The organism is Pseudomonas sp. YNh, from assembly GCF_037993085.1.
GTDB lineage: Bacteria > Pseudomonadota > Gammaproteobacteria > Pseudomonadales > Pseudomonadaceae > Aquipseudomonas > Aquipseudomonas putida.
This window is the reverse complement of the sequence record NZ_JBBMRJ010000016.1, coordinates 1-113,724: the sequence shown is the minus strand read 5'-3', so window position 1 is coordinate 113,724 and position 113,724 is coordinate 1. Positions and strand designations below refer to the sequence as shown.

The 113,724-nt window shown below is 61.8% G+C and carries 100 protein-coding genes, 1 tRNA gene and 7 pseudogenes (1 of these 108 only partly in view); 55 read left to right on the top strand and 53 right to left on the bottom strand.

The window, feature by feature from the left end:
• Positions 1–39 carry the 5' portion of a ribosome modulation factor gene (gene rmf / locus WF331_RS17755; RefSeq protein WP_003248687.1) on the bottom strand. Its footprint begins 177 nt before the window's first position, so only the first 39 of its 216 coding nucleotides appear in the window; its start codon is at positions 37–39; its stop codon lies beyond the left edge, outside the window.
• 561 nt (positions 40–600) lie between these two features.
• On the opposite strand from rmf, the gene rlmKL reads away from it, so the two are divergent.
• Entirely contained in the window at positions 601–2,793 is a 2,193-nt protein-coding gene (gene rlmKL, locus WF331_RS17750) for a bifunctional 23S rRNA (guanine(2069)-N(7))-methyltransferase RlmK/23S rRNA (guanine(2445)-N(2))-methyltransferase RlmL (protein WP_174371388.1), read from the top strand.
• A gap of 94 nt (positions 2,794–2,887) precedes the next feature.
• Entirely contained in the window at positions 2,888–5,278 is a 2,391-nt protein-coding gene (locus tag WF331_RS17745) for a sensor domain-containing diguanylate cyclase (protein WP_284361463.1), read from the top strand.
• Between the two features lie 131 nt (positions 5,279–5,409).
• Here WF331_RS17745 and dacB read toward each other — a convergent pair whose 3' ends face one another.
• From dacB to WF331_RS17705, 8 genes are all read right to left on the bottom strand, one after another.
• Complete coding sequence (dacB, locus tag WF331_RS17740; protein WP_016500780.1) at positions 5,410–6,867, bottom strand: D-alanyl-D-alanine carboxypeptidase/D-alanyl-D-alanine endopeptidase; 1,458 nt, start codon at positions 6,865–6,867, stop codon at positions 5,410–5,412.
• Between the two features lie 186 nt (positions 6,868–7,053).
• The gene (locus tag WF331_RS17735; RefSeq protein WP_016500779.1) at positions 7,054–7,398 is read right to left on the bottom strand and encodes a YggL 50S ribosome-binding family protein; all 345 of its coding nucleotides are present in this window, start codon (positions 7,396–7,398) and stop codon (positions 7,054–7,056) included.
• A gap of 41 nt (positions 7,399–7,439) precedes the next feature.
• On the bottom strand, positions 7,440–11,072 hold the full coding sequence (locus WF331_RS17730) for an ATP-binding protein (protein ID WP_340623161.1): 3,633 nt from the start codon (positions 11,070–11,072) through the stop codon (positions 7,440–7,442).
• An 8-nt stretch (positions 11,073–11,080) separates the two neighbouring features.
• A complete protein-coding gene (locus tag WF331_RS17725; RefSeq protein WP_016500777.1) occupies positions 11,081–11,698 on the bottom strand; it encodes a response regulator transcription factor in 618 nt (205 codons plus the stop codon).
• Positions 11,699–11,983: 285 nt separating this feature from the next.
• Complete coding sequence (locus tag WF331_RS17720; RefSeq protein WP_016500776.1) at positions 11,984–13,315, bottom strand: deoxyguanosinetriphosphate triphosphohydrolase; 1,332 nt, start codon at positions 13,313–13,315, stop codon at positions 11,984–11,986.
• A 147-nt stretch (positions 13,316–13,462) separates the two neighbouring features.
• Positions 13,463–13,792 carry a hypothetical protein gene (locus WF331_RS17715; protein ID WP_016500775.1) on the bottom strand — a complete coding sequence of 110 codons (330 nt, stop codon included), beginning with the start codon at positions 13,790–13,792 and terminating at the stop codon, positions 13,463–13,465.
• Positions 13,789–14,163 (bottom strand): phage holin family protein, encoded by a 375-nt coding sequence (locus WF331_RS17710; RefSeq protein WP_016500774.1) that lies wholly within the window; start codon positions 14,161–14,163, stop codon positions 13,789–13,791. The genes WF331_RS17715 and WF331_RS17710 overlap by 4 nt, the downstream gene beginning before the upstream one ends.
• A gap of 9 nt (positions 14,164–14,172) precedes the next feature.
• Positions 14,173–14,487 carry a DUF883 family protein gene (locus WF331_RS17705; protein WP_016500773.1) on the bottom strand — a complete coding sequence of 105 codons (315 nt, stop codon included), beginning with the start codon at positions 14,485–14,487 and terminating at the stop codon, positions 14,173–14,175.
• A gap of 313 nt (positions 14,488–14,800) precedes the next feature.
• On the opposite strand from WF331_RS17705, the gene WF331_RS17700 reads away from it, so the two are divergent.
• The 5 genes from WF331_RS17700 (at position 14,801) to WF331_RS17680 (ending at position 18,172) form a co-directional block, all read left to right on the top strand.
• The gene (locus WF331_RS17700; protein WP_016500772.1) at positions 14,801–16,009 is read left to right on the top strand and encodes an ammonium transporter; all 1,209 of its coding nucleotides are present in this window, start codon (positions 14,801–14,803) and stop codon (positions 16,007–16,009) included.
• A 72-nt stretch (positions 16,010–16,081) separates the two neighbouring features.
• A complete protein-coding gene (locus WF331_RS17695) occupies positions 16,082–16,321 on the top strand; it encodes a glutaredoxin family protein (RefSeq protein WP_019473185.1) in 240 nt (79 codons plus the stop codon).
• A gap of 109 nt (positions 16,322–16,430) precedes the next feature.
• Complete coding sequence (locus WF331_RS17690; protein ID WP_016500770.1) at positions 16,431–16,862, top strand: D-Ala-D-Ala carboxypeptidase family metallohydrolase; 432 nt, start codon at positions 16,431–16,433, stop codon at positions 16,860–16,862.
• A 65-nt stretch (positions 16,863–16,927) separates the two neighbouring features.
• On the top strand, positions 16,928–17,236 hold the full coding sequence (locus WF331_RS17685; protein WP_016485613.1) for a hypothetical protein: 309 nt from the start codon (positions 16,928–16,930) through the stop codon (positions 17,234–17,236).
• A gap of 51 nt (positions 17,237–17,287) precedes the next feature.
• Positions 17,288–18,172, top strand: a complete 885-nt coding sequence (locus WF331_RS17680) for a pseudouridine synthase (protein ID WP_016500769.1) — start codon at positions 17,288–17,290, stop codon at positions 18,170–18,172.
• Positions 18,173–18,503: 331 nt separating this feature from the next.
• Here WF331_RS17680 and WF331_RS17675 read toward each other — a convergent pair whose 3' ends face one another.
• On the bottom strand, positions 18,504–20,069 hold the full coding sequence (locus tag WF331_RS17675; RefSeq protein ID WP_049272873.1) for a methyl-accepting chemotaxis protein: 1,566 nt from the start codon (positions 20,067–20,069) through the stop codon (positions 18,504–18,506).
• A 193-nt stretch (positions 20,070–20,262) separates the two neighbouring features.
• Positions 20,263–23,004: an aconitate hydratase AcnA gene (gene acnA, locus WF331_RS17670; RefSeq protein ID WP_340623160.1), complete on the bottom strand. Its 2,742-nt coding sequence runs from the start codon at positions 23,002–23,004 to the stop codon at positions 20,263–20,265.
• Between the two features lie 224 nt (positions 23,005–23,228).
• Here acnA and rlmM point away from each other — a divergent pair, with 224 nt between their 5' ends.
• The 3 genes from rlmM to pdxB all read left to right on the top strand — a co-directional run bounded on the left by rlmM (position 23,229) and on the right by pdxB (position 26,404).
• Positions 23,229–24,293, top strand: a complete 1,065-nt coding sequence (gene rlmM / locus WF331_RS17665; protein WP_016500765.1) for a 23S rRNA (cytidine(2498)-2'-O)-methyltransferase RlmM — start codon at positions 23,229–23,231, stop codon at positions 24,291–24,293.
• 665 nt (positions 24,294–24,958) lie between these two features.
• Positions 24,959–25,201, top strand: a complete 243-nt coding sequence (gene tusA, locus WF331_RS17660) for a sulfurtransferase TusA (RefSeq protein WP_016500764.1) — start codon at positions 24,959–24,961, stop codon at positions 25,199–25,201.
• 60 nt (positions 25,202–25,261) lie between these two features.
• The gene (gene pdxB, locus WF331_RS17655) at positions 25,262–26,404 is read left to right on the top strand and encodes a 4-phosphoerythronate dehydrogenase PdxB (RefSeq protein WP_016500763.1); all 1,143 of its coding nucleotides are present in this window, start codon (positions 25,262–25,264) and stop codon (positions 26,402–26,404) included.
• 208 nt (positions 26,405–26,612) lie between these two features.
• Here the strand turns inward: pdxB and WF331_RS17650 are convergent, their stop codons facing one another.
• Positions 26,613–26,786 carry a PA1571 family protein gene (locus tag WF331_RS17650; RefSeq protein WP_016500762.1) on the bottom strand — a complete coding sequence of 58 codons (174 nt, stop codon included), beginning with the start codon at positions 26,784–26,786 and terminating at the stop codon, positions 26,613–26,615.
• A gap of 208 nt (positions 26,787–26,994) precedes the next feature.
• On the opposite strand from WF331_RS17650, the gene WF331_RS17645 reads away from it, so the two are divergent.
• From WF331_RS17645 to WF331_RS29345, 3 genes and pseudogenes are all read left to right on the top strand, one after another.
• Positions 26,995–28,758, top strand: a complete 1,764-nt coding sequence (locus WF331_RS17645; protein ID WP_041167816.1) for an ABC transporter transmembrane domain-containing protein — start codon at positions 26,995–26,997, stop codon at positions 28,756–28,758.
• Between the two features lie 130 nt (positions 28,759–28,888).
• Positions 28,889–29,632: pseudogene (locus WF331_RS29350) on the top strand (methyl-accepting chemotaxis protein); the annotation flags it as partial.
• A 165-nt stretch (positions 29,633–29,797) separates the two neighbouring features.
• Complete coding sequence (locus tag WF331_RS29345; protein WP_373873692.1) at positions 29,798–30,565, top strand: methyl-accepting chemotaxis protein; 768 nt, start codon at positions 29,798–29,800, stop codon at positions 30,563–30,565.
• A 53-nt stretch (positions 30,566–30,618) separates the two neighbouring features.
• Here WF331_RS29345 and WF331_RS17635 read toward each other — a convergent pair.
• Positions 30,619–30,695, bottom strand: a tRNA-Pro gene (locus tag WF331_RS17635).
• An 80-nt stretch (positions 30,696–30,775) separates the two neighbouring features.
• Positions 30,776–30,997, bottom strand: coding sequence for a YgdI/YgdR family lipoprotein (locus WF331_RS17630; RefSeq protein ID WP_016485624.1), 222 nt, complete (start codon positions 30,995–30,997; stop codon positions 30,776–30,778).
• A gap of 187 nt (positions 30,998–31,184) precedes the next feature.
• Between WF331_RS17630 and moaB the strand changes: the two genes are divergently transcribed.
• The gene (gene moaB, locus WF331_RS17625; protein WP_016500759.1) at positions 31,185–31,724 is read left to right on the top strand and encodes a molybdenum cofactor biosynthesis protein B; all 540 of its coding nucleotides are present in this window, start codon (positions 31,185–31,187) and stop codon (positions 31,722–31,724) included.
• The gene (locus WF331_RS17620; RefSeq protein WP_016500758.1) at positions 31,708–32,934 is read left to right on the top strand and encodes a molybdopterin molybdotransferase MoeA; all 1,227 of its coding nucleotides are present in this window, start codon (positions 31,708–31,710) and stop codon (positions 32,932–32,934) included. The genes moaB and WF331_RS17620 overlap by 17 nt, the downstream gene beginning before the upstream one ends.
• Here the strand turns inward: WF331_RS17620 and WF331_RS17615 are convergent.
• Positions 32,923–34,170: a glycosyltransferase family 4 protein gene (locus WF331_RS17615; RefSeq protein WP_016500757.1), complete on the bottom strand. Its 1,248-nt coding sequence runs from the start codon at positions 34,168–34,170 to the stop codon at positions 32,923–32,925. The genes WF331_RS17620 and WF331_RS17615 overlap by 12 nt on opposite strands.
• Positions 34,171–34,479: 309 nt before the next feature.
• Between WF331_RS17615 and yegS the strand changes: the two genes are divergently transcribed.
• Complete coding sequence (gene yegS, locus WF331_RS17610) at positions 34,480–35,367, top strand: lipid kinase YegS (RefSeq protein ID WP_084967239.1); 888 nt, start codon at positions 34,480–34,482, stop codon at positions 35,365–35,367.
• Here yegS and WF331_RS17605 read toward each other — a convergent pair.
• The 3 genes from WF331_RS17605 to WF331_RS17595 all read right to left on the bottom strand — a co-directional run bounded on the left by WF331_RS17605 (position 35,351) and on the right by WF331_RS17595 (position 37,771).
• Entirely contained in the window at positions 35,351–36,010 is a 660-nt protein-coding gene (locus WF331_RS17605) for a response regulator (protein WP_284361396.1), read from the bottom strand. The two genes, yegS and WF331_RS17605, sit on opposite strands and share 17 nt — an antisense overlap.
• Entirely contained in the window at positions 36,000–36,896 is an 897-nt protein-coding gene (locus WF331_RS17600) for a sensor histidine kinase (RefSeq protein WP_284361393.1), read from the bottom strand. Before WF331_RS17600 ends, WF331_RS17605 begins: the two co-directional genes overlap by 11 nt.
• A 365-nt stretch (positions 36,897–37,261) precedes the next feature.
• Complete coding sequence (locus WF331_RS17595) at positions 37,262–37,771, bottom strand: hypothetical protein (RefSeq protein ID WP_041168104.1); 510 nt, start codon at positions 37,769–37,771, stop codon at positions 37,262–37,264.
• Between the two features lie 350 nt (positions 37,772–38,121).
• On the opposite strand from WF331_RS17595, the gene WF331_RS17590 reads away from it, so the two are divergent.
• Positions 38,122–39,057, top strand: coding sequence for a chemotaxis protein CheV (locus tag WF331_RS17590; RefSeq protein ID WP_016500752.1), 936 nt, complete (start codon positions 38,122–38,124; stop codon positions 39,055–39,057).
• 55 nt (positions 39,058–39,112) lie between these two features.
• Positions 39,113–39,916 (top strand): MOSC domain-containing protein, encoded by an 804-nt coding sequence (locus tag WF331_RS17585; RefSeq protein WP_284361389.1) that lies wholly within the window; start codon positions 39,113–39,115, stop codon positions 39,914–39,916.
• A gap of 128 nt (positions 39,917–40,044) precedes the next feature.
• Here the strand turns inward: WF331_RS17585 and WF331_RS17580 are convergent, their stop codons facing one another.
• A complete protein-coding gene (locus tag WF331_RS17580; RefSeq protein WP_016500750.1) occupies positions 40,045–41,970 on the bottom strand; it encodes a transglycosylase SLT domain-containing protein in 1,926 nt (641 codons plus the stop codon).
• 221 nt (positions 41,971–42,191) lie between these two features.
• Here WF331_RS17580 and WF331_RS17575 point away from each other — a divergent pair, with 221 nt between their 5' ends.
• Complete coding sequence (locus WF331_RS17575) at positions 42,192–44,120, top strand: ATP-binding cassette domain-containing protein (RefSeq protein WP_016500749.1); 1,929 nt, start codon at positions 42,192–42,194, stop codon at positions 44,118–44,120.
• Between the two features lie 125 nt (positions 44,121–44,245).
• Here the strand turns inward: WF331_RS17575 and WF331_RS17570 are convergent, their stop codons facing one another.
• Positions 44,246–44,686, bottom strand: coding sequence for a universal stress protein (locus tag WF331_RS17570; RefSeq protein ID WP_016500748.1), 441 nt, complete (start codon positions 44,684–44,686; stop codon positions 44,246–44,248).
• A gap of 110 nt (positions 44,687–44,796) precedes the next feature.
• Here WF331_RS17570 and WF331_RS17565 point away from each other — a divergent pair, with 110 nt between their 5' ends.
• From WF331_RS17565 to WF331_RS17535, 7 genes are all read left to right on the top strand, one after another.
• Positions 44,797–45,234 (top strand): hypothetical protein, encoded by a 438-nt coding sequence (locus WF331_RS17565; protein WP_016500747.1) that lies wholly within the window; start codon positions 44,797–44,799, stop codon positions 45,232–45,234.
• A gap of 527 nt (positions 45,235–45,761) precedes the next feature.
• On the top strand, positions 45,762–47,909 hold the full coding sequence (fadB, locus tag WF331_RS17560; RefSeq protein WP_016500746.1) for a fatty acid oxidation complex subunit alpha FadB: 2,148 nt from the start codon (positions 45,762–45,764) through the stop codon (positions 47,907–47,909).
• A gap of 31 nt (positions 47,910–47,940) precedes the next feature.
• Positions 47,941–49,116: an acetyl-CoA C-acyltransferase FadA gene (gene fadA, locus WF331_RS17555; RefSeq protein WP_016500745.1), complete on the top strand. Its 1,176-nt coding sequence runs from the start codon at positions 47,941–47,943 to the stop codon at positions 49,114–49,116.
• Positions 49,117–49,192: 76 nt separating this feature from the next.
• Positions 49,193–49,444, top strand: coding sequence for a DUF1653 domain-containing protein (locus tag WF331_RS17550; protein ID WP_016485639.1), 252 nt, complete (start codon positions 49,193–49,195; stop codon positions 49,442–49,444).
• Positions 49,445–49,544: 100 nt separating this feature from the next.
• On the top strand, positions 49,545–52,154 hold the full coding sequence (gene topA / locus WF331_RS17545) for a type I DNA topoisomerase (protein ID WP_016500743.1): 2,610 nt from the start codon (positions 49,545–49,547) through the stop codon (positions 52,152–52,154).
• Between the two features lie 172 nt (positions 52,155–52,326).
• The gene (locus WF331_RS17540; protein ID WP_340623159.1) at positions 52,327–52,842 is read left to right on the top strand and encodes a DUF6586 family protein; all 516 of its coding nucleotides are present in this window, start codon (positions 52,327–52,329) and stop codon (positions 52,840–52,842) included.
• Positions 52,843–52,892: 50 nt separating this feature from the next.
• On the top strand, positions 52,893–53,126 hold the full coding sequence (locus WF331_RS17535) for a hypothetical protein (RefSeq protein ID WP_004376430.1): 234 nt from the start codon (positions 52,893–52,895) through the stop codon (positions 53,124–53,126).
• Between the two features lie 50 nt (positions 53,127–53,176).
• Here the strand turns inward: WF331_RS17535 and sulA are convergent, their stop codons facing one another.
• Positions 53,177–53,653, bottom strand: coding sequence for an SOS-induced cell division inhibitor SulA (gene sulA, locus WF331_RS17530; protein WP_016500741.1), 477 nt, complete (start codon positions 53,651–53,653; stop codon positions 53,177–53,179).
• A gap of 13 nt (positions 53,654–53,666) precedes the next feature.
• Positions 53,667–54,275 carry a transcriptional repressor LexA gene (lexA, locus tag WF331_RS17525; protein WP_016500740.1) on the bottom strand — a complete coding sequence of 203 codons (609 nt, stop codon included), beginning with the start codon at positions 54,273–54,275 and terminating at the stop codon, positions 53,667–53,669.
• A gap of 216 nt (positions 54,276–54,491) precedes the next feature.
• Between lexA and WF331_RS17520 the strand changes: the two genes are divergently transcribed.
• From WF331_RS17520 to nagZ, 3 genes are read left to right on the top strand one after another with little or no spacing between them, the layout of a single operon-like run.
• Entirely contained in the window at positions 54,492–55,199 is a 708-nt protein-coding gene (locus tag WF331_RS17520; protein ID WP_016500739.1) for a TetR/AcrR family transcriptional regulator, read from the top strand.
• Between the two features lie 40 nt (positions 55,200–55,239).
• Positions 55,240–55,764: a L,D-transpeptidase gene (locus tag WF331_RS17515; protein ID WP_340623158.1), complete on the top strand. Its 525-nt coding sequence runs from the start codon at positions 55,240–55,242 to the stop codon at positions 55,762–55,764.
• Between the two features lie 22 nt (positions 55,765–55,786).
• Positions 55,787–56,785 (top strand): beta-N-acetylhexosaminidase, encoded by a 999-nt coding sequence (gene nagZ / locus WF331_RS17510; protein WP_172439606.1) that lies wholly within the window; start codon positions 55,787–55,789, stop codon positions 56,783–56,785.
• Between the two features lie 195 nt (positions 56,786–56,980).
• Here nagZ and WF331_RS17505 read toward each other — a convergent pair whose 3' ends face one another.
• Genes WF331_RS17505 through mfd form a run of 3 tightly spaced genes read right to left on the bottom strand, consistent with a single transcriptional unit; the run spans position 56,981 to position 64,334 of the window.
• Positions 56,981–60,298: a DEAD/DEAH box helicase gene (locus tag WF331_RS17505; protein WP_340623157.1), complete on the bottom strand. Its 3,318-nt coding sequence runs from the start codon at positions 60,296–60,298 to the stop codon at positions 56,981–56,983.
• 4 nt (positions 60,299–60,302) lie between these two features.
• Complete coding sequence (locus WF331_RS17500) at positions 60,303–60,875, bottom strand: CsiV family protein (protein ID WP_049277282.1); 573 nt, start codon at positions 60,873–60,875, stop codon at positions 60,303–60,305.
• 9 nt (positions 60,876–60,884) lie between these two features.
• Entirely contained in the window at positions 60,885–64,334 is a 3,450-nt protein-coding gene (gene mfd, locus WF331_RS17495) for a transcription-repair coupling factor (protein WP_059395413.1), read from the bottom strand.
• A gap of 167 nt (positions 64,335–64,501) precedes the next feature.
• Between mfd and WF331_RS17490 the strand changes: the two genes are divergently transcribed.
• The 3 genes from WF331_RS17490 (at position 64,502) to sthA (ending at position 68,772) form a co-directional block, all read left to right on the top strand.
• Positions 64,502–65,965 carry a glyceraldehyde-3-phosphate dehydrogenase gene (locus WF331_RS17490; protein ID WP_049273479.1) on the top strand — a complete coding sequence of 488 codons (1,464 nt, stop codon included), beginning with the start codon at positions 64,502–64,504 and terminating at the stop codon, positions 65,963–65,965.
• Positions 65,966–66,175: 210 nt separating this feature from the next.
• Positions 66,176–67,174 carry an FAD:protein FMN transferase gene (locus WF331_RS17485; protein ID WP_340623156.1) on the top strand — a complete coding sequence of 333 codons (999 nt, stop codon included), beginning with the start codon at positions 66,176–66,178 and terminating at the stop codon, positions 67,172–67,174.
• 203 nt (positions 67,175–67,377) lie between these two features.
• Entirely contained in the window at positions 67,378–68,772 is a 1,395-nt protein-coding gene (sthA, locus tag WF331_RS17480; protein WP_016500731.1) for a Si-specific NAD(P)(+) transhydrogenase, read from the top strand.
• Positions 68,773–68,820: 48 nt separating this feature from the next.
• Here the strand turns inward: sthA and WF331_RS17475 are convergent, their stop codons facing one another.
• Positions 68,821–69,537: a glycerophosphodiester phosphodiesterase gene (locus WF331_RS17475; RefSeq protein WP_016500730.1), complete on the bottom strand. Its 717-nt coding sequence runs from the start codon at positions 69,535–69,537 to the stop codon at positions 68,821–68,823.
• Positions 69,538–69,568: 31 nt separating this feature from the next.
• Positions 69,569–70,153 (bottom strand): PilZ domain-containing protein, encoded by a 585-nt coding sequence (locus tag WF331_RS17470; protein WP_041167812.1) that lies wholly within the window; start codon positions 70,151–70,153, stop codon positions 69,569–69,571.
• A 93-nt stretch (positions 70,154–70,246) separates the two neighbouring features.
• Here WF331_RS17470 and WF331_RS17465 point away from each other — a divergent pair, with 93 nt between their 5' ends.
• The 3 genes from WF331_RS17465 (at position 70,247) to WF331_RS17455 (ending at position 73,491) form a co-directional block, all read left to right on the top strand.
• Positions 70,247–71,497 carry a lipoprotein-releasing ABC transporter permease subunit gene (locus WF331_RS17465; protein WP_016500727.1) on the top strand — a complete coding sequence of 417 codons (1,251 nt, stop codon included), beginning with the start codon at positions 70,247–70,249 and terminating at the stop codon, positions 71,495–71,497.
• 7 nt (positions 71,498–71,504) lie between these two features.
• Entirely contained in the window at positions 71,505–72,188 is a 684-nt protein-coding gene (gene lolD / locus WF331_RS17460; protein ID WP_169725112.1) for a lipoprotein-releasing ABC transporter ATP-binding protein LolD, read from the top strand.
• A gap of 61 nt (positions 72,189–72,249) precedes the next feature.
• Positions 72,250–73,491, top strand: a complete 1,242-nt coding sequence (locus WF331_RS17455) for a lipoprotein-releasing ABC transporter permease subunit (RefSeq protein ID WP_016500725.1) — start codon at positions 72,250–72,252, stop codon at positions 73,489–73,491.
• Positions 73,492–73,611: 120 nt separating this feature from the next.
• On the opposite strand, the gene WF331_RS17450 is transcribed toward WF331_RS17455, so the two are convergent.
• Positions 73,612–74,964, bottom strand: coding sequence for a heavy metal sensor histidine kinase (locus WF331_RS17450; RefSeq protein WP_340623155.1), 1,353 nt, complete (start codon positions 74,962–74,964; stop codon positions 73,612–73,614).
• Positions 74,961–75,641, bottom strand: coding sequence for a two-component system response regulator CinR (gene cinR, locus WF331_RS17445; protein ID WP_016485658.1), 681 nt, complete (start codon positions 75,639–75,641; stop codon positions 74,961–74,963). Before cinR ends, WF331_RS17450 begins: the two co-directional genes overlap by 4 nt.
• Positions 75,642–75,823: 182 nt before the next feature.
• Here cinR and WF331_RS17440 point away from each other — a divergent pair, with 182 nt between their 5' ends.
• Complete coding sequence (locus WF331_RS17440; RefSeq protein WP_197862827.1) at positions 75,824–76,333, top strand: cupredoxin domain-containing protein; 510 nt, start codon at positions 75,824–75,826, stop codon at positions 76,331–76,333.
• A gap of 68 nt (positions 76,334–76,401) precedes the next feature.
• Positions 76,402–77,232 (top strand): NADPH-dependent 7-cyano-7-deazaguanine reductase QueF, encoded by an 831-nt coding sequence (gene queF / locus WF331_RS17435; RefSeq protein ID WP_340623154.1) that lies wholly within the window; start codon positions 76,402–76,404, stop codon positions 77,230–77,232.
• A 143-nt stretch (positions 77,233–77,375) separates the two neighbouring features.
• On the opposite strand, the gene WF331_RS17430 is transcribed toward queF, so the two are convergent.
• Positions 77,376–77,639 (bottom strand): DUF4404 family protein, encoded by a 264-nt coding sequence (locus tag WF331_RS17430; RefSeq protein WP_016500720.1) that lies wholly within the window; start codon positions 77,637–77,639, stop codon positions 77,376–77,378.
• A gap of 122 nt (positions 77,640–77,761) precedes the next feature.
• Positions 77,762–78,328 carry a hypothetical protein gene (locus WF331_RS17425; protein WP_049273493.1) on the bottom strand — a complete coding sequence of 189 codons (567 nt, stop codon included), beginning with the start codon at positions 78,326–78,328 and terminating at the stop codon, positions 77,762–77,764.
• Positions 78,329–78,529: 201 nt separating this feature from the next.
• On the opposite strand from WF331_RS17425, the gene WF331_RS17420 reads away from it, so the two are divergent.
• Complete coding sequence (locus WF331_RS17420) at positions 78,530–79,237, top strand: MlaA family lipoprotein (protein ID WP_063425204.1); 708 nt, start codon at positions 78,530–78,532, stop codon at positions 79,235–79,237.
• A gap of 31 nt (positions 79,238–79,268) precedes the next feature.
• Here the strand turns inward: WF331_RS17420 and WF331_RS17415 are convergent, their stop codons facing one another.
• Positions 79,269–79,568 (bottom strand): PilZ domain-containing protein, encoded by a 300-nt coding sequence (locus WF331_RS17415; protein ID WP_016500717.1) that lies wholly within the window; start codon positions 79,566–79,568, stop codon positions 79,269–79,271.
• A gap of 271 nt (positions 79,569–79,839) precedes the next feature.
• Between WF331_RS17415 and rssB the strand changes: the two genes are divergently transcribed.
• Both rssB and rssC read left to right on the top strand, forming a co-directional pair.
• Positions 79,840–81,021: a two-component system response regulator RssB gene (rssB, locus tag WF331_RS17410; protein WP_016500716.1), complete on the top strand. Its 1,182-nt coding sequence runs from the start codon at positions 79,840–79,842 to the stop codon at positions 81,019–81,021.
• Positions 81,018–81,500 (top strand): anti-sigma factor antagonist RssC, encoded by a 483-nt coding sequence (gene rssC, locus WF331_RS17405; protein ID WP_016500715.1) that lies wholly within the window; start codon positions 81,018–81,020, stop codon positions 81,498–81,500. The genes rssB and rssC overlap by 4 nt, the downstream gene beginning before the upstream one ends.
• Before the next feature lie 130 nt (positions 81,501–81,630).
• Here the strand turns inward: rssC and WF331_RS17400 are convergent, their stop codons facing one another.
• The 5 genes from WF331_RS17400 to WF331_RS17380 all read right to left on the bottom strand — a co-directional run bounded on the left by WF331_RS17400 (position 81,631) and on the right by WF331_RS17380 (position 87,331).
• Entirely contained in the window at positions 81,631–83,469 is a 1,839-nt protein-coding gene (locus WF331_RS17400) for an alkaline phosphatase D family protein (RefSeq protein ID WP_016500714.1), read from the bottom strand.
• 219 nt (positions 83,470–83,688) lie between these two features.
• A complete protein-coding gene (gene tal, locus WF331_RS17395; RefSeq protein WP_340623153.1) occupies positions 83,689–84,615 on the bottom strand; it encodes a transaldolase in 927 nt (308 codons plus the stop codon).
• A 203-nt stretch (positions 84,616–84,818) separates the two neighbouring features.
• Positions 84,819–85,829: a tRNA dihydrouridine(20/20a) synthase DusA gene (dusA, locus tag WF331_RS17390; protein WP_340623152.1), complete on the bottom strand. Its 1,011-nt coding sequence runs from the start codon at positions 85,827–85,829 to the stop codon at positions 84,819–84,821.
• A 408-nt stretch (positions 85,830–86,237) separates the two neighbouring features.
• A complete protein-coding gene (locus WF331_RS17385) occupies positions 86,238–86,528 on the bottom strand; it encodes a DUF1330 domain-containing protein (protein WP_016500711.1) in 291 nt (96 codons plus the stop codon).
• Positions 86,525–87,331, bottom strand: coding sequence for an NAD(P)H-dependent oxidoreductase (locus tag WF331_RS17380; protein WP_049824920.1), 807 nt, complete (start codon positions 87,329–87,331; stop codon positions 86,525–86,527). The genes WF331_RS17385 and WF331_RS17380 overlap by 4 nt, the downstream gene beginning before the upstream one ends.
• A gap of 48 nt (positions 87,332–87,379) precedes the next feature.
• Between WF331_RS17380 and WF331_RS17375 the strand changes: the two genes are divergently transcribed.
• The gene (locus WF331_RS17375; RefSeq protein WP_016500709.1) at positions 87,380–88,336 is read left to right on the top strand and encodes a LysR substrate-binding domain-containing protein; all 957 of its coding nucleotides are present in this window, start codon (positions 87,380–87,382) and stop codon (positions 88,334–88,336) included.
• On the opposite strand, the gene WF331_RS17370 is transcribed toward WF331_RS17375, so the two are convergent.
• On the bottom strand, positions 88,318–89,187 hold the full coding sequence (locus tag WF331_RS17370; protein ID WP_284397275.1) for an AraC family transcriptional regulator: 870 nt from the start codon (positions 89,185–89,187) through the stop codon (positions 88,318–88,320). The genes WF331_RS17375 and WF331_RS17370 overlap by 19 nt on opposite strands.
• Before the next feature lie 129 nt (positions 89,188–89,316).
• A complete protein-coding gene (locus WF331_RS17365) occupies positions 89,317–89,733 on the bottom strand; it encodes a GFA family protein (protein ID WP_080642804.1) in 417 nt (138 codons plus the stop codon).
• 208 nt (positions 89,734–89,941) lie between these two features.
• Here WF331_RS17365 and WF331_RS17360 point away from each other — a divergent pair, with 208 nt between their 5' ends.
• The 5 genes from WF331_RS17360 (at position 89,942) to WF331_RS17340 (ending at position 93,796) form a co-directional block, all read left to right on the top strand.
• Positions 89,942–90,469, top strand: a complete 528-nt coding sequence (locus WF331_RS17360; protein ID WP_340623151.1) for a DUF3455 domain-containing protein — start codon at positions 89,942–89,944, stop codon at positions 90,467–90,469.
• A 108-nt stretch (positions 90,470–90,577) separates the two neighbouring features.
• Positions 90,578–91,126, top strand: coding sequence for a sigma-70 family RNA polymerase sigma factor (locus WF331_RS17355; RefSeq protein ID WP_041168100.1), 549 nt, complete (start codon positions 90,578–90,580; stop codon positions 91,124–91,126).
• Complete coding sequence (locus WF331_RS17350; protein WP_049273510.1) at positions 91,123–91,830, top strand: anti-sigma factor; 708 nt, start codon at positions 91,123–91,125, stop codon at positions 91,828–91,830. The genes WF331_RS17355 and WF331_RS17350 overlap by 4 nt, the downstream gene beginning before the upstream one ends.
• 95 nt (positions 91,831–91,925) lie before the next feature.
• On the top strand, positions 91,926–92,387 hold the full coding sequence (locus WF331_RS17345; RefSeq protein ID WP_340623150.1) for a MerR family transcriptional regulator: 462 nt from the start codon (positions 91,926–91,928) through the stop codon (positions 92,385–92,387).
• 155 nt (positions 92,388–92,542) lie between these two features.
• Positions 92,543–93,796: an NADH:flavin oxidoreductase/NADH oxidase family protein gene (locus WF331_RS17340; protein WP_340623149.1), complete on the top strand. Its 1,254-nt coding sequence runs from the start codon at positions 92,543–92,545 to the stop codon at positions 93,794–93,796.
• Positions 93,797–93,824: 28 nt separating this feature from the next.
• On the opposite strand, the gene WF331_RS17335 is transcribed toward WF331_RS17340, so the two are convergent.
• The 4 genes from WF331_RS17335 to WF331_RS17320 all read right to left on the bottom strand — a co-directional run bounded on the left by WF331_RS17335 (position 93,825) and on the right by WF331_RS17320 (position 96,576).
• The gene (locus tag WF331_RS17335; RefSeq protein WP_340623148.1) at positions 93,825–95,048 is read right to left on the bottom strand and encodes an amidohydrolase family protein; all 1,224 of its coding nucleotides are present in this window, start codon (positions 95,046–95,048) and stop codon (positions 93,825–93,827) included.
• A 47-nt stretch (positions 95,049–95,095) separates the two neighbouring features.
• Positions 95,096–95,353, bottom strand: a complete 258-nt coding sequence (locus tag WF331_RS17330) for a DUF2790 domain-containing protein (RefSeq protein WP_049273517.1) — start codon at positions 95,351–95,353, stop codon at positions 95,096–95,098.
• A gap of 66 nt (positions 95,354–95,419) precedes the next feature.
• A complete protein-coding gene (cynS, locus tag WF331_RS17325; RefSeq protein ID WP_284361298.1) occupies positions 95,420–95,890 on the bottom strand; it encodes a cyanase in 471 nt (156 codons plus the stop codon).
• Positions 95,891–95,916: 26 nt separating this feature from the next.
• Positions 95,917–96,576, bottom strand: coding sequence for a carbonic anhydrase (locus WF331_RS17320; protein WP_016500698.1), 660 nt, complete (start codon positions 96,574–96,576; stop codon positions 95,917–95,919).
• 112 nt (positions 96,577–96,688) lie between these two features.
• On the opposite strand from WF331_RS17320, the gene cynR reads away from it, so the two are divergent.
• Together cynR and WF331_RS17310 are read left to right on the top strand one after the other, a co-directional pair.
• Positions 96,689–97,600: a transcriptional regulator CynR gene (gene cynR / locus WF331_RS17315; protein ID WP_284361293.1), complete on the top strand. Its 912-nt coding sequence runs from the start codon at positions 96,689–96,691 to the stop codon at positions 97,598–97,600.
• 479 nt (positions 97,601–98,079) lie between these two features.
• Positions 98,080–99,079 (top strand): annotated as a pseudogene (locus WF331_RS17310) (LLM class oxidoreductase).
• Positions 99,080–99,117: 38 nt separating this feature from the next.
• On the opposite strand, the pseudogene WF331_RS17305 reads toward WF331_RS17310, so the two are convergent.
• From WF331_RS17305 to WF331_RS17285, 5 genes and pseudogenes are all read right to left on the bottom strand, one after another.
• Positions 99,118–99,300: pseudogene (locus WF331_RS17305) on the bottom strand (monovalent cation:proton antiporter-2 (CPA2) family protein); the annotation flags it as partial.
• Positions 99,301–99,494: 194 nt separating this feature from the next.
• Positions 99,495–99,797: a putative quinol monooxygenase gene (locus WF331_RS17300; protein WP_023047152.1), complete on the bottom strand. Its 303-nt coding sequence runs from the start codon at positions 99,795–99,797 to the stop codon at positions 99,495–99,497.
• 228 nt (positions 99,798–100,025) lie between these two features.
• Entirely contained in the window at positions 100,026–101,126 is a 1,101-nt protein-coding gene (locus WF331_RS17295; RefSeq protein WP_340623147.1) for a low temperature requirement protein A, read from the bottom strand.
• A gap of 98 nt (positions 101,127–101,224) precedes the next feature.
• Complete coding sequence (locus WF331_RS17290; RefSeq protein ID WP_340623146.1) at positions 101,225–101,764, bottom strand: DsbA family protein; 540 nt, start codon at positions 101,762–101,764, stop codon at positions 101,225–101,227.
• An 11-nt stretch (positions 101,765–101,775) separates the two neighbouring features.
• Positions 101,776–102,318 carry a redoxin domain-containing protein gene (locus WF331_RS17285; protein ID WP_078480191.1) on the bottom strand — a complete coding sequence of 181 codons (543 nt, stop codon included), beginning with the start codon at positions 102,316–102,318 and terminating at the stop codon, positions 101,776–101,778.
• A gap of 510 nt (positions 102,319–102,828) precedes the next feature.
• Here WF331_RS17285 and WF331_RS17275 point away from each other — a divergent pair.
• Positions 102,829–102,999 (top strand): annotated as a pseudogene (locus WF331_RS17275) (FAD-dependent oxidoreductase); the annotation flags it as partial.
• 351 nt (positions 103,000–103,350) lie between these two features.
• Positions 103,351–103,775: pseudogene (locus WF331_RS17270) on the top strand (DUF3592 domain-containing protein); the annotation flags it as partial.
• Between the two features lies 1 nt (position 103,776).
• On the opposite strand, the pseudogene WF331_RS17265 reads toward WF331_RS17270, so the two are convergent.
• From WF331_RS17265 to WF331_RS17245, 5 genes and pseudogenes are all read right to left on the bottom strand, one after another.
• Positions 103,777–103,945 (bottom strand): annotated as a pseudogene (locus tag WF331_RS17265) (IS5/IS1182 family transposase); the annotation flags it as partial.
• Between the two features lie 92 nt (positions 103,946–104,037).
• Positions 104,038–104,403: a hypothetical protein gene (locus tag WF331_RS17260; protein ID WP_198756102.1), complete on the bottom strand. Its 366-nt coding sequence runs from the start codon at positions 104,401–104,403 to the stop codon at positions 104,038–104,040.
• Positions 104,400–105,203 (bottom strand): annotated as a pseudogene (locus tag WF331_RS17255) (hypothetical protein); the annotation flags it as partial. The gene WF331_RS17260 and the pseudogene WF331_RS17255, both read right to left, overlap by 4 nt.
• Positions 105,204–105,764: 561 nt before the next feature.
• Entirely contained in the window at positions 105,765–106,685 is a 921-nt protein-coding gene (dmeF, locus tag WF331_RS17250) for a CDF family Co(II)/Ni(II) efflux transporter DmeF (RefSeq protein WP_340623145.1), read from the bottom strand.
• A gap of 20 nt (positions 106,686–106,705) precedes the next feature.
• Positions 106,706–106,981: a metal/formaldehyde-sensitive transcriptional repressor gene (locus WF331_RS17245; protein WP_004575538.1), complete on the bottom strand. Its 276-nt coding sequence runs from the start codon at positions 106,979–106,981 to the stop codon at positions 106,706–106,708.
• Between the two features lie 443 nt (positions 106,982–107,424).
• Between WF331_RS17245 and WF331_RS17240 the strand changes: the two genes are divergently transcribed.
• From WF331_RS17240 to WF331_RS17220, 5 genes are all read left to right on the top strand, one after another.
• Positions 107,425–108,273, top strand: a complete 849-nt coding sequence (locus WF331_RS17240) for a hypothetical protein (protein WP_340623144.1) — start codon at positions 107,425–107,427, stop codon at positions 108,271–108,273.
• Positions 108,274–108,520: 247 nt separating this feature from the next.
• A complete protein-coding gene (locus WF331_RS17235; RefSeq protein WP_340623143.1) occupies positions 108,521–108,928 on the top strand; it encodes a hypothetical protein in 408 nt (135 codons plus the stop codon).
• A gap of 513 nt (positions 108,929–109,441) precedes the next feature.
• Positions 109,442–109,960 (top strand): sigma-70 family RNA polymerase sigma factor, encoded by a 519-nt coding sequence (locus tag WF331_RS17230; protein ID WP_049273522.1) that lies wholly within the window; start codon positions 109,442–109,444, stop codon positions 109,958–109,960.
• A gap of 71 nt (positions 109,961–110,031) precedes the next feature.
• Positions 110,032–110,982 (top strand): FecR family protein, encoded by a 951-nt coding sequence (locus WF331_RS17225; RefSeq protein ID WP_340623142.1) that lies wholly within the window; start codon positions 110,032–110,034, stop codon positions 110,980–110,982.
• Positions 110,983–111,128: 146 nt separating this feature from the next.
• Positions 111,129–113,555, top strand: a complete 2,427-nt coding sequence (locus tag WF331_RS17220; RefSeq protein ID WP_340623141.1) for a TonB-dependent siderophore receptor — start codon at positions 111,129–111,131, stop codon at positions 113,553–113,555.
• The last annotated feature ends 169 nt before the right edge of the window (positions 113,556–113,724 follow it).

Sequence of the window (113,724 nt, the reverse complement as noted above, 5' to 3'; positions counted from 1 at the left end):
ATATGCTCTTTCCAACGGATCACGCTTAAGTCTTCTCATAGGGTGTTGCCCTCACTTGTTGACTGTAATGTCCCGTCGGCCTCTCTGAGGCCGGGCAGAGTCTTTCTGCCGGTTTGCGCTCGCTGCCGGCGTGGCGAGCTGAAAGTGCCGCCTCGTTGCGAAGCGGCCTGAGACCAGTTCTAACGAATGCGAGTCACGGTGTGAATGATCGATTTGTCATAAGCACGTAACCTTTCATAGGGTCAGGGGATAAGTAAATAAATGCGACTTAACCTTATTTGAGGTTTAGCCCGCTATGATCAGGGTTTGCTGATCATTGACGTCATTTCGCCAGCGTTGCTCGCGGGTGACAGAAATAATTTGAAATGCGACGAAGGGTCACACAGGCCCCTCCATCGCCAGAATTTTTTGTACTGCCTGATGATCTAAGCTGTCTTTGCCACTTGGCCGAGCGCAGATCGGTCAGGCGGCCCGGCCCTTCGCGGCACACTTATGTGCCAGAAACGGCCACCCGCACGCCTGCTGGAAAGGCATGCGGGCAAACATCGCGTGGCGATGCGTCGCCTCGTCAGTCAAATAGCCCAAGGCTCTGGAATACTCATGTCGGACCGTTTCGAACTCTACCTCACCTGCCCCAAAGGCCTCGAAAGCCTGCTTGCCGAAGAGGCCAAGGGCCTTGGCCTTGACGAGGTGCGTGAGCACACCTCGGCCATTCGCGGCGCCGCCGACATGGAAACCGCCTACCGCCTGTGCGTATGGTCGCGCCTGGCCAACCGGGTGCTGCTGGTGCTCAAGCGCTTCTCCATGAAGAACGCCGACGACCTGTATGACGGCGTCAACGCGGTTGACTGGGCCGACCACCTGGCAGCCGACGGCACCCTCGCGGTGGAGTTCAGCGGCCATGGCTCGGGCATCGACAACACCCACTTCGGTGCGCTGAAGGTCAAGGATGCGATCGTCGACAAGCTGCGCAACCGCGAAGGCCTGCGCCCGTCGGTGGAAAAGATCGACCCTGACGTGCGTGTGCACCTGCGCCTGGACCGTGGCGAGGCCATTCTTTCCCTCGACCTGTCCGGCCACAGCCTGCACCAGCGCGGCTATCGCCTGCAGCAAGGTGCTGCGCCGCTGAAGGAAAACCTGGCGGCAGCAGTGCTGATCCGCTCGGGCTGGCCGCGCATTGCCGCCGAAGGTGGCGCACTCGCCGACCCGATGTGTGGTGTGGGTACCTTCCTGGTCGAAGCGGCGATGATCGCTGCCGATATCGCGCCCAACCTCAAGCGTGAACGTTGGGGTTTCAGTGCCTGGCTCGGCCACGTGCCGGCGCTGTGGCGCAAGGTACACGATGAGGCGCAGGCCCGGGCGCAGGCCGGCCTGGCCAAGCCACCGCTGTGGATCCGCGGTTACGAAGCCGACCCGCGGCTGATCCAGCCGGGCCGCAACAACGTCGAGCGCGCCGGTCTGGGCGACTGGGTGAAAATCTATCAGGGCGAGGTCAGTACCTTCGAGCCACGCCCGGACCAGAACCAGAAAGGCCTGGTCATCAGCAACCCGCCCTATGGCGAGCGCCTGGGTGACGAAGCCAGCCTGCTGTACCTTTACCAGAACCTGGGCGAGCGCCTGCGCCAGGCCTGCATGGGCTGGGAGGCGGCGGTGTTCACCGGCGCGCCGCAGCTGGGCAAGCGCATGGGTATTCGCAGCCACAAGCAGTACGCGTTCTGGAACGGCGCCTTGCCGTGCAAGCTGCTGCTGTTCAAGGTGCAGCCCGACCAGTTCGTGACCGGTGAGCGCCGCGAAGCGCAGGCTGACAACGCCGAAATCCGTGAGCAAGCGCCGGTAGCCAGTGAGCCGGCGCGCCTGTCGGAAGGGGCGCAGATGTTTGCCAACCGCCTGCAGAAGAACCTCAAGCAACTGGGCAAGTGGGCCCGCCGCGAGCAGATTGACTGCTACCGCCTGTACGATGCCGACATGCCCGAGTACGCCCTGGCGGTCGACCTGTACCACGACTGGGTGCATGTGCAGGAGTACGCCGCGCCACGTTCGATCGACCCGGAGAAGGCTCAATCGCGCCTGCTCGATGCCCTGGCAGCCATCCCCCAGGCACTGGGTATTTCGCCGCAGCGTGTAGTGCTCAAGCGCCGCGAGCGGCAGAGCGGTACCCGCCAGTACGAGCGCCAGGCCACCGAGGGCCGCTTCCAGGAGGTGAACGAAGGTGGCGTCAAGCTGCTGGTCAACCTCACCGACTACCTCGACACCGGGCTGTTCCTTGACCACCGCCCGATGCGCATGCGTATCCAGCGCGAGGCTGCCGGCAAGCGCTTCCTCAACCTGTTCTGCTACACCGCCACGGCTTCGGTGCATGCGGCCAAGGGCGGCGCACGCAGCACCACCAGCGTCGATTTGTCGAAAACCTACCTCGACTGGGCGCGGCGCAACCTGGCGCTCAATGGCTTTTCCGAGCGCAACCGCCTGGAGCAGGGTGATGTGATGGCATGGCTGGAAGCTAACCGCGACAGCTACGACCTGATCTTCATCGACCCGCCAACCTTCTCCAACTCCAAGCGCATGGAAGGCGTGTTCGATGTGCAGCGTGACCACGTACAGCTGCTGGACCTGGCCATGGCTCGCCTGGCCCCGGATGGCGTGTTGTATTTCTCCAACAACTTCCGCAAGTTCCAGCTCGACGAGCACCTGATGGCGCGCTATGCCGTGGAAGAAATCACCGCCCAGACGCTGGACCCGGACTTTGCCCGAAACAACCGGATCCACCGCGCCTGGCGCCTGCAATTGCGTTGAGCCGACGAGGTACATTGCGCGGCTAATGGCCAATAGCTATAAATGTGAGGAGGGCGAGATAATCCGCAGGACGCTGACGTGACGAGATGGGTGTATGTCAAAGTGTGGCGTGCGTGCGCGGTTATTTGGCCTGTGCACAGAAGCGGTGTCCGCCTGGGCGGTGGCGCTGGTGGCTTTGGTGGCGGGCGGCCTGTTGACGGCCGCCTTGGCGCTTGCCGCGCAGACGTTCTACAAGCAGCAGTTGCGCCAGCGTTTCGAGTTGCTGGCCAGCGAGCGCTTCAGCCGCATTGCCGAGCGTTTTGATGAACAGCAGCAGCGCCTGGACGGCCTGCGGCGGTTCTTCAGCTTTTCCAACGAAGTCACCCCGCTCGAATTTGACGGTTACGCCCGGCCATTGCTGCAGCGCACCCTGGCCTACGCTTGGGCGCCGCGTATCGAAGCAGCGCAACGCACCGAGTTCGAGCGCCATGCCAGTGAGCATTCAGGCACGGGCTATGTGATCCGTGACCAGGACGCGCAAGGCCAATGGCGCCCTGCGCCGCTGCGCGACCATTACTTCCCTGTGCTGTATACCCAATCTGGTGAAATGCCAGGGTTGCCCTATGGGCTGGACCTTGCCGGCCAGGCTGCATCCCAGGCTGCCCTGGCACGGGCACTCGGGCCTGGCAGCATGGCGGTGTCCGAACCCCTGGCCATGTACGAGATCCCATCGTACGCGCGTGGCTTGCTGCTGGTGGCGCCGGTGTTTTCCGACGCTAATCCGCATGGCGCAGCAGTAGGTTATGTGACGGCCTTGCTGAGCATGCGCGAGCTGGTCAGTGATGGGCGGCCAGTGGCGGCGGATGACAACCTGGTGGTGCGCATCGTTGATCCGTCCGGGTTGCAGGGGCCGGAAGTGATGTTCGATTCGCTGAACCAGGTCGCCCCCTTGTCGCTGGCCAGCAATCAGCAGTTGCACCTGGCCGATCACCACTTCCAGTTGAGCATCCTGCCGAGCCTGGCGTTCGTGCAGGCCAATCGTTCGTCGGCAGTGCTGGCGGTGGTCCTGCTGGGTGGGTTGTTGAGCCTGCTGCTCAGTGCCTTGCTCTACAGCCTGTTCAGCCAGCGCCAACGCGCCTTGGCCCTGGTCGAGCAGCGCACCGCCGAACTGCGGGTCAGCGAGCAGTCGCTGCGCGGCACTCACAACCAGCTGCGCAGCGTGCTGGATGCGGCGACCCAGGTGGCAATCATCGCTACCAACCTCAAAGGTGTGGTCAGTACCTTCAATGCCGGCGCAGAGCGTATGTTCGGCTACCCGGCCAGCGAGGCGATCGGCCAGTTGCGCCTTGAGAACCTGGTGCTGCCCGAGGAACTGAGCCAGCGCGGCCATGCCCTGAGCCTGCGCTATGGTCGCCCGATTGCCGGTGGCCAGGCCATGTTCGCCGAAACGGTGCAAGCGCATGGCGCTGAACCCGGAGAATGGACCTTGTTGCGCGCCGATGGCAGCCAGTTGGTGGCCAACATGCTGGTTACCGCCATGCTGGATGAACAGGGTTTGTGGGTTGGCTACCTGGCCATCTGCATTGATGTCACCGAGCGGCGTCGGGTACACGAGGCGCTGGCGGCCCGCGACCGGCTGCTGGAAAAGCTCAGTGCCGAGGTGCCGGGGGGCATTTACCAGTATCGCCTGGATGCCAACGGCCATTCGTGCTTTCCCTATGCCAGCCAAGGCCTGTACGACATCTACGAAGTGGACCTGCAGCAATTGCGCGAGGATGCCACGCTGGTGTTCGAGCGCATCCACCCCGATGACCTGGACCGCGTGCGCCGCTCGGTGCGTTACTCGGCCGAGCACCTGGCGCCGTGGCGCGAGGAATACCGGGTGTGCCTGCCGCGTGCCGGCCTGCGCTGGGTCCGTGGCGAAGCGACGCCAGAGGTGGGGGAGCAAGGCTGCACCCTGTGGCATGGCTACCTGACGGATATCTCCGACCTCAAGGGTGTGGAGGAGGAATTGCGTGCGTTGTCGGTCACCGACTCGCTGACTGGCATCCATAACCGCCGCTACTTCCAGGACCGGCTCAAGGCCGAACTGGAGCGCGCCCAGCGCGACGGCCTGGCGTTGGCCGTGATCATGCTCGACATCGATCACTTCAAATGCATCAACGACCGCTTCGGCCATGCCATGGGTGACCGGGTGTTGCGCAGCTTGTGCCAGCGTATTGGCCAGCGCTTGCGGCGTACTGATGTGTTCTGCCGGCTGGGTGGGGAAGAATTCATGGTGTTGTGCCCGGGCAGCGATGCCGAGCAGGCGCGGCTGCTGGCGCTTGAGTTGTGGCAAGGGGTGCGCACGGTGCCGGTGGACGGCGTGGGCCAGGTGACCGCAAGTTTTGGAGTGGCGGGCTGGCGGCCGGGGGAGGGCGCCGATGCTTTGCTGTTGCGGGCTGATGCGGGTGTCTATACAGCCAAGCAGGCCGGGCGGGACCGGGTGGAAGGGGAATCCGCCTGATAGCTGCCAGTTGTGGGTACTGGCCCTTTCGCGGCTAAAGCCGCTCCCACAGGATCTTCACAGCGCTTGAGGCCTGTGCAGTACCTGTGGGAGCGGCTTTTGCCGCGAAAGGGCCGGTACTGGCTGACCAATCAGTTGGCCGCGGTGCTGCCTGCCAGCTTCGGCTGGCGATACAGGTCGAGCAGCACCTGGTCGAGCACCTGCGAGGCACCCCACGGTTTCGGGTCGTTGAGAATCGCTGCCACCGCCCAGGTATGGCCGTTGCTGTCGCGGCTGAAGCCGGCAATCGCCCGCACGGTGTTCAGCGTGCCGGTCTTGATGTGCCCCTCACCGGTCATGGCGGTGCGCTTCAGGCGCTTGCGCATGGTGCCGTCCATGCCTACCAGCGGCATCGAACTCATGAACTCGGCAGCGTAGGGGCTCTTCCAGGCAGCCTGCAGCATCTGGGCCATTTCCCGGGTGCTGACCCGCTCGGCACGCGACAAGCCAGAGCCGTTCTCCATCACCAGGTGCGGCGCGGTAATGCCCTTTTTCGCCAGCCATTGGCGCACTACGCGCTGGGCGGCGCGGGCATCGTCGCCATCGGCATCGGTGCGGAACTGCGCGCCAAGGCTCAGGAACAGCTGCTGGGCCATGGTGTTGTTACTGTATTTGTTGATGTCGCGGATCACTTCCACCAGGTCTGGCGAGAAGGCGCGGGCCAGCAGGCGAGCACTCTTGGGCACGTTCTCGATGCGGTCGCCACCCTGGATGCTGCCGCCCAGCTCGTTCCAGATCGCGCGCACGGCACCGGCGGCGTAGGTTGCGTGGTCGAGCAGCGACAGGTAGGTCTGCGAGTTGCAGCCGTCACCCAGCTGGCCACTGACGGTTACGCTGATGCCATCGGCCTGGGGTACCGGGTTGTAGCGCACATCGCCAGTGCACTGCTTCGAAGCCACCGCCTTGACCTGGTTGTCGATACGGATGCTGGCAATCGGTGGCTCGACCGCGACGGTGACTTTGCCCCCATCGTTGCGGGCAACGAAGCGCAGGGCCTTGAGGTTGACCAGCAGCGAATCGGGCTTGACCAGGAACGGCTTGTTTTCATCGCCGCCGTCATCATTGAACTGCGGCAGGTTGGGTTGCACGAAGTGGCTGCGGTCCAGCACCAGATCACCGGTGATGGTGCGCACGCCATTGGCGCGCAGGTCACGCATCAGCAGCCACAGCTTTTCCATGTTCAGCTTCGGGTCGCCGCCCCCTTTGAGGTACAGGTTGCCATTGAGCACGCCGTTGCTCAGGGTGCCATCGGTATAGAACTCGGTTTTCCACTGGAAGGTGGGGCCAAGCAGTTCGAGGGCAGCGTAGGTAGTGACCAGTTTCATGGTCGAGGCCGGGTTTACCGAAACATCGGCATTGAACACGGTCGGCGTGCCGGGGCCGTCCAGCGGCAGCATTACCAGCGACAGGGCTGTGTCCTGCAGCTTGTTGGCCTTGAGCGCCTGCTGCACTTTGGCGGGCAGGGTGGTATTGACGGCGGCGGCCTGGCTGGGCAATGCGAGTGGCAACAGCAGGCTTGCAAGAATGAAGGGACGAAGCGTTTTGATCATAATGGATAAATACCCTGCGGCGAGGGAAAAGGGCATTGGGGCTGTAAGGGATGATGGCCCCACGACGAAAGAGTACGCATTATGCCCCAAGCGTAGCGACGATGCGCCACGTTCGACGGAAAAGCACCGCCAATAAAAAAGGCCACCCGCAAGGGCAGCCTTTTCAGCGATCAAGCCAGGCAGGTATCACTCAGCCTTGTTGATCGGCTTTTCCGGGTACCAGGCGTCCAGCAGCGGGCTGACTTCGATCTTGGTCAGTTCGCTACGGCCCTTCAGCCAGGTTTCAACGGCAGCGCGCTGTTCTTCGCTGGCCGAGCCGCGTTTGACCGAGCACACCAGGCCGTAATCGTCACCGCCTACATAGTCCAGGCCGTTGGCGTCCATCGCTTCTTCCAGGAACGCATCGAGGAAAGCATCGATTGCCTGGTCATCCAGATCTTCCTTGAATTCCAGGTTCAGCTCGAAGCCCAATTCCTGAAACTCGTCGACACACAGCTTTTTGCGCAGACGACGGGAGCGGTTTGTGGCCATGAAACAATCCTCTTAGGTAATAACGCCGCGCAGTCTACCAGTTAACACGTCTGGCTGCCTGCCTGAGTGCACGCGCCGGTGGCCAGTTCCTTGGCCAGAGCCCGTTCTACACGGCACATGTGCCGCGCCAGTGCCTGGCGCCGCAGGCGCAACAGGTGCGTGGGCAGGCCGCGGGCCTCCAGCGCCTCGCAGGCCTGCATCAGGTCGGGGGCTTCCAGCATGCGGGCCGCACTCAGCACCTTGTGGGCCTGCTCGGCAATGGCGTCGCTGTCATGCTCCGGATGCAGCGCCATCAAGCTGGCCAGGTCGGCCTGCAGGCTTTGCTGCAAGACCTGCAGGAAGCGCTGGCGGTCGGCGGGGTCATGCCCGACCACTGCAGCCAGGCCGTCCAGATGGTAAAGCTTGCGCCGGGGCTTTTGCTGGCGGCGTGGACGAATGCTCGCCAGGTGCTGGCTGAGGGTGCCCAGGCTGATCGGCTTGAGCAGGCAGTCGTCCATACCGGCGCTCAGGCACCGGCGGCGCACCTCTGGCTGCGCATTGGCGGTATAGCCGAGAATGGTGCAGCGCAGCCGCTTGCCATGACGTTCTTCGGCACGGACGGCGGTCGCCAGTTGGTATCCGTTCATATGCGGCATGTTGCAGTCGAGCACCAACACATCGAAGTCGCCTGCGCGCCAGGCCGCCAGGCCTTCGCGGCCATCGCGGGCGCTGGCGTGGGGCAGGCCCAGGTAGCCGAGCTGCTGCGCCATCAGTTGCAGATTGGCCGGGTGGTCGTCGATCACCAGTACGTTCAGCCGCGGGTCAGGCACATCGAGGTGCTCGAGGAGCGGCGCTGGGGGTGGGGCGGCGTCAATCCGCTGCAGCGGCATCTTCAGGCGCACCTGGGTGCCAACATCTTCCAGGCTCTTGATGGTCAGGCTGCCGCCCATCATTTCGCACAGGCTGCGGCAGATGGCCAGGCCTAGCCCGGTACCGGCACGGGCGCCCTGGCTGTGCGGGTTGGCCTGGATGAACGGATTGAAGAGGCGTTGCAGGTCGTCGGCGTGGATGCCGATGCCACTGTCGCGTACTTCCAGTTCCAGCACTGCGGGCGTGGTGTTGCCGTCATCCTGCAGACTGACGCCGATACGGACCTGGCCATGCTCGGTGAACTTGATGGCATTGCTCACCAGGTTGGACAACACCTGTTTGAAGCGCAGGGGATCGAGCACTGCGTGGCAGCGCGCGGCGGGTGCAATCCTTACCTCCAGAGCAAGGCCTTTCTGGCGCGCCTGCCCCTCGAAAATACGCCCTACCGATTCGACCAGTGCTGCAAGGTCGACGACCTCCGGTGCCAGGGACAAGTGGCCAGACTCGATGCGCGCGATGTCCAGAATATCGCCGATCAGGCCCAGCAGGTCCTTGGCTGAATGGTGGGCCAGCTGCAGTGCGCTGCGGTCTACCCGGCCCTGGTCGGCGCGCTTGACTGCCAGTTCGAGCATGCCGATGACGGCATTCATCGGGGTGCGGATTTCATGGCTGATGGTGGCCAGGAAGGTGCTCTTGGCGCGGTTGGCATCGTCGGCCTGCTGCTTGGCCTGACGCAGTTCCATGACCAACTGGCGGCGCTCGCTGATGTCGATCCAGCCGCCGATGATGCCCTGCACCTCTCCCAGCGAGTCGCGGTACGGCAGTATCCAGTGATAGATGGTCATTTCGCGGCCCTTGATCCGCAGTGGCCGGTCCATGATCAACGGCGAGCCTGCGGCCATGACTTTCAGGTAGTCGGCCTGGATCTGCCGGGTTTGCTCTTCGTCGGCAAAGAGGCTGCCGTCCAGCTGTTTGCCGATGACTTCATCGGAGCGGGCCTGCACGGCTTCCAGATAGCTGTAATTGCAGCTTTGCAGGCAGGCCTCGCGGTCACGTACGTACATGGGGTGAGGGGTACCGTTGAGCAGGGCGCGCATGAACGCCAGTTGGTCGTTCAGTGCTCGTTCGGCGCGTTGGCGCTGGCGAATCTGCAGGCGCAGGCGGGCGTTCCAGAGCAAGGCCAGCAACAGCAGCGCGACCATGCCCAGCACCACCTGCAGCGCAAGCTGGCTGTAGCCTTTGCCGTTACCATCGTCGTGCTGGCCGAAGCCGCGCCAGCGGTTGTTGATTACCCCCAGCTCTTCTGGCGAAATGCTCAGCAACGCCTTGTCGAGGATCGACATCATCGCCTGTGACGGAGTGCTGGTGGCCATGGCGAAGTTGGCGGGCTCGCTGCCTACCGTGGTGCGGATGACCAGCCCAGGGTTGTTGGCCAAGGCATGGTTTGCGTCGAGCAACGTGGTAATCACTGCGTCCACCGCCCCGCTGTTGAGCAATGCCATGGAATAGAACCCGCTTTCGGTCTCGACCCAGCCGATTGCCGGATAGTGCCGCGAGAGCTTTGCGTTCATGGCGCTATAGCGGGTAATGGCCACGCGATGCCCCTGCAACTGATCGAGGGTGTTCAGGGCCATATCGTCCTTGCGGCCTACCAGCACGAAGGCGCTCTCCAGGTAGGGCCGACTGACTTGCAGGTCATCGTCGGTCACCGCGCCGGTGGCCAGTGCGGCAATCACATCAGCGCGGCCATCCTTGAGGCGGGCGATCATGTCGGCGATGCCGCTGGTACGCTGCACTTCAAAACGCAAGCCGGTGCGCAAGCTGATGAACTCCAGCAGGTCGGCGGTGATGCCGCGAAAATGCCCCGAGCCATCGAAATACGATAGCGGCGCAGCCGTATCATCGATCGTCACGCGCATCACCGGGTGATCTTGCAGCCATTGTTCCTCGGCGTCGGTCAGTTGCAGCTTGCGCTCGGTCAGCAGCAGGTCGCTGCCGGCGCTCCAGCGCTTGAAGATGCTGGCGCGCAGGGCGGGGGGCTGGCTGTCCAGTGTGGCGTTCACCACCTCCAGCAGCAGCGTGTCCTGCTGGCGCAAGGCAAAGCCGAAGCCGATGGCCTCGTGCTTGCCGAAATTGGCCATGCGCAGACGCGGCAGGTGGCCGCGGTTAAGCAGATAGTGGGTGGAGATGGTATCGCCGATGTATACGTCGGCCTGCCCGAACGCCACGGCGTTCAAGGCCTGGCTGGAGGAGCCAAAGGCCAGCAGCTCGGCCATGGGGTAGGTGCTGCGTACCTCCTGCTTGGGCAGGTAATGGTAAAGCATGCCCAGGCGCAGGCCGGCCAGGTCCATGTCGAGCGCCCGGCTTTCGTCTTCGCGTGTTACCAGCACCGGCTGGTCAACGGCATACGGTTGCGACAGCGCCAGGCCGTCGCTGGCCGCTTCGTAGCCATTGGCGCTGCCAAGCAGGTCGATATCACCATGCCTGAGCGCCTCCACCGCCGCCTGCCGACTGGGGAAGCGCAGCACCCGTATGGGTAACTGCAGGGCTGTGCCGATCAGGCTCGCGTACTCGGCGGTGAGGCCCTGGTAGTCGCGGCCGCCACTGGTGATGTCGAACGGCGGGTAGTCTGGCGCCGACGTGCCCAGTACCAGTTCCTGACGGCCTTCGAGCCATTGCCGTTGTTCGGCCGTGAGCATGGGTTGGGTCGGCTTGGCCGATGACCGAGCCAGTAACGTATAGGACGAGGCCCCTTGATAGGTGGCCTGCGCTACGCCGCTGAACAGGAGCAGGGCGAGCAGCAGGCGAGCAATAGGGTGCGGCATGACCACCCTCAGACCAGCGCGTTGCGTTTGGCTATTTCGATCAGGTCAACCAGTGTACTGACCTGAAGTTTGTGCATGAGGCGCTTCTTGTAGGTGCTGACAGTCTTGCTGCTGAGGAACATGCCCTTGGCAATTTCCTTGTTGCTGCGGCCTTGGGCGAAGAGTTGCAGTACCATCAGTTCGCGGTCATTTACCTGGCGGAAAAGTTGCAGCTCGGTATCGGTTGTCTGGTTGTGTTTTATTGCCTGGCTGGGGAAGTAGTTGTAGCCGGCCAGTACCGCCTTGATAGCACTGAGCAGTTCGCTCAGGTCTTCCTGCTTGCACACATAGCCTGCGGCGCCGGAGTGCATGCAACGCACGGCAAACAATGCCGGAGACTGGGCGGTCAATACCAGAACCTTCAATGGCAGGGCCATGGCCTGGAAGCGGGAAAGTACCTCCAGGCCGTCTAGCTTGGGGATGCTGATGTCGAGGATGACCAGGTCGGGCGCGGCTTCACGAATCATCTGCATGGCGTCCACGCCGTTGTCCGACTCGCCGACGATCTTGTAATTCTGGTTTTCCAGCAACATACGGACGGCCAGGCGGATGACAGGATGATCGTCGACAATAAATATGGAATGCATGTTCAACTTCCCTGCGGGCGATTGAGGGGGACAACCGGCACCTTATCGCAGTTGGAAGTCATCGGGCATGCGGGGGAGGGCGATTCGCTCCTTATGGGAAATGGCTTACAAGATAAAACAAAACGGGCTACGAATTTTTTGTGTTTGACCCAATGTCAAAGCGTCTTTGGTAACTTTTCATGGGCTTTTATTCGTACTGTTTAACTTGCTGCCAGTATATGTAGGAAGTTTCCTGCAATACGCGGTGCAGCACCGGCTGAGGGGCCGTGGCTGCACCGGCGTGATTCAGGTGGGGCTGGAGCGCCCGGTCATTTCGCGGGCCATTTCGCTGGCATAGCTGTCGGTCATCCCGGCGATGAAGTCGATCATGCGCAGGAACGCGCTGTGCAGCGAGGCATGCGGGTCCGGGGCATTGTTGCCGATCAGGTCCAGTACCCGGCGGCTCTTGAACGAGGGGGTGCGCCCGCCGTGCTGTTCGAGCGCTGCGCCACAAAAGGTGTTGAGCAGAATCTCCAGGGTGGTGTAGGCGCCGATTTCGTGCAGGGTCTTGCGCTTGTCCTGGAAGATCTTGTTGCGCGCCATGTCCTTGGCCTGCAGCACGCAGCGCTTGGCCGGGCCGTGCATGTGCTCGACCAGGTCGCCTGCCAGGTGTCCGGCCAGCAATGCCTGCTGCTGCTCGACGAACGCATGGGCGGCGGCGTTGGTCAGGTGCTCGATAGCCTTGCCACGCAGAATCGCCAGCTTGCGCCGGCGGGAATCGCGTGGGCCTAGCTGGCGGTAAGTTTCTGGCAGGTCTTCGCCGACCAGGTCAAGCAGCAGCGTTTCGACTTCGGCGTATTCCAGCAACTCCATTTCCAGGCCGTCTTCCAGGTCGATCAGCGCATAGCAGATGTCATCGGCGGCCTCCATCAGGTACACCAGCGGGTGGCGCGCCCAGCGTTGCTCTTCCAGTTGCGGCATGCCGAGCTTGCGGGCGATCTGCTCAAGCAGGGGCAGCTCGCTCTGGTAGCTGCCGAACTTGTGCTTCTTGTAGCCCAGCGCGTCGGCGTGGCGCGCGCTCCAGGGGTACTTCAGGTAAGTGCCGAGGGTGGCGTAGGTCAGCCGCGTACCGCCGTCGAACTGGTGGTACTCCAGCTGGGTGAGTACGCGAAAGCCTTGGGCATTGCCCTCGAAATTCAGGAAATCAGCCCGCTCGTCGTCGCTCATGTCATCCAGCCACCCACGCCCGGCGGCCTGCTGGAACCAGTGGCGGATGGCGTCCTCGCCGGAGTGGCCGAATGGCGGGTTGCCGATGTCGTGGGCCAGGCAGGCTGACTGCACGATCATCCCCAGGTCGCTGGGGGCGCACCAGTCGGGCAGGTTGTCGCGCAGGGTTTCCCCGACGCGCATGCCGAGCGAGCGACCTACGCAGCTGACTTCCAGCGAGTGGGTGAGACGCGTGTGGATATGGTCGTTGCTGGTAACCGGGTGCACCTGGGTCTTGCGCCCGAGGCGGCGAAAGGCGCCGGAGAAGATGATGCGGTCATGGTCTTTGTGGAAAGGGCTGCGCCCGAGTTCATCGGCGCTGTAGAGAGCTTTGCCCAGGCGTTCACGGGTGAGCAGGGTGTGCCAGTCCAAGGCGCATTCTCCTGTGGATCGAAGGAAGCAGCATATCCTGTAGGAGCAGCCTTGTGCTGCGAAGAGGCCCGTTTGATCGATACACGTGTGTTACCGGGCCGGCCTCTTCGCAGCACAAGGCCGCTCCTGCAAAGGAATGTGCAGGGCTCAGGGGCGGCGGTTGCCTTGCAGGTACAGGCGCACCAGCGGCAGCAGGCTGCTGCCCAGGCGCACCAGCCGCGCCAGGTTACCGCTGCGCACGCCCTTGCCGGTGAGGAAACCCAGCGCCACCACGGCGCCAATCCCCCACAAAGGCGCATGCTTGATCCCCAGCCCTTCATGCAGCGAGCTGCCCATGCCGCGCACGCGGCGCAGCGGTTCCATCAGTTGGCCGGACTCATGGCGAATTTCCTGGCGGTGCATCTCCATGCGCAGGCGCAGCAGTGCTTTGCGCAGTTCGCGCGGGTTACGGGTGTTTGGCAGTTGTGGCAGGCTCATGGCAACAGGCGCTCCCGGTCCTTGGCGAGTTCGTCGAGGGTGGCCCCGAAGGGCGACGATTCGTCGAACACCGCAGCCTTCAGGCGCAAGCCGCAGTACAGCGCGGCAAGGCCATAGAACACGCACAGGCCGATGATGCCGGCCAGGCGATAACTGTCCCACAGCAGCACCAGCAACAACCCGGACAGGGCCGTCAGCAGCAACAGGGCAAACACCAGGGCCAGGCCTGCGAACAGCAGCAGGCTCAAGGTGCGGCCCTTTTGCTCCTGCAACTCGATGCCGAACAGTTCGATATGGCTGTGCAGCAGCCCCAGCGCTGCGGCGCCCAGGCGCTTGCCCGAGGCGCTGGCGCCGTTGGCGTCATTCTCCATGGGAACCCCTTAGCGCCGGTTGGCCAGCAGGCCGATCAACAGGCCGACACCGGCCGCGATGCCGATTGCCTGCCACGGGTTTTCCTGCACGTACTGCTCGGCGCTGCCCAGCGCGGCTTGGCCGCGTTCGCGGACAGAGTCCTGGGTCAGTTGCAGGGTTTCGCGAGCCTGGGTCAGGCGGTCGTGAATCTGTTCGCGCAATTCGTCGGCCTGGTCGCCGGCCAGGTTGGCAGTGTCGGCCAGCAGCCGCTCGGTGTCGCGTACCAAAGCCTGGAAGTCAGCCATCAGAATTTCTTGTGCAGTCTTTGCCGATTTGCTGGCCATGGGCCTCTCCCTGTCGATGAGTGATGGTAATTCGAGTAATAGCACGCGCGGAAGGTTCAAGTGCCGGTGCTGGTATGGGCCTTGCTAAGGCATTGCCACGTTGCGGGGCGTCGCTGGCAGCTATTGCGCCGATTCAGGGCGCTAGCGCAGCGGGTACCGATAAACCTTAACCCAATCCTCGACAAACCCAAGAAAAAACCACGCAGGCTCCGACCCGGTCACCGAAACAGGGCAGGGGGCTGGCACCGATTCGGTGCAGGGATGCAGGTTCTTGAACTGTCCTGGTGCCTTTTTCAGCAGGTCTGCCTATTTCATGGAAAACATGCACAGCGCGATGGACTCCCTGGTCCACGGTTCCAATACCCTGTTCATTCTCATGGGCGCCATTCTGGTGCTGGCCATGCATGCCGGCTTCGCGTTCCTCGAAGTGGGCACGGTGCGCCACAAGAACCAGGTCAACGCCTTGTCGAAGATCCTCAGCGACTTTGCCATTTCGGCACTGGTGTATTTCTTCATCGGTTACTGGATAGCCTATGGCGTCAATTTCTTCCAGCCGGCAGCGGCGCTGGCGGTCGACCATGGCTATGCGCTGGTCAAGTGCTTCTTTCTGCTGACCTTCGCTGCGGCGATCCCGGCGATCATCTCCGGGGGCATCGCCGAGCGGGCGCGCTTTGTGCCGCAACTGTGTGCCACGGCGTTGATCGTGGCGTTTGTCTACCCCTTCTTCGAGGGCGTGGTATGGAATGGCAACCTGGGGCTGCAAACCTGGTTGCAGGCCCGTTTCGGCGCGCCTTTCCACGATTTTGCAGGGTCGGTGGTGGTGCATGCCATGGGCGGCTGGCTGGCCCTTGCGGCGGTGCTGCTACTGGGCGCGCGCCGTGGGCGCTACCGCGAGGGCCGGTTGGTGGCGTTTGCGCCGTCGAGCATTCCCTTCCTGGCGTTGGGCTCGTGGATTCTGATCATCGGCTGGTTCGGCTTCAACGTGATGAGTGCCCAGACGTTGCAGGGGGTGAGCGGGCTGGTAGCGATCAACTCGCTCATGGCCATGGTCGGTGGCACCCTGTCGGCCTTGCTGGCCGGGCGCAACGACCCAGGCTTTCTGCACAACGGGCCGTTGGCCGGCCTGGTGGCGATTTGCGCCGGCTCCGACCTGATGCACCCGATTGGCGCACTAGCCACCGGCCTGGTGGCCGGCGCGTTGTTCGTCTGGTCCTTCACCGCAGCGCAAAACCGCTGGAAGATCGACGACGTGCTGGGCGTGTGGCCACTGCATGGCCTGTGCGGCGTGTGGGGTGGCATTGCCTGCGGCGTCTTTGGCCAGGCGGCACTGGGTGGCATGGGCGGTGTCAGCCTGATCAGCCAGTTGCTGGGCAGCCTGATGGGCGTTGTGGTGGCATTGGTCGGCGGCTTTGGCGTCTATGGCGCAATCCGCGCGCTGCATGGGCTGCGCTTGAGCCATGAGCAGGAGTTTCAGGGTGCGGACTTGTCGCTGCACCGTATCGGCGCCACCAGCCAGGATTGAGCCAGGTCAGGTGCATGACGGGCGCGACAGACCTAGAATAGGTTTCTCTGCATGTCAAACCGGGACCTGCCCATGCTGCCTGAATGCCAACTGTTCGGCACCCTCGGCTGCCACCTGTGTGAAGTGGCCGAAGCTGTGCTGATGCCTTTCGTCGATCATGGCCTGCTGGTGGAGCTGGTCGACATTGCCGAGAGCGAGCCCTTGTTCGAGCGTTACGGCCTGATCATTCCAGTGTTGCGACGCTGCGACAATGCCGCCGAGCTGCACTGGCCGTTCGATGCCGAACAGGTGGTGGCGTTCCTTGGGCAATGAAGGCCGCAGAGGAGTCGCAACCCTGCTCCATGATCTGTGACGCGAGCTGATGATCAGGTGCCGGCGCACTCTGGCGCCGCTACCTCCCTCATCATCGGAATAGTTCGCCATGTTGATCACCCCACATTTCACGTTCGATGAAATGACCGTATCCCAGCTCGCCGCCAGGGACGGATTCGATAACACCCCGCCCCCTGAAGCCAGGGCCAACCTGCAATTGCTGTGCGGTGCGCTGGAGCAGGTGCGCGCACTGTTCGGCGCGCCGATCATCGTCAGCAGCGGTTTTCGCAGCGAGAAGGTCAACCGGTTGATCGGCGGTGCCACGAACAGCCAGCATGTACAAGGCCTGGCGGCGGACTTCACGGTAATTGAAGTCAGCCCTCGGGAAACCGTGCGCAGGATCAGCGAAAGCGCCGTGCCGTTCGATCAACTCATCCTGGAGTTCGACAGGTGGGTGCATCTGTCGGTGGCCCCGGGCACGCCGCGTCGGCAGGTCTTGACCATGCGCAAAGGCAGTGGCTACCTGGCGGGGCTGCAATGAAGCGCATTGACGGCGGCAAGGGGATGTTCGTATGCTGTATATAAATACAGTATCGAGGTAAAGCCATGCTCAACGTCGAGCAACTCAAGTACAGCGTCAACCGCATGCCCGTGGATCGGGTGGCTGACGCCGTTCTGGAACTGCGCCTCGAAGGCCTGGTGACCGACGACCGCACGCCGTTCGGTAAAGTGCACTTCAATACCTGCTTCGCCGAAATCGAGGCCTTGTTCCAGCGTGCCGGTTACCACCGCGGGCTGGATGTGGTGGGTTACCAAGGGTTGCTCTATGCCCTTTACGACCCAGGCCGTTGGGAACCGGTGCAGGTGCTGCGCTGGCTGAAGGAACGCAGCGAGGCGATAGTCCAGGCTGGTTGAGGGCGCGGGCTTGGGCGATAATGCGCGGCCGTGAACGTTCCGAGCCCTGCCATGACCGCGCCCTTCGACCCCGCCCGCCAGCAAGCCAGCACGGTGTGCCTGCCCCCCGGTAACTGGGCGACGGTGCTTGATTGCCTGTGCGACCATTTCAAGGCCATCGACCGCGCCCAGTGGCTCGACCGTTTTGCCCGTGGCAGGGTGCTGGATGCCGAGGGCCGGGCGGTTGCCGCCGAGTTACCCTACAAGCGTGGCATGCGTTTGCACTACTTCCGCGAAGTGCCGAACGAGCGGCCGATCCCGGTGCAGGAGGTGGTACTGCACGCGGATGAACACCTGGTGGTGGCAGACAAACCGCATTTCCTGCCGGTGACGCCAACCGGTGAATACGTCGAGCAGACCTTGCTGCGCCGCCTGATCCGTCGCCTGGATAACCCGCACCTGGTGCCGCTGCACCGCATTGACCGGCACACCGCCGGGCTTGTGCTGTTTTCTGCCAACCCGCACAGCCGCAGCGCCTACCAGCGGCTGTTCCCTGAACGGCGCATCGACAAGCGCTACCAGGCCATTGCGGCGGCTTTGCCGCAGCATGCATTTCCACTGGTGCACAAAAGCCGCCTGGTGCATGGCGAGCCGTTTTTCCGTATGCACGAAGTGGAAGGGGAGGCCAACAGCGAAACTCTGGCCGAGGTGCTGGAGAAGAACGGTGAGCTGTGGCGCTATGGGCTGTCGCCAGTGACCGGCAAGACCCACCAGTTGCGCGTGCACATGGCAGCCTTGGGGGCGGGAATCTGCAATGACCCGTTCTATCCGCAGCTGCTTGATGCAGCTGATGACTACCAGCGGCCGCTGAAACTGCTGGCGCAGAGCTTGCGTTTCGAGGACCCGTTGAGCGGCGAAGAGCGCTATTTCGAGAGCCGCCTGCGTCTGGACTGGTAACACAGACCGCAGGCATACGCGGCCCTTGTGGGAGCGGGCATGCCCGCGAACACCGGCAGGGCCGGTGCCATCTACCGCGTTGGTTTCTTCGCGGGCATGCCCGCTCCCACAGGTAGGCTTCAAGGGCACTCGGTTGCTGTGGGAGCGGCTTTAGCCGCGAACACCGGCAGGGCCGGTGCCATCTACCGCGTTGGTTTCTTCGCGGGCATGCCCGCTCCCACAGGTACGTCGCAGGCTTCAAGGGCACTCGGTTGCTGTGGGAGCGGCTTTAGCCGCGAACACCGGCAGGGCCGGTGCCATCCACAGCGGTGGAGTGCTTAAGTCGCGAGCATTAGCGGTTGAACCGCTCCACCAGTGAATACTGGCTGCCCGCCGTGCTGGTCAGCTCCTCGCTCAGCAGTGCCGAATGCTGCGCCTGTTCGGCGGTCTGGTCGGCCAGTTCGGCAATGGTGCTGATGTTGCGGCTGATTTCGTCGGCCACTGCAGTCTGCTCTTCGGTAGCGGCGGCAATCTGGGTGGCCATGTCGGTGATGTTGGCCACCGCTTCGCTGATCCCCACCAGTGCCTCGTCAGCCTGCATCACACGGTCGACGCCTTCCTGCGCCTGGCGGTGGCCGGTTTCCATGGTCAGCACGGCGTTGCTGGCGGTTTGTTGCAGCTTGGCAATCAGGCCGTGGATCTGCCCGGTGGATTCGGCAGTGCGCTGGGCCAACTGGCGCACTTCGTCGGCCACCACAGCAAAGCCACGGCCCATTTCACCGGCACGCGCCGCTTCGATGGCCGCATTCAGTGCCAGCAGGTTGGTCTGGTCGGCAATGCCCTTGATCACATCGACGACGCCACCAATCTCGTCGCTGTCCTTGGCCAGTTGGGTGACCGTCTGACCGGTTTCGCCCACCGCTGCCGACAGGCGCTCAATGGCCTCGCGGGTCTCCCCGGCAATCTGCCTGCCCTGGCTGGTCAGGCGGTTGGCTTCTTGGGTGGCATCGGCGGTGCGCTGAACGTGGTTGGCCACTTCCTGTGTGGTGGCGGCCATCTGGTTGACGGCGGCGGCGACCTGCTCGGTCTCCACCCGCTGGCGCTCCAGCCCCGAAGAACTCTTGTGCGCCAGGGCGTCGGACTGGCGCGCCTGGTCGCTGAGGTGTTCGGCACTGTCCTGCAGGCGGGTCAGGCAGGTTTTCATGCGGGCATCCTGGCTGAGCATGGCCATTTCCAGACGCGCCTGTACGCCACGGCTGTCGGTAAACATCTGCGCGATCAGCGGATCGGAGGTGGTCTGCTCGGCCAGGCGCAACAGGCGCTTGAGGCCGCGCTGCTGCCAGCTCAAGCCCAGCAGGCCCAGGGGTACGGATAGCCCGGCAGCCAGAGCAAAGCCCCAGGAATGGCCCAGCCAGTTGCCGATCAGGAAGCCCACCTGGCTGATCAGGATGAAAGGCAACCAGTCCTGCAGCACCGGCAGCCACTTGTCCCTGCGAGGTACAGCTGGCTTGCCCTGGTTGATGCGCTGGTACAGTGCTTCGGCGCGGCGAATCTGCTCAGCGGTTGGCTTGACCCGCACCGACTCGAAACCGACAACCTGGTTGTTGTCGTAAATCGGTGTGACGTAGGCGTTGACCCAGTAGTGGTCGCCGGACTTGCAGCGGTTCTTGACGATGCCCATCCACGGCTGGCCCTGCTTCAGGGTTTGCCACATATGGGCAAACACGGCAGGAGGCACGTCGGGGTGGCGTACCAGGTTATGCGGCGCGCCGGTCAACTCTTCGCGGGTGAAACCACTGATTTCGATGAAGGCATCGTTACAGTACGTGATCACGCCCTTGGCGTTGGTGGTGGAGATCAACCGCTGCTGGGCAGGGAAAGTCCGTTCTCTCTGGGTAATCGGCTGGTTGTTACGCATGGGGTGATAGTCCGCAGGGCTTTGGACAGGTATCGGCAAGCCACTGGTTTTATTGAATGATTATTTAACGTTGCTGCGTTTGGTCCGGCGTTGGAGCTGTGGCGCCTGTGAAATCGAGCGCCGCCCGCGCGGCGCATCGCGGGCGGCGCTCGGTCTCGAGAGCGCCGCAAGTTCGCAGCCGTACCTCCCAGCCTCAGCCGGCGATCATCTGTCGCAACACGTAGTGCAGAATTCCGCCGGCTTTGAAGTACTCCACTTCGTTCAAGGTATCGATCCGGCACAGCACCTCGATCTGTTCCTGCTGCCCATCTTCGCGGGTGATGCGCAACGGCAGGCTCATGCCAGGGCGGATCTGTGCACCGCTCAAGCCCAGCACGTCGATCCGCTCCTTGCCGGTCAGCACCAGCTGCTTGCGGTCGTGGCCGGCCTTGAACTGCAGCGGCAGCACGCCCATGCCCACCAGGTTGGAGCGGTGAATGCGCTCGAAGCTTTCCGCCAGCACCGCCTTGACCCCCAGCAGGTTGGTGCCCTTGGCCGCCCAGTCGCGGCTCGAACCGGTGCCATATTCCTGGCCGGCGATCACCACCAGCGGGGTGCCTTCCTGCTGGTAGCGCATGGCCGCATCGTAGATCGACATCTTCTCGCCGCTTGGCACGTGAAGGGTATTGCCACCTTCTTCACCCCCCAGCATTTCGTTGCGGATACGGATGTTGGCGAAGGTGCCGCGCATCATCACTTCATGGTTGCCACGCCGCGAGCCGTAGGAGTTGAAATCGCGTGGCTCCACGCCCTTCTCGCGCAGATAGCGCCCGGCAGGGCTGTCGGCCTTGATGTTGCCGGCAGGGGAGATATGGTCGGTGGTCACCGAGTCGCCCAGCAGAGCCAGTACCCGCGCACCGTGGATGTCGGCAATGCGTGGCGGCGGTCCGCCGATGTCGTCGAAGAACGGCGGATGCTGGATATAGGTAGAATCGGCCTGCCACACGTAGGTGGCAGCCTGTGGTACCTCGATGGCCTGCCACTGCGCATCGCCGGTAAACACTTCGGCGTATTCCTTGTGGAACATAGCGGTATTGACCTTGGCCACGGCCGCCGCAATTTCCTGCTGGCTTGGCCAGATATCCTTCAGGTACACCGGTTGGCCGTCGTTGCCCGTACCCAGCGGGTCGCGGGTCAGGTCCAGGCGCACGCTGCCGGCCAGCGCGTAAGCCACTACCAGCGGTGGCGAAGCCAGCCAGTTGGTCTTGACCAGCGGGTGCACGCGGCCTTCGAAGTTGCGGTTGCCCGACAGCACCGAGGCGACGGTGAGGTCGGCGCTGCCGATGGCTTTCTCGATCGCTTCGTCCAGCGGGCCGGAGTTGCCGATGCAGGTGGTGCAGCCATAGCCGACCAGGTCGAAGCCCAGTTGATCGAGGTAAGGGGTGAGCCCCGCTGCCTCGAAGTAGTCGGTGACGACCTTGGAGCCCGGCGCCAGCGAGCTCTTGACCCAGGGTTTGCGTTGCAAGCCTTTTTCCAGGGCCTTTTTCGCCACCAGCCCGGCCGCCATCATCACACTGGGGTTGGAAGTGTTGGTGCAGGAGGTGATCGCGGCAATCACCACGGCGCCATCGCGCAGGGTGTGAGTCTGGCCTCCATGGCTGTAGTCGATCTCGCCAGCCTGGTCGGCGTTGCCCACCGCTACACCGCCGCCACCCTCGCTTTCCAGGCGGCCGACTTCCTTGGCCAGCGGCTTGGGCTGCAGTTCGATGAAATGGTCAAAGGCCTGGCTGACCTGGCCCAGCGCCACGCGGTCCTGCGGCCGCTTGGGCCCGGCCAGGCTTGCTTCGACCTCGTGCATGTCCAGTTCCAGGCTGTCGCTGAACAACGGCTCCTGCCCCGGCAGGCGCCACAGGCCCTGGGCCTTGCAGTACTGCTCGACCAGTTGCACAGTCGCGTCTGGTCGGCCCGACAGGCGCAGGTAGTCCAGGGTCACCTCGTCAACCGGGAAGAAACCGCAGGTGGCGCCATACTCTGGTGCCATGTTGGCGATGGTCGCACGGTCTGCCAGCGGCAGCTCGGCCAGGCCGTCGCCATAGAACTCGACGAACTTGCCCACCACACCTTTCTTGCGCAGCATCTGCGTTACCGTCAGCACCAGGTCGGTGGCGGTGATGCCCTCGCGCAGCTTGTCGGTCAGTTTGAAGCCGATCACCTCGGGGATCAGCATCGACACGGGTTGGCCGAGCATGGCCGCCTCTGCCTCGATGCCACCGACACCCCAGCCGAGCACGCCCAGGCCATTGATCATGGTGGTGTGCGAGTCGGTACCGACCAGGGTGTCGGGGAAGGCGTAGGTGCGGCCATCGGCTTCACGGGTCCACACCGTGCGGCCCAGGTATTCCAGGTTGACCTGGTGGCAGATGCCGGTGCCCGGCGGCACTACGCGGAAGTTGTCGAAGGCGCTCTGGCCCCAGCGCAGGAAGGCATAGCGCTCGCCATTGCGCTGCATTTCGATATCCACGTTCTCGCCGAAGGCCTGCGGCGTGCCGTAATGGTCGACCATTACCGAGTGGTCGATCACCAGGTCCACCGGTGACAAGGGGTTGATCCGCTGCGGGTCGCCGCCGGCCTTGGCCATGGCTGCGCGCATGGCGGCCAGGTCGACCACGGCCGGCACGCCGGTGAAGTCCTGCATCAGCACGCGCGCCGGGCGGTATTGGATCTCGCGGTCGGAGCGCCGCTCGCTTAACCATTGGGCAATGGCGCGCAAGTCATCGCCGGTGACGGTTTGGCCGTCCTCCCAGCGCAGCAGGTTTTCCAGCAGCACCTTCAGCGACATGGGTAGGCGTTGCAGGTCGCCCAACTGGCGGGCGGCCTCGGTAAGGCTGAAGTAGTGATAGGTCTGGTTGCCGACCTTGAGGGTGTTGAGGGTGTTCAGGCTGTCGAGCGAGGGCATTGCCAACTCCTTCTGCGCCGGTGCCCGGCAAATACTCAAGGTCTGCCGGTGTCACCGCTCTGTTTCGATCCGCACGGTACGGACCTGGCTGAGTGGTCAGGTTAGACCGGTTTGCGGCCCCTGACCCTTTTCTGGACCGGCGGGGCGTGTCGCAGGTTCCGAACTTCCTTTATTATCGCCGCCCTGCCGGCGCCTGTTGCGCGCCAGCCGTAGTGGAGTGAGAGATGAATACCCTGTTCATGCATTGCCGGCCCGGTTTCGAGGGCGAGGTGTGCGCCGAAATCAGCGAACATGCCGCCCGTCTGGGTATTGCTGGCTATGCCAAAGGCAAGCCGCACAGTGCCAGCGCCGAGTTTGTCTGTACCGAAGAAGGCGGCGCCGAGCGGCTGATGGGGGCGCTGCGTTTCAACGAGCTGATTTTCCCGCGCCAGTGGGCCCGGGGCGGTTATGTCGAACTGCCGGAAACTGACCGCATCAGTGTGCTGCTGGCGGAGCTGGCCGACTTGCCTGTGTTCGGCAGCCTGTGGCTGGAAGTGCTGGACAGTAACGAAGGCAAGGAATTGTCTACCTTTTGCCGCAAGTTCGAAGTGCCGCTGCGCAAGGCGCTGGAGAAGGCCGGCCGCCTGGTTGACGACGCCAGCCGCCCACGCCTGCTGCTCACCTTCATCAGCGGCCGGCGGGTGTTCGCCGGTGTTGCGCCGGCCAACAACAGTGCCCTGTGGCCCATGGGCATCCCGCGCCTGAAATTCCCCCGCGAGGCACCCAGCCGCTCGACCCTCAAGCTGGAAGAAGCGTGGCATCAGTTCATCCCGCGCGAGCAGTGGGAGCAGCGCCTGGGCGATGACATGACCGGCGTTGATCTGGGCGCTTCGCCGGGTGGCTGGACTTACCAGCTAGTGCGCCGGGGCATGCTGGTGACCGCCATCGACAACGGCCCGATGGCCGAAAGCCTGATGGACACCGGCCTGGTTCAGCACCTGATGGCTGATGGTTTTACCTGGCAGCCGAAGCAGCCGGTGGACTGGATGGTGTGCGACATCGTCGAGAAGCCGGCGCGCACCACCTCGCTGATCGAAACCTGGCTGGGCGAGGGACTGTGCCGCGAGGCAGTGGTCAACCTGAAGCTGCCGATGAAGCAGCGCTATGCCGAAGTACGCCGGCTGCTCGATCGCATGGAGGCGACGTTCAAGGCGCGCAAGATCAGGGTATCGATTGCCTGCAAGCAGCTGTACCACGACCGCGAGGAAGTGACTTGCCACCTGCGCCGGCTCGATCTGAAGCCGCGCTGAGCCCAGCGCGCTGTTCGCGCTCCGCCTGTAGCTCTTGCTTCGGTTTTTGCTTCTAAGCGCGCGGTAGCTCAGGCGACGCAGATTGCGACTTCAGGAGGCCGAGCGCAGGGGCCGGATGATGGGAGCGGACGGCTTTGGTTACTTTGGCCAAGACCGAAGTAACCCGCCGGAAGGGCGCAAAGGTGACTCAGCGCCACCTGCGCGAACGAATGTCTACACTGTGTTGAGGCCCATCTCGCAAGAAGCTAAAAAGCGGATCTGGCTGTTTTGGTTCAGCGAACAGTCCATTTGTGATGGCGACGCTTACTCACCTTTTCGACCTTAGGGCGAGTCACTTTTTGTCAAACGCGACAAAAAAGTAACCAAAAAACGCTGCGCTCCGATCATCCGGCCCCTGCGCTTCGCTCCGGGGTTCCCTCACTCCAGCCTCGCTCCCGGGAGGACCGCGCTGCAGGCCCCATCCTGGGGCCCAGCGCTTGACGGGCATCCATGCCCGTCACCTCCCTCCGCAAGGCCTGCGTTCGGCCTCCTGAAGTCGCGAAGATCAAAAGCAAGATCAAGAGCAAGAGCAAGAGCTGGGCTGGCGGGCAGCTGCGCATTTCTCAAGCGGTGCTTGGACCGCGTCGCGCTATGCGCGACAATGGCGATCATTTTCGGAGCCCCCCATGACCGATTTCACCCCTGACGCCATCCTCGATGCCACCGGCCTGAACTGCCCGGAGCCGGTGATGATGCTGCACCAGCACGTGCGCGACCTGGCCGCCGGCGGCCTGCTCAAGGTGATCGCCACCGACCCGTCGACCCGCCGCGACATCCCCAAGTTCTGCAACTTCCTCGGCCACGAACTGCTGCAGCAGCAAGAAGACGCCGGTACCTTCCTGTACTGGATTCGCAAGAAAGCCGACTGAAGCGCTCTGGAACACGCCCGACGTTGCGCCTACACTGCGTTCCCCAGACAGGAGAGCGCCATGCTGATAGTTGCCGACGAGAACATTCCGCTGCTCGATGCCTTTTTCCAGGGTTTCGGTGAAATCCGCCGTTACCCCGGCCGAAGTCTCGATGCCGCCAGCGTCAAGGACGCCGATATCCTGCTGGTGCGCTCGGTAACCAAAGTCGACCGCCAGTTGCTCGAAGGCAGCCGCGTACGCTTTGTCGGCACCTGCACCATCGGTACCGATCACCTGGACCTGGACTACTTTGCCGAAGCCGGCATTCGCTGGAGCAGTGCGCCGGGCTGCAATGCCCGCGGTGTGGTCGACTACGTGCTGGGCAGCCTGTTGACCCTGGCCGAGCTGGATGGCGCGGTACTGCCCGAGCGGGTGTATGGCGTGGTGGGCGCGGGTGAAGTGGGTGGCCGCCTGGTGCGGGTGCTGCACGGCCTGGGCTGGAAGGTGCTGGTGTGCGATCCGCTACGCCAGGCCGCCGAGGGCGGCAACTACGTCAGCCTGGAAACCATCGTGCAACAGTGCGATGTGATCAGCCTGCATACCCCGTTGCAGCGCGATGGCGAGCACCCGACCTGGCACCTGTTCGGCCAGGCGCAGCTGGCGCAGTTGCGTCCGGGTGCCTGGCTGATCAACGCCAGCCGTGGTCCGGTGGTGGACAACGCCGCCCTGCGCGAGCTGCTGCTGGACCGTGAAGACGTGCATGCAGTGCTGGACGTGTGGGAGGGCGAGCCACAGGTCGACCTGCAACTGGCCGACCTGTGCACATTGGCCTCACCGCACATTGCCGGCTACAGCCTCGACGGCCGCCAGCGTGGCACGGCGCAGATCTACCAGGCGCTGTGCCGGTTCCTGGGTGTGGACGAGCAGGTGCAACTGGCCGACTTGCTGCCCCGACCGCCGCTGGCGCAAATCGAACTGGATGCCAGCACCGACCCGGCCTGGGCCTTGGCGACCCTGTGCCGCGCCGTGTACGACCCACGCCGCGACGATGCCGACTTCCGCCGCAGCCTGAGTGACGACCCGCAGCAGCAGCGTGCGGCGTTCGACCAGTTGCGCAAGCAATACCCGCCGCGGCGCGAGATTGAAGGGTTGGCGGTGCGCTTGCGTGGGGAGTCGCCGCAGTTGGCGCAGCTGGTGAGTGCCTTGGGGGCGGAGTTGGTCTAAGCAAGTTTTGGAGTTATCTGCGGTTGTGGGAGCGGCCTTGTGTCGCGAAAGGGCCGCAAAGCGGCCCCAGGATTTCAGCAGCGCGGCACGGGTTGCCGGGGCTGCTTTGCAGCCCTCTCGCGACGCAAGGCCGCTCCCACAAGGGCCCAAGCAAACCTGCGGGCAATAAAAACCCGGCGCAGGCGCCGGGTTGCAAAAAATTCGCCGATCAACCTTTGTGTACGCGCTCGACCCTGCTTTCTTCCAGGGCCTTGCAGGCCTGCTGGATCATCTGCTCGGTAATTGGCACTTCGCGCCCCTTGCCGTCGATGATCGAACCGCATGCCTCGGGTGGCGGGGTGGTCTGAGGCTTCTGGTGGTCACTGCCATGCTGCAAGCTCATGCACTGTCTCCTCTTCAGGTTCAAGTTCAGGGTAGCCCTGCGCCGTGACTGGCCTGTGACAGCTTCTGTGTCACGGCAGCAACAGTCCAACAGAAACCCTGTGAAAGCTCCATCATCTGTTTAGACCGATGCGTTATAGCAACCTGCATGCATTCCCCCTGCCGGATGAGTGGTAGTCTGCGGTTTCCCCGCCATCGTAGCCGCCGCCATGCCCGATTCGGTTTCCCCTCGCCAACGCCGAGCCTTGCGCCTGGCTTGGCAGTTCGTTCGTCCGTACCGTCGACAGGTGCTGCTGGCCTTGTTGGCCCTGGTGGTTACTGCCGGCATCACGCTGTCCATGGGGCAGGGCATCCGCCTGCTGGTAGACCAGGGCTTCATGACCCGTTCGGCGCACCAGCTCAACCAGACCATCGGCCTGTTCCTGCTGCTGGTGCTGGCCCTGGCGGTGGGCACCTTCAGCCGTTTCTACCTGGTGTCGTGGATCGGCGAGCGTTGCGTGGCCGATATCCGCCGTGCCGTGTTCGACCACCTGATCGGGCTGCACCCCGGCTTTTTCGAAGACAACCGCAGTTCCGAGATCCAGTCGCGGCTGACCGCCGACACCACCTTGCTGCAATCGGTCATCGGCTCATCGCTGTCGATGTTCCTGCGCAACGCGCTGATGGTCATTGGTGGTGTGGTGCTGTTGTTCATCACCAACCCCAAGCTCACCAGCATCGTGGCGGTCGCCTTGCCGCTGGTGCTGGCACCGATCCTGCTGTTTGGTCGCAGGGTGCGCAGCCTGTCGCGCCAGAGCCTGGATCGGGTGGCCGATGTGGGCAGCTACGTGGCCGAGACCCTGGGGCAGATCAAGACGGTACAGGCCTACAACCACCAGGCGCATGACCGCGAACGGTTCGCCGACACGGTCGAAGCCGCCTTTGGCGTGGCCCGCAAGCGGATTGCCCAGCGTGCCTGGCTGATTACCCTGGTGATCGTGCTGGTGCTGGGGGCAGTGGGGGTGATGCTGTGGGTCGGCGGCATGGATGTGATCGCCGGGCGTATCTCCGCAGGCGAACTGGCGGCGTTCGTGTTCTACAGCCTGATCGTCGGTAGCGCGTTCGGCACCCTCAGTGAGGTGATCGGCGAGCTGCAACGTGCAGCGGGTGCGGCCGAGCGCATTGCCGAGCTTTTGGCGGCGCGCAGTGCGATCCTGCCACCCACCGTGGCGCAGGCGCTACCGCAGCAGCGGGCCAGTGGACGTATCGAGTTGCAGCAATTGGTGTTCGCCTACCCGTCACGGCCCTCGGTGGCAGCGGTCGATGGCCTGAGCCTGGTTATCGAGCCCGGGCAGACCGTGGCCTTGGTGGGCCCCTCGGGGGCGGGCAAGTCGACCCTGTTCGATTTGTTGCTGCGCTTTTACGACCCACAGCAAGGGCGCATCCTGCTCGATGGCCTGCCGGTGACTGAGCTGGACCCCGACCAGTTGCGCCGCCAGTTCGCCCTGGTGGCGCAAAACCCCTCACTGTTTCGCGGAACGGTGGAGGCCAATATCCGTTATGGCCGGCCCGATGCGACCCTGGCCGAAGTCGAAGCAGCGGCGCACGGTGCCCATGCCGACGAATTCATCCGGCAGCTACCGCAAGGCTACCAGACGCCCTTGGGCGAGGGTGGCATCGGCCTTTCTGGCGGGCAACGCCAGCGCCTGGCGATTGCCCGGGCGTTGCTGGTGGATGCACCGATCCTGCTGCTGGACGAGGCCACCAGCGCGCTCGACGCGCAGAGCGAACACTTGATCCAGCAGGCGTTGCCCAGCCTGATGGCCGGGCGTACCACGCTGGTGATCGCCCATCGGCTGGCCACGGTGCAGCATGCCGAGCGCATTGCGGTCATCGACAAGGGCCGGGTGGTGGCGGTGGGTACCCACCGCCAGCTGGTCGAGGAAAGCCCGCTGTATGCGCGGCTGGCGGCCTTGCAATTCACCAGCGGCTAATGCGTCGCGAGTTTGTAACAATTTTGTAGCAATTGCCTGAGAGTATCTGGCTCAACTGTTGCGTAAGTGCTCGACCTGGCTGCCATTGCTTGATGGCAGCTTTTTTTTGGCCTGCCAACAAGGACATGGAATGTCTTACCTGGTGTTGCGGATGCGCGCCATTCCTTTCCTTCCGGTTTCGAGATCCACGATGTTGCGTAAATCCCTCAGAGTGCAAATTCTCTCGCTGCTCGGCGGCAGCCTGGTGGCGATGCTGTTGATCGCCCTGGTGTGTTTCCAGTTTTTGTCGTCCAGCGTGCGCGGTTATGCCGAGTTGGTGGACGGGCCGCTGCGGGCTTCGCAATTGATTGATGAAGCTAACCTGCAGTTCAAGATCCAGGTGCAGGAATGGAAGAACGTGCTGCTGCGCGGGCGCCAGCCGGCTGAGATGGAGAAGTACTGGCAGCAGTTTCAGGCCCGCGAACAGCAGGTGCAACAATTGCTCGGGCAACTGATCGACAGCAGCGACGACAGGCTCAAGCCGCCGTTGCAGCAACTGCGTGACAGCCACCAGCAGCTGGGCCAGGCCTATGCGCAGGGCCGTCAGGCCTTCCTCGCCGCCGGTGGCGACCCGGTAGCCGGCGACCTGGCGGTGAAGGGTGTAGACCGCGCCGCCAGTGAGCAGATGAGCGAACTGGTGGAGCAACTGCGTGCCGATGCCCGCCAGCGTGCGGCCAGCATCAACGCCAGTGCCGAACGCACGGTATGGCTGGGCTTGCTGGTGATGCTGGCCTCGGCGGTACTGGTGGGGCTGCTCAGCCTGTGGCTGGTCAACCGCAGCCTGATCGAGCCGATCCGCCAGTTGATCGAGTACGTCGCGCAGCTTAGCCAGGGCCGTTTTGCCGCCCGCGTGGACAGCCGCCGCGAGGACGAGCTGGGGCGCCTGGCGCGGGCGGCCAACACCTTGCGCGACTTTCTCGCCGACACCGTCGGCCGGCTGAAGGACAATGCCCAGGAGCTGGAAGGTGCCAGTGGCCAGTTGCGCAGCATTGCCGGCGACATGGCCCGCGGCACCCATGACCAGTTCCAGCGCACCGACCAGGTGGCCACGGCCATGCACGAGATGTCCGCCACCGCCCAGGAAGTGGCCCGCCATGCCGCTGAAGCTGCCCGCGCAGCGGATGACGCCGACCACAGTGCCCAGGCGGGTGAGCAGGTGATGCAGCAGACCATCGATATCATTGGCGTGGTCAACCGCGAAATCGCCGGCACGGCGGCGGTAATCCGCGACCTGGAACACGACAGCACGCGCATCGGCAAAGTGCTCGAAGTGATCCGCGGTATTGCCGAGCAAACCAACCTGCTGGCGCTGAACGCGGCCATCGAAGCGGCCCGTGCCGGCGAGGCCGGGCGTGGCTTTGCGGTGGTGGCCGATGAGGTGCGCAGCCTGGCCCAGCGCACGGCAGCCTCGATTGCCGAGATTCACCAGATCATCGAAGCGGTGCAGTCAGGTGCGGTTGAAGCGGTCAAGGCCATCGAAAGCGGCCAGCAGCGAAGCGAAGAGGGGGCCGAGCAGGTGCAGCAGGCCGGGCAGATGCTGCAGCGCATCACCCAGGCGGTAGAGGCGATCCGCGACATGAACCGGCAGATCGCCACGGCGGCAGAAGAACAGACCAGCGTGGCCGAAGACATCTCGCGCAACCTGATCGAAATCACCCGCATTGCCACGGCCAACCAGGAGTCGGTGCAGCACACCGAGCAGGCGGGCCACCGCCTGCATGGGTTGTCCGGGCAGCTGGGCGAAGTAACCTCGCGCCTGAGCGCCTGACACTTTTTCAGGGGCAACAAAAAGCCCGCGCAAGGCGGGCTTTTTGAAGGATCTGGTCGGAGAGACAGGATTCGAACCTGCGGCCTTCTCGTCCCGAACGAGACGCGCTACCTGGCTGCGCTACACTCCGATGAACAAAATCCTACTGCATCCCGTTTTTGCCCACAAGCCCTTGTTGTTGTAAGGGCCTTTGCCAAAACAGGTGCTTGATCAGAGCTCTTTGACGGTGCGGATCTGGTCTTTGTTCAGGCGCGTGCGCTTACCGTCGAGTTGCTCGAATTCGTAGAAACCGGAGTCTTCGTCGAAGGAGGGTTTATCCGTTGCCTGGATCTCCCGGCCATCGTTCAGGGTGATGACGGTAGGGGTCGAGCAGCCAGCGAGGGCGCCCAGGCCCAAGGCGAGCAGGAAGGCGGGTAGGGTCCGTTTGATCATCGTGTTTCTCCAAGTGCGATGGTGCTAGATGACATTTATGACGCAGGACATTAGTGCAAGTTCACTCCAAGTGCAGCATAGCGACAAATCTGTCTTCTTGATCCAGGGCAAGGCTGATGGCGCAACGCCGGGCAAAGGTACGCTGTGATATAACTGCGGCCATCTCATCCTGTTGTGACGGACACCCATGAAAGCCAAGGCAGATACCCCCTTCGTGGCGCTGAACATCGCCGTGCTGACGGTCAGCGACACCCGCACCTTCGACACCGACACCTCTGGCCAGCTGTTCGTCGACCGCCTGAGCGCAGCGGGCCACCGCCTGGCCGAGCGCGTGCTGCTGAAAGACGACCTGTACAAGATCCGCGCCCAGGTCGCCACCTGGATCGCCGATGACAGCGTGCAAGTGGTGCTGATTACTGGTGGTACCGGTTTTACCGGCCGCGACAGCACGCCCGAAGCGGTGGCCTGCCTGCTGGACAAGCAGGTAGACGGTTTTGGTGAGCTGTTCCGGCAGATTTCCGTGGCCGACATCGGCACCTCCACCGTGCAGTCACGCGCCCTGGCCGGGCTGGCCAACGGCACCTTGGTGTGCTGCCTGCCGGGCTCGACCAATGCGGTGCGCACCGGCTGGGACGGCATCCTGGCCGAGCAGCTCGATGCACGCCATCGCCCCTGCAACTTCGTTGCGCACCTGAAGCAGGCAGCGGCCTGTGACAGCCGTGGCTGAAGCTAGCCAGGCCCGGCCACTGATGCCGGTGGAGCAAGCCCTGGAGCAACTGCTGGCGCTGGCCGAAGCGGCGCCGATCCGTGACACCGAGAACCTGCCGTTGGCCGAGGCCGAGGGCCGCGTGCTGGCCACCGATCTGGTGGCCTCGCTCGACCTGCCGCCCTGGCCGAACAGTGCCATGGACGGCTATGCCTTGCGCAAGGCCGACTGGCAGGGGGAGCCACTGCCGGTCAGCCAGCGGATCTTCGCCGGCCATGCGCCGCAGCCCCTGCAGCCGGGCACCTGCGCGCGCATCTTCACCGGGGCGCCAGTGCCTGAAGGCGCCGATTGCGTCGAGATGCAGGAAAACACCGAAGTGGCCGAAGACGGTCGGGTGCGCTTTCTCGAACCCTTGCATGCCGATCAGAACATCCGCCCTCAAGGCCAGGAGACCCGCAAGGGCGAGCAGGTGATGAGCGCCGGCACCCGGCTGGGGCCGATCGAACTGGGCCTGGCGGCGACCCTGGGCCACGGCCGACTGGACGTGGTGCGCAAAGTGCGGGTGGCGGTGCTGTCCACGGGTGACGAACTGGTCGAGCCCGGCCTGCCGCTGGGGCCTGGGCAAATCTACAACAGCAACCGCCGGCTGCTGGTCAGCTGGTTGCAGCGGCTGGGCTGCGACGTGGTCGATGCAGGCATCCTGCCGGATGATTTGGCGCTTACGCGCGCCTGTTTGGCCTCGCTGGGCGACGTTGATCTGATCTTGTCTACCGGTGGTGTCTCGGTGGGCGAGGCCGATTACCTGGGGGCGGCCCTACGCGAGGCGGGCGAGCTGGCCTTGTGGAAGCTGGCGATCAAGCCGGGCAAGCCACTCACCTTCGGCCACTTCCAGGGCGTACCAGTGATCGGCCTGCCGGGTAACCCGGCCTCTACCTTGGTTACCTTTGGCCTGCTGACCCGGCCCTATCTGTTACGTCGCCAGGGCGTGGGCGATGTCACGCCGCTGCGCTTCGACATGCCGGCAGGCTTTGACTGGCCCAAGGCCGGCACGCGGCGCGAGTACCTGCGTGCACGCATCGAGCAGGGCCAGGTGCGTATCTACAAGAACCAGAGCTCCGGCGTGCTGCGCAGCGCGGCGTGGGCCGAGGGTTTGGTGGAAGTGCGAGAGGGCAGCACGCCGAAACAGGGTGACAGCGTGCCGTTCATCCCCTTCAGCGAGCTACTTGGCTGAGCGGCCCAGCCAGGCACTGCCCAGCGGCGCGGCCTCGGCCGGCGCTGCCTGGGCCAGGCGCATGTGCACGTTCTCCAGTTGCTGGGCGGCCACGCTCCAGTCGTGGCGCTGGCGGGCGAACTGGCGGCCGGCAGCGCTCAACTGGCTCATGCGCCAGGGCTGGTTGAGCAGTTGGGTGATCAACAGGGCCAGCTGGTCGCCGTCATCGCTGCCCAGATAGTGCTCGCCGTTGTTTGCGGTCAGGCCCGATACGCCTTTGCCGGTGGTGATCACCGGTAGGCCGGCGGCCATTGCCTCCAGGATTTTTACCTTGGAGCCCCCGGCATAGCGCAGCGGCGCGAAGAACAGCGCCGAACGCTTTTGCAGTTCACGCAGGTCCGGGCGGTAGCCGAACCATTCGATGCGCGGGTCGTTCCAGTGCAGTTTCCAGCTGGCCGGCAGGGCATGCCCGGCTATTGCCAGGCGCACAGCCGGGTTGCTCATCCACACCTGCGGCATGATGTCTTCCAGCGCCCACTCGATGGCCTCAAGGTTGGCGCCATATTCGAAGTTGCCGACGAACAGCAGGCGCTGGCTGTGTAACGCGGGCTCCACGTGCTGGTAGAAGTCACAATCCACACCGTTGACCACCACATTCACCGGTCGCCCGCTGATCTGCGCGATCAGCTCGGCGTCGTGGGCGCTGACTGCCACCAGCTCGGTGGGCTGGCACAGCACCCGCTGTTCCCAGCGCCGGTAGCGCCAGCGGTCGAAGGCGTTGAGTGGGCGCAGCCACAGGGGCAGCCGGTCGTGGCAGGCACCGCCCATCACCGACTCGAGCGTGTGTTCGCTGAGCATGTAGGGCAACCCGCGGGCCTGCAGGGCCTTCTCGAACGGTTGAAAACTGTAGCTGTGCTCGATCTGGATCACGTCCCAGGGTTCGTCCAGCAATTGCTCGAAACGGTGCCGCAGGCACGGGGACAGGCCGTTGATGATGGCCCGCATGGGGTAGTCGATGATGGGCGAAGCCAATAGGTTCAGCGGGCTGTGCAGCGGCCGACGGGGCATTACGATCAGGCGTTCGAGCAGTGGCTCCAGGGCTTCGCGGGCTGTATCGCTGAGGGGGATTTTCGACTGCGCCAACAGGGTAATGCGGTGGCCCTGTTGTGCCAGTGCGCGCATCAGGTGGTATTGCCGGGTCTTGCTGCCGCTGGTGGTCGGCCAGGGTAGGTAGGGCAGTGTCCAGAGAATGCGCATGACCCGGAATCCTCGTGAAAGGTCGCGGATGAAAAGACGCGCCCATCGACAGTGTGGGGAACACCACTGCCGGGGCGCGTCCATGGCTAGGGTTTCGGGCCCGGCAAACAGAAGTCAAAAGGCTGACTTCCCAGGTAGCTTTGTTTGCCTAGGTCAAAAACTTGTCAAAAGTTCATTTTCTGAGCATAGCGCGCATTGTCGGGTGTGGGAAAAAGACCACGTTGGCTTGGGTATTTTTTTGTGGGCATGCAACGATCGGTGAGCGGGCATGGTCGAGATCTGGGTCGGTCAACTTCACGGAGAAGCGCGATGCAAGGGCGCAAGGCAATGCTGATCCTGCACGGCAAGCAGGCGATGAACGAAGCGCTGCGCAGCGCCGTTTGCGACCTGCGCGATACCGGCTGGGTGCTGGATGTGCGTGTCACCTGGGAGGCGGGTGACGCGCAGCGCCTGGTCGGCGAGGCGCTGGCGGCGGGCTACAGCCATATCGTCGCAGGCGGTGGCGACGGCACTTTACGGGATGTGGCCGAGGCCATGGGCCTGGCAAATGCCGAGGCCAGCCTGGCGCTGTTGCCGCTGGGCACGGCCAACGATTTCGCCAAAGCCGCCGGCATACCCCTGGAGCCTGCCGAGGCACTGGCGCTGCTGAATACGCCGGCGCAGGCTATCGACCTGGGCCAGGCCGGCGACCAGTTGTTCCTCAACATGGCCACGGGTGGGTTTGGTAGCCAGGTCACCGCCAACACCTCCGAAGACCTGAAGAAGGTGCTGGGTGCCGCGGCCTACCTGTTCACCGGGTTGTCGCGCTTCAGCGAGCTGCAGGCAGCCACGGTGGAACTGCAAGGGCCTGACTTCCAGTGGCAAGGGAGCCTGCTGGCGCTGGGGATCGGCAATGGTCGCCAGGCGGGGGGCGGGCAAGTGCTGTGCCCTGAGGCGGTGGTGAATGACGGTCTGCTGGACATCGCCATCCTGCCAGCGCCGCAAGAGGTAGTCGGGGCACTGCGCGACCTGTTGGCCGGTGACGGGCTTTTCGTCCGCGCCAGGTTGCCCTGGGTCGAGATCAAGAGCGCGCAGGGCCTGGACATCAACCTCGATGGCGAGCCGTTGCAGGCCGGCAACCTGCGCTTTCAGGCCAGGCCTGGCGCGTTGCAGCTGCACCTGCCGGCCGGGTCGCCGCTGCTTAGTCATCCAGGCTGATGATTTTCTCGCGTACAGCGAACAGCACCAGGCCGGCCACATCATGAATCTGCAGGCGCTTCATGATTTGCGAGCGGTGGGTTTCCACGGTCTTGATCGACAGGCCCAGGCCCGCAGCGATTTCCCGGGTGGACTTGCCGCGCACGATCAGGCGCAGGATTTCCAGTTGTCGCGCAGTGAGGTTATGCCGCTCGCCAGCCGCTTGGTTGCCCTGCCTGGTGTGCCGTAGGGCCTGGTTGATGACGGTGTGGGCAATGGCCGGGCTGAGGTAGCGCTCGCCGTTGAGCACTGCGCTCAGGGCCTGCTCCAGCTCGGTGGCGCTGGTGTCCTTGAGCAGGTAGCCGTGGGCGCCGCTTTCCAGAGCCCGCATGATCAGGTCAGGGTCGGTATGCATCGACAGGATCAGCACCTTGCATGTACTTGCGCTTGCCCGCAGTTGGGTGAGGGCGTCCAGGCCGCTGGTCGACCGCATGGAGATGTCCAGCAAGACGATGTCGGGCGCCAGCGCGCGCACCTGTTCGAGCAGTTGGCTGCCGTCGTCGGCTTCACCGATCACGTCATAGCCGGGGATGTCGCAGACCAGTGCGCGCACACCGGCGCGGATCAGCGAGTGGTCGTCAACCAGCAGCAGTCTACAGGTCATGGGTGGCCTTGCTCCCGGCGCGTTGCTGGGTACGCGCAGGCCACGGGAACACCGCCTCGATACGCGTGCCCAAGCCGAGCTGGCTGGTGATGTCGAGGCTACCCTGCAAGGCGGTGACCCGCTCCTGCATGCCAGCCAGGCCGCGCTGGCCTGCGTCGGCCGGGTGCCGTGCCGGGACGAAACCACGGCCATCGTCATGGATCGACAACGCCAGCCCCTCGGGGGTGCGCTGCAGCTGAATGATCAGGTTATCTGCCTGGGCGTGGCGCAGCATGTTGGTCACGGCCTCCTGGGTAATGCGAAACACCGCCATGGCCACAGCTTCGTCGATGCCGCCCAGGCGCTGGTTGCACGCCAGGCTCCAGTGCACACTGCTGCTGGCCAGGGTACGCACCAGGTGCGCGCGCAGGCTGGCTTCCAGGCCCAGGCTGGCCAATTGCCGAGGGTTGAGCAGGGCGGACACGTCGCGTACGTTGCCCAAGGTGTCATCCAGCGTGTTGCGCAGGGTGTTGCAGTGGCCTTGCAGCTCGTCGGGCATGCGCCTTTGTAGCCACTGCAGCTGCAGCTTGGCGGCGGTGAGCAGCTGGCCGATGTCGTCGTGCAGTTCCCGGCCCAAGTGCTGGCGCTCGTCTTCCTGGACCTTGAGCATGCGCTCGGCCAGTTCTGCCGGGCGCAGGCTGATCGACTTGGCGCTCAGGCCCAGGTAGACGATGGTGCCCAGCGTAGCGACCAGTTGCAGCACCAGCAGGCTGGCCGGGGCTGCCTGGTTGGCCAGGTACAGCATCAGGTTGGCGACCAGCGAGGCCACGCATAACGCGGCCGTCACCCAACGCAGCAGGGCAACGCGGGAGCAGCAACGCAAAGAAGTCTTCAAGCGTGGAAGCATAGGTAGGGAAGCCACTGAAGTATTGCTGATGGAGGCCTTGCACAATGCTGCTCAGAGGCTTTGGCGCAGTACTTTCGATATTTTTTCGAGCACGTGATCGTTCAACCTTTATTCAGGTTGCAAGCGTTTGTGGGGGCGTATATTACCACTTCGCACTGTATCGGTCGCGGCTGGGTAATGCCTTGAAACGCCTGCGGGTCGGGCACTGGAGAGTGGCAAAGTGCCACCCATCGATCGCGCATTACGCACTTGTAGTGCAACTAGCGCGTTAGAGATTCATCTTGGGCCCCGAAAACTTGGTTAACTTCCCTAGTTCGATCTTTGTGGGGCATGAACGAACGCGCTTAGTTGCACTTCGTGTCAGGTTAATACGGTGGGTTCCACCGGCCTGTGCCTGTGCCGCGTGCCACTGGAGCGTGCGGGTGGAGGCACACGCTGCCGTGCTCGTCGCAGGAGGTACAGGCTTGCGCAAACGGTTGCTTCACGACCTTGGCCAGGTCGCTCAGCAGCACCAGTTGCTCGCCGATGTCCAGGTTCAGCCGCCCGGTACGGGTATCGACCAGTTCCAGTTGCCAGGCCAGCAAGGTAAGGCAGGCCCCTAGCGCGGGCAGGGCTTCACGTTGCAGGCAGCCGCGGTGACAGGCGGGGGCAAGCAACTGATGCAGGGCATTGGTGTAATGGGCGACTTCACGCAGGCCCAGGCGTGTAGCCTGCCTGGCAAGGCTCTCGAGGGTGTTGTCCAGGCAGCGGCAGGCATCTGGATCATTGTCGATCAGTTCCAGATGCTGCAGACACTCCTGGGCCTGGGTCAGCAATACCTGGGCATCCAGCAGATAACCCTGCAGGGCGTCATCGAACGATAAGGCAGTGTCCATGATCAGGTCCCCGCGCGTGGTGCAGGCGCAAGGGGCGGGCACGCCGAAACGATAGCTAGCAAAAGCCTGACTCCATTCATGCATTGAGAATGGCGTCACATTAATGGCTAAAGGATATCGCGAACATCAGGTTGCACCCGATTGCAGGTAGGGGTTTCCCTGATATCGAGCTCGGGTGGGGAACTTTTGTCGCCCTGCTGATTTGCCGTGTAATGCCCGCAGTAAAGCATGATGGTAAAGTGATATCAATTGCCTTCACGGCATTTTCCCGCAAGGGTCAAGGTGCGCGTGAAGCCGCCGATACAGGGTGGATGCTTACACTTTTTTGACTCAAGCCTGGGGGTTTTCCAATGGCTGGCATTCTCGACACAGTAGACCAACGCACGCAACTGGTGGGTGAGAACCGCCTGGAAATTCTGATGTTTCGTCTGGCCGGCCGCCAGTTGTTCGCGATCAACGTGTTCAAGGTGCAGGAAGTGCTGCAACTGCCCAAGTTGACCCTGATGCCCCAGCGCCACGCCTTCGTCTGCGGGGTGGTCAACCTGCGCGGCCAGACCTTGCCAGTGATCGACCTGTCCCAGGCGATCGGCATGCGCCCGCTGCAGCCGGGGCCGGACAGCACCATCATCGTCACCGAGTACAACCGGTCGGTGCAGGCCTTCCTGGTGGGTGGTGTCGACCGTATCGTCAACATGAACTGGGAGTCGATCATGCCGCCGCCTGCCAGCGCCGGTCGCCAGCACTACCTGACCGCCATCACCAAGGTGGATGAAAAGCTGGTGGAGGTGATCGACGTGGAGAAGGTGCTGGCTGAGATTGTGCCATACAACGCCCGGGTCTCCGGCGAGAAGCTTGCCGACCCGGTGCTGGCCCGTGCCCGCGGGCGCGAGGTGCTGCTGGTGGACGACTCCAGTGTTGCTCTGGCGCAATTGCGTGACACCCTGTCCCAGTTGGGGGTGAAGCTGCACGTGGCCAGTGACGGCCTGAAGGCGCTGCGCATGCTCAAGGGCTGGGCCGATGCGGGCGAGGACGTGTGCGAAAAGCTGCTGATGGTGTTCACTGACGCCGAAATGCCGGAAATGGACGGCTACCGGCTGACCACCGAGATTCGCAGCGATGCCCGTTTGCGCCAGCTCTACGTCGTGCTGCACACCTCGCTGTCGGGCAGCTTCAATGAATCCATGGTGAAGAAGGTGGGTTGTGACAACTTCCTGTCCAAGTTCCAGCCTGATCGCCTGGTCGATGTGGTCAAGCAACGCCTGCTGCTGGATGCTGCCACTGCGTGATCGCCGGGCCAGCCAGGTATAAGCTTGGCTTTTGGCATGACGCGAGGCGGCAGGGATGTTTCTCAGTGAGTTGTATCGATACCCGGTGAAGTCGGGCCAGGCGCAAAGCCTGCAGGCATCACGGGTGGGGCTGTTGGGGTTGCAGGGTGACCGGCGCTGGATGGTCGTGGAGGAAGAAAATGGACGCTTCCTGACCCAGCGGGCCTGGCCGCAACTTGGCCAGCTGCAGGCGTGCGATGACGACAACGGTCAGTTGTTGCTGCAGGCGCCTGGGCGGGTGCCGTTGCGGGTGCCTGTGCCCGCTGCCGATGATGCGCTGCGCGGCGTGACGATCTGGCGCGACACCCTGCGCGTGCCCGACGCTGGCGACGCAGCAGCGGCCTGGTTGAGCGCGTTGCTGGGCAAGGCCGTGCGGCTGGTGCATTGCCCGGAGCAGCGCGCGCGTTACCTGCCCAATGGTTACGGCCTCAACAGTGATCGTGCGGCGTTTCCCGATGGCTTCCCTTTGCTGCTGATTGGCCAGGGCTCGCTCGACGAGCTCAACCGGCGTATTGGCCGGCCCATGGAAATGCTGCGCTTTCGACCGAACCTGGTGGTGCAAGGGGCAGAACCGTTTGCCGAGGATGGCTGGAAGCGGATTCGCATTGGCAGCTTGGATTTTCGCGTGCTCAAGCCCAGTGTGCGGTGCATCTTCACAACAATTGATCCAGCAACAGGGGAGCGCAGTGCCGACCGCGAGCCGATGGTCACGCTCAAGACCTTTCGCGAGAAGGAGGGGGATGTGCTGTTCGGGCAGAACCTGGCGGTGGATGGCAGTGGGTGGCTTGAACCAGGAATGCAGGTGGAAGTTCTGGAGTGAATGTGCTGCCTGAACCGGCCCTATCGCCGGCAAGCCAGCTCCCACAGGTTCATCACAGGTTCGAAGACTTGTGCGCTACCTGTGGGGGCTGGCTTGCCGGCGATGGGCCGGTTCAGGTTCAGCAGGCCCTACATGTCATCGAAATACCGCTCATGCCAATCCACCAGCGGCTGCGGCGAATTCAGCTTCTGCCCGTAGATCACCGAATACGACAGCACGTTCTGCACATACTGGCGTGTTTCGTCGAACGGGATCGATTCAACCCACACATCGAAGCTCAGGTGCTTGGCGCCTTTCAGCCACTGCCGCACGCGGCCGGGCCCGGCGTTGTAGGCCGCCGAGGCCAGCACCCGGTTGCCGTTGAACTGGCTGTGCACCTGGCTCAGGTAGGCCGCGCCCAGCTGGATGTTCTTGTCCGGGTTCAGTACCTGCGCCGGTGATGCCAGCGGGATGCTGAACTTGCGCGCGGTCTCTTTGGCCGTGGCCGGCATCAGCTGCATCAGGCCGCTGGCACCCACCGGCGAGCGCGCATCCTCCATGAATGCACTTTCCTGGCGGGTGATGGCGAATACCCAGCTCGAATGCAGGCCGCGGACCTTGGCTTCGCGCACCAGGGTGTCGCGGTGGGCCATCGGGAAGCGGATGTCCAGGTCGTCCCAGTATTGCGCCTGGCTGATGGTGCGGATGGCCGGGAAGTACCAGCGCAGGTCGTAGCCCAGGCGTGCCTGGGCAACCATTTCGTCGCGGGTGAAGTGGCGGCTGACGTGGTACCACTCGCGGCGGCCCTCGACGATCTGGCCGCGGGCGTGGAATTCCAGTGCACGCTGGATGCCGGGCGTGTTGCGCACCTTCTTGACCAGTTGCGGGCTTAGCAGCAGCGGCTTGTTGTTCAGCTGGTATGGCGTCTGTGCCCGGTCGGCAGCGAGGAAGCCATAGAAGTCGCGCTCACGTGCCACGGTCTTGTACAGCAGCGGGATCTGCGGGTTGTTCGGCTGGGCCAGCTCCAGGCTGCGTGCCTGCCAGTATTTCCAACGGCTGCTGCTGGCCAGGTCCTGGGGCAGGCGCCTGGTCAGCTCGTAGGCGTCTTCCCAGCGGCCCAGGCGCAGCAGCAGGCGCAGGCGCCATTCGCTGACGGTGTTGTCGCGCAGTTCGGGGTCGTAGCGGGTCATCAGGTCGAGCGCGCGCGGGTCGTAGCGGCGTGCCAGGGTCAGGCCGATTTCGCGGGCGATGGCCACCTTCTCGTCGCGAGAGAAGTGCATGCGCTGGGCATAATCGTCGAGCAGTGCCATGGCCCGCTCCGGGTCCTGCCGGGCCAGGCGGCGCAGGCCGAGGCTGACGACATCGGACATGGCTTCGTTGACCGGGGTAAAGCGCGACGGCTGGTTGAGCAGCTCTGGCTTTTGCGCCACGTCGACCAGAAGGCGCCCCTGAGGGGCGAGGGTGGTCAGGGTCTTGACCAGGTTGTTGGCCAAAGCGTAGTTGCGCGTCTGGGCCGCCAGCTTGGTGCGTTCCCAGCGCTTGGCCTCGGTCAGCTGGCCTTCGGCCGCCCACATGCCGAACAGTGTGTCGCAGGCGGCAGGTTGCGACTTTCCGACGTTCCACAATTTGTCAGCTGTGGCATAGCCCTCGGCGCGCAGGCCATGGCTGAGCTGATACTGGCCGTTGAGGCAGTCCAGTTCGGTGAAATTGAGCTTGGGGTCGTAGTATTTGACGAAGGTGTCCCATTCGCCGCGTTCGGCCAGCCAGCGTAGCCAGCGCAGTTTCATCCAGTTGGCCTGGGGCAGGTCGCCATGCTTGGCGAGAAAGCCTTCGATCTCCTGGTTGCTGGCGCTTTTGAGGCGGGCGGTAAGCTCGTCGTAGGCCAGGTATGGTGTCAGCGGGTAGTCGCTCAGGGCTTGCGCATAGCGCAAGTACGGGCCTTTGTCGCCTTTGGCCAGCGCACGCTTGGCCTCGTCGTAGTACTGGCGCTGCTGGGTGAGGTCGGTGGCCTGCGCCGCGCAGGTGGCAGCGGTGAGCAGCAGGCATGATGCAATGTGTAACAGGCGGCTGCGCATGATACGTCCGGGCAGTAGAACCATGGGGAAGTGACGGCGGAGCCAGCACTGTTGGAAGCAATTGCCTTAGCTTAGCTGTTTGCCGGCGGCGGGTGAAAGCACTGTGCTTGTATCGGGATATTAACTTCGACCAGATGTCGCAAAGCGCTCGTAGGGTGGCCAAGCGGATGCCGTCGAGGGCCAAGTCAGGTAGAATGCGCGCCCGATTTATGGAGACCAACATGACCCTGCTCAAATTCAGCGATGTGTCCCTCGCATTCGGCGCCATGCCGCTGCTGGACAAAGTGTCCTGGCAGATCGCTCGTGGTGAGCGGGTGTGCATCATCGGCCGCAACGGTACTGGCAAATCCAGCATGCTGCGCCTGGTCAAGGGCGAGCAGAAGGGCGACGACGGTGAAGTCTGGCGTGCCCCGGGCCTGAAGATCGGCGAGCTGCCGCAGGAACTGCCGGTGGCCGACGATCGCACGGTGTTCGATGTGGTGGCCGCAGGCCTGGATGGCGTCGGTGAGTTGCTGGCACAGTTCCATCACCTGAGCATGAATATCCAGAATGACGAAGACCTGGAAAAGCTCATGCACGTCCAGCACGAGCTGGAAGCCCGTGATGGCTGGCGCCTGCAGCAAGTGGTGGAAAGCACCCTCAGCCGCCTGCAGTTGCCGGCGGACAAGACCCTGGCCGAGCTGTCCGGTGGCTGGCGCCGCCGTGTGCTGCTGGCCCAGGCGCTGGTGTCCGAGCCCGACCTGCTGCTGCTCGACGAGCCTACCAACCACCTGGACATCGGTGCCATTGCCTGGCTCGAAGAGGCCCTGCGCAGCTTTAACGGCGCGGTCCTGTTCATCACCCACGACCGGTCCTTCCTGCAGAACCTGGCCACCCGCATCCTTGAACTGGACCGTGGCGGCCTGATCGACTGGAACGGTGACTACGCCAGCTTCCTGGTGCACAAGGAGGCCGCACTGGCCGCCGAAGAAACCGCCAACGCGCTGTTCGACAAGCGCCTGGCCCAGGAAGAAGTGTGGATCCGCCAAGGCATCAAGGCCCGCCGCACCCGTAACGAAGGCCGGGTGCGTGCGCTGAAAGCCTTGCGCGTGGAGCGTGGTGAGCGCCGCGAACGCCAGGGCAAGGCCAACATCCAGATCGAGTCGGCAGAAAAATCCGGCAAGCAAGTGATGGTGCTGGAAAACGTCAGCTTCCATCACGCCGGCGGGCCAATGCTGGTCAAGGACTTCTCCATGGTCCTGCAGCGCCAGGACCGTATCGGCCTGCTGGGCGCCAACGGCACCGGCAAGACCACCTTGCTCAAGCTGATGCTCGGCGGCCTGGAACCCACGTCGGGCAAGGTCGAGAGCGGCACCAAGCTGGAAGTCGCCTACTTCGACCAGATGCGCCACCAGCTCGAGCTGGAAAAGACCGTGATCGACAACCTGGCCGAAGGCCGTGACTTCATCGAGATCGACGGCCAGAACCGCCACGTGCTGAGCTACCTTGGAGACTTCCTGTTCAGCCCGCAGCGTGCCCGCACGCCGGTCAAGGCATTGTCGGGTGGCGAGCGTGCGCGCCTGTTGCTGGCCAAGCTGTTCAGCAAGCCGGCCAACCTGCTGGTGCTCGACGAACCGACCAACGACCTGGACGTTGAAACCCTCGAACTGCTCGAAGAAGTGCTGTCCAACTACAAGGGCACCGTGCTGATGGTCAGCCACGACCGGGCCTTCCTCGACAACGTCGTCACCAGTACCCTGGTGTTCGAAGGCGAGGGCAAGGTGCGTGAGTACGTCGGCGGCTACGAGGACTGGATTCGCCAGGGTGGCTCACCGAAGCTGCTGGGCGTGACCGAGAGCAAGGGCGGCAAGTCGGCGCTCAACAGCGCAGTGGTGGAGAAAGTCGAGGACAAGCCCGCGCCAGTTGCTGCGCCGGTGGCGGAAGAAGCTTCGAAGAAGAAGCTCAGCTACAAGCTGCAGCGTGAGCTGGAGATGCTGCCGGGGCAGATCGACCAGGTTGAGCAGCGCATGGCTGAGGCTCAGGAAGAAGTGAATGCGGCTGGCTTCTACCAGCGCCCGATTACTGAAACTTCCGCAGTGCTGGCCAAGATCGAGAAGCTCCAAGGTGAGCTGGATGCGCTGGTAGAGCGCTGGGCCGAGCTGGAAGGCTGATAGGCGTCAGCCTGGACTGGCCCTATCGCCGGCAAGCCAGCTCCCACAGGTACACCACAGGTTTCAAGCCTTGTGGTATCCCTGTGGGAGCTGGCTTGCCGGCGATAGGGCCGGGGCAGGTTAAGTCATTCCTTCTTCTGCAACCGCACCGCCAGTACATCGCACGGTGCACCGTGCAGCACGTCATTGGCCGTGGAACCCAGCAGCAACGCCAGGCCATGGCGGCCATGGCTGCCGACCACGATCAGGTCGCACTTCTGGTCCTTGGCCAGTTGGTGGATTTCCTGACGCGGCTGGCCGTAGGTCAGGTGTGAGTCGCCACGGTTGATCTCAGGATATTTGTTGAACAGGCGGTCCATGCGCTCCTTGGCCTGGTCGAACTGTTGCTGTTGCAACTGCGACAGGTCCATGGGCACGTCACCGCCGAATGCCATGGCCATCGGCTCGACGATGTGAACCAGGGACACCTTGGCGCCTGAGGGCTCGGCGAGCTTCATGGCACGCTTGATCACCGGGTCGCATTCTTCGGTCAGGTCGACGGCGACCAACAAATGTTCATATTGCATGAGCGGTACTCCTGGCAATCGCGATAGAAGAAGTATGGTCGCTTTCGGGCGGGTCTTCCGTGAAAAATGGCTAACCAGCTCATTTGCAACGCTTTATGGGAACTACTGATATGACGGTATTGCTGGTGGTGTCAATCCTTGCGCTGATTCTCAGCCCGCTTTCCTGGCTGCGCGGCTCGCGCAAGCAGAGCGAGCAGATGAAGCTGCGCCTGGAGGCCCGGCGAATGGGGCTGGGTATGCAGCTGGCGCCGCAGCAATGGCCGCACTGGCTCGAAAAGGAGCCGCCAAGCCCTTGCCCGCAGTACCATCGGGCACGGCGTCGGGGGCATGAAGACAGCTTCAGCTTCTGGCAGATCAGCCCGGGGGTGTGGTGGAACCAGTGGCGTGAGCCCTGCGAAGATCCACGCTTCATTGAGCCTCTGGCGCGCTTGCCGGCGAGCGTCTACAAGGTCGAAGCCGATGCGCGGATGATCGCCCTGTACTGGACTGAACGGGGTGATACGGCTGTGTTGCAGGATGTTGCCTACGTCCTCGAAACCCTGGCTTGAACCCCGGGGCTACCTCCTACAGGTACGGCGTAGGCGTTCAGGGCTTTAAACGACAAAGCGGCGGCTTGGCAGAACCCTGAAGGGGTGGGGTGCCAAGTCGCCGCTTTGCGTTCTGCTGCGCAGAAAAGGCCAGGCAGGCCGGGTATTCATTCAAGCAGGTGGCAGTGTAGCCGCCTTGGGTTGCCGCGCAAGTCGAAAGTCGCAGCGTTATTCAATCGGCCGTGGTCAATCGCTGACATGAATGGTCGGCGATCACTGTCATCATGTTTTGTACCCAGACGATACAAAGTGACCGGAAAGTCGCGTTTTCGCCATGCTCGTGAGCATTTGACAACGCCGATCTTTTCGGAGAATGTGTGCACACCCAAATCAAACGGGCGTATGAATTGAGCGTTTGTATGTCATGACGCCAAGCCATACTTCCGACTAGCGCGCTGACGGGTGTGCCTGGGGCAGGGCAGCTAGGCCTGCTTCTGCTGCAGCGATCGGCGTGTACAGTTCAGCTTCCATATCGTGGAGATCAGTTGATGATTTACGAAGGTAAAGCCATCACGGTTAAGGCTCTTGAAAGTGGCATCGTCGAGCTCAAGTTCGACCTCAAGGGTGAGTCCGTCAACAAGTTCAACCGCCTGACCCTGAACGAGCTTCGCCAGGCCGTCGATGCCATCAAGGCCGACGCCTCGGTCAAGGGCGTTATCGTCAGCAGTGGCAAGGACGTGTTCATCGTCGGCGCCGACATCACCGAGTTCGTCGACAACTTCAAGCTGCCCGAGGCCGAACTGGTCGCCGGCAACCTGGAAGCCAACCGCATCTTCAGCGCCTTCGAAGACCTCGAAGTGCCGACCGTTGCGGCCATCAACGGCATCGCCCTGGGCGGCGGCCTGGAGATGTGCCTGGCCGCCGACTACCGGGTCATGTCCACCAGCGCCAAGATCGGCCTGCCAGAAGTCAAGCTGGGCATCTACCCCGGCTTTGGCGGCACCGTACGCCTGCCGCGCCTGATCGGTTCGGACAACGCTGTCGAGTGGATCGCTTCCGGCAAGGAAAACCGTGCCGAAGACGCCCTGAAAGTGGGTGCCGTCGACGCCGTGGTCGCCCCTGAGTTGCTGCAGGCCGGTGCCCTGGACCTGATCAAGCGCGCCATCAGTGGCGAGCTGGACTACAAGGCCAAGCGCCAGCCCAAGCTGGAAAAGCTCAAGCTCAATGCCATCGAGCAGATGATGGCCTTCGAGACCGCCAAGGGCTTCGTTGCCGGCCAGGCCGGCCCGAACTACCCGGCCCCGGTCGAAGCCATCAAGACCATCCAGAAAGCCGCCAACTTCGGCCGCGACAAGGCCTTGGAAGTCGAAGCCGCAGGCTTTGCCAAGCTGGCCAAGACGTCGGTTGCCGAAAGCCTGATCGGTCTGTTCCTGAACGACCAGGAACTCAAGCGCAAGGCCAAGGCGCATGACGAGATCGCCCATGACGTGAAGCAGGCCGCCGTGCTCGGCGCCGGCATCATGGGTGGCGGCATCGCTTACCAGTCTGCGGTCAAAGGCACCCCGATCCTGATGAAGGATATCCGCGAGGAAGCCATTCAGCTGGGCCTGAACGAAGCCTCCAAGCTGCTCGGCAACCGCGTCGACAAGGGTCGCCTGACCCCGGCCAAGATGGCCGAGGCGCTCAACGCCATTCGCCCGACCCTGTCCTATGGCGATTTCGCCAATGTCGACATCGTCGTCGAAGCCGTGGTCGAGAACCCGAAAGTGAAGCAGGCCGTGCTGGCCGAGGTGGAAGGCCAGGTGAAAGAGGATGCGATCCTTGCGTCCAACACCTCGACCATCTCCATCAACCTGCTGGCAAAAGCGCTCAAGCGCCCGGAAAACTTCGTCGGCATGCACTTCTTCAACCCGGTGCACATGATGCCGCTGGTGGAAGTGATCCGTGGGGAGAAGTCCAGTGAAGTGGCGGTCGCCACCACCGTGGCCTACGCCAAGAAAATGGGCAAGAACCCGATCGTGGTCAACGATTGCCCGGGCTTTTTGGTCAACCGCGTGCTGTTCCCGTATTTTGGCGGCTTTGCCAAGCTGGTCAGTGCCGGTGTCGACTTCGTGCGCATCGACAAGGTCATGGAAAAATTCGGCTGGCCGATGGGCCCAGCCTACCTGATGGACGTGGTCGGCATCGACACCGGCCACCACGGGCGTGACGTGATGGCCGAAGGCTTCCCGGACCGCATGAAGGACGAGCGCCGCTCGGCCGTTGACGCGCTGTACGAGGCGAACCGCCTGGGCCAGAAGAACGGCAAGGGCTTCTATGCCTACGAAACCGACAAGCGCGGCAAGCCGAAGAAAGTCTTCGACGCCGCCGTGCTGGACGTGCTCAAGCCAATCGTGTTCGAACAGCGCGAAGTCACCGACGAAGACATCATCAACTGGATGATGGTCCCGCTGTGCCTGGAGACCGTGCGCTGCCTGGAAGACGGCATTGTCGAAACCGCCGCCGAAGCCGACATGGGCCTGGTGTATGGCATTGGTTTCCCTCCCTTCCGCGGTGGTGCGCTGCGTTACATCGACTCGATCGGTGTGGCCGAATTCGTCGCCCTGGCCGATCAGTACGCCGATCTGGGGCCGCTGTACCACCCGACTGCGAAGCTGCGTGAAATGGCCAAGAACGGCCAGCGCTTCTTCAACTGAGCGGTCAACGAGCTAGAGCGAGAGATTTGATATGAGCCTGAATCCAAGAGACGTGGTGATTGTCGACTTCGGTCGCACGCCAATGGGCCGCTCCAAGGGTGGCATGCACCGCAATACCCGCGCCGAGGACATGTCGGCGCACCTGATCAGCAAGCTGCTGGAGCGTAACGACAAGGTCGACCCGAAGGAAGTCGAGGACGTGATCTGGGGCTGCGTCAACCAGACCCTGGAGCAGGGGTGGAACATCGCCCGCATGGCGTCGCTGATGACCCCGATCCCGCACACTTCTGCAGCGCAGACCGTCAGCCGCCTGTGCGGCTCGTCGATGAGCGCACTGCACACCGCTGCCCAGGCGATCATGACCGGTAACGGCGATGTGTTCGTGATTGGCGGGGTGGAGCACATGGGCCACGTCAGCATGATGCACGGCGTCGACCCCAACCCGCACCTGTCCTTGCATGCTGCCAAGGCTTCCGGGATGATGGGCCTGACTGCGGAAATGCTCGGCAAGATGCACGGCATCACCCGTGAGCAGCAGGACCTGTTCGGCGTGCGTTCGCACCAGTTGGCCCACAAGGCCACGGTCGAAGGCAAGTTCAAGGACGAGATCATCCCGATGCAGGGCTATGACGAGAACGGCTTCCTGAAGGTGTTCGATTTCGACGAAACCATTCGCCCGGAAACCACCCTCGAAGGCCTGGCGTCGCTCAAGCCCGCGTTTAACCCGAAAGGCGGTACCGTCACTGCCGGTACCTCGTCGCAGATCACCGACGGCGCTTCGTGCATGATCGTCATGTCCGGCCAGCGTGCGATGGACCTGGGTATCCAGCCATTGGCGGTGATCCGTTCGATGGCGGTGGCCGGTGTCGATCCGGCGATCATGGGTTATGGCCCGGTGCCGTCGACCCAAAAAGCCCTCAAGCGCGCCGGGCTGACCATGGCCGACATCGACTTCATCGAGCTCAACGAAGCCTTTGCTGCACAGGCCTTGCCAGTGCTGAAAGACTTGAAAGTGCTCGACAAGATGGATGAGAAGGTTAACCTGCACGGCGGCGCCATTGCTTTGGGCCACCCGTTCGGTTGCTCCGGGGCACGTATTTCGGGCACCCTGCTCAACGTCATGAAGCAGAATGGCGGTACCCTGGGGGTGGCGACCATGTGCGTCGGCCTCGGTCAAGGTATCACCACTGTCTTTGAACGCGTCTGATCGCGTTGCGGGACAGCAACCGGGGCCTTGTGCCCCGGTTTTGTTTTTACAGGATTAATTAAAGAGGGTGGGCAACATGCAGATACAACCAGGCGTATACCGGCATTACAAAGGGCCTGAGTACCGTGTCTTCAGTGTTGCGCGGCATTCCGAGAACGAAGAGTGGATGGTGTTCTACCAATGCCTGTATGGTGATTACAGCTTCTGGGTGCGCCCCCTTTTGATGTTCCAGGAGTCTGTCGAGGTTGACGGCGAGCAGGTGCCACGCTTTGCTTTGGTCAAGGCCGAAGAAGGCCTGCCTGGGTTGCTGGGCAAGTCGCACGAGTGATCACCCGAGCTTGACCTCACACTTTTGCCACTATATATAGCGGTGCCGCGTTTGGTACCTGACGCGTTTTTCATTTTCAGATTCAGGAATACTCCGATCCATGGGCAAATCGCTGGTCATTGTGGAATCCCCGGCCAAGGCCAAGACCATCAACAAGTATTTGGGCAACCAGTACGTGGTGAAGTCGAGTATCGGCCATATCCGAGACCTCCCCACCAGCGGTTCGGCCAGCGCAAGCAAAGAGCCAGCCGCCAAGCGTGGCAAGGCCGCGGGTGAGGCTCCGGCGCTGTCGCCGAAAGAAAAGGCCCGCCGCCAGCTGGTGGCACGCATGGGCGTCGACCCGGATCACGGCTGGAAGGCCAAGTACGAGATCCTGCCTGGCAAGGAAAAGGTGATCGAAGAGCTGCGCCGCCTGGCCAAGGACGCCGACACCATCTATCTCGCAACCGACTTGGACCGCGAGGGGGAAGCCATTGCCTGGCACCTGCGCGAAGCCATCGGCGGTGACGACACCCGCTACAAGCGCGTGGTGTTCAACGAAATTACCAAGAAGGCCATCCAGGAGGCTTTCTCGCAGCCAGGCGAGCTGGACATCGACCGGGTCAATGCCCAGCAGGCGCGGCGGTTCCTCGACCGTGTGGTCGGTTACATGGTTTCGCCGCTGCTGTGGGCCAAGATTGCCCGCGGCCTGTCCGCTGGCCGTGTTCAGTCGGTCGCGGTGAAACTGGTGGTGGAGCGCGAGCGTGAAATCCGCGCATTCATCCCGGAAGAGTATTGGGAGATCCACGCCGACCTCGGTACCGCCAAGAACGCCAAGGTGCGTTTCGAGGTGGCGCGCGAGAAGGGCGAGGCCTTCAAGCCGCTGAACGAAGCGCAGGCCATGGCTGCGCTGGAGAAGCTCAAGGCTTCCAGCTACAGCGTGGTCAAGCGTGAAGACCGCCCGACCAGCAGCAAGCCATCGGCGCCGTTCATTACCTCCACCCTGCAGCAGGCGGCCAGTAACCGCCTGGGCTTCGGGGTGAAGAAGACCATGATGATGGCCCAGCGCTTGTATGAAGCCGGCTACATCACTTACATGCGTACAGACTCGACCAACCTGTCGGTCGACGCCCTGGACATGGCGCGCAACTATATCGAGCGCGAGTTCGGCAAACAGTACCTGCCGGATGCACCGCTGGTATACGGCAGCAAGGAAGGGGCCCAGGAGGCGCACGAAGCAATTCGTCCTTCCGATGTGAACACCCACCCGACCAAGCTCAGTGGCATGGAGCGCGACGCCGAGCGCCTGTACGAGCTGATCTGGCGCCAGTTCCTGGCCTGCCAGATGCCGCCGGCACAGTACCTGTCCACCAGCGTCACCGTGGCTGCTGGCGACTTCGAACTGCGTGCCAAGGGCCGTATCCTCAAGTTCGACGGTTATACCCGTGTGTTGCCGCAGCAGAGCAAGCCGGGCGAAGACGACGTGCTGCCAGAGATGGTCCAGGGCGAAGCGCTGAAGCTGATCCAGATCGACCCGAGCCAGCACTTCACCAAGCCACCGGCGCGCTTCACTGAAGCCAGCCTGGTCAAGGAAATGGAAAAGCGCGGTATTGGTCGCCCGTCGACTTACGCGGCGATCATCTCCACCATCCAGGACCGTGGCTATGTGACGTTGCACAACCGCCGTTTCTATTCCGAGAAAATGGGCGACATCGTCACCGAGCGCCTGTCGGAAAGCTTCTCCAACCTGATGGACTATGGTTTTACCGCCGACATGGAGGAGAACCTCGACGACGTGGCCCAGGGCGAACGTGACTGGAAGAACGTGCTCGACGAGTTCTACGGCGACTTCAGCAAGAAGCTGCAGACTGCCGAGTCCAGCGAAGGCGGGATGCGCGCCAACCAGCCGACCATGACCAACATTCCGTGCAAGGAATGTGGCCGGCCGATGATGATTCGCACCGCGTCCACAGGTGTGTTCCTGGGTTGCTCGGGTTACACCTTGCCGCCAAAAGAGCGCTGCAAGGCCACCGTCAACCTGGTGCCGGGTGACGAGATTGCCGCTGACGACGAGGGTGAATCGGAATCCCGCGTGCTGCTGGGCAAGCACCGTTGCCCGATCTGCGCCACGGCGATGGACGCCTACCTGCTGGATGAGAAGCACAAGCTGCACATTTGCGGTAACAACCCGGATTGCGTTGGCTACGAGATCGAAGAGGGCAGCTACCGCATCAAAGGTTACGAAGGGCCGAGCCTGGAGTGCGACAAGTGTGGCAGCGAGATGCAGTTGAAGACCGGCCGTTTTGGCAAGTTCTTCGGCTGCACCAATCCAACCTGCAAGAACACCCGCAAGCTGCTCAAGAGTGGCGAGGCGGCACCACCGAAGATGGACAAGGTGGACATGCCGGAACTCAAGTGCGAGAAGGTCGACGACACTTACGTGCTTCGTGACGGCGCTTCGGGGTTGTTCCTGGCCGCCAGCCAGTTCCCGAAAAACCGCGAAACCCGTGCGCCGCTGGTGATGGAAATCGTGCCGCACAAGCACGAAATCGATCCGAAGTACCACTTCCTGTGCGATGCGCCGCAGAAAGACCCGGATGGCCGCCCGACGGTAATCCGCTACAGCCGCAAGACCAAGGAGCAGTACGTGCAGTCCGAAGTCGATGGCAAGCCGACCGGCTGGAAGGCGTTCTACGACGGCAATGCGTGGAAGGTTGAAGACAAGCGCTGATCTTTCAGTGCTTTAATTGGGGCCGCTTCGCGCCCCTTCGCGGCACAAGGCCGCTCCTGCAAGGAATCGCGTTCTCTTGTAGGGGCGGCCTTGTGCTGCGGAGGGGCGCGAAGCGGCCCCAATCATTTATGATGCATGTATTCGCCTTGCAGCCTGATGGGAGGGCACAGAAATGGCCCAGGAAACCTACACCCGCACCAACCAGAAACTGTTCTTCGCCGGTCTCGCCCTCGAGTCCATGGCCAAGGCCGAACAAAGCCAGGCCATGAACGCCCAAGGCCTGGTTCAGGCTGAGCGCGAGTCGGCGCTGTTTCACCTGTATGGCGCGCTGCTGGGCCTATGCCATGAAATCGGAGTCTTCTACCGACTGCCGGTCGTCGCAGCGGTCGAGCAGGCGCTGGCCGACGATGCGCTCAATGGCATCGCCATACCGGAAGTGGCCGAGTTGCTGGAATTGGCCCGCCAGCGCGAAACCTGGCTGGCGCAGATGCTGAGTGCTTATGCCGATTTGTTCCGACCACCGGTCGCCAGGAAAGCGCCAAAAACCGACGTCACCCAGCCATTGATCCAGGCCGTCAATCTCGATGAGCCCGAGCATCCTGCGCTGTCGCGTGCCGAGCTGGAAAGCTGGCGCAACAACCTCAAGGGCCTGGTGAGACGTTTCCGCGATGCGTTGAGTGAGTGCTGATAGCCGTTACGGCTGGTACAATATTCGCCTTTCGCGGAGAACTGCCATTTATGTCTACGTCTTTTCTGGAAATTGTCGAGTTGCCTGATGGCCGCATCGAACTGCGTCGCGCCGAGGATGAGGGCTCCCTGGTAACCTTGGATTTCTCGGAAGACGCCAAGGCGTTCCTGCAGGGCCAGCATGTAGAAGTGGCCAAGGCCATGCTCAGCGTGGGTGTGCAGATGGCAGGTCGCCTCATGGATGGCGAGCTTGAGCGTGATGAAGGGCCGCGCGTGCTGCACTGAGGGTGCAGCAGGGCATCAGGTTTGTTCAAATGACAGGCAAAGCCTGAACATCAGCCGAGGCGGATGTTCAGGCTTTGTGCGTTTCCGACACTGGCAGCGCGCTGCAATTGCTGGCGTGCAGTGGCGTTGACGTTGCCCAGCCAGCTGACCACGGTGTGGCTGAGGCCCAGGCGCAGGGCTTCGCAGGCCAGTTGCAGCGGGGTTTGGTTACCGCGAGGTTGCAGCAGCAGGATGCGTTCACGGTTGAGCCCTGCATCGCGCAGCCAAGCCTGGGTCAGGCTCGACGGCGGGGCGATCAGGGTCAGCCAGCGGGCCTCGTCCTCTTCGCTCAGCTCGCGCAGTACCGGTGCCAGCAGGCTTTGGCAGTGCCCGGGGGCGCCGCGCAGCGACAATTCGCTGAACAGTTCGGGCTGGTTGCTCTTGCGCGCCAGTTCGCTGGCTTTCAGGCCCGGTAGTACGGGCTGGGCGAGGAATGCTTCGAACAGGGGCAACTGGGCTTGCTCGGGTGCGTGAATGAACTGCTGCATGACGCCTCCTGGATCAGCGGCGAATGACGCCGACGCTCAAGCCCTCAATCACCAGTTCCTGATCTTTCAGGTCAACTTCGATGGGGGCGAATTCGGGGTTTTCGGCAAGCAGCCAGACCTTGCTGCCTTCACGCTTGAAGCGCTTGACGGTCACTTCGTCACCGATGCGGGCCACGACGATCTGGCCGTTGCGGGCTTCGCGGCAGGTGTGAACGGCCAGGAGGTCGCCGTCGAAGATGCCGACGTCCTTCATGCTCATGCCGTGGACGCGCAGCAAATAGTCGGCCTGGGGGTGGAAGAAGGCAGGGTTGATATTGCAGGATTGCTCAATGTGCTGTTCGGCAAGAATTGGCGCACCGGCAGCAACCCTGCCGATGATCGGCAAGCCGCTTTCTTCTGCCTTGGTATCCAGGCCTGGGATGCGGATGCCGCGGGAGGCGCCCGGGGTCATCTCGATCGCGCCCTTGCGGGCGAGGGCCTTGAGGTGCTCCTCGGCAGCGTTGGGTGATTTGAAGCCCAGCTCCTGAGCGATCTCGGCGCGAGTCGGCGGGAAGCCGTTGTCTTCCAGGCAGCGCTTGATGAACGCGAGAATTTCGGCTTGGCGTGGCGTCAGTTTCAACATGGTGAGCGCTCTGTCTTTTTGTACAGTGACTGGGATTATATACAGTACTGGATGCGCTGCAAGCCAAATGGCGCAATAAACCTCAGCGGTGGCGCTTGCAGCCCGCAGCCAGGCTGCTTTTAAATGGCGACCGCCCGGTCACCGAGCCTTGACAGAAGCAGGCCTGAAACGTATGTTTCAAACACCTGTTTGTCTGGCGGAGCACGCGGAGTAGTCATGGCCCAATCGGAAACCGTTGAACGCATTCTCGATGCTGCCGAGCAGCTGTTCGCGGAAAGGGGGTTCGCCGAGACCTCGTTGCGGCTGATCACCAGCAAGGCCGGGGTCAACCTGGCGGCGGTCAACTATCACTTCGGCTCCAAGAAGGCACTTATCCAGGCCGTGTTCTCGCGCTTCCTCGGGCCGTTCTGCGCCAGCCTCGAGCGCGAACTGGAGCGGCGCCAGGCCAAGCCGGAGCACAAGCCCAGCCTCGAAGAACTGCTGGAAATGCTGGTGGAGCAGGCGTTGGCCGTGCAGCCTCGCAGCAATAACGACCTGTCGATCTTCATGCGCCTGCTGGGCCTGGCCTTCAGCCAGAGCCAGGGCCACCTGCGGCGTTACCTGGAAGACATGTACGGCAAAGTGTTCCGCCGCTACATGCTGCTGGTCAACGAGGCCGCGCCTCGTATTCCGCCACTGGAACTGTTCTGGCGCGTGCACTTCATGCTGGGTGCCGCCGCCTTCAGCATGTCCGGTATCAAGGCCCTGCGGGCAATTGCCGAGACCGACTTTGGCATCAACACCTCGATCGAGCAGGTGATGCGCCTGATGGTACCGTTCCTGGCCGCAGGCATGCGTGCGGACAGCGGCGTCACCGACGAGGCCATGGCCACGGCGCAGCTGCGACCACGCAGCAAGACTACCGCGATCACCGCCAAGGCCTGAAGGCTGGGCGGGGCAGGGCGCTTCGGCTAAGCTAGCGCCCATGCCCGATCTCGACCTGCTGCACATTTCCCTCGCCGACCAATGCCTGTATGGCTTTGCCCGTGACCAGCTGCGCGTGCGCCTGTCGGTTTCCACGGCGCGCAACGGTGCCGGCGAGCGCAATGGCTCGGGCTGCACGCCGCGTGGCTTGCACCAGGTGCGGGCGAAGATCGGCGCGGGCCTGCCGCTTGATGCGGTGCTGGTCGGGCGGCGCTGGACGGGTGAGGTGTGGTCGCCGGCGTTGCACGCGCAATACCCCGGGCGCGACTGGATCCTGACTCGCATCCTTTGGCTAAGCGGCTGCGAACCTGGCGTCAATCGCCTGGGCGCGGTCGACACCTTCCGGCGCTTTATCTACCTGCACGGCACTCCGGATACGGAACCCATGGGCGTAGCGCTGTCCCATGGCTGCATACGCCTGCGCAACACTGACTTGCTTGGCCTGTTCGACCGTATCGGGTTGCATTGCCCGGTGCAGGTCGCAGAGGCCGCATGCCCTGATTGGGCTTCTCTCGTTCTGCAATGAAGGATTACCTATGACCGTCAGCCTGCAAGGCTCCCTGATGGTGGATATCGCCGGTAAATGGCTGACCGCCGAAGACCGTCACTTGCTGCGCCAACCCGAAGTGGCCGGCCTGATCATCTTTGCCCGCAACATCGACAGCCCGCGTCAGGTGCGTGAGCTGTGCGCGTCGATCCGTGCCATCCGCCCCGACCTGATTCTGGCGGTGGACCAGGAAGGTGGTCGCGTGCAGCGTCTGCGTCAGGGTTTCGTGCGCCTGCCGGCCATGCGTGCGCTGGCCGACAATGACAACGCCGAATACCTGGCGGAGCAGTGCGGTTGGCTGATGGCGACCGAGGTGCTGGCGGTTGGCCTGGACCTCAGCTTTGCCCCGGTGCTCGACCTGGACCACCAGCGTAGCGCCGTGGTCGGCAGCCGTGCCTTCGAGGGTGACCCGCTGCGTGCCACGCAACTGGCCGGGGCGTTCATTCGCGGTATGAATGCGGCGGGCATGGCTGCCTGTGGCAAACACTTCCCGGGGCATGGCTGGGCCGAGGCTGACTCGCATGTGGCCATTCCCACCGATGAGCGCAGCCTTGAACAATTGCGCCAGGTCGACCTGGTGCCATTCTCGCGCCTGAGCGGGCAATTGGCGGCGGTGATGCCGGCGCATGTCATCTACCCGCAGGTCGACAACCAGCCAGCCGGTTTCTCCCGGCGTTGGCTGCAGGACATCCTGCGCGGCGAGCTGGGCTTTGACGGGGTGATCTTCAGTGATGACCTGTCGATGGCCGGTGCGCATGTGGTGGGTGATGCGGCCAGCCGTATCGAGGCGGCATTGAGCGCCGGCTGTGACATGGGCCTGGTGTGCAATGACCGGGCGGCAGCAGAGCTGGCCCTGAGTGCGGCGCAGCGCATGAAGGTCAAGCCATCGCCGCGCATTGCGCGGATGCGCGGGCAAGGGTTTGCGCGCACCGACTATCGCCAACAGCCGCGCTGGCTGGAGGCGTTGGGGGCGTTGAAGGAAGCTCAGCTGGTCGATTGACTGCGTCGGCCTCTTCGCGGGCATGCCCGCTCCCACAGGTACGATGCCGGTTTGAGGTCGGTGTTGTGCCTGTGCTGGCCTCTTCGCGGGTGAACCCGCTCCCACAGGTACTGCGTAGCCCTCGGCAGCGGTGCGGTCCTTGTGGGAGCGGGTTTACCCGCGAAGAGGCCAGTACAGGCAGTACAACATGCTGAATTACCGCCCGCGTTTGCCTGGCAATGGCGCAAACAGTGCCTCGATTTCTTCATCGCCCATGCGCCATTGCCCAGCCTGCCCGCCATCCAGCAAGCTGGCTGCCAGCGCCGCTTTTTCCTGCTGCAGCAACTGGATCTTCTCTTCAACCGTACCCCGGGTAATCAGCTTGAACACGAACACCGGCTTGTCCTGGCCAATGCGGTAGGCGCGGTCGGTGGCCTGGTTTTCGCTGGCCGGGTTCCACCAGGGGTCGAAGTGGATCACCGTGTCCGCGGCCGTCAGGTTCAAGCCCACGCCACCGGCCTTGAGGCTGATCAGGAACACTTCGCTGTCACCCTGCTGGAACTGCTGCACAGGCGTGCGACGGTCCCGTGTATCACCGGTCAGCAGGCTGTAGCGGATACTGCGTTTCTCCAGCTCCTGCTGGATCAGCGCCAGCATCGAGGTGAACTGCGAGAACAGCAGCACCCGGCGCCCTTCGCTTAACAGCTCGTCGAGCATTTCCAGCAGTGCGCCTAGCTTGCCCTTGTCAGCCTGGTTGCCTTTGCTTTCCACGCCCTTGACCAGCCGCAGGTCGCAGCACACCTGGCGCAGTTTGAGCAGCGCGTCGAGGATGACGATCTGGCTGCGTGCCGCGCCATTGCGGGCGATTTCGTCGCGGACTTTCTTGTCCATGGCCACCCGCACCGCCTCGTAGGTATCGCGCTGGGCGTCGCTGAGCTCGACCCAGTGCACCATCTCGGTCTTGGCCGGCAACTCGGTGGCCACCTGCTCCTTGGTGCGGCGCAGCAGGAACGGGCGGATGCGCGTGACCAGATGGCCCAGCCGCTCAGCGTCGCCATGGCGTTCGATCGGGGTGCGGTAGTCCTGGTTGAAGCGTTTGACATCGCCCAGCCAGCCGGGCATCAGGAAGTGGAAGATCGACCACAGCTCGCCCAGGTTGTTTTCCATCGGCGTGCCGGTCAGGCACAGGCGCTGGCCGGCCTGTAGCTCGCAGACGGCGAGGGCGGCCTTGCTGGTGCTGCTCTTGATGTTCTGTGCCTCGTCCAGCACCAGCACGTGCCAGGCCTGGGCGCGCAGGTGTTCGAGGTCGCGTGGCACCAGGGCATAGGTGGTCAGGACCAGGTCGTATTCATGCAGCTTGGCAAAATGCTTGCTGCGACCCGGCCCATGCAGTGCCAGCACGCGCAGGTCGGGGGCAAAGCGCTGGGCTTCGTCCAGCCAGTTGGGTATCAGGCTGGTGGGCATGACCGCCAGGGCTGGTGCCTCCAGGCGCCCGGCCTCTTTCTCCAGCAGCAGGTGTGCCAGGGCCTGCAGGGTCTTGCCCAGGCCCATGTCGTCACCGAGGATGCCCCCGGTGCCCATCTCTTGCAGTGCCTGCAGCCAGTTCAGGCCCTGCTGTTGATAGGGGCGCAAGCTGGCCTGCAGCCCGGCGGGTGGGGCCACTTTCAGGTCGCGGGCATCACGCAGGCGGCGGCCCAGATCGCGCACGTGCTGGCCACCTTCCCAGTGCAGGGGCAGGCCTTCGATGTCGTTCAGGCGCGCGGCGTCGGCGCGTTCCATGCGCAGCGCCGGGCCCGCAGTGTCTTCGTGCAGGTACAGCTCGCCCAAGGTGCCCATCACGGCCTTGATGCGGCCGTAGGGCAGGGCGACGCGCAACGCCGGTGCATCCAGGCGGCCGCGGTTCAGGTCGATCAGCAGGTGTTCATCGTCACTGCGCCGGGCCAGTTCGTTGGGGCGCAGCAGCTCCGGGCTGCTGCGCAGCAGTTGCAGCACGATTGGCAGCAAGCTGTGACGCTGGCCGTCGACCACGATGCCCAGTTCCAGATCGAACCATTCATGGCCGGGCGCTTCGTCGATGGTGGCGTACCAGTCGTCCACCTCCTGCAGGTTGAAGGCGAAGTCACGGTGGACGTCTATGTTCCAACCGGCTTGGCGCAGGCGTGGCAGGCCCTCACGGGCGAAGCGCAGCCAGGCTTCGTCGTCGGGCAGTTGGAACATTTCGCCGGCACTGTCGGGCAGGGCCTTGCTCTGGCGAGTGGCGGGTTTGAAGCCCAGGTCACGTAACGCCTTGCGCAGGGCCAGCTCGGCTTGCGGCTGTCGGCGAATTCGCTGGCTGGTGCTGCCCGCCAGTCGGGTCAGCGGCTTCTCGTCGGTGCCGCTGACCTGCAAACCGTCATAGTCGAATGCCAATGCGGCGCGATGTTGCATTTGCCGTTGCATGCGACCGGTTTTCGGCATGTATGCGGTGTATTCAAGGCTGCCGAGCGAAAGAAGGGGCTTGGGCTGGATGTGATCGAGCAACTGCTCCTGCACTGGCGTCGGCGTCGGCACCTTGTGGCTGAGGGCATTGAGCTTGTGGCTGAGGGGTACGACCAGGTGCTCGGGTACATCGGGGGCAATAGTCAGCTGCACGGCGACATGCGGATCCAGGCCGTGCTCGACCTTGCCCACTTCACTGGTCAGCAGATCGAAGTAATAAAGTGGCAGCAGCGGGATGACGCAGTGCAGCATTTCCTCGCCGCTGTACCACAGTCCCCGGTAGTTTCCGTTGTCCAGGCGTACCCAGCGAAACTCGGCACGGCGCACCGGGCCTTGATGAAGCGGTGGGAAGCCGACATCGTAAAACATGCGCCCGGTTTCGAGTGCGCGCTGGAACAACTCGCCACCTTCCTGGCCCTTCAGTTTATAGCCGCGGTCCTGGCCGCCGCCCTGATTCAGGGCCGAGAGCAGGCGGAGAATGCGGGTGTCTTCTTCCGTCACGAAGCGCGGTGGCTCGTAGAGAAAGTCGTAAAGTGACTGGACGCGGCTGAAGCGTATGCCGTCCTCGGTTCGCGTGCCCTTGCGCACCAGCAGGGCGCAGCCGGCATCATCGGTGAGATCGAGCTGGTAGCACACCATGCGCCCGCGTTTGTCTTCGGTTGCGTTGGGCTTGGGCGGGGCCTGTTCCAGGCCGCTCAACCAGTGCTGCAGTTCGGCGGACAACGTTCCCGGGTCGGCTTGCGTGGCCTCATGATTGGACCAAGGGTCGCTTATGCAGAACAGTGCAGCGGCGCAATGCTTGCAGTTTTGCCCTACAGGGCAATCGCATTCACCGTGCACATGGCAACGGCCGCCGGCTACGTGCAACTCGATGCTTTGCCGATAGTGGTTGTCGCCACTCCCTTGGCAATTGGCCGTGATGGTCGGCCCATAGAAGCCTTCCAGTTCGACCCTGCCTTCCTCGGCATAGCGCTCACCGCGTTGCAGGGCAGCTTTGCTGAACGATTGGGTCCAGTTCGGATAAGCGTTCACCATCTCGGCGGCATCTTGCTTCATCGGCTTACTGCTCCATCATCTCCGGGTCCATCACCGGCATTTTCGGCGTGCCCGGTGGCGTGACTTTCAGCAGCACCGCCAGGTGCCCGCCGTCGAGGAAGGTCAGCTGGCCGCCCTTGACGTTGCTGTTGCTCTGCTTGAACTGCTCGCTTTGCAGGACGTTGCCGTTGCCGTCCAGCTGATTGACCCAGAAGTTGGCCTCGACCGCGATGAAGCGGCCTTCGGCGATGCTCAGGTTGCCTTCGATGGGGAAGTGGCCGAACTGTTCGGTGCCTTCGCCCAGGGCGATGCGGCCAGGCTCGCTGCCGACCTGCTGCTGCCAGGCCTTGTGCATCAATACGGTGTAGTCGGCAGTGGCTTCCAGGCGGGTGGCTTCGTCTTCCAACGCCAGGCGGCGCTCGGCGTCCTTCGCCAGGCGCGGGGCACCGGCGCTCCAGTCTTCAGGGGCAAACGGGCTGGTGAAGGCAGGCACGCTGTTCTGCCGCACCAGAATCATTTCTACCTGATACAGGCCTTCGGCGAAGGCGGCTGGCGCGAACAGCGCCAGCAGCAGGGTCAGGCAACGGATGGCACGCATGGATCTTCCTTAGGCAGGCTGTGGTGTCAGGCGCTCGAACAGCGCCTCCAGGGTATTGAAGCGTTCGTCGGGGCGTTCCATCGGGACCAGGAAGCGGAACTGGGTGGCACCTTCGAACTTGTAGCGTTTGGGCTGGCCCTGGATCAGCTTGATCAGGGTCAGCGGGTCGACCGGGGTTTCGGCTTCGAACTCGAGCTTGCCGCCATTGGGGCCTGCATCGACTTTCTTGATGCCGAGCTTTTCTGCGTGCAGCTTGAGCGAAGTCAGGCGCATCAGGTTCTTGGTCGGCTCTGGCAGCAGGCCGAAGCGGTCGATCATTTCCACTTGCAGGTCCTTGAGGCCTTCTTCGTCAGCGGCCGAGGCAATGCGCTTGTACAGGATCAGCCGCGCATGCACGTCGGGCAGGTAGCTCTCGGGGATCAGCGCCGGCAGGCGCAGGTTGATCTCCGGGCCACCGCCCAGCGGCTGCTCCAGATTTGGCTGGGTACCCTTGCGGATCGCCTTGACCGCGCGCTCGAGCATTTCCATGTACAGGGTGAAGCCCACCGCCTGGATCTGCCCGCTCTGACCTTCGCCCAGCAGCTCGCCCGCACCGCGGATTTCCAGGTCGTTGGTGGCCAGCACGAAACCGGCACCCAGGTCCTGGGTGTTGGCGATGGCCTCCAGGCGCTTTTCAGCGTCGGCGCTGACTTTTTGCCGGGTAGGCGTCAGCAGGTAGGCGTAGGCCTGGTGGTGGCTACGGCCGACCCGGCCACGCAGCTGGTGCAGCTGCGCCAGGCCAAATTTGTCGGCGCGCTCGATGACGATGGTGTTGGCGCTGGGCACGTCGATGCCGGTTTCGATGATGGTCGACGCCACCAGCACGTTGAAGCGCTTGTGGTAGAAATCGCTCATCACCTGTTCCAGCTCGCGCTCGCGCATTTGCCCGTGGCCGATGCCGATACGTGCCTCGGGCACCAGTTCGGCAAGGTCGGCGGCGCATTTTTCGATGGTTTTCACATCGTTGTGCAGGTAGTACACCTGGCCACCGCGCAGCAGCTCACGCAGCAGCGCCTCCTTCACGGTGCTGTTGTTGTGCTCCATGACGAAGGTGCGCACCGACAAGCGGCGCGCCGGCGGCGTGGCGATGATCGACAGGTCGCGCATACCGGCCACTGCCATGTTCAGCGTGCGAGGGATCGGCGTGGCGGTCAGGGTGAGGATGTCGACCTCGCTGCGCAGGGCCTTTAGCTGCTCCTTCTGGCGCACGCCAAAGCGGTGCTCTTCGTCGATGATGGCCAGGCCCAGGTCCTTGAAACGCACATCGTCCTGCAGCAGCTTGTGGGTGCCGATGAGGATGTCGATCTTGCCTTCGGCCAGGTCGGCGGCGGCGGCGGCCACCTCTTTGGCCGACTTGAAGCGGCTCATCACTTCCACGGTCACCGGCCAGTCGGCAAAACGGTCGCGAAAGCTGTTGTAGTGTTGCTGGGCGAGCAGGGTAGTGGGCACCAGCACCGCTACCTGGCGACCACTGTGCACGGCGATGAACGCTGCGCGCATGGCCACTTCGGTCTTGCCGAAGCCGACGTCGCCGCACACCAGGCGGTCCATTGGCTTGGGCGCGAGCATGTCGGCCCGCACGGCCTCGATGGCGGTTTGCTGGTCCGGGGTTTCTTCGAACGGGAAGCCGGCGCTGAAGGTGGCGTAGTCGGCGGACGGGTCGGCAAACGCATAACCCTTGCGCGCGGCGCGGCGGGCATAGATGTCGAGCAGTTCGGCGGCCACGTCGCGCACCTGTTCGGCGGCCTTGCGCTTGGCTTTCTGCCAGGCCTCGGAGCCCAGCCGGTGCAATGGTGCCAGGGCATCGTCGCTGCCGGTGTAGCGGGCGATCAGGTGCAGGTTGGCCACCGGTACGTACAGCTTGGCGTTCTCGGCGTATTCCAGGGTGAGGAACTCGGCAGCCTGGCCGTCGATCTCCAGGGTGGCCAGGCCCAGGTAGCGGCCCACGCCATGGTCGATGTGCACCACTGGCGCGCCTTCGCGCAGCTCGGTGAGGTTCTTGATGACCGCGTCGTTGGCGGTTTCGCCGCGCTTGTCGCGGCGGCGGCGCTGCATCACTCGCTGGCCGAACAACGGGCTTTCCGCGACCAGGGCCAGGCCTGGGTCGTCCAGCACCAGGCCGTCGTCCAGCGGGGCGATGGTGATCGCCAGGCGCTCGCTGCCAGTGATGAAGTCGGCCCAGCCGTCGACGGTGTGCGGGCGCAGTTTCAGCCGTTCCAGCAACTCCAGCAGCACTTCGCGGCGGCCGGCCGACTCGGCGGTGAACAGCACGCGGCCGGGGAACTGGTCGAGGAAGCTGGCCAGTTCGGCCAGCGGCTGATTGGCCTTGGCCTCGATGGCCAGGTTGGGCAGGGCGCGGGCCGGGAAGCGCTCGCGACCCACGCCCGGTTCGATGTCCTCGCTGCTGACCACCACCCGCGGCCATTGCTTGAGCCGGGCGAAGCAGTCTTCCACCGGCATGAACAGCTCGGCGGGCGGCAGCAGCGGGCGGCTGAGGTCGCCGCGGCGGTCTTCATAACGCCCGCGCACGTCGTTCCAGAAGTGTTCGGCGGCCTGTTCCACACCGGGCAGCGAAAACACCTGGGTATCGGCTGGCAGGTAGTCGAACAGGGTGGAGGTTTCTTCGAAGAACAGCGGCAGGTAGTACTCGATGCCGGCAGGGATGATACCGCTGGCCAGGTCCTGGAAGATTGCGCTGCGGCGGAAGTCGACGTCGAAGCGTTCACGGAAGCGTGCCTTGAAGCGGGTCACTTCCTCTTTCTGCATGGGAAATTCGCGTGCCGGCAGCAGGCGCACCGAATCCACCTTGTCGATCGAGCGCTGGGTCTCGGGGTCGAAGGTGCGCAGTGTCTCGATCTCGTCGTCGAACAGGTCGATGCGGTAGGGCAGCTTGCTGCCCATCGGGAACAGGTCGATCAGCGCGCCGCGCACGGCGAACTCGCCATGTTCATAGACGGTGTCGACGCAACGATAGCCACTGGCCTCCAGGCGCGTGCGCATCTGCTCCACGTCGATGGTCTGGCCCACGTCCAGCACCAGGCTGCTGCCCAGCAGGAAGCGCGTGGGCGCCAGGCGGTGCAGGGCGGTGGTGACCGGCACCACCAGGATGCCGTGGCTCAGCTCCGGCAGGCGGTACAGGCTGGCGATGCGCTGGGAAATGATGTCCTGGTGTGGCGAGAACAGGTCGTAGGGCAGGGTTTCCCAGTCGGGGAACGGCAGCACTGGCAGGTCGGGGGCGAAGAAGCGCAGCTCCTGCTCCAGACGGTCGGCGGCCTGGCTGTCGGCGGTCAGCAGCAGGGTGAAGCGGCCAGCGTTGCTGGCAGCCTCGGCGATGGCAAGGCTGAGGGCGGCACCGGGCAGGTTACCCCAGGTTTGTTTGCCGGCCGTGGCCGACATGTGCGGTAGGCGCAGAACTGACACGGGAGATTGCACTCCAAGCGTTGCGGCAAAGACACCGATTGTACCGGTGAGCGTGCCGGCTGTCAGGCTCGAAAGGGCGTGAACGCTGGCTTGCATCGCTACGACAGGCGCTCATTGCCGGTTCCGCGTCGGGGCGTCATAATGTAGCCCCTTTTTTCTGTCCCTACATGTGGAAGGTTCCCGTGACTCAGAAGCCCGACCAGTGTCTTGGTGAGTGGATTGATCGTGAAGCTCTGGCTGAAGCGATGATCCCGCTTATCGGTCAGCTCTACCGCAACAACAACGTGGTGAGCTCGATTTATGGCCGTAGCCTGATCAACCGTTCGGTTATCTCGATCCTCAAGGCGCACCGCTTTGCGCGTCATCGTCAAACCGACGAAACCGAACTGTCCGTCCACGAGACATTCCCCCTGCTCAAGGCCATGAGCGAGCTGAAACTGGGCGCCGCTTCGGTCGACCTGGGCAAGCTGGCCAACAAGTTCAAGCAGGAAGGCAATGGCCGCACTGCCGAGCAGTTCGTCCGTGAAGAGCTGGCCGACGTGGTTGGCCAGCAGAACGCTTCGGCGCGCAAAGGCACCGACGTTGTCCTGTACGGCTTCGGCCGCATCGGCCGCCTGCTGGCGCGCATCCTGATCGAGAAGACCGGTGGCGGCGACGGCCTGCGCCTGCGTGCCATCGTCGTGCGCAAAGGCGCCGAGAACGACCTGGTCAAGCGTGCCAGCCTGCTGCGTCGTGACTCGGTGCACGGCCCGTTCGATGGCACCATCACCATCGACGAAGCCAACAACACCATCACCGCCAACGGCAACCTGATCCAGGTTATCTACGCCAAGAGCCCGAGCGAAGTCGACTACACCCAGTACGGCATCGACAACGCGCTGATCGTCGACAACACCGGCGTATGGCGTGATGCCGACGGCCTGGGCCAGCACCTGGCCTGCCCGGGCGCTGCCCGCGTGATCCTCACCGCACCTGGCAAGGGCGCGCTGAAGAACATCGTGCACGGCATCAACCACGGTGACATCACTGCTGATGACAAGATCATCTCGGCGGCCTCCTGCACCACCAACGCCATCGTGCCGGTGCTGAAGGCGGTCAACGACAAGTACGGCATCATCAACGGCCACGTCGAAACCGTTCACTCGTTCACCAACGACCAGAACCTGATCGACAACTTCCACAAGGGCAGCCGCCGTGGTCGTGCCGCGCCGCTGAACATGGTCATCACCGAAACCGGCGCCGCCACTGCTGCTGCCAAGGCGCTGCCAGTGCTGAAGGGCAAGCTGACCGGCAACGCCATTCGTGTGCCGACGCCAAACGTATCGATGGCCATCCTGAACCTGAACCTGGAAAAGGCCACCAACCGCGACGAGATCAACGAGTACCTGCGCCAGACGGCCATGCACTCGGAGCTGCACAAGCAGATCGACTACGTCAGCTCGCAGGAAGTGGTTTCGACCGACTTCGTTGGCTCGCGCCACGCCGGTGTGGTTGATGCTGAAGCCACCATCGCCAACGACAACCGCGTTGTCCTGTACGTCTGGTACGACAACGAATTCGGTTACAGCTGCCAGGTGGTTCGCGTGATGGAAGACATGGCCGGTGTGAACCCGCCAGCGTTTCCACGCTGATTCGCTTGTAAGGCAATGAAAAAACGGGAACCTTCGGGTTCCCGTTTTTTTTGCCTGATGAACTGATCGGGCATCTACTGTGTCTGTACTGGCCTCATCGCCGGCAAGCCAGCTCCCACAGGTACTGCACAGTCGTCAGACTCGGCTCAGAACTTGTGGGAGCTGGCTTGCCGGCGATGAGGCCAGTGCAGGCAACCGAGAGCCCGAACCTTGCGCATAGCCTTACTGTTCATCCTCCTGCTGCTTACCGCCTGCGACCAGGGCCCCACCCTGGAGCGCCTGGGTGGCCCGACCATGGGTAGCAGCTACAGCATCCAATACGTCCGCGAGCCCGGTGGCCCGGCGCCGGCCCAGGTGCAGGCGGCGGTCGAAACCATCCTTGGCGACATCGACCGGCACTATTCCACCTACCGCAGCGACTCAACCGTCAGCCGTTTCAACCAGCTGCCCGCCAACCAGTGCCTGGCCCTGCCGCCCGACATGCTCGAGCTGGTTGCCCTCGGCCAGCACCTGGCCGAGCAAAGTGATGGCGCCTTTGACCTCACCGTCGAGCCCTTGCTCGACCTCTGGGGCTTCGGCCCCCAGGCCCGCCACGAGCAGGTTCCCGACCCGCAAGCACTGGCCCAGGTTCGTCAGCGTGTGGGTCATCGGCACTTGCATATCGAAGGCCAGGCCCTGTGCAAGGACGCCCCGGTGCAGCTCGACTTCAACAGCATCGCCGCCGGCCATGCCGTGGACTTGATCGCTGCGCGCCTGCTTGCCATGGGTGTCGCCAGTTTTGTCGCCGAGGCCACTGGCGAGCTCAAGGCGGTTGGCCGCAAACCCGACGGCAGCCCCTGGCGGATCGCCCTGGAATTGCCCCGCGAAGACCGTCAGATCGCCCGGCAGATCATTGCGGTCAATGGCCTTTCGGTCTCAACCTCGGGTGACTATCGGCACTATTTCGAGGAGAATGGCCGGCGCTATTCGCACACCTTCGATGCCCGTCTCGGGCGCCCTGTGCAGCACGACCTGGCCGCAGCCACCGTGCTGGATGTCTCGGCGTTGCAGGCCGACGGCTACTCGACACTGCTGCTGATCCTTGGCCCTGAGCGTGGCTGGGATTATGCCGTGGCGCATGGCCTGGCCGCGGTATTGGTGACTCGGGCCGAGGGTGGCTTCGTCTCTCGAGCTACGCCCGCATTCGAACGGGCAGTGAAAGGCGATTGAAAGCGCAGGCAGGGATGATTGCCGCCAGGGAATGGGTGAACCATATGTAGTGCGGGCAAAATTGGCCTACGACGCGACCAAGGGTTAATGTGCGCGGCGTTCACGCTTGATTAGACTGCACCCGAATTTTCTCATGACGCCCCGGCGGCATGATCGCGCCCCGCGAGCGACCGTGGCTTGCGGGCAGTTCTGAAGGAGTACGCATGGCTGTCTACAACTACGACGTAGTGGTGCTGGGTTCTGGCCCGGCCGGTGAAGGCGCGGCAATGAACGCCGCCAAAGCAGGGCGCAAGGTAGCGATGGTCGATGACCGTCGCCAAGTCGGTGGCAACTGCACGCACCTGGGTACCATCCCGTCCAAGGCACTGCGTCACTCGGTGCGGCAGATCATGCAGTTCAACACCAACCCGATGTTCCGGGCCATCGGTGAGCCGCGCTGGTTCTCGTTCCCGGACGTGCTGAAAAGCGCCGAGAAGGTGATTTCCAAGCAAGTGGCATCGCGCACCGGCTACTACGCCCGCAACCGTGTCGATGTGTTCTTCGGCACCGGCAGCTTCGCCGACGAGCAAACTGTTGAAGTGGTGTGCCCGAACGGTGTGGTGGAAAAGCTCAACGCCAAGCACATCATCATTGCCACCGGCTCGCGCCCGTACCGCCCGGCCGATATCGACTTCCACCACCCGCGCGTCTACGACAGCGACACCATCCTCAGCCTCAGCCACACCCCGCGCAAGCTGATCGTGTACGGCGCTGGCGTGATCGGTTGCGAATATGCGTCGATCTTCAGCGGCCTGGGCGTGCTGGTAGAGCTGGTGGACAACCGTGGCCAGTTGTTGAGCTTCCTGGATTCGGAAATTTCCCAGGCACTGAGCTACCACTTCAGCAACAACAACATCACCGTGCGCCACAACGAAGAGTATGAGCGCGTCGAAGGCCTGGACAACGGGGTGATCCTGCACCTGAAATCGGGCAAGAAGATCAAGGCCGACGCCTTGCTGTGGTGCAACGGCCGTACCGGCAACACCGACAAGCTGGGCCTGGAAAACATCGGCATCAAGGTCAACAGTCGTGGCCAGATCGAGGTTGACCAGGCTTACCGCACCACCGTGCCGAACATCTACGGCGCCGGTGACGTGATCGGCTGGCCGAGCCTGGCCAGTGCCGCCCATGACCAGGGCCGCTCTGCGGCTGGCAGCATCGTCGACAACGGCAGCTGGCGCTTCGTCAACGACGTACCGACCGGCATCTACACCATTCCGGAAATCAGCTCGATCGGCAAGAACGAGCAGGAGCTGACCCAGGCCAAGGTGCCGTACGAAGTGGGCAAGGCCTTCTTCAAGGGCATGGCGCGTGCGCAGATCGCCGGCGAGCCGCAGGGCATGCTGAAGATCCTGTTCCACCGTGAAACCCTGGAAATCCTCGGCGTACACTGCTTCGGCTACCAGGCTTCGGAAATCGTCCACATTGGCCAGGCGATCATGAATCAGCCGGGTGAGCTGAACAACCTGAAGTACTTCGTCAACACCACGTTCAACTACCCGACCATGGCTGAAGCCTACCGGGTAGCTGCCTACGACGGCCTGAACCGGCTTTTTTGAGCGGCTCCGACCGGTGGCCTGAGCCGGTCGGAGAGACCGATTTCAACCCTACCCGAGGGTGGTCTTGGCCAAACCGGGAAAGTCTGTAATCAGGCTGTCCACGCCAAAGTCAGCGAGCCGGCGCATAAGCGCCGGTTCGTTGACCGTCCACACCGACACGTGCAAACCCTGGCCCTGTGCTTTCAGCAGGCGCTCGGGGGTGCACAGTGTCCAGTTCAATGCCAGCAGCTCGCAACCGTAGTTCTGTGCCACCTTCAGCGGGTCGAGCCAGGCGTACTCGGCGACCAGCCCGCGTTTCACGTCCGGCACCAGCTCCACGGCCGCGCCCAGCACTTCGCGTGAGCTGGAGGTGATGGTGACCTTGTCCAGCAGGCCGTATTGCTGGGCCAGTTCGCGAATCGCCAGCACGGTAGTGGCGGCGCGGGTGCGCGAAGCGCTTTTCACTTCCAGCTGCCAGTGCTCGAACGGGCATTTCTCGAACAGCTCTTCCAGTTTCGGGATAGGGCAGGGCTGCACGTGGCCCGGGCCGCCGTTGCGCGCATCGATCTTCACCAGGTCGGCGGCTGGGTGATCGACCACCTTGCCGCGTCGGCCGGTGGTGCGCTTGAGGGTTGGGTCGTGGATCACCATCAGCTCGTTGTCGGCCGACAGGTGCAGGTCCAGTTCGCAGCGCGTGACGCCGTGGGACAGGCACTGGCGGAAGCTGTGCAGGGTGTTCTCGGGCGCTTCGCCCTTGGCGCCGCGATGGCCGTAGATCAGGGTCACGTTCGTTCCTTCAAATCAGAGAAAAACAGGGTCATGAGGCGGGATCGTTCTGTTCCAGCTGCTGGCGCCGTTGTTGTTGCTGGCGCTGCAGGATGTAGCGAGCCAGCAGTTGGCGCTGGGCGTCGGTCATGTCGATGAATTCGGTGCCGACCTCGAAGCCGCCCTCGGGGCAGGGGTCGCAATGGGTGACCTTGCCGCGCAGCAGCAAGCCGTGGGCGCGCGGCATCAGCACCATCTTCACTTTTACCCGGGTGCCCGGGGCAATGTGCGTCGCCTGCGCGAATTCGATACCGCCTTCGGAGAGGACCACCGGCAGAGGCTGGCCTACTTCGCCGAGCAGGGTCTGGGCAACGACTGCGCTGAGCAGGTCGAGGCGTTTGTTCTGCGCCCGCAGGAAGGCCGCGAGGGTGCGGTCCTTGTCGCTTAGCTGACGCAGCAGGTGCTGCGACTCGAAGTCGGACAGGTGCAGCTCGCTGAGCAGGTTGAACAGCGGGGAATCATCTTGCAATACATCTGGCTCAAGGGCTTCGGCCGCGCTGAGGGGGCTGATTTGAAGTGCGATCCGATCTTCGATGCGGTAGTATTCGCGGCGATCTTCTTCGTCTAATGTCGTCATGGCGAACCCAAGGTAGCGGCGGTGGTCCGAGTGTAAAGCCGCCGTAGGCGCCTCGCCACAAGGACGTTCCCTTTCATCCGAACAAGCCCCGACATGTTCAGACCTCTTTTCGCATTCATAGGCACGCGTTATACCCGTGCCAAACGCCGTAATCACTTCGTCTCGTTCATTTCCCTGACCTCGATGATCGGCCTCGCCCTGGGCGTGGTGGTGATGATCGTGGTGCTGTCGGTGATGAACGGTTTCGACCACGAAATGCGCACCCGCGTGCTGGGCATGATCCCCCATGCCACGCTGGAGAGCGGCCAGCCCATTGCTGACTGGCCTGCCCTTGCCCAACAAGTAAAGCAGAATCCGCAGGTGGTGGCGGTTGCGCCGTTCACCCAGATGCAGGGCCTGCTGACCCATGATGGCAAGGTGCAGAAGGTGCTGCTCAACGGCATCGACCCGGCCCGCGAGCGTGAGGTGTCGATCATCGACAACTTTGTCCTGCAAGGCCGCCTCGACCAGCTGGCGCCGGGTGAGTGGGGCATCATGATCGGCGACAAGGCTGCGGCCAAGCTGGGTGTGGCCATCGGCGACAAACTCACCTTCGTCGCCCCCGAGGTCAGCGTGACGCCGGCGGGCATGTTCCCGCGCATGAAGCGCTTCACCGTGGTTGGCACTTTCCACGTGGGCGCGGGCGAGATCGACGGTTACCTGGGGTTGACCAACATCAGCGACCTTTCCCGCCTGCACCGCTGGAAGCCCGACCAGGTGCAGGGCCTGCGCCTGAAGTTCGACGACCTGTTCCAGGCGCCGCGCGTGGCCTGGAGCATCGCACAGCAGCTGGGTGACCAGGAGTTCTACAGCCGTGACTGGACCCGCACCCACGGCAACCTGTACCAGGCCATCCGCATGGAAAAGGCCATGATCGGCCTGCTGTTGCTGCTGATCGTGGCGGTGGCGGCGTTCAACATCATTTCCACCCTGGTGATGGTGGTCAACGACAAGCGCGGCGACATTGCAATCTTGCGCACGCTGGGCGCCACCCCCGGGCAGATCATGCTCATCTTCATGGTCCAGGGCACGGTGATCGGGGTGATCGGTACCCTGATCGGCGCCGTGGTCGGGATCGTTGCCGCGCTGAACGTGAGTGCGGCGATCGCCGGCATCGAGAAGCTGATCGGGCACAAGTTCCTGAACGCCGACGTGTACTTCATCGATTACCTGCCGTCGCAGATCCAGTCCCAGGACGTGTACATGGTCTGCGGTGCGGCGCTGGTCCTGAGTTTCTTCGCCACCCTGTACCCGGCCTGGCGTGCGGCCCGCACCCAGCCTGCAGAGGCGCTACGTTATGAGTGAGTCGCGCATGAGTGATAAAGCCGTTCTGAGTTGCCGCAACCTGGGCAAGTCTTACGACGAAGGCCCGGAATCGGTGAAGGTGCTGTCCGGGCTCAACCTTGAGCTGCATGCCGGTGAGCGGGTGGCCATTGTCGGTAGCTCCGGCTCGGGCAAGAGTACCTTGCTCAACCTGCTGGGCGGCCTTGATCGGCCGACCCAGGGCAGTGTCTGGCTGGCTGGCGAAGAGCTGTCGGCGCTGGGTGAACGTGCCCGTGGCCTGCTGCGCAACCGTGAGCTGGGCTTTGTCTATCAGTTTCACCACCTGTTGCCGGAATTCACCGCCATCGAGAACGTCTGCATGCCGCTGCTGATCGGCCGCACGCCCATCCCCGAGGCCCGGGAGCGTGCCGAAGCGCTGCTCAAGCGCGTGGGCCTGGGCCACCGCCTGAGCCACAAGCCGGCCGAGCTGTCCGGCGGTGAGCGCCAGCGTGTGGCGATTGCCCGGGCACTGGTCAACCGCCCCGGCCTGGTGATGCTCGATGAGCCTACCGGCAACCTCGACCACCATACCGCCCAAGGTATCCAGGAGCTGATGCAAGAGCTGTCCAGTTCGTCGCGCACGGCGTTCCTGGTGGTGACCCACGACCTCAACCTGGCGCGTCAGATGGACCGTGTATTGAAGCTCGACGACGGCCACCTGGTGGCGATCTGATCGACTGCTCGGGGTGGCAGGTGCCGCCCCGTTTTCCTGTTTTCATTGGGTGATTTCGTACATGTTCAGACCCTTGCCCATCTTCATCGGCGCGCGCTACACCCGAGCCAAGCGCCGCAACCACTTCATCTCGTTCATCTCGATGACCTCGATGATCGGCCTGTCGCTGGGCGTGCTGGCGATGATCGTGGTGCTGTCGGTGATGAACGGCTTCCAGCGCGAAATGAGCTCGCGCATTCTCGGCCTGGTACCGCATGCCGCCATCCTCGGCGTGCAGCCGCTGGACGACTGGCACAAGGTGGCCGACGCAGCCCTGCAGAACCCGGCGGTGGTGGCGGCTGCGCCGATTACCGAAATGGAGGGCATGCTGTCGTACAAGGGTGCGATGCAGCCGATCCAGGTGGGCGGTATCGACCCGGCCGAAGAGGGCAAGGTCTCGATCGTTGGCCAGCACATTGTTCAGGGCCGCCTGCAGGACCTGCAGCCGGGTGAGTTCGGTGTGGTAATCGGTGAATTGACCGCGCGGCGCTTCCGCCTTAACACCGGCGACAAACTGACCCTGATCGTGCCGGAAATCAGCAAGGAACCGGGTGGTATCACCCCGCGCATGCAGCGCCTGACGGTGGTTGGTATCTTCAAGGTCGGCGCCGAGCTGGATGGTTCGCAGGCCTATATCCACGTGGCTGATGCCGGCGAGATGCAACGCTGGGCACCGGGCCAGGTGCAGGGCGTGCGCCTGAAGCTGCATGACCTGTATGCGGCCCCGCAGGTGTCCAGAGCGATTGCAGCCGGGCTGGGTGATGCCTACCGCGCCGATGACTGGTCGCACACCCAGGGCAGCCTGTTCAGCGCCATGAAGATGGAAAAGACCATGATCGGGCTGCTGCTGATGATGATCATCGCCGTGGCGGCCTTCAATATCATTGCCACCTTGGTGATGGTGGTGAACGACAAGGGGCCGGACATTGCCATTCTGCGTACCTTGGGTGCCACACCCGCGCAGATCATGGGCACGTTCATGGTCCAGGGCAGCCTGATTGGTGTGGTCGGGACGTTGATCGGCGGCGTGCTGGGCGTGATTGCGGCGTTCAATGTCAGCCAGATCGTGGGTTGGCTGGAGCGGGTGAGTGGGCAGCACATCTTTACGTCGGACGTGTACTTCGTCAGCAGCTTGCCGTCGCAATTGCAGTGGGGCGATGTGGTGATGATCTGCACGGCCGGGTTGGTGATGAGCTTCCTGGCGACCATTTACCCGGCTTATCGGGCGTCGCAGGTGCAGCCGGCGATTGGACTGGCGGTTTGAGGTAGGTTCGAGGGCCTCATCGCCGGCAAGCCAGCTCCCACAGGTACCGGGCAGTCTCTCGGCTTGATGCGTACCTGTGGGGGCGGCTTGCAGGCAATGGGCAGCACAGCAGCCCCAATTTCACCGAGCCTGGCTGAACTCGATGACGAACCGTGTCCACCCATTTTCACATTCCGCCCGAATGCCCCCGCCATGGGCCAGCACGATTGACCGGGTAATCGCCAAGCCCAACCCAGCATGCTCGCTACTGCCTTCGCGCCGTGCCGGGTCCACACGGTAAAAGCGGTCGAACAACCGCGGCAAAGCAGCTGGCTCGATGGCCGGCCCGGTATTGGCCACGCTGATTCTCGGCCCAGGCGCCAGCGTTACCCTTATCTGCCCACCCGCCGGGGTAAAGCGCATGGCGTTATCCAGCAGGTTGGACAGCGCCCGGCGCAGCATATGCCGGTCACCGTGCAACACAGCCTCCCCCTCGCGCAGCATCTGCACATTGTTGTCTTCGGCCAGCGGCGCGTAGTACTCCAGCAGCGCATCCACCTCGTCATGCAACGCCAAAGGCGCTTGCCCTGGCACCAGCAGGCCGTGGTCGGCTTTGGCCAGGAACAACATGTCGTTGATCATCTGCGCCATCCACTGCAGTTCTTCCAGGTTGCCATGCAGCGCTTCGCGGTACTCCTCAAGGCTGCGCGGGCGGGTGAGGGTAACCTGGGTATGAGTTAGCAGATTGGACAGCGGCGTGCGCAGCTCATGAGCAATGTCGGCAGAAAATGCCGACAGGCGCTGGAAGGCATCGTCCAGGCGCTGCAGCATGGCGTTCATGCTGGTGGCCAGTTCGACCAGCTCTTCGGGCATTTGCGCCACCGGCAGGCGTGTGGTGAGCGAGCGTGCCGACACGCTGGCGGCCACCTGGCCCATCTGCCGTAACGGACGCAGGCCGCTGCGTACCGCCCAGGCGCCGAGCAGCGCGGTGGCCAGCGCTGAAAGGCCGACTGTCAGCCAGATCAGGCGTTGCATGCCCTGCAGGAAATGCTGGTGGTGGGTGATGTCGAGGTACAGGGCCAGTTGTGGCGACTGCACGGCGCCCTGCGCCAAGTGCACAGCCACGCTGCGGTAGTCGGTGCCTTGTGCATGCAGGGTGGCCAGCCCGGCGGGCAGCGGTGCCTGCGGTAGCCCGGTGCGGCTTTCGAACCAGGTGGTGCCGTCGCTGCCGCTGATGCGCAGCGCCAGGTCGGCCTGGTGGCTCAGCTCATCGCGCAGGGCGGGCAGCCTTGCCTGCAGCTCGGTTGGGGTGGTGATGCCAGCCAGTTGCGTACGGAACAGTGACAGGCGCGAGTCCAGCAGTTGCTGGTCGAGTTCGACGAAGTGCTGCTCGCTGGCCCGGTTGAACAACACGCCGGCGCCCAGCGAAACGGCGGCGGTGCAGGCGGCGAACAACAGGGCCAGACGGCTGCCGAGGGAAACCCTGCGCATCATTCCGTGCGCTCTTCGAGCACATAGCCCATGCCACGTACGGTGTGGATCAGCTTGTTCGGGTGCGGGTCGTCGATTTTCAGGCGCAGGCGGCGGATCGCCACTTCGATCACGTTGGTGTCGCTGTCGAAATTCATGTCCCACACCTGCGATGCGATCAGCGATTTTGGCAATACCTCGCCCTGGCGGCGCAGCAGCAGTTCGAGCAGGGCGAACTCCTTGGCGGTCAGGTCGATGCGCTGGCCGGCGCGCTCGGCGCGGCGGCGGATCAGGTCCAGGCGCAGGTCGGCCAGGTTCAGGGTGGTGTCCTGGCTGGGGCTGGTGCCACGGCGCAGCAGGCTGCGCACCCGGGCCAGCAGTTCGGAAAAGGCGAACGGCTTGACCAGATAGTCGTCGGCGCCCAGCTCCAGGCCATGCACGCGGTCCTCGACGGCATCGCGGGCGGTGAGGAACAGCACTGGCGTATCCAGGCCGGCCTGGCGCACGGCCTGGAGGATCTGCCAGCCGTCACGGCCAGGCAACATTACGTCGAGGATCAGCAGGTCGTGGTCGCCGGTCAGGGCCAGGAACTGGCCGGTTTCGCCATCGGTGGCCAGCTCGGTGGCGAAGCCGGCCTCGCTCAAGCCCTGGCTCAGGTACTGGCCGGTGCGGGCCTGGTCTTCGACGATCAGCAGTTTCATGCACTGTCCATAATCTGAAAGTTTGTACCTGCCCTGTGGAGGCAGGCGGTGTAGTGGCTGAAATGATACGTGACGAAGCGCAGGCACGCCCAAGCTGACAAAGTTGTAATCTCACTGTCAGGTAGCTGCCAGTCGCCCGTGACTAAGGTGGCCTCATCCTGTTGTACATTTCCGGAGTCATCATGAAACGCCTGTTCATCGCCGCCGCCCTTGCCCTGGCCAGCCTGCCGACCTTTGCCGGCGAGGCGCAAACTTTCGCCTTTGGCGAGCCGGCCCCGGCGAACAAAGCCACCCGCACGGTCAACGTGGTGCTCAAGGACATCGCCTTCGAGCCCAAAAACCTGCAGGTAAAAGCCGGCGAGACGGTGCGCTTCGTACTGGTCAACGAGGGTAAGCTGCCGCATGAATTCAACCTGGGTGACAAGGCCATGCATGCCGAGCACCAGAAGGAAATGGTCGCCATGCAAGGCAAGATGTTCACCGAGGCCATGAACCACGAAGGCATGGACCACGGGCAGATGATGGATCACGGCGGCGGCCATGGCCACGGTGGTGGCAACACGGTGCTGGTCATGCCAGGCCAGCGCGCCGAGCTGACCTGGGCCTTCCGCAAGTCGGCGCCCATCGAGTTTGCCTGCAACGTGCCGGGGCATTATCAGGCTGGCATGGTCGGGGCGTTGACCATCGAGTGACTTGCGCTCCAAGGCAGGGTGCAAAACCGGTAGACTAGGGGCAATTTCGAACCTCTAGGTCAGTTTCCATGCATCCTGCTGCCGAACACTCGCCGCTGGGCAAGTCCAGCGAATACATCGCCACCTACTCCCCGGAGCAGCTGTTCCCGATCCCGCGTACTGCCAAGTGGGCCGAGCTGGGCGTCACCGCGCAGACCTTGCCCTGGCAGGGCGTGGATTACTGGAACTGCTTCGAGCTGAGCTGGCTGCTGCCGTCGGGCAAACCGGTGGTGGCGATCGGCGAGTTCGCCATCCCGGCCGACTCGCCGAACATCATCGAGTCCAAGTCGTTCAAGCTGTACCTCAACTCGCTGAACCAGACGGTGTTTGCCTCCCTGGGCGAATTGCAGGCCTGCCTGGAGAAAGACCTGTCTGCCGCGGCTGGCAAGCCGGTGGGGGTGAAGGTTCGTACCTTGGCTGAAGTCGAGGCCCAAGGCGTGGAAGCCTTGCCGGGGCTGTGCATCGATGCGCTGGACGTTGCCATCAGCAACTACGAGCAGCCGCAGCCAGAGCTGCTGCGCTGCAACCCGGAGCACGTGGTGGAAGAAACCTTGCACAGCCACCTGCTGAAGTCCAACTGCCCGGTAACCGGCCAGCCGGACTGGGGCAGCGTGGTGGTCGAGTACAAGGGCAGGGCGCTGGACCACGCCAGCCTGCTGACTTACCTGATCAGCTTCCGACAGCACGCCGACTTCCATGAGCAATGCGTCGAGCGCATTTACCTGGATTTGAAAAACCTGCTGCAGCCGCAGCATCTGACGGTGTATGCGCGGTATGTGCGCCGGGGTGGGCTGGATATCAACCCGTACCGTAGCACCGGGGCGATCAGCCCGGATAACAAGCGGCTGGTTCGGCAGTAAGGCTCAAGTACGTTGGGGGCGCTCTGCGCCGCTTTCGCGACACAAGGCCGCTTCCACAGTTTCAGCGCATGATCAGGGTTTTGCGCTGAACCTGTGGGAGCAGCCTTGTGCTGCGAATGGGCTGCCGAGCAGCCCCAGCTGTTTCAGATCCCCATGCTGTGCAGCGAGTTGACAATGCTGCGCAGAGTTGCCGTGGCGTCCGGGTGATCGGCCTCGAAGCGTTCGATTGCCAGATGCACGCTGTCTACCAGGTTGTTGTCTGGCGTGGCTTCCTCCAGTTTCAGTTGCGCCTCGATCTGACGCGCCTCTTCGTGCAACGTGGTCAGCTCTTCTTCTGTAAGCGGTACGTTGCGGTCCAGTTGCTCGCGCAAGCTGTTCAGGCGCTCTTGCAATTCGCGGGCAGGCATTGGTAGTTCTCCATCAAGGGCTTGGCAAACCATGGACCTCAGCGAAGCGGCAAAGGTTCTGGCCTGTCTTCAGCGTAATCCACCTGCCGCCGCTTTGCATGATCCGCGTCAAAGGTGCTGTATCAGGGTTTTTCACCTTTGCGCCGGCGCTGGGCGATGTCCTGCAGGCAGGTGTCCAGCGCCTCCAGGTGGTCGATTACCGAGTGCACGCCCAGGCCGAACAGTTCCAGCGTTGCCTTGCCACGGGCCACGTCCTGTTGCTGCGAGGTCATGGCTTGCCATTGCCGCGAGCTGCGGTCGCAGAACGGGCTGCAGGCGGCCAGGCCCACCGTCCACAAGCCCGCGTTAAGCCCGGACTGCAGCAGGCGCGGGTCGCCGCTGACCAGTACGCAGCCATCCAGGCGTTGGCTGTCCAGGGTCATCAGTGCCTGCCAACAGGCGTTGGGCGCCGGCCAGCGTACGCCGTTTACCGAATGCCCCGGCAGCCAGTCGGGCAGTACGTGTGCCAGGCGCTTGCTTTGGGTGGCGCTGAGGTCATCCAGCCAGATGCATGGCACCTGGTGCTGGCGCAGGCTGGCGAGGGTAGCCAGGGCGCCGGGTGCGGGCGAGGGGGCGCTACCATTGGCGGCCTGCACCAGGCAGCCGCGCAAGCCGAACAGCACAGCAGTGAAGGCGGGTGCAGCGTCCATGGCAACTTCCCCCAAATAGTCCGCAGGCTATTCGGTGATTGTTACCGCCCTGTGACATCGGCGCCCTTGCAACAGTTGTTCACAAAATATTGAGCAAACATGTGTAAAGCTGTTTATCAGGCCGCAAGCCTCTATACTGCCGCCTTACCAGCAGCGCGACCCGTTGCGTTTGCGGCCGAGAAATTCGATGGAGAGACATCTATGCGTAGGATCGGTGCCAGTGTGATCGAACGAGTCACCCAGGCCTGTGTCTGCGCCAGCATGCTGCTGGCGCCCGTGGCAGCCACCCAGGCAGCCACCGAGGAAGATCCCTGGGAAGCGGTCAACCGGCCGATCTTCCGCTTCAACGATACCCTCGACACCTATGCCCTCAAGCCATTGGCCAAGGGCTACCAGGCGGTCACTCCGCAGTTCCTTGAAGATGGCATCCACAACATCTTCCGCAACCTGGGTGATGTGACCAACCTGGCCAACGACGTGTTGCAGCTCAAGCCTCATGCTGCGGGGGTGGATACGGCGCGGCTGATCGTCAACACCACCTTCGGCCTGGGCGGTTTCTTCGACGTGGGCACCAAGATGGGCCTGCAGCGCAATGACGAAGACTTCGGCCAGACCCTGGGCTACTGGGGTGTGCCGAGCGGCCCGTACGTGGTCATCCCGCTGCTGGGGCCAAGCACGGTGCGTGACGGCGTTGCCAAGTACCCGGACAGCTACACCAAGCCTTACCGCTACATCGACCATGTGCCGACGCGCAATTCGATCTTTGCCCTGGACGTGATCGACACGCGTGCCGACCTGCTCTCTGCCGAGAAGCTGATACAGGGTGACAAGTACATCTTCATTCGTAACGCCTACCTGCAGAACCGCGAGTTCAAGGTCAAGGATGGCGAAGTCGAAGATGACTTCTGATCTGTGAACAGGGGCCGCTTCAGGCCCCTTTTCAATGCATGGCCAGCACGCGCAGCCCGAACTTCTGCTGCCCACCCGGCTGGTCGGCAATCCATACCACTTCGGTGCTGGCATGCAGCCCTTTCAGGGCCGGGTGGTCGGACTCGATCCGCACCTCGATATGATCCCCCACCTGGAAGCGTTGCGGCGCCTGCACTTGCATGCCGCTGCTGGACAGGTCCAGGCACACGGCTGCGATCACCTGGCCCTCATGCAGCAGGCTGACCGCGGTATCGATGCGCATGCGGATGAAATCGCGTTTTTCGCTGTGGCTGGAGGGTGTGTGCGGCATGCTGCATCCTTCCCATCGGGGTACGCTGGTCGACTTTCTTATAACTCCCAGTGATTTGCCCTGTAAAGAGCGGCGAGGTCGACCCTCGCATGCTTGAAACGCCTGCCGGATGGGAGTACCGTCTGCGCCTTACAAGGTACCTCTGAACAGTTGCCGGGCAGGTGTTCTTGTCCTACAACTCAAGTAGAGTGTGACCACAGAGAATTCCCGTAGCTGGCCGTCTGCTTTGCCGACACCGCTGCACCCACCCAAATCGGCGCCGTTCGCCCACATGCAGAAAACCAGTGCAACGCTGCTGATTATCGATGACGACGACGTGGTCCGTGCGAGCCTCGCCGCCTATCTTGAAGACAGTGGCTTCAGCGTCCTGCAGGCCGGTAATGGCCAGCAGGGGCTTCAGGTCTTCGAAGAACACCAGCCCGACCTCGTGATCTGCGATCTGCGCATGCCGCAGATGGGCGGCCTCGAACTGATCCGTCAGGTCAGCGAGCGTGCGCCGCAGTTGCCGGTGATCGTGGTTTCTGGTGCCGGTGTCATGAGCGATGCGGTGGAAGCTTTGCGTCTGGGCGCCGCCGACTACCTGATCAAGCCGCTGGAAGATCTGGCCGTGCTTGAGCATTCGGTGCGCCGCGCCCTCGACCGCTCGCGCCTGGTGCTGGAAAACCAACGCTACCGCGACAAGCTCGAAACGGCCAACCGCGAACTGGAAGCCAGCCTGCACCTGCTGCAGGAGGACCAGACCGCCGGTCGCCAGGTACAGATGAACATGCTGCCGGAAAGCCCCTGGGTAGCTGGCGAGTTCGCCTTCGAGCACCAGATCATCCCGTCGTTGTACCTGTCGGGTGATTTTGTCGATTACTTCCGCGTCGACGAGCGGCGCATTGCCTTCTACCTCGCCGATGTATCCGGGCATGGCGCGTCGTCGGCCTTTGTCACCGTGCTGTTGAAATTCATGACCACGCGGCTCATGTTTGAGCTAAAGCGCAGCAGGATGCGCGAGTTCAAACCGTCCGAAGTGCTCAGCCACATCAACCGCGGCCTGATCAATAGCAAGCTGGGCAAGCACGTGACCATGGTTGGCGGGGTGATCGACGAAGAGGCTGGTCTGTTGACCTACGCCGTGGGTGGCCACTTGCCGCTGCCCGTGCTGCATACCCCCGGGCATACCCGTTACCTGGAAGGCCGTGGCCTGCCGGTGGGGCTGTTCGACGAGGCTACCTACCAGGACTTGGTGGTGGAGCTGCCACCTCAGTTCAGCCTCAGCCTGATGTCCGATGGCATTCTGGACCTTTTGCCGGGTGACACGCTCAAAGATAAAGAGGCTGCCTTGCCGGAGATCGTCAAGGCAGCAGGTGGCAGCCTGGATGGGCTGCGTCAACGATTCGGATTAGCTACGCTTGGGGATATGCCGGATGATATCGCCCTATTGGTGTTGAGCAGGAACCTTCAATGAGTACCGGTAGAATCCAGTTCGCCGAGCAGAGTGGTACCTTCGTATTGAAGTTCGTCGGTGAAGTGCGCCTGACCCTGTGTTCGGCGCTGGATGCGACGATCGAGAAGATATTCACGGCGTTGAACTTCTCGGCGATTGTCATCGACCTGACCGAAACCGAGAGTATCGACAGCACCACCTTGGGCCTGCTGGCCAAGCTGTCGATCCTGTCGCGGCAGAAGGTAGGCCTGTTGCCGACCGTGGTCACCACCAACCCGGACATTTCCCGGTTGTTGCAGTCGATGGGTTTCGATCAGGTGTTCAACATCGTCGATCGCCCGATTCCGTGCCCCGAGTGCCTGACCGACCTGCCGTCGCAGGACCAGAACGAAGAGGTGGTGCGCTCCAAGGTGCTGGAGGCGCACAAGATCCTCATGGGCCTGAACGACTCCAACCGCGAAGCCTTCCATGACCTGGTCAATGCGCTGGAGCGGACCTGATCGTTAACCTGTGCCGGCCCTTTCGCGGGTAAACCCGCTCCCACAGGGATCTGCACAGGTCTGACAGGCCCACGATTCCTGTGGGAGCGGGTTTACCCGCGAAGAGGCCAGCACAGACTGAAGACCAGACTCAGCCAGTAAACTCGGTAGCCTCACCCCCACCCGCATCGAGCTGATACACCCGCATCGGCCGCCCCTGCTCATCAAAGAACACCTGCCCCAGCCCCGCACCGTTCCACAAACGCTCCCCGGCCTTGCTGTGGCTGGGCGTACGCGGCACCACTTCCATCTCCCGGCGCTTGGTAAACCAGTTCAGCGGCGAGCGCGGTGCATACAGCCAGCGGTTGAGCCGGTCGAGTACATCCAGCAGGCGCCGGGGGAACTCGTTCTTGATCCCGCTGCTGGTCACCTGCCACAAATGCGGGCTGCGCTGGCGGTGGCGGATCAGCACTTCATAGACGAACGAATAGTGCACATCCCCGGACAACACCACGTAGTGCCCCGGCGTGCGCGAGTGGCGGAAGATGTTGAGGATGACCTGCGCCGCACCCCGGTGGGCCATCCAGTTTTCGGCATCCACCAAAAGCGGGTAGCCCAGCCAGCTGAACACCTTCTGCACAGTCTCGATCAGCTTCACGCCAAAAATTGGCGCAGGCGAGACAATCACCGCTGACGGGTGGTCGAGCAGGGCCTGCTGCAACTCGCTCAGCGCTTCCCAGTCAAGCAGGCCGGACGGCTTGGCCAGGTTGCTTTCGCTGCGCCAGCGGCGGGTACGGGTGTCCAGTACCAGCAAGGGAGGGTTTGTCGGCAAGCTGAATTGCCAGCCCTGAAAGCGCAGCAGTTCGCCGATCAGTTCATCGCGGGCCTGGCTGCACAAGGCCTGGCATTGCCTGACCAGGGGCTTGCAGCTGTCCGGATCGTTGCCCCAGGCCTGACACAGCAGGTAGCCAAGCAGTGCGTTGCCAATGATCCGCCGCGAGAAGGGGTGGCCGTAGGCGGTTTCTTCCCACTGTGCCGAGAGGTTCCAGTCGTCGGTGATGTCGTGGTCGTCGAAGATCATCAGGCAGGGCAGGTGGGCCATCACCCGCGCCACCTGGCCAAGGTTCCCGGCAAACCCCTGGATAAGCGGCAGCTCCTGTCGATAACGTGCCTGGCGCTGGTCGGTCAGCCCGCTGGGCATCGCCATGTCCACCAGCTGCCACGGCACGGGTGACCACACCAGCAGGTACATGGCCATGACCTCGGCGAAGGTCACCAGGTGGTTGTCGGCGTTGCTGGACGAAAAGATCGGCTTGCGCTTGCCGCCAAAAAAACGCTCGCGCAAGGTGTCGTTGGTTTCCTGCGCCGGCAGCAGGTCGGCGCGGTGGTAGTAGCTGGCCGGGTGCTGGTACAGCGCCTGGCTGTCGGCAACCACGGCGCCATCCAGCTGCTCGTCGAACAGGCCCAGGCGCTCAATCAGGCTATGGATAGCACGCAGCATCGGGCCGGCGACATCGTCGGCGTACACCTGGTCGCCGGTCATCAGCAGCACGGCCGGGCGATCTTCAGGCTGCTCGCAGGCCTGCAGCAGGCGGTCAGCGCACAGCAAGCCATCGGCAGCGGGGTGGTGCGGCTTGCGGCAAGAACCGTGCAGCAAGTGGTCGAGACGGTCGCGCAGTACCAGGCTCGGGCGCTGGGTGCCGGGGTAGAGCAGGTGCGGCGCCCAGCCCGCGATACCCTGGCCGTTGATGAGCAGGTCGTAGTCGAGCTGCTGGTTGCAGGGCAGGGGGTTGGCGAAGTGGATTTCCAGCAGGTGAATGAAAGCGTGCTGGCCGACGGGGACGACCTGGCAATCCACCTTGGCCTCGCTTGCCGGGAAGATGAATTCGGGTTGCAGCGGTTGGGTTGCGACCAGCCAGATGGCCAGGCGCTGGGGTTCCAGGCGGCGCAGTACCGGGCCGGTGAGTACAAGGGGCAAGGATGGGGTCATCAACAGCTCTGAAGGCTAGTCGACCCCTTCGCGGGCAAGCCCGCTCCCACAGGTACGGCACTGCACTCAAGGGCTGCACTTTACCTGTGGGAGCGGGCTTGCCCGCGAAAGGGCCCTTGGATTCAAGAAAATGCTAAAGCCTGGCGCGGAAACGATAGCAAACAAAAACGGGCGGAAAATGCTGAACACTTCCCGCCCGTCAGGCAAATTCGATATGTGTCAGGCTTTTTCAGCCATCAACTTCTCCAGTTTTTCCTGGTCCCGCGCAAACTGGCGAATACCCTCGGCCAGCTTCTCGGTGCCCATGGCATCTTCGTTCATTGCCCAGCGGAACTGGCTTTCATTCAGCTGCTGCTTGGCCTCGCCGGCATTGCCTGGCTTGAGCACGCGCGGCAGTTCACCCTGGTCATCGCTCAACTGCTGCAACAGTTCAGGGCTGATGGTCAGGCGGTCGCAGCCCGCCAGTTGTTCGATCTGGCCGATATTGCGGAAGCTGGCGCCCATGACCACGGTGTCGTAGCCATTGGCCTTGTAGTAGTCATAGATGCGCGTCACCGACTGCACGCCTGGGTCGTCGGCGCCCACATAATCCGTGCCGGTGCTCTTCTTGTACCAGTCGTAGATACGGCCCACAAATGGCGAAATCAGGAACACCCCTGCATCGGCACAGGCTTGGGCCTGGGCGAAGGAGAACAGCAGGGTGAGGTTGGTCTGGATGCCTTCCTTCTCCAGCTGCTCGGCAGCACGGATGCCTTCCCAGGTGGAGGCCAGCTTGATCAGCACGCGGTCTCTGGAGACCCCGGCCGCGTCATACAGCCCGATCAGCTGGCGGGCCTTGTTCAGCAGCGCCGGTTCATCGAACGACAGGCGAGCATCCACCTCGGTGGAGATACGCCCCGGAATGACCTTGAGAATGCCTGAACCCACGGCGACCGCGAACTTGTCGCAGGCCAGGTCGACATTGCCCTTGGCATCGGCCTTCACCTGCTTGAGCAGGTCGGCGTAGCCCGGGATGGCGGCGGCCTTTAGCAGCAGGGACGGGTTGGTGGTGGCATCGACCGGCTTCAGCCGGGTGATGGCGTCCAGGTCCCCGGTGTCGGCGACCACGGTGGTGAACTGCTTCAGTTGTTCCAGCTTGGAAGTCATGGGCGTGCTCTGTCCTGTGCATTTACTCGACATTACCCGAGCCCCGACAGCCGCTCAAGGGCCTGTAGAAGCGGGCTTGCCCACGAAGGGCTGTACATAAGGTGAAGATTCGAGTGCCCGGCTGCCTTGAGGTTCCACATACTGCAATTCTCAAGCTCGCACGATCGTCTGTAGGAACCGCCGGGTCGCGTGCACGGGTAGTATCACCGGCCTTGCAGCAATTCCACCGCTTGGTCAAACACTGCCAGCGGCTGCGCCGCCTTGTGAATGTCCGCCGACAGCAACTGACGGAAGCGCCGCGCCCCCTTGAACCCTTGGGCCAGCCCCAGAATATGCCGGGTAACGTGGTGCATCGCGCCACCGCTTTCCATGTGCGCCACGATATATGGCCGCAACTGCGCCAACGCCTCGCTACGGCTGACCACCGGCGCATCGCTGCCAAACAGCTGCTGGTCCACCTCGGCCAGCAGGTAAGGGTTGTGATACGCCTCACGCCCCAGCATCACACCATCGAAGGTTTCAAGGTGGGCCTGGCATTCTGCCAGGGTCTTGATCCCGCCATTGAGCACGATTTCCAGGTCCGGGAAGTCCGCCTTCAGCTGCGCCGCTACGTCATAGCGCAGGGGCGGAACCTCGCGGTTTTCCTTCGGCGACAGCCCCTCCAGAATCGCGATACGCGCGTGCACGGTAAAACTCCGGCACCCAGCCTCACGTACCTGTCCGACGAAATCGCACAGTTCGGCGTAGCTGTCGCGGCCATTGATGCCGATACGGTGCTTGACCGTCACCGGTGTCGACACCGCATCCCGCATGGCCTTCACGCAATCGGCCACCAGCGCCGGGTGAGCCATCAGGCAAGCGCCGATCATGTTGTTCTGCACCCGGTCGCTCGGGCAGCCGACATTGAGGTTGACCTCGTCATAGCCCGCGTCCTCGGCCAGGCGTGTACAGGCTGCGAGGTCGGCGGGTACGCTACCGCCCAGTTGCAGGGCCAGCGGGTGCTCGGAGGCATCGTGGCGCAGGAAACGGTGGGCGTCGTTGTGCAGCAGGGCACCGGTGGTGACCATTTCGGTGTAGAGCAAGGTTTGACTGGAGAGCAGGCGCAGGAAGAAGCGGCAGTGGCGGTCTGTCCAGTCCATCATCGGTGCAACGCTGAAGCGGCGTGACGGCTCAGGGCGCGTGGTTTCTGGCTTTGGGGCTAATTCTAGGGGCATTCTGGTCTACGCATTTTGGTACCATTTTTCGGGGTTTTGGGCGCTTTTTGGTTGCGCACTGGTACGATGTACCAATGCCAATCACGCTTGTACCACCGAAAACCATGGCAACTATCAGAGCAAGGAAAAAGGCTGCTGGGACGGTGAGCTATACCGTCCAGATCTGCCTCAAGAAAAAGGTGTATTAGTCTACCAAGAAGCCCAGACGTTCGCCCGGGAGCAGCTAGCTCAGGTTTGAACAAAACGACGAGAAGGGCCGGAGGGGGCTGGCCACAAACTGGCTAAAGCATGACGAGACTATCGACATCCGCCGCTAAGCGACGCGGCACTACAGCAATGAGGTCGCTCGCCTTCAGTATCCCGGAAAGCTCTGGGCCCTGACGCCGATAGTCTCCCCTAGCGATGAGGCTAGGCGAGATCGCCTTCAATAATGATCAGTTCGCGGCAATAGGCGCGAAGCGCGAACTGTTTTGCGGCGGTGTAATCAGGATCGCTATAACAGTTCTTGGCTTGCGCGTAGCTAGGGAACTCGACCACAAGCACGCGCTGGCTGGATTGGGCCTCGACCAATGTCCCAGGCTTCAGAACCTTGACCTTGGCATTGTACTTCTCACTGATGGGTGCCCACAGTCGGCCATATTCCTGCTGTGCATCGGCGTCGTTTACCTCGGCACCGAAAATGATCCAATAGCCCTTCACGATGATTCTCCATTTGCAGCACTATCAAAATTCTTGCTCGCAGACGCTTCGAAGGTCTGGCCAGCGCGGGGATTCCACTGGACGCCCGAACGGGCGGGTATGCCTGGCTTGAGCTGTTGATGCTCGTCGTAATCCTGCCGTGGATGAAAGAACAGCGGTTGCATATCGCCCAGCCGTGATAGCCGCTCGGCATACTGCAGCAGATAATCCTCCCGTTGCTGTTGGCTGACCTGGGCGGGCATCCACGCGGCAAAGGGGGGGAGCACGGTAAAACCGGTGTACGCCAGTATGCCGTTGTGAATGGGCCAGAGAATGTGGTGCAGATCACCGTCAATGCCGTTGGGTGCGTACAGGGTGCTTGCGGTACCTGTGGTGAGGCTGAGCATTGCGCATTTGCCCTTGAGGTGTCCGGTATCGTACTTGCGCCCGGTGGAATAGGCGAAACCGCGGCTCAAGACACGATCAACCCAGCCCTTGAGCATGGCTGGCATGGAAAACCACCACATCGGAAACTGGAAAATCACCAGCTCGGCCCATGCGACCTTGTCCTGCTCGGCCTTAACCTCGCTACATACCGTCGCAGTAACCTGAGCGTGCGCCTGCTCCGTGGCGGGGTCAAAAAAGTGCCCATCGACCCGCTCGGAGAAATCCTCTGCCTGCAGTACGGCGTTCCAGCCCATGGCATAAAGGTCACTTACCCGCACTTCATGGTTTAGCCGGGTAAGCGTACGCACCGCAGTCCGGGTCATGGCGCCATTGAAGGAGCAAGGTTCGGGATGGGCATGGATAATCAGAACGTTCACGTGTTGTACCCCTCGGGCCGGCAAGATTGCTGAGGTGATTGTGGTGAGATGGCCAACCCGGTACAAATCATCTCTCGTGACGGTATGAAAGAGAAAAACTACGCTATGCGAGCCGATACCCCGATGAAGGCCATTGTCTGTTTCGACGCTGTCATGCGCACCGGCAGTGCGGTACTGGCAGCTCAGCAACTGTTCGTTACGCCTGGGGCGGTGGGACAACAGATTCGCAAGCTGGAAGACTGGCTGGGTACCTCTCTGTTCGTGCGCAGCGTGCGCAGGCTACAGCCGACCGAACAAGCACTGCGCTATTGGGCGCAAGTCAAGCCAGCGCTTCAGCAGCTTGAACACGCCAATCTTGCGCTGCAGCGCAGCGGCGAATTCGACGTGCATCTGAGCCTGCCACCCGCGTTCGCGAACACTTGGTTTGCCCGCCGGATGCCTGACCTGACCCGTTCGTATCCAGAGTTGAAGCTTCACGTGAGCGCATCCGTGGCGCCTGTCGACTTTCAGTCGGGCACTTATGATCTGGCCGTACGCCATTTCGACGGCCAAGCCCTCGACCTCCAGGTGAAGTTGCTGCTGCGTGATGAAGCTCGCGTCTATTGCAGCCCTGAATACCGCGAGCGTCTGCAACTGTCCGTCATCGAGGACATGGTACGCGCGACGGTGCTCTATACCACCTCTCACGCCAATTGGTCGCGATGGTTAGGGCAAGTCGGAATGTCCTTCGACAGGTTGAAGAGCGACTTGCGTTTCGATCAGTCGGAAATGGCCATCGATGCTGCACGGCGCAGCCAGGGCATTGTGCTGACCAGCCCTTGGTTGGTGGAGGACGACGTGGCGCAGGGCAGTTTGGTACAGCTGTTCCCCCATGTCCTGCTGACTGGGAAAAACTATTACCTGGTCCATAGTAACGACCGGCCTTTGGGCGCGGCTGCTCGGCAGTTGTTTGAGTGGCTGGCTGCTGCTGCCACCCTTGGCCCGGCCTACTTCAGCGGCACATAGATATCCGTTTCCCACTGCTCCAGTGGCGTTTCCGGATACACGCTCAGGTATTGGAAGAACAACGGATGGTCGCGCAGTTCTTCATTGCTCGACGGCAACCAGTCCCGGTACAGCGGGTAGATGGTTTCGCCAATGTAGTCAGGCGAGCCGCTATGCCGAATCACGGCACAACGGCCCGCCGGTATAACCCGTTCATGCACACCGAACTCATTGGGCTGCACGGCCTCGTTCATCTCCCCACAAACGGCGAAGCGAAAGTCGTGGGGCGGGGTGGTATCGGGGTTGTCGTAGGGGATGCCGAAGGTGCGGCTGCTGGCCACCGGCGACTGGCCGCTGTTTATGCGCCATTGGCGAAAACGCGCAACGCTTTCACCGACCAGGCTGGGCGGCCCTCGGTGTTCGAGCGCGGCCACGCGGGTTTCGGCGAACTCCACTATACGGATCTGCATGGTGATACTCCTGCAAAGGCGTGGAACAACGAATACCGCACTCCAGGCCTGCCAGTTCGGCGCCTTGGCGAACACGCTCGGCGCCATGCCGAACGCACGCTTGAACGCCCTGGAAAAGGCTTCGGGGCTTTCGAAGCCGGCGCCGAATGCGGCATCCAGAACGGGTGTTGCGGGCGAGGCGACCAGTTGGTGCGCCGCACGTCGAAGCCTCATCAGTTGCACATACCGTGAAACCGGAACGCCCATGTATGCCGTGAACTGCCGGTGAAAGTGAAACGCCGAAAAGTTGGCGATGCGGCTCAAGGCATTCACCGACAGGTCACCTTCGAGGTGGCTGTCGATGTAGGCAAGCACGGCTTCGAACCGTTTTGCATAGGCAGGGCTGTGCTGTGAGTCAGTCAACGAGCGAAGTCTCCGGAGGGTGCGGTGAGCGCTAGCATCCGTTGTTCAGGCATCGAGGTGCCTAGCCGTGATTGCTCTGTTGCGGATTATCCTGACGCCACCGTGGATGGCAGCGCCGTTGCATCGAACTCAGCGGTCAACTGATCTGCTCTTGCAATCAGACGGGATGAACGGAAAGCACCAAGGGGCAGCAGAGTCGACGTGCAGATGTTTCTGCTTCTTGGGCAGGAACGGTGTATCAAGCGTGCCAAGTGCTATCGAAACCCAGTCGGCAAACTCACCTTCGGAGCGTGACCAGAACAAGGTCGAGCCGCACTCTACGCAAAATTCCCGCACCACCGTCGGCGAAGACGCATAGGTCTTGATACTGGTGGCGCCACGAAGGATGCGCAGCATGCTACGCGGAACGCTGCCGTATGAAGCGAATGCTGCCCCGTGCCCTTTGCGGCACTGGCTGCAATGGCAGTGGCTCACAGCTTTTGGCGTGGTAAGCAGCAGGTAACTGACCGCTGCGCACAAGCAGCTTCCTTGGTATGACTCTTTCACTGGCGCTTCCGTGCAGGTGGAAAACGCCAGCGTAACCGCCCCGGCGTGATCAGTCGACCGTGGCACGCCTGCTTCGCTGTCAGCACGGTATCGATAACGCGCATGCAAAATTATTGTTGAGCCGGTGCATCCAGAACGGCACCCGATGGGTAGTTCTTATCAGGCAGTCGGTGATTGCCTGACCCATGACCCCCACGGAGTTCGCCCCATGATCATCAAGCCCGCTTTCTCCCTGCTCGCCGCCTGCCTTGTACTGGCATCTGCCCCCGCCCATGCCCAGTCGGGCGTCCCGGAGGCGGTCAAGGTTCCCGATGGCCACGCCATCATGCTGGAAACCGTCGGTGTCGGTGAGATCACCTACGAATGCCGCGACAAGGCCAATGCGCCAGGCCAGACGGAGTGGACCTTCGTCGGCCCCAAGGCGGTGCTCAATGATCGCAGCGGCAAACCTGTAGGTGACTATTTTGGTCCTCCGGCCACCTGGCAGGCCAAGGACGGTTCGAAAGTGACCGGCACCCAGCTTGCCGTCGCCCCGGTGGCCAAAGGCGATATCCCGTATCAACTGGTCAAGGCCAACCCTGCCGAGGGCAATGGCGCGATGCAAGGAGTCAGCTACATCCAGCGCCTGGCGACTCGCGGTGGCGTAGCGCCTTCTGTGGACTGTACGGCGCAGAGCAAAGGCGCGCAGCAGAGGGTCAAGTACCAGGCGGACTACGTGTTCTGGTCCGCCAAGTGACGAGGGCTTGAGCGGCACGCCAGCGATTGATCATCTACGCTGCTGGACGTGCCCCAGGCTGCTAAGCCAGGGCACCGTCCAGGTTTCATGATGAAGGAACGCCCCATTTTGAATTCGCCCGTTGTTCCATTTGATTTCGAGGGCTGTCTTGCCGCTTGTGCCCAAGGAGACCGCCACGCCTTGCAGGCGCTCTATGAGCATGAGGGGGCACGTTTGCTGGGCGTCGCACGGCGCATCGTGCGCGATCAGGCGAGCGCGGAGGACATCGTTCACGATGCCTTTGTGCGTATCTGGACACGTGCTGCCAGCTATGACCCATCGCGCGGTTCAGCCCGAGGCTGGGTGTACAGCATCACCCGTCACCTGGCGCTGAACTTCGTGCGTGACGGCCGCTGGGAAACCGACCTGGGCGAGCCTGGCGTGATCGCGGCTGTAACCCTGGCCCCGGAGCTGGACGACCTGCAACTATGGTCAGGCTCGGCGAAAATCTATCGCTGCCTTGAGCAACTGCAACCCGCTCCCCAGCGTTGCATCCTGCATGCGTATGTGGATGGTTGCAGCAATGCCGAAATCGCAACCCTGCTGGGTGCGCCGTTGGGCACCGTGAAGGCATGGATCAAGCGAAGCCTGAAGGCCCTGCGGGAGTGCATGACATGAAGCGTACCCCGGGTGATGAGAGCGCCGAGGACCTGGACGACCTGGCAGCCGAGTATGTGCTGGGTACCTTGAGTGGCGAGCAGCGTGCTGCCATGCAGGACCGGTTGAAAACGGAGCCGGCCGTAAAAGCCGCAGTTGATGCCTGGGAGGCCCGCCTGCTTGAACTGACCACGCAAGTTGAACCCGTCACGCCAAGCCACCGCTTGTGGGGCCGGATCGAGCGCAGCCTTGAAGAGGCTTACCCGCCAGTGCATCCACGCGCTGGCTGGTGGCAGCGGCTTGGACTCTGGCAGGGCTTGAGCGCTGCGGGGCTTGCAGCAAGCTTGCTTCTGGCCTTGGCGCTGTTGACCAAGGCGCCGCCTGTGACCACCTACATGGTGGTGCTCGTGGCGCCGTCGGGCCAGGCCCCGGGTTGGGTAGTGCAAGCCAACGATGCCAGCATGATCGAACTGATCCCCCTTGGCGTGGACGATGTGCCCGAAGGCATGACCTTGCAGTTCTGGACCAAGGGCGAGCAGTGGCGCGCACCTGTTTCGCTGGGGTTGGTCAAACCGGGCGAACAGTACCGCGTGCCGCTGAGGCGCTTGCCTGCGCTTGAGCCGAACCAGTTGTTCGAGCTGACCCTTGAGAAAGCGGGGGGCTCTCCTACTGGTGCTCCAACAGGCCCGGTCAAGTTCATCGGCCGCGCAGTGAAAGTAATATGACGTAGGCGGGCCCCAGGCAATACTGATTCGCTTGGCTGACCGATGACTCCAGCTTTAAAGTCAACTCGGGGTCGATAGCATTTTCAGGGTGGGTTATGAGAATTGGCGAACTGGCGAAAATCAGCGGGTTGGCACCGTCACGCATCCGGTTCTACGAGGCAAGCGGCTTGATCAGATCTGTCGAGCGCAAAGCGAATGGCTACAGGGACTACGCGCCTGAGACCCAATGGGTGCTGGAGATTATCACCGGAGCGCAGGCGGCGGGGTTTTCATTGGAAGAAATACGGCAACTGATGCCGACGAATGCCAGCGGCTGGCACCACGACCAGTTGCTCAGTGGACTCAAGCAAAAGGTTGAGGAAATTGGTGTTCTGCAGCGCCGGCTAGCGCAGAACAAAGCGCAGCTTCTTCTCGTCATCCAAGGCATCGAGGGTAAGCCCGAAGGTATGGAGTGTGCGGAAAATGCGCAAATGCTGATCAATCGTTTGCGTGAAGAAGGGGTTGGCCAAGCCTCAGGCAAGCGTGCAGTAAAATCCGCGTCCCGGCGGGCGCCGTGACAGGGCTGGCAAGACAGCTGTCGGCCAGGATCAGGGTATACATGTCGATCAGGTAGCGAGCTTGCCAGGGGCTGGTGCGATGAACCTGAAAAAGCTGTTGACCTTAAAGTTTACTTTAATCTTAAGGTGGCCTCATCTTCAGTTGAGGACTGCCCATGAACGTATTCGACACCCTGATGCTTCCCAACGGTTCGACCATCAAGAACCGAATCGCCAAAGCCGCCATGGAAGAGAACATGGCGGACGCCGATCAGGCGCCTTCCCAAGCACTGATGCGTCTCTATCAAGCATGGGCCGACGGTGGTGCCGGCCTGATCATCACCGGCAACGTGATGGTCGACGGCCGCGCGATGACCGGGCCGGGTGGCGTGGTGTTGCAGGACGACCAGCAACTGCACAAATTCAAGCGCTGGGCGCGTGTGGGGCGATCCGGCGGCGCGCAGTTCTGGTTGCAGATCAATCACCCAGGCCGGCAGATGCAGGCCAACCTTGGGCAAAAAACCTGGGCACCTTCAGCAGTGCCGCTGGAGCTTGGCAAGATGTCCAAGCATTTTGTCACGCCGTATGCAATGACCCCTGGCGTGATCGAAGAGGTTATCCAGCGCTTTGCGAATACCGCACGCCTCGGCGAGCGCGCAGGGTTCACTGGCGTGGAAATCCACGCTGCCCATGGCTATTTACTGAGCCAGTTTCTGTCGCCGTTGACCAACCAGAGGACGGACGAGTGGGGCGGGGCTCTGGAAAACAGGGCACGCCTGTTGCTCGAAATCGTCAAGGCGGTCAGGGCTGTGGTTTCTGCGGATTTTGCAGTGGCGGTCAAGCTCAACTCGGCTGACTTCCAGCGCGGAGGCTTCAGCGCCGATGACGCGAAAAGGGTAGTTGGGTGGCTCAACGACCTGGGCGTGGATATGGTGGAGTTGTCGGGAGGCAGTTACGAAGTACCGGCCATGCAAGGTGAAGCGCGCGATGGCCGTACCCTGGCTCGCGAAGCATATTTCGTCGAGTTCGCCCGTGAGATCCAGACCGTCGCCAGGATGCCGGTGATGGTCACCGGCGGTATACGTCGCCGCCCGGTGGCCGAAAGCGTCGTGCAGCGTGGTGTGGACATGGTGGGCATCGGAACCGCGTTGGCCATCGATCCGCATTTGCCTCGTGACTGGCTGCAAGGCAAGGAAAATGCCCCGCAATTGCCGCCGATCACCTGGAAAAACAAAGCCCTGGCAGCCTTGGCGAACATGGCAGTAGTGAAGTACCAATTGCGCAAACTCAGCCGAGCTAAAAAGCCCGACCCGAGTGTTTCACCAGTACGCGCGCTGATCTTGCAACAGCTCTCCATGGCCGTTCGTACTCGCCAGTATCGGAGATGGATCGAAAAGGCTTCGCATAATGGGCTGGGAGACGCAGGATGAGCATGCCCTGGAACACTCCCCGATGGCCTCAGAATGCGACTGACCTGCGGTGCTCAGCGGTTGCCACCACGCTGCCGCGCTTGAGTACCATCAGCCGTGTCGGCAGGTCGAGAATGACATCGGCCACAGCCCGGCAATCCACCATCACCACGTCGGCATCATTGCCCACCGCCAAACCGTGGCGTTTCAAGCCCAACGCTTTGGCAGGGTTGGTCGTGAGCATCGACAACACGGTGGCCTGATCATCCGCGCCGCCCAAGTGGCACGCGGGAATGGCCAGTTGCGCAATGTGCAGCAGGTCGCCAGTGCCATACGGTGTGAATGCGTTGCGGATGTTGTTGGTGGCCAGGCAAACCGTGACACCGCCGTCGCGCAGTGCACGCACCGGTGTCAGGGTGCGTCTGACATTGTGACTGTCACCCCGAGCTCCCAGGTGCAGGTCGGTGGCGGGCAGGCACATCACGCTGATGTCGGCCTCACGTAGCAACGCAATCACTTGTGCCTGTCGCGCTGGCGAGGCAGCGGCCAGGCTGGTCAGATGCCCAACGCAGACCCGTCCTTGGTAGCCTTCGGCAATGGTTCGACGTGCCACGTACTCGATGGTCATGTGCTCGGCGTCATCGGCGAAGTCCTGGTGCAAGTCGATGTCTTTGCCGTAGCGCTTGGCCAAGTCAAAGACGAAATCAATGTGCTCCAGCGGCGACACGTCGTTGTAGGGAATGCCGCCCACCACATCGGCGCCCATCTCCATTGCCTGGGCCATCATGGCCTGCATGCCAGGCAGCTTGAGAATGCCTTCTTGCGGAAAGGCCACGACCTGGATGTCGATCACCTCTCGGAACTGCTCGCGCAACTCCAGCACCACTTCGAGCCCGGTGAAGCCTTGGGCGGGGTCGAACTCGGCATGGGCACGTACATGCGTGGTACCGGCCTGAACCAGTGCGCGCAGCACCTGGATCGAACGTTCGCGGATATCCTCACGGGTCAGTGTGGGCTTCAGTTCGGCGGTGACGGCGATCGCTTCCTTCAAGGTGCCGGAACGGTTGGCCTTGCGGTGCATCACGTTGGCTTTTTCCAGGTGCAGGTGGCCTTCGACAAACCCGGCAACAAGCACTTTGCCGTCGCCTTGGATTTCGTGCGCTGCGGTGGTGGCGATGTGCTGCGCGATGTCGGCGATTTTGCCTGCTTGCACGGCCACATCTACCAGTGGCTGGGCGTCGTCAATGCGTACATTGCGAAAGATAAGGTCCATCAACTTCAGTCCTCATATAGAGTGCGGCCGCGCTGCGAAGGCCGGGCTCAGTTATTCGAGCAACCATTGCCCATCACGCGGTACTCAAGCACATGCTCATTGCCTTGGGAGTCTTCGTACGTCATGCGAGCGGGTACCACCTCGCAGACATCAGGTACCTGGCTCATGGAAATGACGCGAGCGATATCGAGGTGCCGGGAGTAGCTGTATTGTTCAACCGGTGCCTGCTCGACCTGTTGCTCGACGTCGGTCGCCATCGCCACGTTACACAGCCCGCCTAGTATCAATGCGAACAACGCTTTCAATTTTGATCACCTTCAGGTTGTGGCTCGGCCGCAACATTGCGGCCGAGCCCATGTGTTGCAGCCAGATCAGAACGGTTTGGTGGGCAGGTATTTGCCATCCAGGGTGATCACCGCGCGCGAGCCACCCTCGGGGTCTTCGACTTTCTGGATGTCCAGCTTGAAATTGATGGCACTGATGATGCCGTCGCCGAACTTTTCATGAACCAGCGCCTTCAAGGTGGTGCCGTACACCTGCAACATCTCGTAAAAGCGGTAGATGGTCGGGTCGGTCGGGACGCCATTTTGAATGCTGCCGCGCAGTGGCACGGTCTGCAGCAGTGCGATGCCGTCAGCGTCGAGGCCGAGCTTGTCACCCACCACCTGGGCGGCGCTCGCCGGCAACGGGTGCTGGCCCAACAGTGCTGCGGTGACGAACGCTTCGGACAAGCCGGTGCCTTCGGTGATCTGGGAGAACGACAGGTCTTTGCGGGCTTTGGCCAGAAGGATGACTTCGCTCAGGGCAAGGCGGGTGTTCTGGCTGATTTGCGATTGGATCATGGTGTTTCTCCTTGGTTGAAAAATACTTAGGCAACGCGCTTGGGTTGATGGGAAACGGCGTGTACTTCGGGGTTGTGGGCTAGGGATACGAATGTGCCTGTACCGCCATCGAAGGCCTCGATCAGCCCGCTTTCGATGTCGTAGATCCAGCCATGCAATGTCACGCGGCCTTCTTCCAGGGCCAGGCGCACCGAGGGGTGGGTCTGGATGTTGGCAAGCTGGGCGATCACGTTTTCGCGCACCATGGCCTCGACCTTGGCCTGCGGGCCGAAATGGTTGCGGGCTTCGTTTACCACTCGTGCGGAATCGGCGTAGCGCAGCCAGCCGGCCACTGCGGGCATGTGGTCCAGGCACTTGCAGGTGGCGATGGCCGTCATGGCACCGCAATCGGAGTGGCCGCAGATGACGATGTCGGAAACCTGCAGGGCCGCCACGGCGTATTCCACCGAGGCCGATACGCCTCCAGGCTCGGGGCCGTAGGACGGCACGATGTTGCCTGCATTGCGGATGACGAACAGGTCTCCGGGTTCACGCTGGGTGACCAGCTCCGGCACCAGGCGGCTGTCGGAGCATGAGATGAACAGGGCACGTGGGCTCTGCTGGCTGGCCAGGTCCTTGAACAGTTTGACGCGCTCGGGGTAGGCCTCTTTCTGGAACTTCAGAAACCCGTCGATGATGTCTTTCATGGTTGACTCCTTGAATGACGCGATGTGTTGAAGCAAAGGTTACGCAGCCCTTTCAATAAGGTAAAAGTCTGATTTATGATCTGGTAGATCAGTTAATCTTATAGGTGCGTCCATGCTTGCCCGACACATCCAGTACTTCATCGCAGTGGCAAACCATCTCAGTTTCACCCGCGCCGCTGCGGCGCTGCATGTGTCTCAACCGGCCTTGTCGCAGCAGGTCCGGCAGCTGGAAGAGAGCCTCGGCACAACGTTGTTCGATCGCTCCGGCCGTACCACGCGGCTGACGGATGCCGGCGAGGTGTATCTGCGCTATGCCAAGCGGGCCGCGCAGGAACTGCAGGAGGCAAAACGAGCCATTGATGACCTCGGCGATCTGAGCCGCGGGTCACTTAGGGTGGGGGTAACGCCGACATTTACCAGCTATCTCGTTGGCCCGCTGGTTGCAGCGTTCCATGGCCGCTACCCGAACATCACGCTGGTGGTGCGAGAGATCGCCCAAGAGGCGATGGAAGAATTGTTGTTGGCCGACGAGGTTGATGTGGGCATAGCGTTCGACAACGGCCATCATCTGGACCTGGAGTCCCAAGCGCTCCTGGTCGAAACCCTCGCGCTGGTGGTAGGCAAGCAGCATCCCCTCGCCACGACGGCCAGTATTGGCCTGGAGGCGTTGAACTCAGAATCGCTGATACTCTTGAGCGCCGAATTTGCCACGCGTGGGCAGATCGACAGCTATTGCCGCCAGCACAACATTCGGCCTCACGTACAAGTGGAAGCCAATACCATCAGTGCGCTTATCGAAGTGGTCAGCAGGACCAAGCTCTCGACCTTGTTGCCGGCCACCATCGCCCAGGCTCACGAGCAGTTGGTCGCTATCGAGCTTGACCAGCAGCGCTTGCAGCGCACTGCTGTTCTGATGCAACGAAAAGGGGTTTATCAAACGGCTGCAGCGAGAGCCTTTGTCGAACTGGCAATGAAAGTGGCCAAGCAACTTGGGGCGCCCGGCTGCTCCGCCCGGTTGATGTAGAAGGGCGCGATAGGCTGTTATCGACCCAAAGCTGCCCTTGGCGGAGGGCAGCTAACGACCCATAGCTGCCCTCCGCGAAAGGCAGCTACCGGCCAATAGCGGCCGTTCTGGAATGGCAGGAAACGACCGATAACGGCCTTCGATACGCGACTTTCGCCCGCCAGCGGCTCGATTGTAAGAATATGGCGGAGAGCTGCAAAACCGCCTACGCTTATAGAATGATTCCTCGAACGCCTTGCCCATCTGGTGGTATAGAACCGAGAGATCTGACTTCCTTTGACCGTCCGCTTAACACCCACCCGGACCAACCCGCGCCTATCGCCAGCAACTGCCCCCTGAGTCCGGTCCACACGACCAGCAGTACGGCGCAACGGGTAAAAGCCAGACCCAGTCCCCCCACTGCCGTTCAAAAGCGACCGATGCCGCAGCACCTCTGGAAACGGGGGCGCTGTTCACGTTCTGCCATGAGGTCAATCCGTATGTATCGGCCGAGCACGATTCCTTACCAGAAGCATCGAGGGTTCAGCCGAACCTTCACTCAGGGGCATTTGAGCCTTGGATTATTCTTTCCCATGGAGGCGTTCGACGGGGACACTCCGAGCATGCTCAACCAGGTCACACTGGCTAAACAAGCCGAGGCGCTGGGCTTCTGCGCGCTCTGGTTTCGCGACGTGCCGCTTCGCGACGTGCCGCTTCGCGACCCTGCCTTCGGCGATGTCGGCCAAGTCTTCGACCCCTGGGTTTACCTGGGTTATATGGCCGCCCATACCTCGGAGATTGCACTTGGCACCGCCTCCATCGCCATCCCGCTGCACCATCCCCTGCACACGGCCAAGGCGTCAGCCAGCGTAGATCAGTTGAGCACTGGTCGCTTGATTCTGGGGGGTTGCTTCGGGAGATCGGCCAGTGGAGTTTTCGGCGTTTGGCGTCGATCCAGAAAGGCGTGGAGAGATCTTTCGAGAACACTACGAAGTGATTCGCCGCGCCCACAGCACCAGTTTTGAGCCCATCCACTGGAGCACTGGTGAAATGCAAGGCGCAGACCTGATTCCGAAACCGACCACCCAATTCATTCCAATGCTCGTGACCGGCAACAGTCGCCAGTCACTGGATTGGATCGCGCGTGAGAGCAACGGATGGATCAACTATCCACGCATTCCGAACATGCAGCGGCTGGTCGTGGAAGATTGGCGACTGGAGGTCACGAAACAATGTGGTTCTGTGTATAAGCCCTTTACTCAGTCGCTGTACATCGATCTCGATGAGAATCCGTCAACGCCACCCACACGTATCCATTTGGGGTTCAGACTTGGACGTTACCATCTACGTTTTTTGCTGGAGTCGCTTGAGGAAATCGGCGTGGACCACGTCATTCTCAATCTCAAATACGGCAAGCGCCCTGCGGTGGAAGTTATTGAGGAATTGGGTACGCACATCGTTGCGCAGTTCGGAGTGCAGCCGCGTCAGGCAGCTCATTGAACATCGGTCACTGCTACGCCGACGAATGCTCACTTGACGAAACCATAAGGTGTCACGGCGCGGATGACCTCCGGTTCTATATCAATGATGGAGATCTTCGCGCCATGAGCGACCGGTGCCCGGCAAACAATCTACCCTACCCAGCCTAAACCCGTGATGAGCACGTTGCCTTGCAGATTCTGTGCGGCTTCCACGCCGTCCCTGGACACGATTTGCGCGCGTATCCTTTCACTTATACCGAGCGCGCAAGCATGGCATGAATCCTGGACACGGCACTTTAGCCATGACATTTATCTTCAATACAAGTGTTTTGATTGATCACCGCCCGGAACAGCAGCAGGCCCAGGCTATCCTGATTTTCACAAAATACATCGTGGGCCTCCCAGTACTGACTGGAGCTTCCTATTGGGTTTGCTTAGCCGGGTAGCTTGGCCGCAAGGACGTCAACCTTCTCGATTGATGGCGGTTCGGCAAATAGCTCGGCAGCGTTTGCCATAAGCGCCGCCGCGACCTTGCCCGAAAGATGAGCCTGCCGGCCCGCTTCATCCGGGAATGCGTCAAAGATGCCAAAGGTGGACGGCCCCAAGCGGATTCCAAACCAGGCTGTAGTGGCTGGCTCTTCCTCCACTAACGGAAGGCCACCCAAAAGAAAGCTCTCTACATCCTTTTCTTTCCCGGGTTTTGCTTCTAGGCGAACGAACAACGCTACTTTGACCATGATGTGGCTCCTGTCGTTACGATGCGGCTGGCGCTATCAGATCGCGATAGCTAAGAGGGGCATCCGAGACTCTTAACTATGGTCGACGATACCAGGATTACAAACCCAAATAGACCAAGGGTAGCGGCGAGTAGCGCACGAGCAGTGAGAACGACGTAGTGGGCAGCATGTAACCGCAAGTCAGCCACTTGCTCACTTGGTCCCACCCTCTGGTCTGATAATGATGATTCAACGATATCTGAAATTTAGAAAAACATAAGAGATCATGGTTGCTGTCAGGCCGACCAATATGTACTCGACGCGGGGTAAAAACACGACTAACCCGCCCAAAGAAAACACTATCAACGTGTTTTGTAGGATGTATTTCCTTATTCTACTCACGGCTATGAAATAGCCATATTGCTTACCTAGGAAAAACAAGGCCATGCCGGTGATCGACATAATCTGGAAATCGCGTATCGCAATGTCGTTCAGGATCGCATGCCTAATCAAATTTGCCAGAAGTGCCAGCCCCATAAAAAGAAAAAGGTGCGAGTAGATTAAGGCGTGCCCACTCATACTGCTTTGATGTTTGTTCAGCAAGTAAAAACTATCAAAATAGATCCACCAGATACTGCAAATCATGATAAATCCGGTGATGGCTGCCATCACGTTATAATAACCCCATTGAATGTTAGATAAGCCTCCGGAAAGGCTAATAATTGACTCCCCCAATAAGATTAGGGTGAGTAGGCCTATGCGCTCAACCAAGTGCTCTGTGTGTGCTGGCAACGGTTTTAGTTTAGTCCAGAAAAATACAGGAAACAGAATATCAAGAACAATCCCAATATAAGCAACAAGGTAACGCAAGGGCGGGTCAAAAATAACGGATGAAAGGCTAATAACTGCGCTAACTAATAGGGCGAAGCCAAGCCTTGAGGAAAGTTCGCCGCGAGAATCGAGTTTACTAATGGACGAAATATACATAACACTGATGATTGCACGTATACCAAAATAGCAGGCAATGATGAGCGGGTAGTTCACTTCCAAGTCTTCCCCGATCCGTGCCGATAGCACAATGAGCAGGAGCATTATGAATAATGTTGCCAAACGGTGAAGATTGCTGTCTGTATCGAACCTGTTGGAGTAAATCGTGTGACTGGACCAGATCCACCACAACGGCACAAAAAGCAGTAAGAATGTCCATAATTGCTTATGTTCAAAGTGTCCATCATGAACATGTCCGAGAGTGTGCGTAACTTGGCCTATCGTAACAACGAAAGTCAGGTCAAAAAACAACTCCAACCATGTGGCGTGTCGATTTTCTTCATAATACTTAAAAGATTTCATTAGTTGCCGGCTCCGTGCCCACCTCTTTAATGTAAAAGGAAGCTAACGTTGGTTTTTCCTCGGCTCCGATGTGGGTGATGCCAAGCCGATGTGGCTCTCTAGCGATTTCGTCCACGCACTAACAAAAGCTCAATCATCTGACTCATCCCGATGAACTCTGGAACTCCGTCATAGCGAAGCCCGTCAATGTAAAACGCTGGGGTGCCATTCACGCCGCTGCGTACACCGCCATTGAAATCGGCATGTATTTTGGGAATGTAAGTATCCTCTTGCATTGCAAGATCGAATTCCTCCCTGGAAAGGCCGTGTTTGAGAACGATGGCGCGATACAGCGGCAGGCCCAATCGATCCTGATTTTCGTACAATTCGTCGTGGGCCTCCCAGAAGAATCCTCGACTCCCGGTATACTCAGCGGTGACCGCTGCACTCAATGCATGGGGGTGAGCGGTGGTCAGAGGGAAGTTACGGAACACAAACAGCAAGTCATCGCGAAAATGCTGTTGCAGATTCTTGACCATCCAATAAGCTTCACCGCAATAGGGACATTCATAGTCGCCAAATTCGACCAAGGTGACCTTGGCATGCGCACTTCCCTGGCGATGGTCGTTGGCACTTACCGGGACTTTGAGAGTGGCCATCTAATCACCTGTTAATTTTTGGTTGGCGTGCTTTGTGGCGAATTCGCCAAAGCATCCAGCGCATCCAGAATACCGTCCGCACCAGGGTTGATTGCCATCGGGGAGACGTAGCTCCAGGCAACCACCCCGTCCTTGTCAATCACGAACAGCGCACGCTTACAAACCCCGAGCTGGGACTCGTACGCTCCATACTGTCGTGCCACAGCCCCTTTGGGCTCGAAATCGGCCAGCAGGCTGAAGTGAAAATTCCGATCTTTGGCAAAGGCCTGATGACACCAGGCGCTGTCAACCGAGATACCCAGTAGCGCCGCACCGTATTCTCTGAATGTGGGTAGCAACTGGTTGTACAAAGTCAGTTGGTCACCACACACCGAAGTCCAGTCAGCGGGATAAAACGCCAATATCACGGGATTTCCCTTTAGCTCACGCAGCGACAACTGTTGATCAGGGGTTGCGTGAAGAGTGAAGTCGGGCGCGACAGTGCCGGCCGGCAGCGGCCCCTGAACCAGGTCGCCATTGGTTTTTTGTGCATCATCGAACTCTAAAGTATTCATAGCTTGAACCTTGATAGATGGGTGGTTGGGACGTGCTCAGTGGGATGCGACGTGCCCGGCGGGATAACTCCATCCACCATCAAGGGGTTCAAAAAAAAACAACGCTGCCTCGATCTCAGCCTGAGCCTGAGTGATGTCGGCAGCGAAACGTTCACGTTCCGCATCAAGGAACACAAGAAGATCCGCCGTGTAATCGCGGAATTGGATTAGGCCAGGTTGGCAGGGGAATGGTCAGATTCGCTCTGGCTCACCAATGACTATAGTCGTTGATGACGCTTACCGTAGTAGCTGAACGATTTATCGCTACCCTCCAGTGCCAACAACACTCACGCGCTTATCTTGCTGCCATTTCAGGCGGCGTTTTAACACGATGATTTTGGCAGCTATTTCGCCACTTCAGACACATTTACATCTGCTTTCTGGACGACAACTGCTGCCCCTTACGACAAGCAGAAATCGACCAGAGGCAGACACTGAAACCGCCTTCAGGTCTACAGAATGAAGGTTGATATGGGAAATGCTCTGGACAAACGAGTCGTTGTCATCAGTGCCGGCATCGTGGGCGCTTCGCTGGCGTAACACCTGGCTGATAAAGGCGCGAATATCACCTTGGTTGAGGCTGAAGGTATCGCGTCGGGAGTGTTTGGAGATTCACTCGCATGGAGCAACATCCTATACGGATAACGTGACCCCATTGCAGCACTGCGCGGAGCAGCAGTCAAAGATGCGGCTCGCGCAGCGATGGTGCTGTACCTAACGAATAGTCGAGATCGGTCTTCGGGAAGCTGAGCGGTAGACTTTGCGAATATTGTCACTGACCGCTTTTGGCCGTTAGCTGCCCTCCGCCAAGGGCAGCTATGGGTCGAATGCAGCCGGTCGCGACTGACCACATTCGACCCATTGCAGACACTCACGGAAAGGAGTACTGCAAACCGAGGCCTCCGATCGCCATTACTGCTGGCTCTGGCTTGACAGCACTCTTCATATTCACTGCAATGAAATGCGTTTAGGGGACGAACCAAGGAACCAGCCATGGGCAAGACGCCATCCTGTTCCCGGGGGACATCCTCCGTGCCTCGGTTTTCATTCCGGTGGGCTTGTTTCTGGTCTGCCTTACATTTTGGTTGGTTGAAGACCGCTTGGACCGCTTGGGCTTTGTAGTTCACGCCCAACGCGCCCGAGGCAATGTCAGCGCTGTGAACGCGGGCGGCAGTCATCCACAAATCGACTTTAGGGACGCCACTGGCAGAGTGATCAGCTCACCCGAAACTGGGTTGATGTTCGGCTACGCCATAGGCGACCGGGTTAACGTGTTGTACCGCCCTGAAGCGCCCGCTACGACCGCACTCATCGATGACCGAGGCGCGCTGCTGGCCGGTCTGTTCGCTTGCGTATTCGCGTTGGGAGGTAGCCGCTACCACCTGGCCGCATGGATTTACCGACGCCGGATGGCGCAACCAGTTGAAATGGGTTGCGACCACCGCCGGCCTTTGGGTAGTGCGCCTCAATCAATGCCACCAATCAGCTCCACGGCAGCATCTGCTCCATCTCGGCCATGAAACGCTCGCGAAGGGTTTGCTTGCGCTTACCGGCGTTACTCGAAATCGGAAAAGCTCATCTGACTCATGAGACGGAGGGCTTGTAGAGGGCAGTGGACGGAGGGCTATTTCAGCACAGGTCAGACGGCCTGTGCTGACTTGATCGGAGAATCCCTAAGCTTCAACGATATACATAATGGAAAATGGTTAGAGCAATGAGCAGTACCATTTGGATGGCTAACATGCTCACCAATAATCGTCTCATGTTGGGCGGAAAACGTTTAACTTCATTTAAGTCGATCAAGCCTCTGCGCAAAAAGATTGACGGTATCGCCAGCACCAAAGAGATCGACCCCGTGCGCATGACTTTGCCCAGTAAGCCTGCATGCTGGAATATTTTTTTATTGCCGGCCACGTACGTACAGTTCGGGAGTAACGACTCAAAGTGCTCAGTGTATTTATGTGCGATGTAACACAGCACGATCATCGACAGAACTATGGGCGCAAGGATCAACAGCGCAATCAATCCAGGGTCAACTGCATTCACTCCGATACCTCACGATATAAAAAATCACCCACCATCTCACCTCCCCAGCTCCCGATGTCTCCGAAGATTTTACCGCCAACTGCACCGCCTACCACAGCACAAACCAGTGCTCCAGGGCCGCCTGTAGTAACCCCCAGAACGACTACACAAGCACCAGCCCCTGCCATACCTCCCGCATACCCACCGAGGCTGCCGCCTCCCAGGCCACCTATCAACGCCGAGCTTTCAACATATTTGGCGCGGCGGCACTGCTCCTCCCGGCCCATTGTGCAGGCTTTATGAATCGACAAGCCTGTGGCAGCCACATCCAGCGCAGTACCGATATACGTGCCTTTCTTGACCAAATTCGACGCTTTGGCAACACCAGATACCTTGTCGGCATAGCCGGCGATCTCGCCTGTGTGGAGGTAGCTGCGGGTCGAGATGCCCAATGCCTGCTTGACCTTTCCTTGGTTACGTAACCCTGAACCGTACGCGGCGAAGTTTCCCAGCTGCTTTTCGAGCTTCATGAACAAAGCGGTGCGCTTGGCATAAAACGCGTCGCGGGCACTCAAGGTGCCAGAGCCGAGGTACTCGCGATGTAATTTCTCGATCTCCTCAAGTGTGTCCTTGATATTTTGCAGATGCCTGCTCCAGCCTTCACCGACTGCACCAACTCCCATTGAAGCGTTGGCAAGAACGCTTTGCAGCAAGTCGAAGTGCTCCAGGAAAAAATCATCCGCGTCCACCCCACTTGTAAGCAAGCCAGCGTGCACCTGAGCAGCCTTGGCCATGAGGAAAGCTTCGTGGCTGGTGCAAGACATCGAAAGCCATATTTACCGCTCCTTGGTAATGGTTGGAATGATTCTCGAAGGAAGAGTATGACACTTATATCAAAAAAAGTTCCTGGGCACGTTATGGGTTTTCCGATCAAGTCAGCACAGGCTGACCTGACCTGTGTTGGGATAGCCCTTCCTAGGAATTGGGGGACGCTAGCGCACGATCCGCGCAATTTACTACCTGCTGAGAGAGGATTAGAAAGCCTTGGAGCGATGCGTAGCCTATTACTGGAGTAGTTGCCCCCGCGTCAGAAAGGCCCAAACGTCCTGGGAGTGCTTCTTCATGCCGAAGATCTTGCACGGCAATGTGATAAGTGACCCGATGGCGTAAAGCCACATGCCAAGAAGCACGATTGCTACAAAGTCCATGGTGTTTATATCTCCTGGGGCTACCGTAAGGGGCTGGCAGTGGAATTCGTTTACCACGAGGGCAGCTTTGGGTCGATTGCGGTCAGGCGCCACCGGGCTGCTTTCGACCCATAGCAGCTATTCAGGGCAAGCCATATACCCTGTGTTTATCCAGCCACTTCAACAGGAATTAAATCAGACCGGCCGGTACTCAACCGTCAGATGGTTGATTTCGTGAACCGGTTTGAGCCGTTCACGAATGGTGTCGGCGTTCGCAGTGGCATCACCAAGGACGCTTACGATAGCTGCATGGGCTTGTGGTCCAACCCGCCAGACATGCAAGTCCGTGATAGTGACATCCCCCTGTCTCTCAACCAGTTCGCGGATCTCCAAGGCGACGTGTTCATCTGTCTGATCCAGCAGTACTCCTGCGGTGGCCCCCATCAAGGTCCATGCCCAGCGCGCAATAACTACGGCGCCGACAATCCCCATGACCGGGTCCAGCCACACCCAGCCGAGATACTGGCCGGCGAGCAATGCAGCAATAGCCAGAACGGAAGTCAGCGCGTCCGCAATGACGTGTACGTAGGCCGATTTCAGGTTGTTGTCGTTACCGTGATGGGCGTGGGCATGGCCGTGATCATGATCGTGCCCATGACTATGCCCGTGACCTAGCAGCAGGGCACTGACAATGTTGACGATCAAACCGGCAATCGCGATGAGCGTCGCGGGGCCGAACTGAACTTCTGTTGGCTGCATGAGGCGCATGACAGACTCAACGCCCATTCCCACTGAGACCATTCCGAGAATCAGCGCCGAGGCGAATCCGCCCAAATCTCCAACCTTACCGGTACCGAAACTGTAGCGCTGGCTGGAAGCGTGGCGTTTTGCGTATACATAAGCTGCCGCTGCGATGCCCAATGCGCCGGCATGAGTTGCCATGTGAAAGCCATCAGCCAGTAACGCCATCGAGCCCGTGATATAGCCAGCGGTGATCTCACCAACCATCATCACAACGGTCAGCGCCACAACCCAAAGCGTACGTTTGGCATTTTCGTCATGTGCTGAGCCAAGGAACACATGATCGTGAGCGTAATTTATGTTCGTGCTAGTCATGAGCGTGATCCTGGATGCGTTCACTTGGAGTAACGGCGAATCGCTTCAAGAAGCTCCTCGACGCCTTTGTTACGCTCTTCTTCGCTGAGAGCAGGGTTCGCGACATGCTCCCGCGCGTGATCTTCGATGATTTCCTCCATCAAGCCATTGATAGCTCCGCGAGTAGCGGCAACAAGGTGCAGTGTTTTCGCGCAATCAAGGTCCGACTCCAATGCCCGCTCAACGGCTTGGATTTGTCCGGCGATACGTTTCACGCGTTTGAGCAGATCGTCTTTGTTTGCTGCAATGTGGCCCATGGGATACCCCCCCTACCTATACTCCCTGCATGATAGGTATACCCCCTATACGTATGCAAGGTTTAGCAGATGGAAGGCTTATCTACACGTCCTTGCGGGTGGAGTGACTTCATTTTCGAGGGTAAAGCGAGGGGTTTGGAGGGGCCGCCTCTCGCCGATTACTACCCCCTTGCGACAGGCCGCTTTGGGTCGAAAGCAGCCGGTCACGACAGACCACTTTCGACCCTTTGCAGCCATTCGAGATATCAAGCCAAGAGCGACTCAAGAATCACATCCGCACGTGAGCGATTGCCATTGCTCTTGACCCGTTGTCGCCCCCCCCTAAAATAGCGATCCCAAATCAAGGAACGATTTCATGATCACCTGTCATGTCCAGTACGTCATCGACCCCTATCAGGGTGGGGTTCATAATCTGGTTAGATTTTTCAAGTAAGGACACGCGCATGACCAAGTGCAAATTCATCCTGCCCCTACTGGCGGCTGCGGCAATGGCGGGCTGTGTAACCACCGAGCAGATGCCGGACGGAACCACCAAGATTCGTTTCTCGGACGAGGCTGTCAGTTCGCTGACCTCGATGATGCCCAATGCCCTTGTAACCGGGGGTGCGGGAGGTGCAGGTGGGGGGGCGGTCAACCTAATCCCCACTATGAGCCCGATGCCGACCGGCGAGCCACTGTACCTCAACGGGCAGTTCGAGCTGCAATGCGCATCCGCTTTGCTTTACAGCGCAAAGTCGGGCCGGCCGCTGGACGCGCAAATCAGCAACAAGTGCCGCTCCAGCTACCTCTTGCGCCAGGAGCAGCTCAGAATGGCGGGCAAGTCCTATGACCGGGGGGCGCCAGCGTATGATCCTTCAAATCCGCCAAATGAATACTGGGCCAAAGTGGTGGGTCGCACGGTGAGCCAGCTGGCGGCTACGGATCAGTTCACTGCGCGGTTTGCCGGCTACCCGCGGATCGAGAGCGGTGGCGGTATCACGATTTCTGTACGTATGCTGGGCGAGACCCAAGGGACTTACGCTGCATTGGCAACCACGCCAGCGCGTACGCCGGTGGTTCTGGATGACGCGCAGTTCGAGCTGGGGATGCGCCAGCGTGCGGCTAGTGTCGGCAACCAGGTGGTGGATGCTATCGCATGCGATGCGGTGCTCGCTTACAGCAAGACTGTCGACAAGGGGCCGAGGCCCTCAAGCATTTCTGTCAGTGCATACACGCGCTATGAGGTGCTGTTCACGGTCACATCCATGGGATGCAAGGACAGCACCCGGCAGTTCAAGACTGCTTCGCGATAGCGCGTGAATTCACCGCAGATGTCGTCTGCAGCTGCGGCTGTCTCGATGATCCCTGTGGAGCGTACGTTCTACTCAGCGGTTTTCAAGACCGTGGGATAAATCCAGAACCCATGCCTCTTGCGGGGCGGAATCGATTACAAAACAAATACGAAACGGCACGGCTACAGGCCGCATACTGCAAGGGTCGCCGTTTCAGTTTTGGAATCGATTTTAGCCCATTTCGTAGAGGTAACGGAGGCGCTGTGAAATGACGCAAAGTGAGTTTTTCAAGCGCCTCGGCGCTCCGCTCGCAAACAGTCGATGGTCTTGGGGAGGTAGCCGGGAAGACGGGGCTGTGGTGTTGCGGGTGTGGCAGGACCGGAACCGGAAACACGACGGCAACTGGTACATGATGCTCACGCATCACAGCAAGTACGAACACGCGCTTGAAAACCTGGGATATCGAGAGCGCAATGAGCATGTGGCCAGAATTCGCTCCGGAGCAGCTTGCTACATGGTGATGTGCCGAGCCGAAGACGTCACAGCAGCGCCTCGCAAGGTTCTTTCGTTCGACCAGGATGATGTTTTCGTTGGGGGCGCATTGATCGATCTGGACGGTGATGTCTGGATCGAAATGACCAGCAGAATCCCAGCATCAACTCTTTACCTCCAGTAATGCAGCAGTAGCGTGGAAAATCGACCTCAGGCCGCGCCACCAGCGGCCTATGCGTCGAAGCTGTCTTATATGCATTGGCGATTTTGGGCGACTTTCGCCCAGTAAAACCGAGAAGCTCTCGAGCGGTTTTAGACAGCCTATAAGCCCCACCCTGGCGTTCTGCCGACGACCCTTTCTGGCTCGTCACTTTCCCTGCTTTTGGAGAACTCGTAACTGAACAAGCCGATTTATTAACCTGATCGATTGCTAGCCCGCCCTTGACCCTAGCGAGGCAACGAGCGGCAACAATGCTCATCCTCGACCGACCGCTTTCGACCCAAAGCAGCCCTTCATTGATGGCGATCAGGGTCCAGAAGTGGGGTCCGATCATCACCTGATCAGCAGCCTGTCACCATCGCCAAGCGATATGCTCGACATTGTCCAGTCCACTCGAAGTCCATTTAATAATGCTTCTCAGTTAGTGTAGTATTCGCCGCTCTCCGGCTGAGCCGGTTTACCGACGTAGGGCTGAGCATGTCGCGCATTGGCACCTCTGAGTTGCTGACCAACTTCCATGAGCACTACGCGGAACTGATGGCGTTCCTGGCTCGGCGGCTGGGCAACGTCGAGCAGGCTGCCGATGTAGCGCAAGACACCTACCTGCGGTTGGTCAACCTCCCTGCGGGCGAACCGATCCAGGAGCCGCGCGCGTTCCTGTTCCGCATCGCCGGCAACCTGGCCATCGACCGTATGCGGCGCGAGGGGCGGTTCAATGCCCTGCATGCCGACGAGTCGCAAGCCCTGGAGGTCTGCGACCCACGCCCTTCACCCGAGTCGGCGCTGATGACCGATGAGGCCTTGGCGCAGCTCGATGTCGCGATGGACCAGTTGCCCACCAACGCACGCCTGGCGCTGCTGCTCAATCGTCTCGAGGGGCTGACGCATGCCCAGATCGCCACCAGGCTCGGCGTGTCCGAGAGCACTGTAGGCAAGTACATCGTGCAAGCGGTACGTCATTGTCGCGACTCCTTGAGCAAGAAGGAGTGGATATGAACCGCTTGCCTTATTCGGACACCACCCCCCAAACTCCGACGCCTCCTCATGCTGCTCAGCTTGCAGAAACCATGACCGATACCGTTGATCCTTTCGAGCTGGAAGACCAGGCCATCGAGATGCTGGTGCATCTTCAGTCCGGCCGGGCTACTGCAGCCGACCACTTGGCCTATGAGCGCTGGTGCCAGCGCTCCGAGGCCCATGCCCTGGCCGCCAGAAAGTCCGAGGCGTTGTGGGGGGCATTTGCGCACACGCCGAAAGCCCAACAGTTCGTCGCCCCAAGCCCGCGCAAGCGGCGCAGACCCGCACGCGCCTTGTGGGCGGTGGGCCTGGCCGCGTGCCTGGCGCTGGTGATGATCAGTGCAGGGCTGCTACGGCCTTGGTCGGCCCTGTATGCCGATCAGGTGACCGATGCTGGCGAGCGGCGGGAAGTGCGCCTGCAGGACGGCAGCGTTGTCTGGATGAACGCAGACACCGTGTTGTCGGTGGGCTACAGCCAAAATCGACGCGGTATCACGCTATATCAAGGGGAGGCGCTATTCGAGGTGGCCAAGGACCCATCGCGGCCTTTCATCGTGCACGCGGCGCAAGGAGATGTGCAGGCCGTCGGCACCCGGTTTGATGTAAACCAGCGCGGTGACGAGGTGACCGTGCAGGTGAGCGAAGGCATCGTGCAGCTCAGTTCGGGTGGGCAGAGCTTACGCCTGCCGGCCGGGCAATCCTCGGCCTATCGGCGCGGTGTGGCGCCTCAGCCGGGCAAGGCAGTCGATGTGCAGAACGTCGCCACCTGGCAACGCGGCAAATTGATCTTCAACGCGCGCCCGCTGGGTGACGTGCTCGCCGAGCTCGACCGGTACATCCCCGGCATTGTGTACCTCACCGATAAGACGCTGGCGGCCCGGCGCATCAGCGGTATATTCGAGGTGGATGATCCACAGGCTGCCCTGGCCGCGCTGGAGCAGACGCAGCCCCTCCGTATCACCCGGTTGCCGTTGATCACCCTGGTGCGGCCGAAAGACTGACGCCGCACCCTCTCTCTTCCGGGCAGCGCCTTGCAAAAAAAATGAAAATTTTTTGGCAAGGTCCTGCAGGTCGCTTCGTCGTAAAGACGAAGCGCGAATCATTCACATAAAAGTCGCGCAGCCAACTCTAGGGAAAGGTTGCTGTCATGCTGCATATCTGCGTACGTACCCGCGCACAGTCGTTGCGCCAAGCGGTGGCATTCGCCGCCTTGTTCGGCCTCCTGGCACCGGTCGAGGCCCAGGCCAGGGCTTCAGAAAGCTCTGCTGTCACCCAGGTCTTCACCATCGTTGCCCAGCCACTGGACAGCGCACTAACCCGTCTGGCCGACCAGGCCGGCCTGCGCATCATTTTCAATTCTGACGAGATAAGCGGAATGCGCAGCGCTGGGCTGCGTGGGGCCTACACGATCAACGAGGCGCTCGAGCAACTGCTCAGAGGCAGTGGTTACGGCTACGAGTACGTAAATGACAAGACGCTGACCTTGCGCAAGATAGCGACGGATTCATCAGCGCTGGAGCTGGGCGCTACCGATGTGAATGCACTTGGACTGGGGGCGACTACCGAAGGGACTGGCTCCTACACCACTGACCTCACCAGTACCGCAACCCGGTTGGGGCTCTCGCCGCGAGAGACGCCTCAATCCATCAGTGTCGTCACGCGCCAGCAGATGGACGACCAGAACATGCAGTCGCTGGAAGACGTTGCCAAGGCCGCGACGGGCATCAGCACGGTCAAAGGGTTCGGCACAGAGCGCCCGCTGTACTACTCACGCGGGTTCCAGGTCGACGACCTGCAGTTCGATGGCCTGCCGAGCAGTGTCACCGAAAGTTTCTCGATGGACGTCATGTCGGTGAACAACATGGCCATGTACGACCGGGTGGAAATTGTCCGCGGCGCCAACGGCCTGATGCAAGGCGCAGGTAACCCGTCTGCGGCGATCAACATGGTGCGCAAGCGACCCACGCGTGAATACCAGCTCAAGGCGGAAATCGGCGCCGGCTCGTGGGACAACTACCGCACCCAGCTCGATGTCGGCGGCCCGCTGAACGCAGAGGGCACCCTGCGCGGCCGCACGGTGCTGATGTACAACACGAAAAACAGCTACCAGGACTACGCCGGCAAGGACAACCAGCTGTTCTACGTCATCGGCGAAGCCGACCTGAGTGACGCGACCACGGTCGCGCTGGGGGCGTCCTTCCAGCAGGACAACAACAACGGCTACGACTGGGGTGGTTTGCCTACCCACCTGGACGGCAGCTCGTACAACTTCTCGCGCTCGAAGTCGCTCGCCGGCAAGTGGGCCTATCTGGACAAGATCAACCGCAACGTCTTCGCCGATATCAAGCACCGCTTCAACGAGGACTGGAACCTCACCGTCGCCACCAACCTGATCTGGTCCAACGCCGACTTTCTTGCCCAGGTTGGCTATCACACCTACGAGACGGATTCGACGATGCAGTATTGGCCGAACAGTGCCCGTTACGATGACGAGCAGGTCAATCTCGACGCGGCGCTCAACGGCGCATTCACCCTGCTTGGGCGCAAGCATGAAGTGGTGATAGGGACCAACATTCGGCGCGACAGGCTGCAGTACGTCACAGGCTCGGCCAGTGAGAACCCCACCGTCGACATCCTCGACTTCGACACCTCGACGTTCCCCAAACCGCAGATAGTCGGCAGCCTGACCCCCAGCCGGCATGTGCGCAAGGACAAGGGGGTCTACGTCGCCACGCGCCTTAATCCGTTGGACGATCTGCACGTCATTCTCGGCAGCCGCTTGAGCTGGGTCGACTATGACACCCAAGGCCCGTGGGAAACCGACCGGTTCAAGGAAGATCACAAGGCCATTCCCTACGGCGGGATCGTCTACGACCTCACGGACAACACCTCGGTCTACGCCAGCTATACCGAGATCTACAAGATGCAAAGCACCTACAGTGTCGACAACAAGTTGCTGGAGCCCACCACCGGCAGCAACTACGAGGTCGGCGTGAAGAGCGAGCTGTTCGATGGCCGTTTGAATACGGCCCTCGCGCTGTTCCAGGTGGATCAGACCGGCCTTCCACAGGTGGTGCCCGAGGCAGGGCGCGTGTGCGGGCCGACGCGCGATGCGCGGTGCTACACCGAGGGTGCCAAGGTGCGCAACCGCGGGTTCGATGCAGAGGTTTCAGGTGAATTGATGCCTGGTTGGAACGCGTCGATGGGCTACACCTACAGCCATCCGAAATACGTGGCCGGCGCCAGCAAGGGCGACAACTATGGCACCGAGAACTCGCCACAGCGACTGTTCAAGGCCGCCACCACCTATCAACTGCCCGGTGGGTTCGACCAATGGCGAGTGGGCGCCAACCTCTACCATCAGAGCAAGCTGTACCTGAATGATATTACCCAGAGCGCCTACAATCTGGTGGACTTGAACGCCAACTTCCGGATTGACCAGAACCTCAGCGTGCAACTGAACCTCAACAACGTTTTCGACGAGAAGTACTACACCGCGATTTTCAGCCAAGACACTGGCAACTATTACGGCGAACCCCGCAACTTTGCCGTTACGCTGCGCTACGAGAACTAGTCTCCAGTCGCCCGTTTCGGAACGCTTTGAATCGCCCCTTCGGCAGATACTGCCTAAAGGGCGACTCTTGGCTTTTAGCCGATCTGAACCAACGGCCGCTTTGGGTCCAGGCTGTGTGAAAACGCAGTAAATACATCGAAAACTCAGAGTCGAGCTGACTGCCTGTGGA

Excerpts from the sequence above, each read along its gene's own strand:
- rlmKL (WP_174371388.1), top strand. The coding sequence starts at position 601 with ATGTCGGACCGTTTCGAACTCTACCTCACCTGCCCCAAAGGCCTCGAA.
- WF331_RS17745 (WP_284361463.1), top strand. The coding sequence starts at position 2,888 with ATGTCAAAGTGTGGCGTGCGTGCGCGGTTATTTGGCCTGTGCACAGAA.
- dacB (WP_016500780.1), bottom strand. The coding sequence starts at position 6,867 with ATGATCAAAACGCTTCGTCCCTTCATTCTTGCAAGCCTGCTGTTGCCA.
- WF331_RS17735 (WP_016500779.1), bottom strand. The coding sequence starts at position 7,398 with ATGGCCACAAACCGCTCCCGTCGTCTGCGCAAAAAGCTGTGTGTCGAC.
- WF331_RS17730 (WP_340623161.1), bottom strand. The coding sequence starts at position 11,072 with ATGCCGCACCCTATTGCTCGCCTGCTGCTCGCCCTGCTCCTGTTCAGC.
- WF331_RS17725 (WP_016500777.1), bottom strand. The coding sequence starts at position 11,698 with ATGCATTCCATATTTATTGTCGACGATCATCCTGTCATCCGCCTGGCC.
- WF331_RS17715 (WP_016500775.1), bottom strand. The coding sequence starts at position 13,792 with ATGAGCCTGCCACAACTGCCAAACACCCGTAACCCGCGCGAACTGCGC.
- WF331_RS17710 (WP_016500774.1), bottom strand. The coding sequence starts at position 14,163 with ATGGAGAATGACGCCAACGGCGCCAGCGCCTCGGGCAAGCGCCTGGGC.
- WF331_RS17705 (WP_016500773.1), bottom strand. The coding sequence starts at position 14,487 with ATGGCCAGCAAATCGGCAAAGACTGCACAAGAAATTCTGATGGCTGAC.
- WF331_RS17700 (WP_016500772.1), top strand. The coding sequence starts at position 14,801 with ATGGAAAACATGCACAGCGCGATGGACTCCCTGGTCCACGGTTCCAAT.
- WF331_RS17695 (WP_019473185.1), top strand. The coding sequence starts at position 16,082 with ATGCTGCCTGAATGCCAACTGTTCGGCACCCTCGGCTGCCACCTGTGT.
- WF331_RS17690 (WP_016500770.1), top strand. The coding sequence starts at position 16,431 with ATGTTGATCACCCCACATTTCACGTTCGATGAAATGACCGTATCCCAG.
- WF331_RS17685 (WP_016485613.1), top strand. The coding sequence starts at position 16,928 with ATGCTCAACGTCGAGCAACTCAAGTACAGCGTCAACCGCATGCCCGTG.
- WF331_RS17680 (WP_016500769.1), top strand. The coding sequence starts at position 17,288 with ATGACCGCGCCCTTCGACCCCGCCCGCCAGCAAGCCAGCACGGTGTGC.
- WF331_RS17675 (WP_049272873.1), bottom strand. The coding sequence starts at position 20,069 with ATGCGTAACAACCAGCCGATTACCCAGAGAGAACGGACTTTCCCTGCC.
- acnA (WP_340623160.1), bottom strand. The coding sequence starts at position 23,004 with ATGCCCTCGCTCGACAGCCTGAACACCCTCAACACCCTCAAGGTCGGC.
- rlmM (WP_016500765.1), top strand. The coding sequence starts at position 23,229 with ATGAATACCCTGTTCATGCATTGCCGGCCCGGTTTCGAGGGCGAGGTG.
- tusA (WP_016500764.1), top strand. The coding sequence starts at position 24,959 with ATGACCGATTTCACCCCTGACGCCATCCTCGATGCCACCGGCCTGAAC.
- pdxB (WP_016500763.1), top strand. The coding sequence starts at position 25,262 with ATGCTGATAGTTGCCGACGAGAACATTCCGCTGCTCGATGCCTTTTTC.
- WF331_RS17650 (WP_016500762.1), bottom strand. The coding sequence starts at position 26,786 with ATGAGCTTGCAGCATGGCAGTGACCACCAGAAGCCTCAGACCACCCCG.
- WF331_RS17645 (WP_041167816.1), top strand. The coding sequence starts at position 26,995 with ATGCCCGATTCGGTTTCCCCTCGCCAACGCCGAGCCTTGCGCCTGGCT.
- WF331_RS29345 (WP_373873692.1), top strand. The coding sequence starts at position 29,798 with ATGGCCCGCGGCACCCATGACCAGTTCCAGCGCACCGACCAGGTGGCC.
- WF331_RS17630 (WP_016485624.1), bottom strand. The coding sequence starts at position 30,997 with ATGATCAAACGGACCCTACCCGCCTTCCTGCTCGCCTTGGGCCTGGGC.
- moaB (WP_016500759.1), top strand. The coding sequence starts at position 31,185 with ATGAAAGCCAAGGCAGATACCCCCTTCGTGGCGCTGAACATCGCCGTG.
- WF331_RS17615 (WP_016500757.1), bottom strand. The coding sequence starts at position 34,170 with ATGCGCATTCTCTGGACACTGCCCTACCTACCCTGGCCGACCACCAGC.
- yegS (WP_084967239.1), top strand. The coding sequence starts at position 34,480 with ATGCAAGGGCGCAAGGCAATGCTGATCCTGCACGGCAAGCAGGCGATG.
- WF331_RS17605 (WP_284361396.1), bottom strand. The coding sequence starts at position 36,010 with ATGACCTGTAGACTGCTGCTGGTTGACGACCACTCGCTGATCCGCGCC.
- WF331_RS17600 (WP_284361393.1), bottom strand. The coding sequence starts at position 36,896 with ATGCTTCCACGCTTGAAGACTTCTTTGCGTTGCTGCTCCCGCGTTGCC.
- WF331_RS17595 (WP_041168104.1), bottom strand. The coding sequence starts at position 37,771 with ATGGACACTGCCTTATCGTTCGATGACGCCCTGCAGGGTTATCTGCTG.
- WF331_RS17590 (WP_016500752.1), top strand. The coding sequence starts at position 38,122 with ATGGCTGGCATTCTCGACACAGTAGACCAACGCACGCAACTGGTGGGT.
- WF331_RS17585 (WP_284361389.1), top strand. The coding sequence starts at position 39,113 with ATGTTTCTCAGTGAGTTGTATCGATACCCGGTGAAGTCGGGCCAGGCG.
- WF331_RS17580 (WP_016500750.1), bottom strand. The coding sequence starts at position 41,970 with ATGCGCAGCCGCCTGTTACACATTGCATCATGCCTGCTGCTCACCGCT.
- WF331_RS17575 (WP_016500749.1), top strand. The coding sequence starts at position 42,192 with ATGACCCTGCTCAAATTCAGCGATGTGTCCCTCGCATTCGGCGCCATG.
- WF331_RS17570 (WP_016500748.1), bottom strand. The coding sequence starts at position 44,686 with ATGCAATATGAACATTTGTTGGTCGCCGTCGACCTGACCGAAGAATGC.
- WF331_RS17565 (WP_016500747.1), top strand. The coding sequence starts at position 44,797 with ATGACGGTATTGCTGGTGGTGTCAATCCTTGCGCTGATTCTCAGCCCG.
- fadB (WP_016500746.1), top strand. The coding sequence starts at position 45,762 with ATGATTTACGAAGGTAAAGCCATCACGGTTAAGGCTCTTGAAAGTGGC.
- fadA (WP_016500745.1), top strand. The coding sequence starts at position 47,941 with ATGAGCCTGAATCCAAGAGACGTGGTGATTGTCGACTTCGGTCGCACG.
- WF331_RS17550 (WP_016485639.1), top strand. The coding sequence starts at position 49,193 with ATGCAGATACAACCAGGCGTATACCGGCATTACAAAGGGCCTGAGTAC.
- topA (WP_016500743.1), top strand. The coding sequence starts at position 49,545 with ATGGGCAAATCGCTGGTCATTGTGGAATCCCCGGCCAAGGCCAAGACC.
- WF331_RS17540 (WP_340623159.1), top strand. The coding sequence starts at position 52,327 with ATGGCCCAGGAAACCTACACCCGCACCAACCAGAAACTGTTCTTCGCC.
- WF331_RS17535 (WP_004376430.1), top strand. The coding sequence starts at position 52,893 with ATGTCTACGTCTTTTCTGGAAATTGTCGAGTTGCCTGATGGCCGCATC.
- sulA (WP_016500741.1), bottom strand. The coding sequence starts at position 53,653 with ATGCAGCAGTTCATTCACGCACCCGAGCAAGCCCAGTTGCCCCTGTTC.
- lexA (WP_016500740.1), bottom strand. The coding sequence starts at position 54,275 with ATGTTGAAACTGACGCCACGCCAAGCCGAAATTCTCGCGTTCATCAAG.
- WF331_RS17520 (WP_016500739.1), top strand. The coding sequence starts at position 54,492 with ATGGCCCAATCGGAAACCGTTGAACGCATTCTCGATGCTGCCGAGCAG.
- WF331_RS17515 (WP_340623158.1), top strand. The coding sequence starts at position 55,240 with ATGCCCGATCTCGACCTGCTGCACATTTCCCTCGCCGACCAATGCCTG.
- WF331_RS17505 (WP_340623157.1), bottom strand. The coding sequence starts at position 60,298 with ATGAAGCAAGATGCCGCCGAGATGGTGAACGCTTATCCGAACTGGACC.
- WF331_RS17500 (WP_049277282.1), bottom strand. The coding sequence starts at position 60,875 with ATGCGTGCCATCCGTTGCCTGACCCTGCTGCTGGCGCTGTTCGCGCCA.
- WF331_RS17490 (WP_049273479.1), top strand. The coding sequence starts at position 64,502 with ATGTGGAAGGTTCCCGTGACTCAGAAGCCCGACCAGTGTCTTGGTGAG.
- sthA (WP_016500731.1), top strand. The coding sequence starts at position 67,378 with ATGGCTGTCTACAACTACGACGTAGTGGTGCTGGGTTCTGGCCCGGCC.
- WF331_RS17470 (WP_041167812.1), bottom strand. The coding sequence starts at position 70,153 with ATGACGACATTAGACGAAGAAGATCGCCGCGAATACTACCGCATCGAA.
- WF331_RS17465 (WP_016500727.1), top strand. The coding sequence starts at position 70,247 with ATGTTCAGACCTCTTTTCGCATTCATAGGCACGCGTTATACCCGTGCC.
- lolD (WP_169725112.1), top strand. The coding sequence starts at position 71,505 with ATGAGTGATAAAGCCGTTCTGAGTTGCCGCAACCTGGGCAAGTCTTAC.
- WF331_RS17455 (WP_016500725.1), top strand. The coding sequence starts at position 72,250 with ATGTTCAGACCCTTGCCCATCTTCATCGGCGCGCGCTACACCCGAGCC.
- WF331_RS17450 (WP_340623155.1), bottom strand. The coding sequence starts at position 74,964 with ATGATGCGCAGGGTTTCCCTCGGCAGCCGTCTGGCCCTGTTGTTCGCC.
- cinR (WP_016485658.1), bottom strand. The coding sequence starts at position 75,641 with ATGAAACTGCTGATCGTCGAAGACCAGGCCCGCACCGGCCAGTACCTG.
- WF331_RS17440 (WP_197862827.1), top strand. The coding sequence starts at position 75,824 with ATGAAACGCCTGTTCATCGCCGCCGCCCTTGCCCTGGCCAGCCTGCCG.
- queF (WP_340623154.1), top strand. The coding sequence starts at position 76,402 with ATGCATCCTGCTGCCGAACACTCGCCGCTGGGCAAGTCCAGCGAATAC.
- WF331_RS17430 (WP_016500720.1), bottom strand. The coding sequence starts at position 77,639 with ATGCCTGCCCGCGAATTGCAAGAGCGCCTGAACAGCTTGCGCGAGCAA.
- WF331_RS17425 (WP_049273493.1), bottom strand. The coding sequence starts at position 78,328 with ATGGACGCTGCACCCGCCTTCACTGCTGTGCTGTTCGGCTTGCGCGGC.
- WF331_RS17420 (WP_063425204.1), top strand. The coding sequence starts at position 78,530 with ATGCGTAGGATCGGTGCCAGTGTGATCGAACGAGTCACCCAGGCCTGT.
- WF331_RS17415 (WP_016500717.1), bottom strand. The coding sequence starts at position 79,568 with ATGCCGCACACACCCTCCAGCCACAGCGAAAAACGCGATTTCATCCGC.
- rssB (WP_016500716.1), top strand. The coding sequence starts at position 79,840 with ATGCAGAAAACCAGTGCAACGCTGCTGATTATCGATGACGACGACGTG.
- rssC (WP_016500715.1), top strand. The coding sequence starts at position 81,018 with ATGAGTACCGGTAGAATCCAGTTCGCCGAGCAGAGTGGTACCTTCGTA.
- WF331_RS17400 (WP_016500714.1), bottom strand. The coding sequence starts at position 83,469 with ATGACCCCATCCTTGCCCCTTGTACTCACCGGCCCGGTACTGCGCCGC.
- tal (WP_340623153.1), bottom strand. The coding sequence starts at position 84,615 with ATGACTTCCAAGCTGGAACAACTGAAGCAGTTCACCACCGTGGTCGCC.
- dusA (WP_340623152.1), bottom strand. The coding sequence starts at position 85,829 with ATGCCCCTAGAATTAGCCCCAAAGCCAGAAACCACGCGCCCTGAGCCG.
- WF331_RS17375 (WP_016500709.1), top strand. The coding sequence starts at position 87,380 with ATGGCCAACCCGGTACAAATCATCTCTCGTGACGGTATGAAAGAGAAA.
- WF331_RS17360 (WP_340623151.1), top strand. The coding sequence starts at position 89,942 with ATGATCATCAAGCCCGCTTTCTCCCTGCTCGCCGCCTGCCTTGTACTG.
- WF331_RS17350 (WP_049273510.1), top strand. The coding sequence starts at position 91,123 with ATGAAGCGTACCCCGGGTGATGAGAGCGCCGAGGACCTGGACGACCTG.
- WF331_RS17345 (WP_340623150.1), top strand. The coding sequence starts at position 91,926 with ATGAGAATTGGCGAACTGGCGAAAATCAGCGGGTTGGCACCGTCACGC.
- WF331_RS17340 (WP_340623149.1), top strand. The coding sequence starts at position 92,543 with ATGAACGTATTCGACACCCTGATGCTTCCCAACGGTTCGACCATCAAG.
- WF331_RS17335 (WP_340623148.1), bottom strand. The coding sequence starts at position 95,048 with ATGGACCTTATCTTTCGCAATGTACGCATTGACGACGCCCAGCCACTG.
- cynS (WP_284361298.1), bottom strand. The coding sequence starts at position 95,890 with ATGATCCAATCGCAAATCAGCCAGAACACCCGCCTTGCCCTGAGCGAA.
- WF331_RS17320 (WP_016500698.1), bottom strand. The coding sequence starts at position 96,576 with ATGAAAGACATCATCGACGGGTTTCTGAAGTTCCAGAAAGAGGCCTAC.
- cynR (WP_284361293.1), top strand. The coding sequence starts at position 96,689 with ATGCTTGCCCGACACATCCAGTACTTCATCGCAGTGGCAAACCATCTC.
- WF331_RS17300 (WP_023047152.1), bottom strand. The coding sequence starts at position 99,797 with ATGGTCAAAGTAGCGTTGTTCGTTCGCCTAGAAGCAAAACCCGGGAAA.
- WF331_RS17295 (WP_340623147.1), bottom strand. The coding sequence starts at position 101,126 with ATGAAATCTTTTAAGTATTATGAAGAAAATCGACACGCCACATGGTTG.
- WF331_RS17290 (WP_340623146.1), bottom strand. The coding sequence starts at position 101,764 with ATGGCCACTCTCAAAGTCCCGGTAAGTGCCAACGACCATCGCCAGGGA.
- WF331_RS17285 (WP_078480191.1), bottom strand. The coding sequence starts at position 102,318 with ATGAATACTTTAGAGTTCGATGATGCACAAAAAACCAATGGCGACCTG.
- dmeF (WP_340623145.1), bottom strand. The coding sequence starts at position 106,685 with ATGACTAGCACGAACATAAATTACGCTCACGATCATGTGTTCCTTGGC.
- WF331_RS17245 (WP_004575538.1), bottom strand. The coding sequence starts at position 106,981 with ATGGGCCACATTGCAGCAAACAAAGACGATCTGCTCAAACGCGTGAAA.
- WF331_RS17240 (WP_340623144.1), top strand. The coding sequence starts at position 107,425 with ATGACCAAGTGCAAATTCATCCTGCCCCTACTGGCGGCTGCGGCAATG.
- WF331_RS17235 (WP_340623143.1), top strand. The coding sequence starts at position 108,521 with ATGACGCAAAGTGAGTTTTTCAAGCGCCTCGGCGCTCCGCTCGCAAAC.
- WF331_RS17230 (WP_049273522.1), top strand. The coding sequence starts at position 109,442 with ATGTCGCGCATTGGCACCTCTGAGTTGCTGACCAACTTCCATGAGCAC.
- WF331_RS17225 (WP_340623142.1), top strand. The coding sequence starts at position 110,032 with ATGACCGATACCGTTGATCCTTTCGAGCTGGAAGACCAGGCCATCGAG.
- WF331_RS17220 (WP_340623141.1), top strand. The coding sequence starts at position 111,129 with ATGCTGCATATCTGCGTACGTACCCGCGCACAGTCGTTGCGCCAAGCG.